86 protein-coding genes, 1 other RNA gene, 6 pseudogenes, 1 CRISPR repeat array and 1 other annotated feature (2 of these 95 only partly in view) are annotated in these 115,343 nt (G+C 38.6%); of the genes and pseudogenes, 59 read left to right on the top strand and 34 right to left on the bottom strand.

Going from position 1 to position 115,343, the window contains the following annotated elements:
• A protein-coding gene (ppk1, locus tag R2H34_RS12010) for a polyphosphate kinase 1 (protein ID WP_004912640.1) crosses the window boundary here: on the top strand, positions 1 to 734 show its end. It extends 1,345 nt beyond the left edge of the window; 734 of the gene's 2,079 nt are visible here — the last part of the coding sequence; the start codon falls outside the window, past its left edge; its stop codon occupies positions 732 to 734.
• A 56-nt stretch (positions 735 to 790) separates the two neighbouring features.
• Here ppk1 and R2H34_RS12005 read toward each other — a convergent pair whose 3' ends face one another.
• The 9 genes from R2H34_RS12005 to R2H34_RS11965 form a co-directional block, all read right to left on the bottom strand.
• Positions 791 to 1,834, bottom strand: coding sequence for an NAD(P)H-dependent flavin oxidoreductase (locus R2H34_RS12005; RefSeq protein WP_151805576.1), 1,044 nt, complete (start codon positions 1,832 to 1,834; stop codon positions 791 to 793).
• 279 nt (positions 1,835 to 2,113) lie between these two features.
• The gene (gene cydB, locus R2H34_RS12000; protein ID WP_042891145.1) at positions 2,114 to 3,115 is read right to left on the bottom strand and encodes a cytochrome d ubiquinol oxidase subunit II; all 1,002 of its coding nucleotides are present in this window, start codon (positions 3,113 to 3,115) and stop codon (positions 2,114 to 2,116) included.
• Between the two features lie 2 nt (positions 3,116 to 3,117).
• Positions 3,118 to 4,551 carry a cytochrome ubiquinol oxidase subunit I gene (locus R2H34_RS11995; RefSeq protein ID WP_005402248.1) on the bottom strand — a complete coding sequence of 478 codons (1,434 nt, stop codon included), beginning with the start codon at positions 4,549 to 4,551 and terminating at the stop codon, positions 3,118 to 3,120.
• 146 nt (positions 4,552 to 4,697) lie between these two features.
• Positions 4,698 to 5,153 (bottom strand): DUF2946 domain-containing protein, encoded by a 456-nt coding sequence (locus R2H34_RS11990; protein WP_035338772.1) that lies wholly within the window; start codon positions 5,151 to 5,153, stop codon positions 4,698 to 4,700.
• A gap of 179 nt (positions 5,154 to 5,332) precedes the next feature.
• On the bottom strand, positions 5,333 to 6,034 hold the full coding sequence (locus R2H34_RS11985; RefSeq protein WP_318342275.1) for a VIT family protein: 702 nt from the start codon (positions 6,032 to 6,034) through the stop codon (positions 5,333 to 5,335).
• A 275-nt stretch (positions 6,035 to 6,309) separates the two neighbouring features.
• A complete protein-coding gene (locus R2H34_RS11980; RefSeq protein WP_282896562.1) occupies positions 6,310 to 7,752 on the bottom strand; it encodes a cryptochrome/photolyase family protein in 1,443 nt (480 codons plus the stop codon).
• Positions 7,753 to 7,864: 112 nt separating this feature from the next.
• Positions 7,865 to 8,347: an FKBP-type peptidyl-prolyl cis-trans isomerase gene (locus R2H34_RS11975; RefSeq protein ID WP_004912603.1), complete on the bottom strand. Its 483-nt coding sequence runs from the start codon at positions 8,345 to 8,347 to the stop codon at positions 7,865 to 7,867.
• Between the two features lie 122 nt (positions 8,348 to 8,469).
• Positions 8,470 to 9,756, bottom strand: a complete 1,287-nt coding sequence (locus tag R2H34_RS11970) for an NAD(P)/FAD-dependent oxidoreductase (protein WP_004912601.1) — start codon at positions 9,754 to 9,756, stop codon at positions 8,470 to 8,472.
• A gap of 66 nt (positions 9,757 to 9,822) precedes the next feature.
• Positions 9,823 to 11,169: a D-alanyl-D-alanine carboxypeptidase PBP6B gene (locus R2H34_RS11965; RefSeq protein ID WP_042891142.1), complete on the bottom strand. Its 1,347-nt coding sequence runs from the start codon at positions 11,167 to 11,169 to the stop codon at positions 9,823 to 9,825.
• 170 nt (positions 11,170 to 11,339) lie between these two features.
• Between R2H34_RS11965 and R2H34_RS11960 the strand changes: the two genes are divergently transcribed.
• The 3 genes from R2H34_RS11960 to R2H34_RS11950 all read left to right on the top strand — a co-directional run bounded on the left by R2H34_RS11960 (position 11,340) and on the right by R2H34_RS11950 (position 16,601).
• Entirely contained in the window at positions 11,340 to 13,043 is a 1,704-nt protein-coding gene (locus R2H34_RS11960; RefSeq protein ID WP_151730584.1) for a M61 family metallopeptidase, read from the top strand.
• Positions 13,044 to 13,465: 422 nt separating this feature from the next.
• Positions 13,466 to 15,697: an NADP-dependent isocitrate dehydrogenase gene (locus R2H34_RS11955; RefSeq protein WP_042891140.1), complete on the top strand. Its 2,232-nt coding sequence runs from the start codon at positions 13,466 to 13,468 to the stop codon at positions 15,695 to 15,697.
• Between the two features lie 163 nt (positions 15,698 to 15,860).
• Positions 15,861 to 16,601: a hypothetical protein gene (locus R2H34_RS11950; protein ID WP_004963298.1), complete on the top strand. Its 741-nt coding sequence runs from the start codon at positions 15,861 to 15,863 to the stop codon at positions 16,599 to 16,601.
• Positions 16,602 to 16,661: 60 nt separating this feature from the next.
• Here the strand turns inward: R2H34_RS11950 and R2H34_RS11945 are convergent, their stop codons facing one another.
• Positions 16,662 to 17,465 (bottom strand): rRNA large subunit pseudouridine synthase E, encoded by an 804-nt coding sequence (locus R2H34_RS11945; protein ID WP_004912587.1) that lies wholly within the window; start codon positions 17,463 to 17,465, stop codon positions 16,662 to 16,664.
• Positions 17,466 to 17,658: 193 nt separating this feature from the next.
• Here R2H34_RS11945 and icd point away from each other — a divergent pair, with 193 nt between their 5' ends.
• From icd to R2H34_RS11925, 4 genes are all read left to right on the top strand, one after another.
• On the top strand, positions 17,659 to 18,915 hold the full coding sequence (gene icd, locus R2H34_RS11940) for an NADP-dependent isocitrate dehydrogenase (RefSeq protein WP_005402259.1): 1,257 nt from the start codon (positions 17,659 to 17,661) through the stop codon (positions 18,913 to 18,915).
• Between the two features lie 171 nt (positions 18,916 to 19,086).
• A complete protein-coding gene (locus R2H34_RS11935) occupies positions 19,087 to 19,908 on the top strand; it encodes a PhzF family phenazine biosynthesis protein (RefSeq protein WP_005402260.1) in 822 nt (273 codons plus the stop codon).
• 144 nt (positions 19,909 to 20,052) lie between these two features.
• A complete protein-coding gene (locus tag R2H34_RS11930; RefSeq protein WP_151816776.1) occupies positions 20,053 to 22,815 on the top strand; it encodes a M16 family metallopeptidase in 2,763 nt (920 codons plus the stop codon).
• A gap of 134 nt (positions 22,816 to 22,949) precedes the next feature.
• Positions 22,950 to 23,915: a calcium/sodium antiporter gene (locus tag R2H34_RS11925; RefSeq protein ID WP_151730785.1), complete on the top strand. Its 966-nt coding sequence runs from the start codon at positions 22,950 to 22,952 to the stop codon at positions 23,913 to 23,915.
• A gap of 87 nt (positions 23,916 to 24,002) precedes the next feature.
• On the opposite strand, the gene R2H34_RS11920 is transcribed toward R2H34_RS11925, so the two are convergent.
• Complete coding sequence (locus R2H34_RS11920; RefSeq protein WP_004912579.1) at positions 24,003 to 24,386, bottom strand: DUF3144 domain-containing protein; 384 nt, start codon at positions 24,384 to 24,386, stop codon at positions 24,003 to 24,005.
• A 104-nt stretch (positions 24,387 to 24,490) separates the two neighbouring features.
• Here R2H34_RS11920 and R2H34_RS11915 point away from each other — a divergent pair, with 104 nt between their 5' ends.
• Positions 24,491 to 25,123, top strand: coding sequence for a hypothetical protein (locus tag R2H34_RS11915; RefSeq protein ID WP_112986974.1), 633 nt, complete (start codon positions 24,491 to 24,493; stop codon positions 25,121 to 25,123).
• Between the two features lie 333 nt (positions 25,124 to 25,456).
• On the opposite strand, the gene R2H34_RS11910 is transcribed toward R2H34_RS11915, so the two are convergent.
• The gene (locus tag R2H34_RS11910) at positions 25,457 to 26,911 is read right to left on the bottom strand and encodes a CYTH and CHAD domain-containing protein (RefSeq protein WP_125297839.1); all 1,455 of its coding nucleotides are present in this window, start codon (positions 26,909 to 26,911) and stop codon (positions 25,457 to 25,459) included.
• Between the two features lie 174 nt (positions 26,912 to 27,085).
• On the opposite strand from R2H34_RS11910, the gene R2H34_RS11905 reads away from it, so the two are divergent.
• From R2H34_RS11905 to rapA, 12 genes are all read left to right on the top strand, one after another.
• Positions 27,086 to 27,457: a DUF962 domain-containing protein gene (locus R2H34_RS11905; protein WP_004912573.1), complete on the top strand. Its 372-nt coding sequence runs from the start codon at positions 27,086 to 27,088 to the stop codon at positions 27,455 to 27,457.
• 112 nt (positions 27,458 to 27,569) lie between these two features.
• Positions 27,570 to 28,508: a type I-F CRISPR-associated endonuclease Cas1f gene (gene cas1f, locus R2H34_RS11900; RefSeq protein WP_125297838.1), complete on the top strand. Its 939-nt coding sequence runs from the start codon at positions 27,570 to 27,572 to the stop codon at positions 28,506 to 28,508.
• Positions 28,509 to 28,646: 138 nt separating this feature from the next.
• Positions 28,647 to 28,874, top strand: a complete 228-nt coding sequence (locus R2H34_RS11895; protein WP_004963268.1) for a DUF2188 domain-containing protein — start codon at positions 28,647 to 28,649, stop codon at positions 28,872 to 28,874.
• A 138-nt stretch (positions 28,875 to 29,012) separates the two neighbouring features.
• Positions 29,013 to 32,387, top strand: a complete 3,375-nt coding sequence (gene cas3f, locus R2H34_RS11890) for a type I-F CRISPR-associated helicase Cas3f (protein WP_151805591.1) — start codon at positions 29,013 to 29,015, stop codon at positions 32,385 to 32,387.
• Positions 32,388 to 32,404: 17 nt separating this feature from the next.
• Positions 32,405 to 33,646, top strand: coding sequence for a type I-F CRISPR-associated protein Csy1 (gene csy1 / locus R2H34_RS11885; protein ID WP_125297836.1), 1,242 nt, complete (start codon positions 32,405 to 32,407; stop codon positions 33,644 to 33,646).
• On the top strand, positions 33,646 to 34,530 hold the full coding sequence (gene csy2, locus R2H34_RS11880) for a type I-F CRISPR-associated protein Csy2 (protein ID WP_125297835.1): 885 nt from the start codon (positions 33,646 to 33,648) through the stop codon (positions 34,528 to 34,530). The genes csy1 and csy2 overlap by 1 nt, the downstream gene beginning before the upstream one ends.
• A 26-nt stretch (positions 34,531 to 34,556) precedes the next feature.
• Positions 34,557 to 35,570 (top strand): type I-F CRISPR-associated protein Csy3, encoded by a 1,014-nt coding sequence (gene csy3, locus R2H34_RS11875; protein ID WP_075696698.1) that lies wholly within the window; start codon positions 34,557 to 34,559, stop codon positions 35,568 to 35,570.
• A gap of 3 nt (positions 35,571 to 35,573) precedes the next feature.
• Positions 35,574 to 36,185 carry a type I-F CRISPR-associated endoribonuclease Cas6/Csy4 gene (cas6f, locus tag R2H34_RS11870; protein WP_075696697.1) on the top strand — a complete coding sequence of 204 codons (612 nt, stop codon included), beginning with the start codon at positions 35,574 to 35,576 and terminating at the stop codon, positions 36,183 to 36,185.
• A 132-nt stretch (positions 36,186 to 36,317) separates the two neighbouring features.
• Positions 36,318 to 43,848: a CRISPR direct-repeat array (repeat unit 28 nt; unit sequence GTTCATGGCGGCATACGCCATTTAGAAA).
• Between the two features lie 249 nt (positions 43,849 to 44,097).
• The gene (gene thiE, locus R2H34_RS11865) at positions 44,098 to 44,709 is read left to right on the top strand and encodes a thiamine phosphate synthase (protein ID WP_042891131.1); all 612 of its coding nucleotides are present in this window, start codon (positions 44,098 to 44,100) and stop codon (positions 44,707 to 44,709) included.
• A gap of 65 nt (positions 44,710 to 44,774) precedes the next feature.
• The gene (gene hemL, locus R2H34_RS11860; RefSeq protein WP_112986977.1) at positions 44,775 to 46,082 is read left to right on the top strand and encodes a glutamate-1-semialdehyde 2,1-aminomutase; all 1,308 of its coding nucleotides are present in this window, start codon (positions 44,775 to 44,777) and stop codon (positions 46,080 to 46,082) included.
• A 152-nt stretch (positions 46,083 to 46,234) separates the two neighbouring features.
• Positions 46,235 to 46,879 (top strand): RluA family pseudouridine synthase, encoded by a 645-nt coding sequence (locus tag R2H34_RS11855; protein ID WP_171293774.1) that lies wholly within the window; start codon positions 46,235 to 46,237, stop codon positions 46,877 to 46,879.
• Positions 46,880 to 47,024: 145 nt separating this feature from the next.
• A complete protein-coding gene (gene rapA, locus R2H34_RS11850) occupies positions 47,025 to 49,862 on the top strand; it encodes an RNA polymerase-associated protein RapA (protein WP_004912567.1) in 2,838 nt (945 codons plus the stop codon).
• Positions 49,863 to 49,922: 60 nt separating this feature from the next.
• Here rapA and dps read toward each other — a convergent pair whose 3' ends face one another.
• On the bottom strand, positions 49,923 to 50,414 hold the full coding sequence (gene dps, locus R2H34_RS11845; RefSeq protein ID WP_004912565.1) for a DNA starvation/stationary phase protection protein Dps: 492 nt from the start codon (positions 50,412 to 50,414) through the stop codon (positions 49,923 to 49,925).
• A 261-nt stretch (positions 50,415 to 50,675) separates the two neighbouring features.
• Between dps and R2H34_RS11840 the strand changes: the two genes are divergently transcribed.
• Positions 50,676 to 51,809, top strand: coding sequence for a TIGR00341 family protein (locus tag R2H34_RS11840; RefSeq protein WP_087540033.1), 1,134 nt, complete (start codon positions 50,676 to 50,678; stop codon positions 51,807 to 51,809).
• A gap of 10 nt (positions 51,810 to 51,819) precedes the next feature.
• On the opposite strand, the gene fabR is transcribed toward R2H34_RS11840, so the two are convergent.
• Positions 51,820 to 52,515, bottom strand: coding sequence for an HTH-type transcriptional repressor FabR (gene fabR, locus R2H34_RS11835; RefSeq protein ID WP_004912559.1), 696 nt, complete (start codon positions 52,513 to 52,515; stop codon positions 51,820 to 51,822).
• Between the two features lie 138 nt (positions 52,516 to 52,653).
• Here fabR and R2H34_RS11830 point away from each other — a divergent pair, with 138 nt between their 5' ends.
• Positions 52,654 to 53,721, top strand: coding sequence for a ferredoxin reductase (locus R2H34_RS11830; RefSeq protein WP_318342274.1), 1,068 nt, complete (start codon positions 52,654 to 52,656; stop codon positions 53,719 to 53,721).
• A gap of 14 nt (positions 53,722 to 53,735) precedes the next feature.
• Positions 53,736 to 54,830, top strand: coding sequence for a fatty acid desaturase family protein (locus R2H34_RS11825; protein ID WP_004956266.1), 1,095 nt, complete (start codon positions 53,736 to 53,738; stop codon positions 54,828 to 54,830).
• A gap of 48 nt (positions 54,831 to 54,878) precedes the next feature.
• Here R2H34_RS11825 and R2H34_RS11820 read toward each other — a convergent pair whose 3' ends face one another.
• Positions 54,879 to 55,343, bottom strand: a complete 465-nt coding sequence (locus R2H34_RS11820) for a hotdog fold domain-containing protein (protein ID WP_004912553.1) — start codon at positions 55,341 to 55,343, stop codon at positions 54,879 to 54,881.
• A gap of 115 nt (positions 55,344 to 55,458) precedes the next feature.
• Here R2H34_RS11820 and R2H34_RS11815 point away from each other — a divergent pair, with 115 nt between their 5' ends.
• A complete protein-coding gene (locus R2H34_RS11815) occupies positions 55,459 to 56,091 on the top strand; it encodes a TetR/AcrR family transcriptional regulator (protein WP_004912550.1) in 633 nt (210 codons plus the stop codon).
• 47 nt (positions 56,092 to 56,138) lie between these two features.
• Here the strand turns inward: R2H34_RS11815 and R2H34_RS11810 are convergent, their stop codons facing one another.
• On the bottom strand, positions 56,139 to 56,840 hold the full coding sequence (locus R2H34_RS11810; protein ID WP_004912548.1) for an SIMPL domain-containing protein: 702 nt from the start codon (positions 56,838 to 56,840) through the stop codon (positions 56,139 to 56,141).
• A gap of 466 nt (positions 56,841 to 57,306) precedes the next feature.
• On the opposite strand from R2H34_RS11810, the gene R2H34_RS11805 reads away from it, so the two are divergent.
• From R2H34_RS11805 to R2H34_RS11765, 9 genes and pseudogenes are all read left to right on the top strand, one after another.
• Positions 57,307 to 58,677 (top strand): diaminobutyrate--2-oxoglutarate transaminase, encoded by a 1,371-nt coding sequence (locus R2H34_RS11805; protein WP_042891120.1) that lies wholly within the window; start codon positions 57,307 to 57,309, stop codon positions 58,675 to 58,677.
• Between the two features lie 3 nt (positions 58,678 to 58,680).
• The gene (locus R2H34_RS11800; RefSeq protein ID WP_042891119.1) at positions 58,681 to 60,213 is read left to right on the top strand and encodes a pyridoxal phosphate-dependent decarboxylase family protein; all 1,533 of its coding nucleotides are present in this window, start codon (positions 58,681 to 58,683) and stop codon (positions 60,211 to 60,213) included.
• Between the two features lie 456 nt (positions 60,214 to 60,669).
• Positions 60,670 to 61,701, top strand: coding sequence for a PstS family phosphate ABC transporter substrate-binding protein (locus R2H34_RS11795; RefSeq protein ID WP_042891118.1), 1,032 nt, complete (start codon positions 60,670 to 60,672; stop codon positions 61,699 to 61,701).
• Between the two features lie 524 nt (positions 61,702 to 62,225).
• Positions 62,226 to 63,257, top strand: a complete 1,032-nt coding sequence (locus tag R2H34_RS11790; RefSeq protein WP_004912535.1) for a substrate-binding domain-containing protein — start codon at positions 62,226 to 62,228, stop codon at positions 63,255 to 63,257.
• Positions 63,258 to 63,358: 101 nt separating this feature from the next.
• On the top strand, positions 63,359 to 64,738 hold the full coding sequence (gene pstC, locus R2H34_RS11785) for a phosphate ABC transporter permease subunit PstC (protein WP_004912533.1): 1,380 nt from the start codon (positions 63,359 to 63,361) through the stop codon (positions 64,736 to 64,738).
• Entirely contained in the window at positions 64,735 to 66,129 is a 1,395-nt protein-coding gene (gene pstA / locus R2H34_RS11780) for a phosphate ABC transporter permease PstA (protein ID WP_042891116.1), read from the top strand. The genes pstC and pstA overlap by 4 nt, the downstream gene beginning before the upstream one ends.
• Before the next feature lie 14 nt (positions 66,130 to 66,143).
• Positions 66,144 to 67,058: a phosphate ABC transporter ATP-binding protein PstB gene (gene pstB / locus R2H34_RS11775; protein ID WP_004912527.1), complete on the top strand. Its 915-nt coding sequence runs from the start codon at positions 66,144 to 66,146 to the stop codon at positions 67,056 to 67,058.
• A gap of 147 nt (positions 67,059 to 67,205) precedes the next feature.
• Entirely contained in the window at positions 67,206 to 68,168 is a 963-nt protein-coding gene (gene sohB / locus R2H34_RS11770; RefSeq protein ID WP_004912525.1) for a protease SohB, read from the top strand.
• Between the two features lie 210 nt (positions 68,169 to 68,378).
• Positions 68,379 to 70,053: pseudogene (locus R2H34_RS11765) on the top strand (Ig-like domain-containing protein).
• Positions 70,054 to 70,068: 15 nt separating this feature from the next.
• Here R2H34_RS11765 and R2H34_RS11760 read toward each other — a convergent pair.
• A pseudogene (locus R2H34_RS11760) lies at positions 70,069 to 70,708 on the bottom strand (DUF2238 domain-containing protein).
• 21 nt (positions 70,709 to 70,729) lie between these two features.
• A complete protein-coding gene (locus R2H34_RS11755; RefSeq protein ID WP_004963179.1) occupies positions 70,730 to 71,098 on the bottom strand; it encodes a hypothetical protein in 369 nt (122 codons plus the stop codon).
• Between the two features lie 315 nt (positions 71,099 to 71,413).
• On the opposite strand from R2H34_RS11755, the pseudogene R2H34_RS11750 reads away from it, so the two are divergent.
• Positions 71,414 to 71,783, top strand: a pseudogene (locus tag R2H34_RS11750) (hypothetical protein).
• Here the strand turns inward: R2H34_RS11750 and rsmD are convergent.
• Together rsmD and mrdA are read right to left on the bottom strand one after the other, a co-directional pair.
• Positions 71,780 to 72,328: a 16S rRNA (guanine(966)-N(2))-methyltransferase RsmD gene (gene rsmD / locus R2H34_RS11745; protein WP_004912511.1), complete on the bottom strand. Its 549-nt coding sequence runs from the start codon at positions 72,326 to 72,328 to the stop codon at positions 71,780 to 71,782. The pseudogene R2H34_RS11750 and the gene rsmD sit on opposite strands and share 4 nt — an antisense overlap.
• On the bottom strand, positions 72,328 to 74,325 hold the full coding sequence (gene mrdA / locus R2H34_RS11740; protein ID WP_039048253.1) for a penicillin-binding protein 2: 1,998 nt from the start codon (positions 74,323 to 74,325) through the stop codon (positions 72,328 to 72,330). The genes rsmD and mrdA overlap by 1 nt, the downstream gene beginning before the upstream one ends.
• A 241-nt stretch (positions 74,326 to 74,566) precedes the next feature.
• Here mrdA and R2H34_RS11735 point away from each other — a divergent pair, with 241 nt between their 5' ends.
• The 4 genes from R2H34_RS11735 (at position 74,567) to R2H34_RS11720 (ending at position 77,439) form a co-directional block, all read left to right on the top strand.
• Positions 74,567 to 75,085: a hypothetical protein gene (locus R2H34_RS11735; protein WP_087540035.1), complete on the top strand. Its 519-nt coding sequence runs from the start codon at positions 74,567 to 74,569 to the stop codon at positions 75,083 to 75,085.
• Between the two features lie 60 nt (positions 75,086 to 75,145).
• Positions 75,146 to 76,459, top strand: coding sequence for a hypothetical protein (locus R2H34_RS11730; RefSeq protein WP_087540036.1), 1,314 nt, complete (start codon positions 75,146 to 75,148; stop codon positions 76,457 to 76,459).
• An 83-nt stretch (positions 76,460 to 76,542) separates the two neighbouring features.
• Positions 76,543 to 77,196, top strand: a complete 654-nt coding sequence (gene adk, locus R2H34_RS11725) for an adenylate kinase (protein WP_087540038.1) — start codon at positions 76,543 to 76,545, stop codon at positions 77,194 to 77,196.
• A gap of 60 nt (positions 77,197 to 77,256) precedes the next feature.
• Positions 77,257 to 77,439, top strand: a complete 183-nt coding sequence (locus R2H34_RS11720; RefSeq protein WP_004956301.1) for a hypothetical protein — start codon at positions 77,257 to 77,259, stop codon at positions 77,437 to 77,439.
• Here the strand turns inward: R2H34_RS11720 and nth are convergent.
• Together nth and R2H34_RS11710 are read right to left on the bottom strand one after the other, a co-directional pair.
• Complete coding sequence (nth, locus tag R2H34_RS11715) at positions 77,436 to 78,122, bottom strand: endonuclease III (protein WP_087540039.1); 687 nt, start codon at positions 78,120 to 78,122, stop codon at positions 77,436 to 77,438. The two genes, R2H34_RS11720 and nth, sit on opposite strands and share 4 nt — an antisense overlap.
• Complete coding sequence (locus R2H34_RS11710; RefSeq protein ID WP_042891113.1) at positions 78,123 to 78,923, bottom strand: RnfABCDGE type electron transport complex subunit B; 801 nt, start codon at positions 78,921 to 78,923, stop codon at positions 78,123 to 78,125. It lies immediately after the preceding gene.
• A gap of 372 nt (positions 78,924 to 79,295) precedes the next feature.
• Here R2H34_RS11710 and gdhA point away from each other — a divergent pair, with 372 nt between their 5' ends.
• Positions 79,296 to 80,642, top strand: coding sequence for an NADP-specific glutamate dehydrogenase (gdhA, locus tag R2H34_RS11705; protein WP_213071589.1), 1,347 nt, complete (start codon positions 79,296 to 79,298; stop codon positions 80,640 to 80,642).
• 12 nt (positions 80,643 to 80,654) lie between these two features.
• Here the strand turns inward: gdhA and R2H34_RS11700 are convergent, their stop codons facing one another.
• The 6 genes and pseudogenes from R2H34_RS11700 to R2H34_RS11675 form a co-directional block, all read right to left on the bottom strand.
• A complete protein-coding gene (locus R2H34_RS11700; RefSeq protein ID WP_087540041.1) occupies positions 80,655 to 81,755 on the bottom strand; it encodes an META and DUF4377 domain-containing protein in 1,101 nt (366 codons plus the stop codon).
• A 186-nt stretch (positions 81,756 to 81,941) separates the two neighbouring features.
• Positions 81,942 to 82,715, bottom strand: a complete 774-nt coding sequence (locus R2H34_RS11695) for a DODA-type extradiol aromatic ring-opening family dioxygenase (protein WP_039048258.1) — start codon at positions 82,713 to 82,715, stop codon at positions 81,942 to 81,944.
• 110 nt (positions 82,716 to 82,825) lie between these two features.
• Positions 82,826 to 83,305, bottom strand: a complete 480-nt coding sequence (gene rlmH, locus R2H34_RS11690; RefSeq protein ID WP_004912481.1) for a 23S rRNA (pseudouridine(1915)-N(3))-methyltransferase RlmH — start codon at positions 83,303 to 83,305, stop codon at positions 82,826 to 82,828.
• Between the two features lie 324 nt (positions 83,306 to 83,629).
• On the bottom strand, positions 83,630 to 86,059 hold the full coding sequence (gene lon / locus R2H34_RS11685) for an endopeptidase La (RefSeq protein ID WP_039048259.1): 2,430 nt from the start codon (positions 86,057 to 86,059) through the stop codon (positions 83,630 to 83,632).
• 130 nt (positions 86,060 to 86,189) lie between these two features.
• Positions 86,190 to 86,771 (bottom strand): 5-formyltetrahydrofolate cyclo-ligase, encoded by a 582-nt coding sequence (locus tag R2H34_RS11680; protein WP_004963152.1) that lies wholly within the window; start codon positions 86,769 to 86,771, stop codon positions 86,190 to 86,192.
• A 260-nt stretch (positions 86,772 to 87,031) separates the two neighbouring features.
• Positions 87,032 to 88,052 (bottom strand): annotated as a pseudogene (locus R2H34_RS11675) (IS3 family transposase); the annotation flags it as partial.
• Positions 87,661 to 87,777, bottom strand: a sequence feature (AL1L pseudoknot). (Overlaps the previous pseudogene by 117 nt.)
• 45 nt (positions 88,053 to 88,097) lie before the next feature.
• Here R2H34_RS11675 and R2H34_RS11670 point away from each other — a divergent pair.
• Positions 88,098 to 88,340: pseudogene (locus R2H34_RS11670) on the top strand (IS3 family transposase); the annotation flags it as partial.
• A gap of 13 nt (positions 88,341 to 88,353) precedes the next feature.
• Here R2H34_RS11670 and R2H34_RS11665 read toward each other — a convergent pair.
• Positions 88,354 to 89,492, bottom strand: a protein-coding gene (locus tag R2H34_RS11665; protein WP_252665914.1) for an IS3 family transposase whose coding sequence is annotated in 2 segments (ribosomal slippage) — positions 88,354 to 89,234 and positions 89,234 to 89,492 — 1,140 coding nt in all. Because the reading frame shifts where the segments join, the coding sequence is not laid out codon by codon here.
• A 101-nt stretch (positions 89,493 to 89,593) separates the two neighbouring features.
• Here R2H34_RS11665 and R2H34_RS11660 point away from each other — a divergent pair.
• The 8 genes and pseudogenes from R2H34_RS11660 to R2H34_RS11625 form a co-directional block, all read left to right on the top strand.
• Positions 89,594 to 90,145 (top strand): annotated as a pseudogene (locus tag R2H34_RS11660) (OmpA family protein); the annotation flags it as partial.
• Between the two features lie 257 nt (positions 90,146 to 90,402).
• Entirely contained in the window at positions 90,403 to 94,191 is a 3,789-nt protein-coding gene (locus R2H34_RS11655; protein WP_125297830.1) for a DUF4132 domain-containing protein, read from the top strand.
• A 12-nt stretch (positions 94,192 to 94,203) separates the two neighbouring features.
• Positions 94,204 to 95,295, top strand: a complete 1,092-nt coding sequence (locus tag R2H34_RS11650) for an ATP-binding protein (RefSeq protein ID WP_039048045.1) — start codon at positions 94,204 to 94,206, stop codon at positions 95,293 to 95,295.
• 256 nt (positions 95,296 to 95,551) lie between these two features.
• The gene (locus tag R2H34_RS11645; RefSeq protein WP_087540523.1) at positions 95,552 to 98,047 is read left to right on the top strand and encodes a DUF5682 family protein; all 2,496 of its coding nucleotides are present in this window, start codon (positions 95,552 to 95,554) and stop codon (positions 98,045 to 98,047) included.
• Positions 98,047 to 99,183 (top strand): VWA domain-containing protein, encoded by a 1,137-nt coding sequence (locus R2H34_RS11640; protein WP_318342273.1) that lies wholly within the window; start codon positions 98,047 to 98,049, stop codon positions 99,181 to 99,183. Before R2H34_RS11645 ends, R2H34_RS11640 begins: the two co-directional genes overlap by 1 nt.
• On the top strand, positions 99,180 to 101,312 hold the full coding sequence (locus tag R2H34_RS11635) for an SWIM zinc finger family protein (protein WP_087540527.1): 2,133 nt from the start codon (positions 99,180 to 99,182) through the stop codon (positions 101,310 to 101,312). Before R2H34_RS11640 ends, R2H34_RS11635 begins: the two co-directional genes overlap by 4 nt.
• Positions 101,313 to 101,682: 370 nt before the next feature.
• Entirely contained in the window at positions 101,683 to 102,870 is a 1,188-nt protein-coding gene (locus R2H34_RS11630; RefSeq protein ID WP_373865849.1) for a putative solute-binding protein, read from the top strand.
• A 155-nt stretch (positions 102,871 to 103,025) separates the two neighbouring features.
• Positions 103,026 to 104,054 (top strand): transposase, encoded by a 1,029-nt coding sequence (locus R2H34_RS11625; RefSeq protein WP_151730688.1) that lies wholly within the window; start codon positions 103,026 to 103,028, stop codon positions 104,052 to 104,054.
• A gap of 95 nt (positions 104,055 to 104,149) precedes the next feature.
• Here the strand turns inward: R2H34_RS11625 and ssrS are convergent.
• The 3 genes from ssrS to R2H34_RS11610 all read right to left on the bottom strand — a co-directional run bounded on the left by ssrS (position 104,150) and on the right by R2H34_RS11610 (position 105,266).
• A non-coding RNA gene (gene ssrS / locus R2H34_RS11620) (6S RNA) lies at positions 104,150 to 104,331 on the bottom strand.
• Between the two features lie 90 nt (positions 104,332 to 104,421).
• The gene (locus tag R2H34_RS11615; RefSeq protein WP_004912439.1) at positions 104,422 to 104,709 is read right to left on the bottom strand and encodes a cell division protein ZapA; all 288 of its coding nucleotides are present in this window, start codon (positions 104,707 to 104,709) and stop codon (positions 104,422 to 104,424) included.
• 2 nt (positions 104,710 to 104,711) lie between these two features.
• On the bottom strand, positions 104,712 to 105,266 hold the full coding sequence (locus R2H34_RS11610) for a hypothetical protein (RefSeq protein ID WP_004912436.1): 555 nt from the start codon (positions 105,264 to 105,266) through the stop codon (positions 104,712 to 104,714).
• A gap of 65 nt (positions 105,267 to 105,331) precedes the next feature.
• On the opposite strand from R2H34_RS11610, the gene R2H34_RS11605 reads away from it, so the two are divergent.
• From R2H34_RS11605 to R2H34_RS11585, 5 genes are all read left to right on the top strand, one after another.
• On the top strand, positions 105,332 to 105,964 hold the full coding sequence (locus R2H34_RS11605) for a UPF0149 family protein (RefSeq protein WP_087540531.1): 633 nt from the start codon (positions 105,332 to 105,334) through the stop codon (positions 105,962 to 105,964).
• 67 nt (positions 105,965 to 106,031) lie between these two features.
• Entirely contained in the window at positions 106,032 to 107,348 is a 1,317-nt protein-coding gene (gene pepP / locus R2H34_RS11600) for a Xaa-Pro aminopeptidase (protein WP_039048049.1), read from the top strand.
• A gap of 432 nt (positions 107,349 to 107,780) precedes the next feature.
• Positions 107,781 to 108,992: a 2-octaprenyl-6-methoxyphenyl hydroxylase gene (ubiH, locus tag R2H34_RS11595; protein WP_004955280.1), complete on the top strand. Its 1,212-nt coding sequence runs from the start codon at positions 107,781 to 107,783 to the stop codon at positions 108,990 to 108,992.
• Positions 108,989 to 110,221, top strand: a complete 1,233-nt coding sequence (locus tag R2H34_RS11590) for an FAD-dependent monooxygenase (protein WP_087540533.1) — start codon at positions 108,989 to 108,991, stop codon at positions 110,219 to 110,221. Before ubiH ends, R2H34_RS11590 begins: the two co-directional genes overlap by 4 nt.
• 173 nt (positions 110,222 to 110,394) lie before the next feature.
• On the top strand, positions 110,395 to 110,643 hold the full coding sequence (locus tag R2H34_RS11585; RefSeq protein ID WP_004912421.1) for a hypothetical protein: 249 nt from the start codon (positions 110,395 to 110,397) through the stop codon (positions 110,641 to 110,643).
• 21 nt (positions 110,644 to 110,664) lie between these two features.
• On the opposite strand, the gene R2H34_RS11580 is transcribed toward R2H34_RS11585, so the two are convergent.
• The gene (locus tag R2H34_RS11580; protein ID WP_171133331.1) at positions 110,665 to 111,114 is read right to left on the bottom strand and encodes a MerR family transcriptional regulator; all 450 of its coding nucleotides are present in this window, start codon (positions 111,112 to 111,114) and stop codon (positions 110,665 to 110,667) included.
• A 61-nt stretch (positions 111,115 to 111,175) separates the two neighbouring features.
• Between R2H34_RS11580 and R2H34_RS11575 the strand changes: the two genes are divergently transcribed.
• On the top strand, positions 111,176 to 111,805 hold the full coding sequence (locus R2H34_RS11575; protein ID WP_042890838.1) for a cation transporter: 630 nt from the start codon (positions 111,176 to 111,178) through the stop codon (positions 111,803 to 111,805).
• A 73-nt stretch (positions 111,806 to 111,878) separates the two neighbouring features.
• Here the strand turns inward: R2H34_RS11575 and rsmI are convergent, their stop codons facing one another.
• Entirely contained in the window at positions 111,879 to 112,718 is an 840-nt protein-coding gene (gene rsmI, locus R2H34_RS11570) for a 16S rRNA (cytidine(1402)-2'-O)-methyltransferase (RefSeq protein WP_004955272.1), read from the bottom strand.
• A 16-nt stretch (positions 112,719 to 112,734) separates the two neighbouring features.
• On the opposite strand from rsmI, the gene R2H34_RS11565 reads away from it, so the two are divergent.
• From R2H34_RS11565 to R2H34_RS11550, 4 genes are all read left to right on the top strand, one after another.
• Positions 112,735 to 113,670, top strand: coding sequence for a penicillin-binding protein activator (locus tag R2H34_RS11565; protein WP_004912407.1), 936 nt, complete (start codon positions 112,735 to 112,737; stop codon positions 113,668 to 113,670).
• Positions 113,671 to 113,682: 12 nt separating this feature from the next.
• A complete protein-coding gene (locus R2H34_RS11560; RefSeq protein ID WP_004955268.1) occupies positions 113,683 to 114,087 on the top strand; it encodes a YraN family protein in 405 nt (134 codons plus the stop codon).
• 69 nt (positions 114,088 to 114,156) lie between these two features.
• Positions 114,157 to 114,867 carry a BON domain-containing protein gene (locus tag R2H34_RS11555; RefSeq protein ID WP_004912401.1) on the top strand — a complete coding sequence of 237 codons (711 nt, stop codon included), beginning with the start codon at positions 114,157 to 114,159 and terminating at the stop codon, positions 114,865 to 114,867.
• Positions 114,868 to 114,870: 3 nt separating this feature from the next.
• On the top strand, positions 114,871 to 115,343 hold the 5' portion of the coding sequence (locus R2H34_RS11550) for an alpha/beta hydrolase (protein WP_004912398.1). 400 nt of this gene lie beyond the right edge of the window; only the first 473 of its 873 coding nucleotides appear in the window; the start codon lies at positions 114,871 to 114,873; the stop codon falls past the right edge of the window.

Here is a 115,343-nt window from a genome sequence, read left to right as displayed (position 1 = left end):
TTGTGCGTCGTGAGAATAATAAACTAGTCCGTTATGTTCATTTGGGTACAGGTAATTACCATGCAACCAATGCCCGTATCTATACGGACTATGGTTTGATGACGACAGACAAAGATTTATGTGAAGACGTACATCGCATATTCCAAGAGTTAACTGGCATGGGCAAAATGGCGAAGCCGAAGAAGCTCTTGCATGCTCCATTTACTTTACATGCTCAATTGATTAACTATATTGATGATGAAATTGCTAATGCAAAAGCAGGTAAGCCAGCTCAAATCATCGTCAAAGTAAATGCTTTAACTGAAGTTCAATTGATCAATAAATTGTATGAGGCATCTCAAGCGGGTGTTCAGATTGATTTAATTATTCGTTCAATTTGCTGTTTACGTCCTGGTTTACCGAACCTGTCAGAAAATATTCGTGTCCGTTCGATCGTTGGGCGTTTCTTAGAACATACCCGTGTTTATTACTTTAGCAATAATGGAAATCCTCGTATTTATTGTTCGAGTGCAGACTGGATGGATCGTAATTTATTCAACCGTGTTGAAGCTTGTTTCCCAATTGAAGACCCTGCATTGAAAAAACGTATTTATCAACAAGGTTTGCTTAACTATCTGAAAGATAATCAGCAAGCATGGTTATTGCAAGGTGATGGTGTTTGGGAGCGTGCTAAACCTGCGGAAGGTGAGGAGCTACATAATGCTCAGCACACCTTGTTAGACTTGATTAAATAAGCACTAAAAAACCGATCTTCAATAGATCGGTTTTTTAATTCTGCCTTGATCAGTGCTTAATATGATTTCATTTCTAAAACCAATTGGTTAATGAGATCAGCTGCTTCAAGTTCACGAATTTGTGCAACATTACTACCTGCCCAAAATGCATTGTAGCCAAATTCTTGTTGTTTGTTGGCAATAGCCATCAGTTGTTTGGTTAGATCATAAGTGTATGGGTAGGCTGGAACTTTTGGTCGCTGTGGTGAGTCAATTTCTGTATGCCATGTGCCCAATAAGCCACGTGCAGGGCGACCAGATAAACTCGCACTGATCTGGGTGATTTTTTGACTAAACAATGCTTTTCGATAAGCTGCATTTGCACTTGAACTTTTACATTGAACAAATGCTGTTCCAAGTTGAACAGCTACAGCTCCCGCTTTCATCATCTGTTTAACTTGATCACCATTCATAATACCGCCTGCAGCAATCACAGGTATTTTGCAATGTTTTGAAATTAAGCTCACCAAATCTAAAGTTTTAATAGCTGCATCAAATTCTTGATTAAAAATACCGCGATGTCCTCCAGCTTCTATACCTTGAGCGATGATCAAATCTATACCAGCAGCTTCAATGGCTTGGGCTTCAATTAAATTTGTTGCAGAAACCATGGTGATAATTCCTGCTTGTTTTAGTGCAGAAATTTGATGAGCTTTGGGAATGCCAAAATGGAAACTGACAGCTTTGGGTTGGGTTTGTAAAACAATATCCAAATAATCATCGCTGTCTAAAAAGCTAGGATATATACAATTCAGTTGTTGGGGTGGTTGTGCATCAAATTTCTCAAAATGAGGGCGTAGGTAGTTGATCCATTGTTGTGCTACATCGTGATCAAGCTGTTCAGATTGATGACAAAAGAAGTTCACCTGAAAAGGTTTATCAGTTAATGATTGTGTTTTAATGATCTGTTCTTTAGCTGCTTCAGGTGTGTTTGCACCTAACCCAAGTGCACCAAGAGCGCCTTGGTTAGACACCTCCGCTGCAAGTTCAGGTGTGGAAACACCAGCCATTGGTGAAATAAAAATGGGATGTTTAATTTCTAATAATTCTAAAATAGTCATATTCTTTACCTACATCATTTTTATTCAACATAGCTTAAATGCTTAAAAAATGGCAAATAATAATGGCTATTTCTTTAAAGAATGATCAAAACTTATGTTATTTAAATAGATATAAAGATGTTTGGCTAACTGTGTAGCCAAACATCAAAACATTCGATTAAGAATAAGCCAGCATGAGCAAAGCCTTAAATATGCCTGCGATCAAAGCTAGACCTAAAAAGCCAACAAACCAAAGTCCAATAAACCATTTTACTTGTGATGATTTCATTTGATTTAACCTCAATGATATCCTTGGTCACCAACACGAACTTTATCTCTAAAAATCCAGTAACCCCAAAAGGTGTATGCCAAAATGATCGGAATCATCACGACAGCACCAATTAATGCAAACATTTGACTATTTCGTGGCGCAGCAGCTTCCCAAATGGTAACTGATGGAGGAATGATGTTGGGCCATAAAGTAATCACAAAGCCTGAGTAGGCGAGGAACATCAGCACTAGGGTGTAGAGAAAAGGCTTATGTTCATTTCGGTTTAGGCAAGCTCGCCAAGTTAATACAGTAAAAATAATCACCAAGATTGGAACAGGGCTAAAATAAATCAGTTGTGGCACAGTAAACCATTTCGCTGCAATTGCAGGTTGGCTATAAGGTGTATATAAACTGACAGCAGCAAAAATAATGAATAAAGCAATAATTAATTTTGGCATCAGCTCATACATTTTCTCTTGTAGACCATCATCAGTTTTCAAAATTAACCAACCACAGCCTAATGCAGCATACATCACGACCACACCTATGCCTGTAAACATAGAAAATGGGGTAAACCAGTCAAAACTACCACCAACGAATATTCCATTTTCAGTTTTTAAGCCCTGAATATATGCACCTAAAATCATTCCTTGGAGAAAACTAGCAATCGTGGAGCCTCCGATGAATGCAAAGTCCCAGAGTGCTTTGGTACGATTGGCTTTAAATCTAAACTCAAAAGCGACACCCCTAAAAATAAGGGCAATCACCATGAGCGTAATCGGCATATATAAGGCAGAAAGCACAGTGGCATAAACGATTGGGAAGGCAGCAAAAAGACCTGCTCCTCCTAATACCATCCATGTTTCATTGCCATCCCAAACAGGTGCAACCGTATTCATCATGACATCACGTTCTTGTTGATCCTGAATAAAGGGAAATAAAATACCGATGCCAAGATCAAAACCATCTAGAACAACATATATCAAAACACCTAATGCAATAATCATTGCCCAAATTAGTGAAATATCCATGCTTATTCTCCTTTCTCATGATCATTGGATTCAAGACGTTCATCTACAGCACTGAGTGGGCGCATTGGTGTTTTAAAATGACCAACACCACCTTGTTCCTCTATCGGTGTATGAATAAATTGTGGTCCTTTGTGCATGAGTTTGAAGATGTAATAGATGCCTGTACCAAATACAACAGTATAAACAATGACAAAAATAATCAGGGTAATACCGACTTGATCAGCTGATACGCTAGACAGCGCATCTTTAGTTCGTAACACACCATAAACAACCCATGGTTGGCGACCTAGCTCGGTCGTAAACCATCCTGCTAACAATGCGATATAGCCTGTAGGTCCCATGATTAATGCAAATTTATGGAACCACTTTTTCTCGAATAACTGTTGCTTCTTGCGAAGTAAAAGACCAATCAAAGCGAGTAGAACCATGAGTGTGCCGAGACCCACCATGATACGGAAACTCCAAAATACCAAAGTCGAATTTGGACGATCTTCTGGTGCAAACTCTTTAAGACCTTTAACTTGACCATCTAGACTGTGAGTTAAAATGAGGCTACCTAGATAAGGAATCCCAACTGCATATTTGGTCGTTTCAGCTTGCATATCAGGGATACCAAATAAATACAGAGGCATCGCTTTATCTACATTGGTTTCCCAATGTCCTTCCATTGCAGCTAATTTCGCTGGTTGATGCTTTAAAGTATTTAAACCGTGATGATCTCCAATCAAAACTTGTGCAGGTGCAGCAAATAGAATCATCCACATAGCCATAGAAAATGATTTTTTAACTAAAGCATCCCGACGACCACGTAATAGATGCCAAGCAGCAGTGGCCGCAACAACCAAAGCTGAAACTAAAAAGGCTGCAACAGCCATATGTGCAAATCGGTAAGGGAAGGAAGGATTGAATACGATGGCAAACCAATCAGTCGGCACAATAATGCCATTTTCTATTGCGAAACCTTGAGGTGTTTGCATCCAACTATTTGAAGATAAGATCCAAAACATTGAAATACATGTACCTACAGCAACCATAAATGTAGCAAAAAAGTGTGCCTTTTCACTGACACGCCCCCAGCCAAATAGCATGACGCCGAGAAAGCCTGCCTCTAGGAAAAAGGCAGAAAGCACCTCATAGGTTAACAGTGGGCCAGTTACACTGCCCGCAATCCGAGAAAATTCACTCCAGTTAGTGCCAAACTGATAGCTCATGACTACCCCAGAAACGACACCCATACCAAACGTGACAGCGAAAATTTTTAACCAATATTTATATAAATCTTGATAAATCGGATTGTGACTTCTAAGCCATTTCCACTCTAGTACAGCAAGAAAACAAGCGAGACCAATCGAGGTTGCAGGAAAAATAATATGAAAGGAAACCGTAAAAGCGAACTGGATTCGTGCCAGTTCTAATGCTGTTAAGCCTAAATCCATGATGAATCCTCCATTTCGCTGATCAAAATATTTTGATTAACAGAGTGAAAGAGTGCTTTTTTAAGGGTGTGTGTAACACGCTCTTGCTGAAGATCAGCAAAAGAAAAATGATTAAGCATAGATAAACTCACATTCTCAATAATTGATTAAATAAATGAATACATTGAGAACGTAGAGGGCGGGGCTCGACCTTGAGGGATGAGAAATAGACGTTGTAGTGAAAAGAAGAAACCAATAAATACTTGATACAAATGCAAGTATCGGACTTGTACACGCACGAATACTTCTTTAATCCCAAGTGTGGGGGGTGCAACTAAGTGTCCATAAAAGAAACAAAAAGGACATTGGTGATTAAGATCGTGATGGTGCTGATCAGAATGAGAATCTGCTTGAGGCTGATCTAGATGCAAACTGTGGTGATCAGTATGTAAAACTTGTTCCGAATGTAGATGTAATTTTTGTTTTATTTGGGTAGACAGAAGCAAAACAGTCTCACATGCAGGGGAAATTTGATATTCCTCTGGCAATAAAGGCTGTAAAAAAACAGCGATCTGTAATGCAATTGTTGCAAAAGCCAACAATATCCCAAGTCGATGTATCAAGACACTTCTCTACATTGGACATTTCAAACCAGAAAGTTAGCTTTTGGTTAATTCAGACCATCAAACTAGGCTTTGTGTTATATGTCATCATACACCTAATTTTGAAAAAAATCTTAATGATGCTTGGGATATATTATTAATTTGTAGTTTGATTGATTGGTCAAAATAAAATGGCTATCTTACAAGGGCTGCACATTAAATAATGAGCCTGCCCAACTAGAAAATGCCATTGCGATCACGCCCCAAATCACTATTCTTAGGCTTCCTTTAAGCATCGATGTGCGTGCAAAATAACTCGATAAAGCGCCTAGAACAGCCAAAGACAGAACACCCGTAATTAAAACAGTTTTTGATACCCATTCATTTGAACTTAATAAAATAGCGAGCATGGGGAGTGCTGCACCACATGAAAATGATGCGGCAGAAGATAATGCTGCTTGAATGGGATTTGCTGCTGTATTTTCGTGAATTCCAATTTCATCGCGAGCATGTGCGCCAAGTGCATCATGTGCAGTTAATTGAGTTGCAACCTCATGTGCAAGTTCAGGATTTAAACCCCGTGAGATATAGATTTCAGTCAGTTCTTTTAATTCAGCATGAGGGTTTTTCTCAAGTTCTTTAGCTTCTCTTCGAAGATCAGATGTTTCTATATCTTCTTGTGACTTAACCGAAATATATTCTCCTGCAGCCATAGATGTAGCACCTGAGATTAATCCTGCGATACAGGTAATCAATAAAGTATGAGAACTAACACCGCTTGCAGCCACCCCCATAACTAAACTCGTGACGGAGATGATTCCATCATTCGCCCCAAGAACTGCGGCACGCAGCCACCCTGAACGTTGCATAACATGAAGTTCTGAATGATGTGAATGTGACATAGGCTTACTCTTAATTAATCAATATTGTTCAAAATATTAAAGTCATTTATCTGTGATTATTGCTAAATTTTTCAATGATTCATCAACTTATCATACTTATAAAATAACTTATTTTAACTATACCGTGATGATCTCTTGGTTATAATATGTGAATAATTTGACATTTTAATGCTTTGATTCTTCTTCGAAGTTTTCGTTGTGAACCATAATTATTTGAAAATAAACCTTCATACACACATTATTTAACTTTAGTGTAAGAAGGCTATTGTGCTGGTTTATAATAATGCTTGGAAAGCTTGAATAGCACGTTCTCGACTGGTTTTTAAGTCAACAATTGGATGAGCATAATCTATTTTTAATGGGGTATTTTGGGCATAAGGCTCATGAATCCGTTTGGCATCTAGTTGAGTCAGTTCTGGAACCCAACGTCGAATATACACGCCATTTTCATCGAACTTTTGGGATTGGCTAATTGGATTAAAAATTCTGAAATAGGGAGCAGCATCAGTTCCTGTCGATGCACACCATTGCCAACCGCCATTATTTGCCGCTAGATCGCCATCAATCAGGTTTTGCATGAACCATTGTTCACCTTTACGCCAATCAATTAATAGATTTTTAGTGAGGAACATGGCACAAATCATGCGAACTCGGTTGTGCATCCAACCCGTAGAAAGAAGTTGACGCATACCCGCATCAACGATTGGAATACCTGTTTGTCCTCGTTTCCATTTTTCAAAACCTTCGCTATCATCACGCCATTGAACATTCTGTGTTGCAGCTTTAAAAGGTAAGTGCTTAGAAACTTGTGGAAAATCAAATAATATATGTTGATAAAACTCACGCCATAATAATTCATTTAACCACGTTTGTTGTCCTTCGGACTGGATAACAAAATCACCTTGTTGATGTCTAAATGCTGCTTGAATGCACTGACGAATTGAAATAATTCCAATATTTAAATAAGCAGAAAGTTGACTAGTTCCTTTAACCGAAGGGTAGTCCCGTAAAGCGTTATATTGAATAATTCGTTTTTCAACAAACTGATTCAGTAGGTTTCTCGCATGTTTTTCACCCACTCGCCATTCACTCGCATTTTTGTCTTTAATTTTGTCAGCATAGTGATTTTGGATGTTCTGTAAATCTGTTTGGTGTAGCTGACAAAAATCAAACTGTATGGGTGCTTGGGTTTCTGGGATTGGATAACACTGAGGTAAACCGAGTTCTAAGCGCTGATAGCAACTTTTTTTGAAAGCACCAAAAACTTGATAGGGTAGATTCGATTGAGTTCGAATACTTGCAACTGGAAACAGCGTTCGATCTTGAAACAGTATCAGTTCTTTTTTTTGACGATTTAAACTTTGTTGTACTTCATTATCGCGTTTGAGTTCATTGAAGCCAAATTCAATATTGGCATACACATTTTCAAATGGTAATTTTTCTGCGAGATCAACAAAAAACTCCGCAATGTCATCCCAAAGAGGTACAGTAAATATGAGTAAAGGGATCTGTAGTTTGGAAAGTTCTGTTTTTAGCTCTAAAAGTTGGCGTAAATAAAAATCAATTTTAATATCCGCATCGTCATGACGTTGCCATTGTTCAGGTGACAGAATACAAATCGCTGTACATGGACCATTCTGACGGGCATGCCATAAAGCAGCCTGATCACGGACGCGGAGGTCTTGGCGGAACCAGATTAATTGATAAGTATTTGACATAGCAATTCTATAAAGTTCTTTAAAAATTATTATTTATATTTTATAGGTGCTTATGTGAAGAAAAAGCAAAGCCGAGGCTTTGCTTTTTGAGATGTTCTAATTCACAGAGGAATTAGTGGTGGTGACCACCTACACCGTGTACGTGACCGTGATCTAACTCTTCTTGAGTCGCATCACGAATTTCAACGATTTCAACTTCGAAAGTAAGATCTTGACCAGCTAATGGGAAGTTCGCATCAACGATAACGTTGTCACCTTCAACAGCTTTAACAGTTACGATTTGAACGCCATCATCAGTTTGAGCTTGGAACTGCATGCCCGCTTGGATGTTATCCACGCCTTGGAACATTTGAGCTGGAACTTCTTGAACTAGATCAGGGTTATATTCACCGTAGCCTTCAGCAGCAGGTACGTTTACAGTGAATTTTTCACCAACAGTTTTACCTGTAAGAGCATTTTCTAGACCAGGGATGATGTTGCCTGCGCCGTGCAAATATGCAAGTGGTTCACCTTGAGATTGATCAAGTGTTTCACCCTCAGCGTTTGTTAAAGTGTAGTGGAATGAAACCACGTGGTTATTTGCAATAGCAGTCATGTTGTTTGATCCATTCAATCAATTTAGATGTATATCATAAAGTGAAAAATAGATTTTGTTGACTATTTTCCACTTTTTGAAACTATTTCGTTATAAATGGGAACGAAATTTAAGATTTCAACTCAATAAAGCTTAATTTTTGGACGTACACGACGAGTTAGAAAATCTTTCATCGTCAGCATGCCTGCTTGTGTGTAGCCGTGAATGTTGGCTTGATGTAGTCGATAAAGGGAAACGTACATGGTTTTTGCAATAAACCCTTGTACGCTAACATCGCCGAGTAATTCACCCACAGCCTGATTACGGCTTAAGGAAACCAATGAACCTTTATCATTAAAGCTGAACATCGGTTGTGGTGTGCTTGCAATACGTGCTGCCATAGCATCAACTAAAAAAGTTGCTTGTTGACTAGCGACTTGAGCACGAGGTCCGAGAGGTGGTTGACGAGCATCTAGCTGACAGTTTGCACAATCACCAAAAGCGAATACATTTGGATCAGTCTGCGTTTGTAGTGTTGCATAAACCATCAAACGATTAATCTTGTCACGCTTAAAGTCATGAAGTGTTTCTAAGATTTTAGGTGCTTTAACCCCAGCAGCCCAAACGGTAATGTCTGAATGTAAAACTTCACCATTACTAAAATAAACGTTTGACTCATCTACTTTTTGAACTTTATGTTCAGTCAAAACATCAATACCCATTTTCTTGAGTTGCTTGGCGCTGTGTGCAGCTGTCTTCTCATTCAATGCGGGTAAGATGCGATCTGAGGCTTCGATTAAAGTGATCTTGACTTGTTTAGGGTCGATTTTTTTCAAGCCGTAACGATAAAAGTTTTTCGTTGTTTCAATCAATTCGGCAGCAAGTTCAACACCTGTAGCGCCAGCACCAACAATACCGATATTTAAAGCACGTTCAGTTGACTGATTTTGAGCTTCGATATAAAGGTGGAATAAATCTTGTTGGAATACATCTGCTTGTTGTCGGCTATCCAAGAAGTGACAATATTCACGTACACCTTCAGTTCCAAAGTCATTCGACACAGATCCCACGGCGAGAACTAAGGTGTCATAATTGAGATCTTGAATGACAGGGGTGTGTTCTTTAGAAAGCTGAGGAGGGGAAAGCGTGATTTGTTTTTGATCTTTATCAACTGCGACGAGGCTACCGAGTACAAACTCAAAGTGATGTTTTTCTGCATGTGCAAAATAATTGGTTTGTTCTTCGTGGGGGTTAAGCGAGCCAGCGGCAATTTCGTGTAGTAGAGGTTTCCAAATATGGGTGAGGTTTTGGTCAACTAGGGTAATTTTAGCTTTCTTTCGTCTGCCAAAACGTTCACCTAACTGTGTTGCAAGTTCTAAACCACCTGCGCCACCACCCACAATCACGATATGATGTAAGGTTTTGCTCATGATCAACCTAATTATTTTTGTGAAAGGATGGTCCGATTATGCCATCCTTTTCACTGGATTCTGTGGTTAATCTTGAGAAAAATAGTCGAGTTTCTCCCCTTGATTTAATGGGTAGAGTTTGGCACTCTGAGTGTCATTTGTTGAAAAAAATGAAAATAAATTAGAAAACCAGATCATAATTTTTTGAAAAATATTAGCTTCTTCAATTTGTACATCATTTTCAATCTGGAGACTTCGGATCAATTGATTATTCTGATAAACCGAAACTGTCGCTAAGTTCATGACTTGCATCAGCGGCGCTGTCAAATGCTGTTCATTCAATTCAATATTGATATGTGTATTGGTACTTTGGAGCGGTTCAACTGTAGTGACCAATTGATTTGCGTCAACTAGGTGGATGCGCTGAGTTAAAAGATTAAATGTATTCAGATCAATAGGCATTGGTCGATCATAAAGAGAAGTTGTCACAATAGTAGGTTGTTGTGTTTCTACTCTGAACATTTTTAGCGTTGAACGAATTACAGGAAGTTCTGCAATTAAACGGTGCTTAGGGATTACAACTTCAACCCGTGTATAAGTAAATGCGAGATTCATTAACTTGTGTGCGACTTCAGCACGTTTTACAGCACTAGGTGTCCCTAAAACCACAACGATTAAACGGCGTTTCTCGACATCAGGATTGAATGTTGGACGCTCTGCTGTTAGTGCCAAATTATAACCAGCAGCTTTGGTATAACCTGTTTTGAGACCATCTGCGGTCGGATCCATTTTGAGTGCGAGGTTAGTTGCATGATGGAATCTTTGGTTATAACTGAAGCTAGGCATTTTTGAATAATATAAATATTCAGGCGTATCTTGAACGATGGCTTTGGCTAATAAACCTAAATCTGCTGCTGTCGAATAGTGATCAGGCATTGTAATTCCAGCAGGATTACTAAAATGTGTATCTTTCATCCCAAGAGCTTGTGCTTCTTGATTCATACGAGCAACAAATTGAGGGACGCTACCTGAGATTTTCTCGGCTAGTGTAACAGCTGCATCATTTGCAGACATGACAATGAGTCCTGCCAGTAGTTGGTCAACTGAAATTTTTTCGCCCGTTTTTAAATACATTTGGGACTCATCCCACATGACCGTATTTACAACAGGTGTAGCCGTTAGGATATCTTCTTTACGTAATTTTCCTGCCTCAATTTCTTTTAATGCGATATAAGCAACCATCATCTTAGTGAGTGAAGCAGGGGCACGTTGAACGTGGCTATTGTGCTCGGCAATAATTTGTCCAGACTGCGCATCGACAATAGACCATGCTTGTGCTTCAACCGTTTCAGGCGCTATTTTGAGTAAGCTTGCATGTGCAAGATTTACACACAATAGGCTAAAGAACGTAAAGAGGGAGAGGATGAATTTCACGAGTACACCTTGAGCAGCCGATCCATGGGCATGGAATGCGAAAAAAGCATCCTATGACTTTTTTAGTGGAGAATCCAGCCACTTTTGCTGACAATTACGACATCTACGCATGACTTTGTAAAAAAATGCTAAGCTGTGTGAAACCGTTCTTATTTTTATGATCTTAAATTATGTTGCACTATCAAATTGAGTTCGACGATTATCGCCAACATCTGATTCACGTCACCCTTCGTTTTCTGGCTAACCCTAATCAAGAATTATGGTTACCGACTTGGATTCCTGGTAGTTATTTGATTCGTGAGTTTTCTAAGCATATCGAATCGGTAAAAGCTTCTGACGAAGCTGGGCGCTTATTAAAAATTAAAAAAACAGAGAAAAATCGCTGGCGTTTGTTTAATACCGATCATGAGCTTATTACTGTTGAATATGATGTCTACGCATATGATTTATCCGTACGTGGTGCTTATGTTGATCAAACACGACTATATGTAAACCCAGCGTGTGTTTGTTTAGGTCTCCAAGATCAAGAACAAGCGCCATGTGAAGTAGAACTATTTTTACCAAGCGAATTAAAGCATTTCCAACTGGCAACAGGTCTAGTTTCAAAGAGTCTTGTTAAGGGGCGTTTTACTTTAAAAGCAGAGAGTTACGATCAGCTAATCGATAGTCCATTTGAGTTAGCCGAGCAAAGCCGTTTTAGCTTTGATGCAAATGGTATCCCACATGAGTTTGTGATTTCAGGCAAACACGCGACTAATTTAAATCGTCTTCAGGCAGATATTGAAAAAATATGCCGTACTGAAATAGATATGTTTGGTTCAGCACCTTTTAAAAACTATACCTTTATGACGATGGCAACAGGCAATAGTTATGGTGGTTTAGAGCACTGTAATAGCACAAGCTTAATTACACCTCGTGATGATTTGCCTAAAGCAAATGAACCAGAAGAACCATCAAAAGACTATCAGCGCTTTTTGGGTTTGTGTAGCCATGAGTATTTCCATTCATGGTTAGTTAAATTTATTCGTCCAGAGAATTTCGCAAATTACGATCTACACAAAGAGTCATACACCAGTTTGTTGTGGATCTTTGAAGGATTTACTTCGTATTACGATGATTTAATTTTGTTGCGTAGTGGCGTCATTTCACAAAAGTCTTATCTTGATTTATTAAAAGCTCAAATTGACCGTTATCTACAGAATCCTGGACGTTTTATTCAATCTGTTTCTGAGTCAAGTTTTGATGCATGGATTAAATTCTATCGTCAGGATGAAAACTCAAATAATGCAGGAACGAGTTACTACAACAAAGGTAGTCTAGTCGCATTGTGTTTAGATTTGGGTTTACGTTTACGTGGTTCAAATCTTGATGCACTTATGCGTCGTTTGTATGAAAACACTCAAAATGGCATACAAGTTAATGATCGCACGATTTTTGAGTTATGTAATGAATTGACTGGCGATAATTGGATTGAACAGATTAATCATTTGATCAATACCACTGATGAATTACCACTAGATCAACTTTTACCTGAGTTTGGTTTGAGCTATACGCTTAAAAATGACAAAGCATTACCATTCGGCTTAAAAGTTACTGACAAAGCTGAAGGTGTTGTTATTCAAAATGTTCGTCGAGAAAGTTCTGCAGCAAAAGCAGGCTTATCTGCAAATGATGTGATCATTGCAATCGATGGCTTAAAAGCTTCCGAAAAACTACTATCTAAGTATGCTAAACAGCCAGGGACATATAATGCATACGCATTTCGTAGAGATGAGTTATTGCAATTTGAACTCATAGCAGGGGAAAACACCTTAGCGACTGTTGAACTCAATATTGAAGATCAAAACAAACTGGATGCATGGCTAAAACTTTAGTCTTATCCAAGCTTTCAAAGAAACACCGCTCAAGATGACAGTCTTGAGCGGTGTTTGTTTTTGTTTCTATTAAATTATTGAAATAAATAATAATTTGTAAATTCATTTCAAATTCTAAAATAACGAAGAGTATATGTTTTGTAGTATTTCTTAAAGAAATGTCGTTATCACAGGATATGACATTGACTGGCTTAGTGTGAATCCTGATAATCTCATGTTTTATTTAAGCTAACCGGTTCGCAGGGCTAAATGCCTAAGCTCACAACTACTATTTCGTAGCGAAATGTCGTTATCACAGGATATTGCGTTGACTGAGATGCGATCAAGACTGATACTCTCAGGCCTAAATCAAGCAAACCGGTTCGCAGAGGCTGGGCCAAAAGCTCGCTTCTAAAAACTCAATTTAACACAAGGGGCTATATATGGCTGGTGGAAAGTCAAAAATCATTTATACACTGACTGATGAGGCGCCGTTATTGGCGACCTACTCGCTACTGCCGATCATTGAGACCTTTACTAAGCCAGCTGGCATAGAAATTGTCAAGAGTGACATTTCTGTTGCAGCGCGTGTGCTTGCAGAATTTTCGGACTACTTAAGTGATGAGCAGAAGGTGGCTAACAACCTTGCAGAGCTTGGTCGCCTTACTCAAGATCCAGATACGAATATCATCAAACTGCCGAATATCAGTGCGTCTGTTGCTCAATTGACAGCATGTATCAAAGAGTTACAGTCCAAAGGATATGCAATTCCTGATTATCCAGAAAACCCTACTACGGATGAAGAGAAAGAAATCAAGACTCGTTACGGTAAATGTCTTGGTTCTGCTGTAAACCCTGTATTGCGTGAAGGTAACTCAGATCGTCGTGCGCCTGCTGCTGTTAAAAACTATGCGAAGAAGCATCCACATTCGATGACTGAATGGAAACAGTGGTCTCAAACCCACGTATCACACATGGAAGAAGGTGACTTCTATCATGGTGAAAAATCAATGACGCTTGATCGTGCACGTAACGTGAAGATGGAATTGATTACTAAGCGTGGTGAAACGATTGTTCTGAAACCGAAAGTAGCACTTCAAGATGGCGAAGTAATTGATTCAATGTTCATGAGCAAAAAAGCATTGTGTGACTTCTATGAGAAGCAACTCGATGATTGCCGTGAAGCAGGTATTTTATTCTCGTTACACGTAAAAGCCACAATGATGAAAGTTTCACACCCGATCGTTTTTGGTCACTGTGTGAAAATTTACTACAAAGAAGCATTTGAGAAACACGGTAAGTTATTTGATCAGTTAGGTATTAACGTCAATAACGGTATGGCTGGTCTTTATGAAAAGATCGCTACTTTACCAACCTCACTTCGTGAAGAAATCATTGAAGATTTACATGCTTGCCAAGAACATCGCCCTGCATTAGCAATGGTTGACTCAGCAAAAGGCATCGACAACTTCCATTCACCAAACGATGTAATTGTAGATGCTTCAATGCCTGCAATGATTCGTGGTGGCGGTAAAATGTGGGGTGCAGATGGTAAACCTTACGATTGTAAAGCGGTAATGCCAGAATCGACCTTCGCACGTATCTACCAAGAAATGATCAATTTCTGTAAGTGGAATGGTAATTTTGATCCGAAAACGATGGGTACTGTACCTAACGTTGGTTTGATGGCTCAAAAAGCAGAAGAATACGGTTCACACGATAAAACATTTGAAATTCCTGAAGCTGGTATTGCGAACATTACAGATTTAGACACGGGTGAAGTACTGATGTCTCAAAATGTAGAAGAAGGCGATATCTGGCGTATGTGTCAGGTGAAAGATGCACCGATTCGCGATTGGGTAAAACTTGCAGTAAGTCGTGCGCGTAACTCTGGTATGCCTGCAATTTTCTGGCTTGACCCATATCGTCCACACGAAAATGAGTTGATCAAGAAAGTTGAGAAGTACTTAAAAGAGCATGACACTGAAGGTTTAGACATTCAGATCATGTCACAAGTACGTGCAATGCGTTATACGCTTGAACGTGTAGCTCGTGGTTTAGATACTATTTCTGTAACTGGTAACATTTTACGTGACTATTTAACTGACTTGTTCCCAATCATGGAGTTGGGTACTTCAGCGAAAATGTTATCTATCGTTCCGTTAATGGCGGGCGGTGGCATGTATGAAACAGGTGCAGGTGGTTCAGCGCCGAAGCATGTTCAACAGTTAGTTGAAGAAAACCACTTACGTTGGGATTCGCTAGGTGAATTCCTTGCGCTTGCAGTATCTTTAGAAGAGCTAGGTCTTAAAGAAGATAATCCACGTGCTAAATTACTAGCGAAAACACTTGATCAAGCTACGGGTAAACTGCTCGATAACGATAAGTCTCCATCACGTCGTACTGGTGAGCTAGATAACCGTGGTAGTCATTTCTATTTAGCAATGTATTGGGCTGAAGCACTTGCTGCTCAAGACGAAGATGCTGAGTTAAAAGCGAAGTTTGCTCCTCTTGCAAAAGCTTTAGTTGAAAATGAGCAAAAAATTCTTGCTGAATTGAGTGAAGTACAGGGTAAAGCAGCTGATATTGGTGGTTACTACGCTGTGGATCCAGTAAAAGTAAATGCAGTAATGCGTCCAAGTTCAACTTTTAATGCTACGCTTGAAACGATTTAAGTTTTAATGCAGAACTAACAAACCTGTTGGTAATGTAAAAATACCGATGCGAAAGCATCGGTTTTTTATTTGATAAATAAGATATTTTTAAATTTGACTGTTTATTAATAATCTATTTAAATTTAAATAAAACATAAATTTATAATTCATTTCTTTAAAATCTATGAATAAGAGAAGTTTAACTATTGGAATTCTTGTTACAGTAATTTGGATTGCAATTATTGTATTTATTTATCTTTTTACAGGCTTAGAACATCCGAAGTCTTTGAATGAGTTTGGAGATTTCTTAGCTGGTGTTTTTGCACCCGTTGCTTTCTTTTGGTTGATTTTAGGGTATATGCAGCAGGGCAAACAATTAGAACAAAATACCAAAGCTTTAGAGCAACAAGAAAGAGCGCTTCAACTTCAGATTGATGAGATGAGAGAAGGGATAAAACAGCAAGTTGAATTAGTGCAACTTCAAAGACAACAACTCGATGAACAGCATAAGATGCTCGAACCAAGATTTATTATTTCTCAATCTAAAGTAAATTCTCCCGTTTATGGCAGTAGCACAGATCCTAAGATAGATATTAACCATAATATAGTATTTCTTGTGATCAATTACACTCTAGAAAATTTGGGAGGAGATGCTTTTAATTTGAGAATAACACACCCGAAGAGTAAGGAGATTTTAAAAAAACTTAGTACCGTAAAAGCATCTACATCAGAGGAAATTAGATTTGAATTGGCACAATTTCAAATAGATCAATTAAATCAAAAAAAAGAATTGGAAGATTCATTAGATTTTTTTTATGAAAGTATAAATGGGCGTTCAGTAAAATATGAATTACTTATTCATGTATATCAAACCAACCATCCATTTTATGGTGTAAATCTCTTTTTGAAGAAAGCTGATTTATAGAAAATACAAACTATACAAATTTAAAAAGCCCACTTCCGTGGGCTTTAAAACATCTAAATTCTAACGACTATTTCGGCTACGTCCGCGTGGAGCTTTGGTATTTGGTCGTGTTGTGCCATTAGTCTTGCGACGTGGTTTCTCACTTTCATCCATTTGCCAAATACGCTTAGTACCAGACTTCTTCTTATTTGGGTCTTTTTTATCGCCTTCTTTCTTTTTCTGATGCATTGGTTTACCACCAGTGCCGCCTGGTTTTTTCACGTATGAGCGAGAACGATAAGGCTTATCTTCAGGAAGATCTTTAAAATCAGGATAAAGTAAAGGTTCGATCTCTTTTTGTTCACCAGGTTGTAAACCTAAACGTACAAGGTCGATGGCACCAATCTTGGTACGAATTAAACGTAATGTCGGAAAACCAACAGCAGCTGTCATACGACGAACTTGACGGTTACGACCTTCACAAATCTGAAGTTCAATCCAACTCGTTGGGATGTTGGCACGGAAGCGAACAGGTGGATCACGATCCCACAACCACTCAGGTTGATCAACCTTAATTGCTTTTGCAGGAAGTGTCATACCATCAGCAAGCTCAACACCTTTACGTAGCTGTTCTAGTGCTTCTTCTGTGACATCACCATCAACTTGAGCGAGATAAGTTTTAAATTTTTTATTGGTTGGATTAGTGATGTACTGGTTTAAACCGCCGTGATCAGTCAGGAACATGAGGCCTTCAGAATCGAGGTCAAGGCGACCCGCAAGACGTAAATCAGGATCGTGGATAAAATGTGACAGCGTTAAGTGCGCCTCATCCTCACGAAACTGTGACAACACGTCAAAAGGTTTATTAAATACAACTATTTTCATATGAATATACTACTTTGGCTTTAAGTGGCACCATGACATAAAGCTTTTTATTTAAGAGAGAAATGTTTGTATTTCTCCTATAAATCTCAAAAACCTTGCTTATGGATTAAACTGTTTCATGTAATAACAACGAAAGTATGCCATAGAAGGCATACATTTACTCGCAAGATACACATGAGGGAGAACCTGTAAAATGGGTTATCAGAAGATCGTGGTTCCTGCTGACGGTGACAAAATCACAGTAAACGCAGACCTGTCACTGAATGTTCCAAATCATCCAATCATTCCTTTTATAGAAGGTGATGGTATTGGTGTGGATATTACACCAGCTATGAAGGCAGTAGTAGATGCTGCTGTTCTAAAAGCGTATGGCGGTAAACGTTCAATTGAGTGGATGGAAGTATATTGCGGCGAAAAAGCAGATAAAATATATGGCACTTATATGCCAGAAGAGACTTTCGAAGCATTACGTGAATTTATTGTTTCAATCAAAGGTCCTTTAACCACTCCTGTTGGTGGTGGTATTCGCTCATTAAATGTTGCGCTCAGACAAGAACTTGATTTGTACGTCTGTGTTCGACCAGTGCGTTGGTTTGAAGGTGTACCATCACCTGTACAACATCCTGAGTTAACAGACATGGTTATTTTTCGTGAGAACTCTGAAGATATTTATGCAGGGATTGAATGGAAAGCAGATTCGGATGAAGCTAAAAAAGTTATCAAATTTCTAAAAGAAGAAATGGGCGTAACAAAAATTCGTTTTGATCAAGGTTGTGGTATTGGGATTAAACCTGTTTCAAAAGAGGGTACTCAACGTCTTGTCCGTAAAGCCATTCAGTTTGCAATTGATAATGATAAACCTTCAGTGACGCTTGTCCATAAAGGCAATATCATGAAATACACCGAAGGTGCCTTCAAAGAGTGGGGCTATGAGCTAGCGATGGAGCGTTTTGGTGGCGAACTATTAGATGGTGGTCCTTGGGTTAAAATTAAAAATCCAAAAACAGGCAAAGACATCATTATTAAAGATGTGATTGCAGATGCATTTTTACAGCAAATTCTTATGCGTCCAGCGGATTATTCAGTTATTGCCACGCTTAATTTAAATGGTGACTATATTTCTGATGCGCTTGCAGCAGAAGTTGGTGGTATTGGTATTGCGCCAGGTGCAAATATTGGTGGTGCGATTGCGGTGTATGAAGCGACACATGGTACAGCACCAAAATATGCGGGACAAGATAAGGTAAATCCAGGTTCGATTATCCTTTCTGCTGAGATGATGCTGCGTGATATGGGATGGATTGAAGCTGCTGATCTGATTATTAAAGGTGTATCAGGTGCGATTGAAGCAAAAACAGTGACCTATGATTTCGAGCGTTTAATGCCTGGTGCAACCTTGGTACGTTGCTCTGAATTTGGTCAAGCAATTATTGAACATATGGGTGATTAATCTATTCATGATTTTAAAAGAGCGGTTAAACCGCTCTTTTTTTGTTCTATATATTTCATATTAATTCTGTGTTGACCTTTTTAGTTGTATCGTAAATTTTAAAAAAACTGTATCTAGTATTTTTAGATCATTTGTTCAAAATAGGCTGAAAATTATGAAGAGTTTGCTGTTATGAAAATGTATCAAGTTGATGCTTTCACCAAAGAATTATTCAAGGGCAATCCTGCAGCGGTTATAGTTTTGGATACTTGGTTAGATGAGCATTTAATGCAAAATATCGCATTAGAAAATAATCTATCAGAAACAGCTTTTGTCCGAAAAATAGATGATGCTAATTACGAAATACGCTGGTTTTCACCGACAGATGAGGTTGCCTTTTGTGGACATGCAACTTTAGCTAGTGCTTATGTTTTATTTAAAGATTTTACAGAAGTGAAGACCATACAGTTTCATGTCCGTCAACTTGGAATTTTTGTAGTTACTCAAGATGCTGATGGGAAAATCAAAATGAATTTTCCGATTCGTAAAGCTGAACGGGTTTCTGATTATCCACAAGCTTTACGTGATGGCTTAACCAAGCCATTTAAGGCAGTTTATTTAAATGCTCAAGCCTATATTGTTGAATATGAGTCTGTCCAAGATGTATTGGATGAGCAACCGAACCTAGAGAAATTAAAACAATTAGGACAGGTACGTACAGCAATTACTGCATCTCAACCTGATATTGCAATAACTGCAAAAGGTGAGGATGGAAAGTTCGATTGCGTGTCACGTTATTTTGCTCCTGCGATTGGGATAGACGAAGATCCTGTAACAGGTTCGATTCATACGGCAATTGTTCCACTTTGGGCAGAAAAACTGAACAAACAACGATTAGTTGCATATCAAGCATCAGCACGTGGTGGCATTTTGGAATGCCTCATTGAGTCAGCAGAGCGTATTGAAATTTCGGGATATGCAAAGTTATATATGCAGGCTGAACTATCTATTTAGCTTGTAACAAAAAACGAATAAAAACAATGAAAAAAGCTGTTTAAGTGAACAGCTTTTTTCAAAATATAACTATTAAAAAACTATGCTGTTTACTAGTATGGACGCTTGTATTTATTTAAATCATCAAAAATATTCGGATAATCTATGTTAATGCGGTTTAAGCAACTTACACTCTCTCTTTGTTTACTTGGGGTGAGCTCAGCTTCATGGTCTCAGGCTGTACTCGTAAAAACTGAAAAAAATATCGAAGAATATAAATTAGACAACGGCTTTAGAGTTATTCTCGCCCCAAATGAAAAAGAAAATAAAGTCTTTGTAAATACAGTTTATATGACAGGTTCTCTGAATGATCCAAAGGGCAAAGGTGGTTTGGCTCACTTGCTTGAACATTTGGCTTTTAAAGGAACAAAAAATGTAAAAGGTGAGGAATTTCAACGTCGCCTTGATCAATATACCTTAATGACAAATGCAAGCACGGATTATTATTCAACTAAGTATTTGAATATTGTTCGTCCAGAGAAAAATGCGCTCAATGAGATTCTGTATTTAGAATCTGAACGCATGGATAAATTGGTGCTTCAGGAGAAATTTGTTCCATCGGAAATTGAAATTGTGAAACGCGAACGTGAAATTCGTATGGATCAGCCATTTGCGGTATTGATGGATCAAATGTGGAAAGCTGCCTACGGGAATCAATATTTAGGACGTTTGCCGATTGGTGATCTACCTGAATTGAAATCGATCAAAATGAATGAGCTGAACCAGTTTTATAAAACTTGGTATGCACCTAATAATGCTGTCATGGTGATCTCTGGTAAATTCGATAAAACAGAAGTTTTACAGAAAATTGATCAGTATTTTAGCCCTATTCCAGCACGTAAAATTCCAAACCCAGTACAAGTCCCTGTTTTAGATTCAAGTAAAATTGAACAACGCCAGTTTACGGTACAAAAGGGAAGTGATCTTGCCAAGTTTAATATTTATATGAATGGCAAGAATGAAAAATTACAGCCAGCTTTAGCGCTCGCTCCAGCATTATTTACGATGCAACCGAGTGGAACTTTATATAAAAGTATGGTTGAAACAGGAATTAGTACAGCAGTGCAATCAACCACTTGGTTAGATCAAGACTTTAATGTCGTATTTATGGGGGCGATTTACGCACCTAATCATGATGCGAAAAAAGTGGGTGATGCTCTAGTTGATGGGGTTGAAAATAGTAAAACTTTTACTGATGCAGAATTACAACGTATAAAAAATATTACTCAAAATACAGCCGATACGATTGCAAATGATGCAGTCGCTTTAGGCTCACGTTTGAGTGATTATGCTGTGTCTTCACACGGTCAGTGGGATGAATACTTTAGAGACTTAGAGGCGATTCAGAACCTAAAACTTGAAGATGCTAATCAAACTTTAAAACAATTTTTAGTCGCTTCACATCGAATTTCTGGGGATATTTTACCTACTCCAGAAGATCAGAAAAAAGCGATGACTTTAAAAACTGAAGATAAACCAAAAACTTTAGATCAAGATACTGAGCAAGCTGAACCGCTGAAAGATCCAAGTGTTTATCAGCAAGAGGTCAAACAGTTCATCGAACAATCTGCCCAGCAGTTACAAAAGAATGAAAAGAAGATTCAACGAGGCGAATTAAAGAATGGCATTCGTTATGCTTTATTCCCAACCCCAACACGTGATGATAAAACCTATGCCACGATTAGTTTAGATTTTGGTAATGAGAAATCTTTATTCGGCAAAGGTGTTACTTTAGATCTAACCAGTTATTTGATGCTACGTGGTTCAGAAAAACATACTTTACAAGAAATTATCGATAAGGCAATTGCTGCAAGTGGTGGAGCATCGGTGAGTTCGAATGGTAATGGAATGACCATTGTGGTTCAGGCTAAAAAAGACAAATTTGAAGACTTTTTAAGTTTTATCATTGATGTCATTAAACAACCTAAGTTTTCTCAGTCTGAATTCGATTTGGCTAAAAATCAGAGCTTATCTGCTTTAGATCGCCCTTATACAGAACCAGCGATCGTATCATCAATGACTTTAGCAAGGCTACTTGAAACCTATCAACCAGGTGACTTGCGTTATCATTTTGAACCTGAGTTGACTAAACAACAGCTTAAAGATGCCACTCAGTCACAGGTTAAGCAATTTTATGATCAATTCTTCATGACCAATCATGCGCAAATTGCAGTGACTGGTGATTTTGATGCTATAGAAATGCAGGAAACTTTAGAAAATGCATTTGGAAAATGGAAGACGAAACAGCCATATCAAAAGATAGTCACTCCATTTGTAGCATTTAAAGCTCAAAAAGTTCATGCATTATCTGAGCAACGTGAGTTTGGAAGTTATCAAAGTGTGCTCACAATTCCAGTAGGCGCTTATCATCCAGATGCGGCTGCATTGATGATTTTAAGTCACATTATGGGGAACTCTCAGCTTTCGTCTCGTTTAGCTCAAGAGCTAAGAGAGAAAAATGCATTGGTCTATGGATTTGGTAGTAGTGTAGATTTAGATTCAGATACAGAAAGTGGTTCGCTCAGTATTTCAGCAAATTACACAGCAGGCCGCTCAGATCAAGTCTCACAGTCTGTACATAAAGTGTTGAATGATTTACTTGATAAAGGTGTTACTCAGCAAGAAGTTGAAGCTGCAAAAGCTGACATTATGAAGAAACGCGTGACTTCATTAGAAGATGAACGTTCGATTCATGGCATGTTGACGGGTCAACTTGAGCGCAATAAAACACTGCTGGATCGAGCAAAACGTGATCAGGAAATTGCTAAACTAACGAAATCTGACATTGATACCGTGATTAAGAAATATATCAAGCTTGATCAGTTCGTTGAGGTTATGGCAGATCAGTATGGAAAAGCGCAACAATAATTTGCATCAATAGTTTCGGACTAAGCTAATTTTTAGTCATCAATAAAATAATACTTAAGTGCTTTATTTTCTTCGTATGAAATGAGATTTTATGATTCATAAATCTCATTTCAAACTAAAGTGTGGGGAATAATATGCTTTTAGCTTTAATCGCTGTTCTTGCTGGAATTGTTTTATTGGTGTGGAGTGCTGACAAGTTTATTGATGGTGCTTCTGCAACTGCTCATCATCTAGGAATGCCTTCATTATTGGTTGGCATGATCGTTGTCGGATTTGGTACATCTGCTCCTGAACTTGTTGTCTCGGTCATGGCTGCACTAGATGGTAATCCTGGTATTGCGTTAGGTAATGCTTATGGTTCAAACATAGTTAATATTGCATTGATACTAGGGCTGACGGCTATCATTCACCCTATCGTAGTGCACTCAACAATAGTTCGTAAGGAGTTACCTCTTTTATTAGCTGTGACTGTGGTTGCGATCATGCAAATTATGGATGGCGAACTGAGTCGGAATGATGCATTGTTACTGTTCTTGCTTTTATTTGTTTATATGGGATGGACAATTTGGCAAGGTATGCGCAGTAAAAGTGATGTTTTAAGCCATGAATTTGATTTTGAACTACAAACACATCAAATGCCTCTTAAAAAGGCTATTCCACTACTAATATTTGGGTTAATTGTATTAGTTATAAGCTCACGTCTATTGGTATGGGGGGCTGTTGAGATTGCTCAATCCTTTGGTGTAAGTGAATTAATTATTGGTTTAACTGTTGTAGCTATTGGAACTTCATTACCAGAGTTAGCCTCATCCATCGCTGCTGCTAGAAAGGGTGAACTTGATATCGCGATAGGAAATGTAATTGGTTCAAATATGTTCAATACTTTGGCAGTGGTTGGACTTGCTGGAATGATTCATCCTACTATAGTACCCCAAGAGGTTTTACAGCGTGATATGGTGGTAATGGGCGTACTCACCTTGAGTCTACTTTTTTTCACTATCAGCTTGAAAGGGCACGGACGTATCGGGCGTTTAAAAGGTGGGATTTGGTTATTCAGTTTTATCGCTTATACAGCTTATCTAATTAATACAGCTTTTTAATTTATTTAATCAGAACAAGGCATTAAACTAATGAATGCCTTGTTCTGATGAAGATAAATATTTAATCTCTAAAGACTAATTTACTCGTCAATGATCATGTTTATGAGCATGAAAATCTTCATTTTTACGGAAGCGTAAATAGTTTTCAAACTGCTCACAATATTCGTCAAAATTATCTTCGAGCATCATTTGAAATTGTTGAAGCAAATAAGTCATCACTTGCTCTTTCGCATCACGCATTTCATTGCCATCTTTAAAGTTATTTGCAGCAACCCATGTATTAAAACGAGCAGTCGCGAATAGCATAGCAGCGCTCACTTGTCCGCGTAATTCCTCTGGTTTTGCTGGTTGACCTTTCGGTGGGCGGCAATACTCATTGGCGAGTTTGATGAATTCATCTGCACGCTCAAAAAACACCGCATTTAACGCTTCTTCTTCCGTCACATCGGTGGCGTTGATTTTTTGAGACATGATCATTTTCCAACAAAAATAAGACGTCTTATTATAGTCAAAGCCTTGTCGAAACTAAACCTTTGCCTTAATCTAAAATAGCCTAAGCAAATCGAATTATCATCATGCAAGATGCTATCGCCATTCAAAGCTTAAAAACAGATATCGCTTTACTTCGTCAACATATTTATCCACCTCAATATTTGGAACATGTTGAAGGTTTACCGATTTATTATGGTCTAAAAGATCAGGTCGATGAGTATTATCGTCAATGGCAACCATTGATTGAAAGGGCGCAGGAACTTTGTCAGCCTTTTATGGAAGATGAGCCTGTGGATGCGATTCATTTACCCAGCCATCTGAATCTGCCATTGTTTTTCTTTCACGTCGATCGTATTCGAATCAATAAAACTCGCGCTAAAGAGTCTAAAACTTTTCGTGGTGTTGCGGCATTGATCGAAAAGTGTGGGCAATTTGACACAGATCAGATTTTTGCGATGCAAGAATGGTTAGGGAGTGATGACACTGCTGCTTTGGTGGCTCATCGTGAGTTTATAGATTTACGTACTTACGTGTTTCAGCATGGGCAAAGTGAATATACACGAACCCGTTTTTATATGAATGGTGTAATTTTAAGCGTCGAACCACATTTTAAATTGGTGGATGCACGGGATAAACTACGTAAGCAACGTAATGATAGTTATAGTGATCCGATTGCAGATAATGGAACATGGAAGATTTTTGGGAAGTATCGGTAAATGATTTAAGTGGAATAAATAGTTTAACACTCTAATTTTCATTAAAAAATAATAGCACAGCCACAAGTGCTATATAAAGTTTGGATGTTTTCGTGCAGACGATTTCCTACTTTGTTTTCGGACAAAGTAGGCAAAGCCATTGTCATCAGCAAAACCTGTTTATTTCTTGGATTTATTAAAATGCATCGCAGAAACATTACTTTGCTTATATCACGCAGGTTGCTGATGACGTTTCAGAGTATCCGCTTTTTTTGTTAAGATTTAGATTATTTGTGGCGGCATCCATGCCACCAGCACGATAACAGAGTGAGGTGATTTTCCCTTGCAGAGCAATCACTCCTCATCCCAAAAAATGTCTTTGATCGATAAATCCTCTAGTTTCTTTGCAGCCTTCTTAGCAACATGTGGTTGTTGTGCTTTTACCCAACCTAAAGCAAATAAAAATTGTGGGTGCTCTGTAGCTTGTTGCTCGAAAATATGTTCAGCGACAAACAAATCATTATAAAAACCTAAATATTCCTGAATTGGCTGTAATTTATCTAGGAATTGTTGAACATCTTTCTCAGGATAAAGATCAGAAATAAAGTCGATGCAATAACGCAATTGTTTTACTCGTTTGCGGGTTCGATGCTGTTCTTCTACAGCAAGTGATGAAAAATGTTCTGCATCCTTGAGGATTTTTTGATAGAGCTTGGTTAAACTTTTTGCAGCTTGTTTAGTGACTTTAGGCTTTGATTCAGATTCACGATAGCTAAAGTTGAGTAGTGATAAAAATAGCTCAGTAGTTTGAGTCCGACTGAAAATCTGAGCAATATTAGTTGCGTCAGAGGCTGTAAGCTTAAATTCAAAATCACACACTTTCTGAATTAAAGGAATGACCGAATCTTGGATTGCATCATTGTCACGCGATTTACCCAAAGCTCTAAAAATTTCAGCTAACTGACTTTCCCAAGACTCATCAACTTGAGTTGACCAGTTTGAAAAATGTTTTAAGGCAGAACGCAAACGTCTTATTCCCACACGTGCTTGGTGAATATGATCCGCTTCTGCAACACCATCAGCAATCGCTGCTGCGTTAGTTAAAATATGATTTAACGTATTTTCGACAATTTGTTTGATTGCTTGATCAGCACTAATATCAGATTCTAATTTGAGCGTTTTTGCTTTAGTAGCAGGAGAGACACGTTTAGTTACGGCAAGCAAATTACCACGTTCAGCCTTACTGCGAACATCTAGCCATAATTGATATTTCTTCACCCATGTATGTGCGAATGTAATTAGGTCTTGGGGTGAGCCTTGTTTCAGTTCAAATTCAACTTCACATATTTGGGCTTGATCGTTAGGTGTACGAATTTCACCATCATCTAAACAAACTTCAATTAGCGAATTTTCAAATTCAAAAACATGAAATGTACGTTGCACATCTGTTTGGAACTGAAGTAGTAGTTCAGTAGGCGAGTCACCTAATACATCACGTAGTACACTTTGAACGGTTTGATTATGTTTATAAAGTGTAAGGTCCAATTCAGGTTCTTGTTCACATTTACCTAAATAGATGTCTTCTTCAATACGTTGCAAATGATTTTTAGTCGCAGCTTTAAAGGTTTGTACCCAATGATCACCTTCTTGACGCAGACGAATAGCCACATAATTTTTTGCTAATAGACGATCAGCAGTATCATAGTATTTTGCTTGCAAACGAATTTTTTGAGCTGATTGTTTATTTAAAAATTGCAGGACACTTTTTTTCTTAGATTCAGGTAGCTGAAATTTAAGCTCTATTTCCATGATGTTATAACTCCTGACCATTTTGGATAAATATTCTAAAATTTAGTATAACGTGTTGATCTCAAAAATTATTGTAAAGATCTTTTAAGTCTCGTTGAGGATGGCTCACAATGACTTTATTTTGAGCAAAAAATACTTTAAGTTGTGGGGAGTTTAAAGATTAGGATGATCCACATGAATGCACCAGCGAAGATCGATAAGCCAGTAGAATTCACATTGCCAATTAAAGACTATAATGAATTTTACCGCTTTTATTTAACTGAACATCGTAGTATTGCGAGCCGACGTTTGCATGTTGCAGGCAGTACACTGGGTTTGTATTTTTGGAGTAAAGCCATTCGCCAGCGCAAAGCAAAGTATTTAGCTTATGGCTTGTTGTCTGGATATGCGTGTGCATGGATTGGACACTTTTTCTTTGAACACAATAAACCAGCGAGTTTTAAACAACCGCTTTATAGTTTTATTTCAGATTGGCGTATGTTGTCTGATGTTGTGCGTGGTCGTCTAAGTTTAATTGACCGTCAGTTCGATAAAATTGAATCTTAATTTTTAATAGAAATAGAGTTAAAACGACATAGTACGTCGCTCAGCTGCTTCGGCAGCTTTTTTATTACCAAATGTTCAAGTAGTATAAGAAAAAACAAGAGAAATCATAAGAATGGAACAACTTAACCCATCTGATTTAAAAGCAATCTTACATTCAAAACGTGCAAATCTTTACTATCTCGAACATTGTCGTGTCATGCAAAAAGATGGTCGGGTTTTATATCTCACAGAAGCCAAAAATGAAAATCAATATTGGAATATTCCGATAGCTAATACGACGGTAATTTTACTTGGAACAGGGACGTCTATTACTCAAGCGGCGATGCGAATGTTGTGCAGTGCAGGTGTCTTGGTGGGTTTTTGTGGAGGTGGCGGCACACCGTTATTTGCAGGGAGTGAAGTGGAGTGGTTAACACCACAAAGTGAATATCGTCCAACTGAGTATATGCACGGATGGATGAGTTTTTGGTTTGATGAAGCTAAACGCTTAGACGTGGCAAAACAATTTCAATTTGCTCGAATTGAGTTTATCCGCAAAATTTGGGCAAAAGACAAAGACCTAAAAGATGAAGGTTTTTATTTAGATGATCTAGATATTCAACAAGCGTTGGATGGTTTTGAAAAGAAAATACCGCATCAGAGCAAAGTCGGTGATTTATTGCTTGCAGAAGCGCAGATGACCAAACAACTTTATAAAATCGCGGCGACTCGTTGCAAGCTCAGTTTTGAACGTAATCCTGAACAGGGAGATTTGGCGAATGACTTCTTAAACCATGGCAACTATTTGGCTTATGGGCTTTCGGCAACCACGCTTTGGGTGCTCGGTATCAATCATGGTTTTGCAGTGATGCACGGCAAAACAAGACGGGGTGCTTTGGTGTTTGATGTTGCTGATTTGATTAAGGATGCTGTAGTTTTACCTTGGGCTTTTATTTGTGCCAAAGAGGGTATGTCTGAGCAAGAATTCCGTCAACAGCTATTGCAGAAATTTACGGATTATCGCTGCTTGGATTGGATGTTTGAGCAGGTGAAAGAAAAATCAATATTATAAAACAGAAATACTTTATAGGTTGAATTTATTTTTTATCTGATTTATTGTGTGTATAGAACAAAAGTTCTACAGCAAACGGAGATGGTTATTTTCCAAATCTTCGTCTGTGATTTCACCATATGACATTAGGAGAAAAATATGTCAAATAAATCAACTCATGTTGTTCCAAATACCAAAGGTGGTTGGGATATTAAACAAAGTGGAGGGCAGCGTTCTTCTGGACACTTTGATACTAAGCACGAAGCAGTTCAACGCGCTAGAGTAATCAGTAAAAATCAAGATACGGAATTAGTTGTTCACAACAAAGATGGGCGTATCTCTGGTAAAGATAGTCATGGTAATGATCCTTACCCACCAAAAGGGTAATTATATAAGCTATATAGGCTGCTTAGAAATATAAGGTATTACTGTTTGATTTTTTGCCGCACAGGCAACTTAAGATAATTGTGAGTTGAAATATTTGAGGATGTTTCAACTCTTTTAATAAAATTTTAAGGACGAAACATGATTGTCACTTTTATCTCCCAATGCGAAAAGAAAGCCATCCCTCGAACTCGTCGTGTGTTAGATGCTTTTGCAGACCGAATTGGTGATAACACATGGCAAACGGTCATTACCGAAGATGGATTGTTGGCGGTTAAAAAACTATTGCGTAAAACAGTTACGAAGAATACGGCGGTGAGTTGTCATTGGATTCGCGGTCGGCGTAGAAGTGAACTTTTATGGATTGTGGGAAATCGTAATAAGTTTAATGAGCAGGGGATTGTTCCTGTTAATACTACAAGAAAAAGTTTAGTTCAAAATAAATGGGAAAATGATTGGCATTATTTACCTATAATCAAAGCCTTGGTTGCTGTTTCTGCTTTACTGCATGATTGGGGCAAAGCAACCGTTTTGTTTCAGCAAAAACTCCTCAGTAAAAATAATCAATTTAAAGGTGATCCTTTACGGCATGAATGGATTTCCTGCATGTTGTTAAATGCTTTGGTTCAATCATCGGGTAATACTAAATCTGATGAAGCATGGTTAAATCTATTGATCAATCAAAGTTGGAGCGAGGATTTACTTAAGCAAACCATCTTAAAAAACTCCGATCAATCAAAAGTTCTTGATCAACTTCCACCTTTAGCGCAGTTAGTTGCTTGGCTTGTTGTTTCGCATCATCGTTTACCTAATTTAAAAGATGATAAACTTTTAAAGGCATATGCGGCTGAACCTACAAATCATATTGCTGAACTCTTTGAGTTGATTGAAGCAGATTGGGGTTATCAAAATAAGTTTGAAGAAAAAGAATATCAGCAACGCTTGAAATTATGCTTTGAATTTGAACAAGGTTTATTGTCACGATCAGTTGAATGGACAAAGCAAATTAAGAAATGGTCATCACGTTTACTTCAAGAATCTCAGGTATCAGAACAAATTTTTATTGATGGTAGTTGGCGAGTGATTTTACATCATGCAAGGTTATGTCTCATGTTAGGTGATCACTATTATTCATCATGTCAGGCAGATAAAACGTGGAAAACAAATTTATCACTCGTTGCAAATACTGACCCTCTAACAAAACAAGCGAAGCAGTATTTAGATGAGCATTTGGTACGTGTCAGTGAAAATGCCATGCGTGTCGCACAGTCTTTGAGCCGTTTAGCGGATGACATGGAATCAGCATATGATATTCAAAAATTAAAAAAGAAAAGTCCCCAAGGTTTTGAATGGCAAGATCAGGCTGTCAAAGGAATACAGCAATTTATTCAAAAAAATGAAACTGCTAGGAAACAAGGTTGGTTTGTTGTCAATATGGCGAGTACGGGTAAGGGTAAAACCATTGCTAACGCAAAAATTATGCAAGCTTTATCAATGGATGGAGGATCATTACGTTATATCTTAGCTTTAGGACTAAGAACATTAACCTTACAAACAGGAGATTCATATCGGCATGATATAGGATTAGGTAATGATGAGCTTGCTGTTTTAATAGGTTCAAAAGCTGTTCAAGAGCTGCATCATAAAAATACAAAGAATGATCAAAAAGATGAAATCAATATTGAGGAAATTGGTTCTGAGTCGTTGGAAGAACTATTAGAAAATGAACTCGATTATGATGCTATGCCGCAAGCCGACTTTATGAATGCCTTGTTTCCAAAGCATCAAGAACAACGAAATAAAGCTTTTTTATATAAACCTCTTTTGACTTGCACCATTGATCATATTATGGCGGCCACTGAAACCAATCGTGGTGGTAAATATATTTTACCGAGCTTGAGACTTTCTTCATCTGATTTGGTCATTGATGAAGTTGATGATTTTAATGGTCAGGACTTAATTGCAATTGCTCGACTCATTCATTTAGCTGGAATGTTAGGGCGTAAAGTGATGATTTCATCGGCAACGATTCCGCCTGCATTAGCTGAAGGTTTTTTTAATGCCTATCAGCAAGGTTGGTCGCTTTACTGTGCTTTTAAGAAGCTTAAAAATACAGATACTATTGGTATGTGGGTCGATGAGTTTAAGACTAAAATTCAAACCATTGATTCAAGTCAACCAATACAAGCGATCCAGTATTATAAACATTCACATCATTCATTTATTGAGCTTCGAGTAGCTGCGTTAAATAAGCAAATCGTCAAACATAAAGCATATATTTTAGATTGTTCTGATCTTGTAGCAGATAAAGAGGTTCAACGTATAGATCAAAGTTTGCAGTCACAATATTTTGAACGGATTAAGCAGAATGCTGAACAGTTGCATTTCAACCATCACACTATTGATACTCAAACTGGTAAAAAAGTTTCTTTTGGTTTGGTGCGAGTAGCAAATATTCCGCCATGTGTTGCACTTACTCAATACTTACTAAATGCAGAGTGGTCTCAAGGGATTTCACCGCGAGTGATGGCATATCATAGTCGTCAAGTTCTCTTACTACGTAGTGAACAAGAGCGACATTTAGATCAAGTTCTAAAACGTAAAGAAAAACGAGAACAGCAACCTGCCGCATTTTCAAATGAAGTGATTCGCCAGCATCTAGATTCAACTGATGATGAACATGTTATTTTTATTTTGGTTGCTACACCTGTAGAGGAAGTTGGTCGAGATCATGATTTTGATTGGGCAATCGTAGAACCATCTTCTTATCGTTCTATCATTCAATTAGCAGGGCGAGTGTTACGTCATCGAAAATTAGAACATGATATTCACAAACCGAATATTGCTTTGTTGCAATATAATTTAAGAGGGCTTCGCAAAGCTAAGGTTGCGTTTGAGAAACCAGGTTTTGAAGTTAATAATGATAAATTCAAATTACAAACGAAAAATCTAACTGAGCTTCTCGAAATTACAGCATCTGATTTTAATATTAATGCGATTCCACGAATTAAGGCAAATCAGCCTTTGCAAGCAGTAAAAAAATTAGCTGATCTTGAGCATGCTGTAATTGTAGATGCTCTAACCTCATACAATAAAGTTGGAGCAAAACCACTCAATGCTTGGTTAACACAAAAATGGTTTTTAACAGCTTTACCTCAACGATTTACACCTTTTAGACAGAGTTCACCTAATATTCAGCTTTTTGCTGTGCTGAAAAATAAAAAACTTGAGTTTTCTATAAAAGATGATTTTGGGAAATATATTGATCGTAATGGTTTTTATAATATTGATTACATTCAATTAAATGAATTGGAGAATAACAGGTTATGGTTAAATCGAAATTATTGCGACATTTTATGTCGTTTGGCTCTTGATAATTTAGATGAAAGTGAGGATATTGTAGAAAAGATAGAATCATTATCAAAACGGTATGGGGAAATTATGTTACCGGAATATGATGAGAATAAAAATCTTATCTATTCAGAACAATTTGGACTTGTAGTGTTAGATAAATAATAAAATGGGGAAAAAATATGGCTGAAAGCATTCATGCATTTTTAAATGAGCGTAAAGAGCTTTGGTTAAAAGATCGTATAAAGAAAGCCGAAAATGAAAGTGTAATAGCCGAATTACAGCAGCAAGCAAAAGATAAATTTAGTTTGAATGAGTGGCTTCCTGATGCAGCAAAAAGGGTTACTCAGCTTTCCATGGTTAGCCATCCGAGTAAATTTAGTCATCCAAGTGCTAAAACTTCAAGTGTTATTGCCAATATAGAACAGCGTAATGATGGTTATTTACGAAGTGGGAACGTGGAGTATTCATTAGATGTATTTGGCAATGCTGCCGCAATGGATGTATTTAAGTTTTTATCCTTACCACTAAATGAAGAATTAACCGTATTAGATGGTTTTGAAGAGAATGATCAAGGGCTTAAGAATCTAATTGCTGATGCTAAACTAAACTTTGAAACTTTAAGTGTGGAGTTTTTGAAAATAAAAGCGACAGATAACTCTATTAGAACGGATCACTTAGTAAAACAAGTTTACTTCCCAGTTAGCGAAGCAAATTATCATTTACTTTCTATACTAACACCCTCTGGTTTAATCACTCGATTAAAACAGTCAATAGATGTTATGCGTTTTTCTGAAGAGACTAAACAGGCTAAAGAGTCACGTAAGAAAAATGAACATCATGAAGTTGGATATTCAGATATTTTTGGTTTAACTGTGACTGCTTATGGTGGAACTCAACCACAAAATGTCAGTGTTTTGAATAGCCAAAATGCGGGGCGGGCGTATTTATTATCGAGTTGCCCACCTGTATTTGAAAACCGTAATATTAAATTACCTAGTCAGGACTTTTTTCAACAGTGTCTATATTGGAAAAAATTTAGTAGTGAATTTGAAAGCTTACAAAAATATGTCACTGAGATTAATAATCAGCATACACGTAAAAAAATTAAAAAGATTTTGCGTAAAATGGTTGAAGATATTTTATTTATTGCTTTCTGTGTACGTAAAAATGAAAAGGGATGGTCTAAAAAGGAACACTATCAATCTTTAGTTTTAAAACAAAAAATATGGCTTGATGATGCATATTTAGATGTAAGACAAACTGAAAACGAATGGCGAGACGAAATTGCTAGAAGAACTGCTAAATGGATTTTAGATAGCTTTGAAGATTTCTATGGTTCTAAGTTATTTGGCAGTCCAGAAATCATTGAGTTAAAAGCTATTGTATTTGAAGCATTGGATGAAGATAAGGAGTTTTTTTAATGCGTTATTTTCTATTGATTCCTCATTTAAAACTCCATAATGCAAATGCGATGAGTAGTCCATATACCATTGGATTTCCTGCAATGACCGCTTGGCTCGGTGCAGTTCATGCCTTGCAACGTAAATTGCAAGCTAAAGCTTTAGATGTGGCTTTAACTAAAGTGGCAGTGAGCTGCCATGAATTTAATTTGCAAACTTATAAAGGGCAAGGGGATTTTGTTCATTCAATTATAGGCACTGCGAACCCGCTAGATAAAGATGGAAGCAGGCCAGCTTTTATCGAAGAAGCACGATGTCATTTGGAAGTTTCTCTTTTAATCGAGATCGAAAATCTAAGCATCAAAAAAAGAGAGCAGCTTTTGGAAATGGTTACTGATTTGGTCGGTAGTATGAAATTTGCCAGTGGGGATGTTATAGCAGTTAAAAAGTGTCAAGTTATTGATTTTGATGAAGATGAAAGTCAGGACAAAGAATTAAGACCTATCTTAAAAAAACTCATGCTCGGACATGTGCTTATTGAGCGCCGTGATCTTATTATTGAAAGTATGAATCAGGGTAAAGATGCATTAGATTCAGTTTTAGATTATTTGAAGGTCACCCATAGTTCAACCATAGATGAGTATGACAAAGTGACATGGACATCCAAGCGTAAAGCTGAAGGTTGGCTTATACCGATTGCTGTCGGTTTTCAAGGAATCTCAGAACTAGGACGAGCAAAAAATCAACGCGATGCCAATACGCCTCATCGTTTTGCTGAAAGTGTTCTTACTTTGGGGGAGTTTGTGATGCCGTATCGTATAGAACATATTGATCAACTTTTATGGCAGTATCATGTTGATTTGGAAAATAATTTATATCTTTGTCAAAATGTTTCAACAATTTAAATGAAAAACTGAAAAAGGAAAAAATCATGGCTAAGAATGAAAAAGTAGTTGCAAGTGTACTCGCATTTGAAAAGAAACTTGTTCCATCTGATGGTTATTTTTATGGAACAACTTGGGGAAATCGTGAAGAACAAACAGCTTTGAAACTTATTCAAAAATCAGTACGGGGAACAATTTCCAATCGACTAAAACCAGCCGTTGCAAGTGATCCATTAAAATTGAATGCAGAAGTTGAAAAAGCGAACTTACAAACTGTAGATGCCTGTGCGTTGGGTGAGCATCAAGATACTTTAAAGGTTGGATTCACTTTGAAAGTACTAGGTGGTGTTGAAAATCCATCAGCTTGTAATAATGAAATGTTTCTACAATCTTATCAGTCAGTAGCTAAAAACTATATTCAACAATATGGTTTTACAGAATTAGCAAAGCGTTATGCTTTAAATATAGCGAATGCGCGTTTCTTATGGCGTAACCGAGTAGGCGCTGAAAAAATTGAGGTTGTAGTTACAGTTAATGATCAACCTGCAGTCAGTTTTAATGCTTTGGAATATCCATTACATAACTTTGATAAAATTGATGAAAAAGTACATAACTTGGCTAATCAAATTGCACAAGCTTTAAAAGGCGAAACACCCTATTTATTAATTAAAATTGAAGCTTATGCATTAGTAGGAAAAGCGCAAGAAGTTTATCCAAGTGAAGAGTTAGTTTTGGATAAAGGCAAAGGTGATAAAAGTAAAATTCTTTATCATGTAAATGATGTTGCAGCAATTCACTCTCAAAAAATTGGTAATGCACTACGTACAATTGATACTTGGTATCCTGAATTTGATGATAAGAAAACAGCAATTGCGATTGAACCATATGGTGCAGTAACTAATCTAGGGAAGGCTTATCGTACCCCTAAAGATAAAAAAGATTTTTTCAGCTTATTTGATAAATATGCTTTAGGTGATTCTTTAGAGAATGCTGAACAAGAACATTATGTAATGGCTGTGTTAGTGCGTGGTGGAGTATTTGGTCAAAGTGGCAAGGAGTAAGTGATGGATTGGTATCAAGAAATCACCTTGATTGATCAAGATGAAATTTCCCCCTATTTTATTTGGTCAAAAGTTTATACCCAGCTTCATATTGCTTTTGCCGAACACAGTAATGAGCAGGGTAGAATACTCTTCGGTGTATCTTTTCCTCAATATCGTATTAATGAGCAAAAGAAAATTGGTTTTTTGGGTACAAAAATTCGTGTGTTTGCCAGTTCGGAAAATCAGCTACAACAGCTTAATTTAGGTAAATGGCTAGAACGATTCATTGATTATGTTCATATCATTCAACCGAGAGAAGTACCTCAAGCTAAAGTTACTGGTCATGCACACTATTATCGAGTCAATCCAAAGATGAGTGTTGAAGAGCGTATAGTTCATCAAGCGCAACGTCGAAATATTTCTTTGGATGAGGCTACGCAGCATTTTAAACAATATATTGAAAAACCTATTATTGAGCCTTATGTGAGTTTAAAAAGTCTGAGTGCAAAACGAGATCAAAATATAGATCGACCATATCGTTTATATATTGGTAAATCTCTAGTTGATGAGGCAAAAGATGGAGAGTTTGGAACGTATGGACTAAGTCGAATGGCAACAGTTCCAGAATTTTGACCCAATATTTTTTTACTATTTAACAGCTTAATAAAATCAATAAGTTACACCAAGTCGTTTTTTGATTGGGTAAATTGCTAAAAAACCATCATAAATACTTGTTGTAACTTATATTTTTACTATAATTTTATAGTTCATGGCGGCATACGCCATTTAGAAATAATGTTCGACTTATTGAAACTGACTGGCGCAGTTCATGGCGGCATACGCCATTTAGAAAGTAATGCGTAGCCCCCTCTGGAGCATTCTTTCGTTCATGGCGGCATACGCCATTTAGAAATTTCAGTAAATAATGAACAATTGCCTCTTACTGTTCATGGCGGCATACGCCATTTAGAAAACGCCTTTCAGGATGTATGACATTATCTAATGGTTCATGGCGGCATACGCCATTTAGAAAAGTCGAGCCATTCTTTAAAATAAAGCCAAGATGTTCATGGCGGCATACGCCATTTAGAAATCATAGCCATATTTTTCAAGGTCGTAATAAAAGTTCATGGCGGCATACGCCATTTAGAAACTCTGCTAGTGTGAGCTTCGGCAGCACAGTGGGTTCATGGCGGCATACGCCATTTAGAAAATCGACTCTACAACTAACCAGTGCCTTGAATGGTTCATGGCGGCATACGCCATTTAGAAAGTGATGGTTCCGACTACTGATGTAACATCAATGTTCATGGCGGCATACGCCATTTAGAAATGACTATTGTGTTCAGATTCATTTTGTTAAGGGTTCATGGCGGCATACGCCATTTAGAAAACGCTACAATATGCGCTTGTTCAGCGTAGACAGTTCATGGCGGCATACGCCATTTAGAAAGCTAAAGGTATGATGTGCGTCACGTTGATAAGGTTCATGGCGGCATACGCCATTTAGAAATATAGAAGAAATAACAGGCATGAGCGTGTCAGGTTCATGGCGGCATACGCCATTTAGAAAAAACATAAGCCCCTATAATTTCAACACTAGGGGTTCATGGCGGCATACGCCATTTAGAAATGTAATTCCTGTACCGCTAGATGTTGTGACAAGTTCATGGCGGCATACGCCATTTAGAAAATGAGATTCGAACAACTGGCAAAGTTCCTGAAGTTCATGGCGGCATACGCCATTTAGAAATGAACATGCTGGCGATGATGAAAGAAGTGGATGTTCATGGCGGCATACGCCATTTAGAAAATGCAGAAATCATGGAATGACTGAATTTTTCATGTTCATGGCGGCATACGCCATTTAGAAAACACGGCGCATGATTTCGTCACAGAGCGATTTGTTCATGGCGGCATACGCCATTTAGAAAACGAATATCTAGCGAAAAAGGATGTTATGCCGGTTCATGGCGGCATACGCCATTTAGAAAGACGAACGGTCAATCCCTCACCACTTCCACACGTTCATGGCGGCATACGCCATTTAGAAAATGAACAAATCAGAACTTTTCAAAGCAGCTCAGTTCATGGCGGCATACGCCATTTAGAAAACACGTTTCAATCAAATACTGAGGATTAAAAAGTTCATGGCGGCATACGCCATTTAGAAAAAACTCATAAACCACCCACTCGCCATTCCACCGTTCATGGCGGCATACGCCATTTAGAAATTCAATTCGACATTTACGGCCTGATCGCTGAAGTTCATGGCGGCATACGCCATTTAGAAAGTGTTCGCCCACTTTTCATTTCAGAAAAACCTGTTCATGGCGGCATACGCCATTTAGAAAACAGCGGATACATCGCAGAAATGGTATTGAATGTTCATGGCGGCATACGCCATTTAGAAACATGAATCTTTTACAAAGTCTTTGCCATTAATGTTCATGGCGGCATACGCCATTTAGAAAAAACAATGGCAGCATAAAGGGTGTCACTTTTGGTTCATGGCGGCATACGCCATTTAGAAATGTCGGATTCCAGTTACGTGTGGGTGATGAATGTTCATGGCGGCATACGCCATTTAGAAATTTGGCACCACCACGCAACCTTCGAGTTTTTTGTTCATGGCGGCATACGCCATTTAGAAATGCCCTCATCAATTTCAGCGGTATTTTTTGCTGTTCATGGCGGCATACGCCATTTAGAAAAGAAAAAGAAAAACCGCATTTAAGCGGCTTGTGTTCATGGCGGCATACGCCATTTAGAAAAACCGCCAACATTAGCAGCAAAAGTAGGACGAGTTCATGGCGGCATACGCCATTTAGAAATCAGGAGCAAACAGCATGATTATTCGGCTATCGTTCATGGCGGCATACGCCATTTAGAAAACACAGCAGGGCAGATCACAGCGTAAAGCACGGTTCATGGCGGCATACGCCATTTAGAAACACACCCGATGCTCTAAACGGGATCATGTTCTGTTCATGGCGGCATACGCCATTTAGAAATATTGCTAATCAAGCTGAAGCCAATGCAGAAAGTTCATGGCGGCATACGCCATTTAGAAAAGGCATTCATTGCTGAGTGTATCAAACGTCAAGTTCATGGCGGCATACGCCATTTAGAAAACTCCAAGTCTAAAAAACATAAACGACTTAAGGTTCATGGCGGCATACGCCATTTAGAAATAAAACCTCGCACCATCACATTAAACTTGGAGGTTCATGGCGGCATACGCCATTTAGAAAACCGCGAAGAACTTTAGCGACTTGAGTTGCATGTTCATGGCGGCATACGCCATTTAGAAACTGAAATTGAAAAAGGCAAGGCAGTTGAAGATGTTCATGGCGGCATACGCCATTTAGAAAACATCTAGTTGGCTTTTGACTGGTAATTCATCGTTCATGGCGGCATACGCCATTTAGAAAACGCAAACTTAACTTTTGAAATCCGCACAAACGTTCATGGCGGCATACGCCATTTAGAAAGTCACGGGGTTTATGAGATCAATTTTGACAAGGTTCATGGCGGCATACGCCATTTAGAAATAAATCCCCAACCTTAAACATGCTCACCCCCAGTTCATGGCGGCATACGCCATTTAGAAAACTGTAAAAACGCATTGAAAGAGCGCTTAATTGTTCATGGCGGCATACGCCATTTAGAAATTGTGAGCACGACTTGCTAAGTAAGAACGACGGTTCATGGCGGCATACGCCATTTAGAAAATGCAAACTTAACTTTTGAAATCCGCACAAACGTTCATGGCGGCATACGCCATTTAGAAAGTTTTGGGTCGGTCGATATTCAATAGCTATCGGTTCATGGCGGCATACGCCATTTAGAAAACGAGGAAAACGACTGGATTTACTATCCAGTGGTTCATGGCGGCATACGCCATTTAGAAAACTCAGATGTATTCAAACTTCGTGAAGTGGGTGTTCATGGCGGCATACGCCATTTAGAAATATGCGCTGCAAGAAATTCTTCGTGAAGCATCGTTCATGGCGGCATACGCCATTTAGAAATCAACATCCATTTCAGCTGAAACAACCAAAACGTTCATGGCGGCATACGCCATTTAGAAAAACTTGAGCGGACATGACCTTCCTCAAACTTAGTTCATGGCGGCATACGCCATTTAGAAATTGTGGCACTGGATTGGATAAATTCCAACCGCGTTCATGGCGGCATACGCCATTTAGAAATTCTAACCACCAAGAATAATCTGCACCTATTAGTTCATGGCGGCATACGCCATTTAGAAAAACCCGCAAAGATGCCCAACAAAACTAAGCCAGTTCATGGCGGCATACGCCATTTAGAAATGTTACTGGGTCAGCTTGTGGAGTTGCAGTAGGTTCATGGCGGCATACGCCATTTAGAAAATGACTAAGCAGAGAACGTGGTACTTATCATAGTTCATGGCGGCATACGCCATTTAGAAAAACTGCTTCACAAGTATCTAAAGTCTTAGCTCGTTCATGGCGGCATACGCCATTTAGAAATGGATAAGTCCAAAGATGACCATCAGGTAAAGGTTCATGGCGGCATACGCCATTTAGAAAGATACGGTTCAGATCACATACAATCCAACCAAGTTCATGGCGGCATACGCCATTTAGAAATTACTGGAGAACTCCAAAGGTTTATCAATATGGTTCATGGCGGCATACGCCATTTAGAAAATAATCTACGCATAACATAATGCACAGAACAAGTTCATGGCGGCATACGCCATTTAGAAACGAACAGGTTTTAGCTGAATATAAAGAAAACTGTTCATGGCGGCATACGCCATTTAGAAATCTGCAAACTCATAAATCATTGCAACATCCAAGTTCATGGCGGCATACGCCATTTAGAAAAGCATATCGTCCACTGGTCGGATCAATCCCCAGTTCATGGCGGCATACGCCATTTAGAAATGACGATCTCAAAAAGCAATTTGAGCAAGACCGTTCATGGCGGCATACGCCATTTAGAAATCGATCACTGCTGTGTAATTTCTAAAACCTGAGTTCATGGCGGCATACGCCATTTAGAAAAATGCAGAATCAGAAACAGACCAACAAAAAAAGTTCATGGCGGCATACGCCATTTAGAAAATCTGATAAAGAAACGTCGCCAAATGCGGTATGTTCATGGCGGCATACGCCATTTAGAAAAACCCTTTCGAGCCAAAGCGCAACCTGTGCCGGTTCATGGCGGCATACGCCATTTAGAAAGTGCTCTCTCCACCCCACCGCAACTGCATCAGGTTCATGGCGGCATACGCCATTTAGAAAGATGTAGGTACGCCACCTTTTGAGCCGATAGCGTTCATGGCGGCATACGCCATTTAGAAAGACCAGTGAAACCATTACACCTGCAGGAGAGCGTTCATGGCGGCATACGCCATTTAGAAATGCCAATCCCTGCAGGAATGCACCTGCGCCAAGTTCATGGCGGCATACGCCATTTAGAAAGCTTCCTGTGATCTCTAATGCTATTGGGTCAAGTTCATGGCGGCATACGCCATTTAGAAAATTCAGCCATTTTTGACAGTCTGCTTGTGAAAGTTCATGGCGGCATACGCCATTTAGAAAAGGTGAAATTACCCAGGTATCACACCAGGTGAGTTCATGGCGGCATACGCCATTTAGAAAAGTGTAGAGGTCAAAAGAATTGATCATTTGTGGTTCATGGCGGCATACGCCATTTAGAAAAGTGATTGAAGTTTTCAAAGACTCATTGCTGCGTTCATGGCGGCATACGCCATTTAGAAAAAGTTGCAATGCTGGCATTAAGTTACCTTGATGTTCATGGCGGCATACGCCATTTAGAAAAGCAGGTCAAATCATCCTTTCAGCTTTTGGTAGTTCATGGCGGCATACGCCATTTAGAAAAGCAGCGCCACCTCTAAGAACTTTTGCTACTTGTTCATGGCGGCATACGCCATTTAGAAAAAGGAGGACTTTTTTTGCAAAGTTAGATAAAAGTTCATGGCGGCATACGCCATTTAGAAAATTAATCTGAACATTGGCTGGTGGATATGGTCGTTCATGGCGGCATACGCCATTTAGAAAATCGCGCTCAACTATGATCATCTGATAAGTGAGTTCATGGCGGCATACGCCATTTAGAAACAACCACCCTCGCCCTTATCACCGCCAAACAAGTTCATGGCGGCATACGCCATTTAGAAAAACGTAAAAATTGATCTGCTGCACCTTGATAGGTTCATGGCGGCATACGCCATTTAGAAAGTAAAGAATTAGTCCTAAATTGTCCTGTAAATGTTCATGGCGGCATACGCCATTTAGAAATCGATTTGAATCTAAAATAGACTCAGTCAATTGTTCATGGCGGCATACGCCATTTAGAAAATATAACCAATTAATTGGTTGTTTCATGAGTTGTTCATGGCGGCATACGCCATTTAGAAATCAGAGCGCAGCACAGCAAATGGCACAAAACTGTTCATGGCGGCATACGCCATTTAGAAAGTTACAGCGTAAAATATGGAATTTTAAAAATCGTTCATGGCGGCATACGCCATTTAGAAACGAGCTGCTGCTAAGTAATAAAAAGGGGGTTCGTTCATGGCGGCATACGCCATTTAGAAAGTTGATTTGTACAGTAATTCGCTTGTTATTATGTTCATGGCGGCATACGCCATTTAGAAATTGTGCGAACAAGGACTGGATTATTAAATCCTGTTCATGGCGGCATACGCCATTTAGAAAAAGCCAAAGCGCATGAGGTGGCGAATCTGAGAGTTCATGGCGGCATACGCCATTTAGAAAAACACTCACCCAAATTAGAGCAGCTTTGCAGAGTTCATGGCGGCATACGCCATTTAGAAATCAAGATAAAACTTATCGCGTAGCTGATCAAGGTTCATGGCGGCATACGCCATTTAGAAAGCTTGAAACTCTAGCTAATGTTTGTGATTTTCGTTCATGGCGGCATACGCCATTTAGAAAAATGATTCAACTGCGTCCAATAATGGGGATTAGTTCATGGCGGCATACGCCATTTAGAAAATTAACAACAACTACAAGCGACTTATTCACTGGTTCATGGCGGCATACGCCATTTAGAAAAAATTGGAGCAATACTGAAACCTATCTGACTGGGTTCATGGCGGCATACGCCATTTAGAAAACACATTAGTCAGCCTCCTTCGTAGTCCATCCGTTCATGGCGGCATACGCCATTTAGAAAATATATGAAATAAGTAAAATAACAGCGAGTAAGTTCATGGCGGCATACGCCATTTAGAAATTTAGCTAGAAAAATAGAAAATGCTTATAACTGTTCATGGCGGCATACGCCATTTAGAAATCGGGTTGAGCAATTTCTGTAGTGATTGGCTCGTTCATGGCGGCATACGCCATTTAGAAATTGTGAAAACTAGTGAGATCCTGCTTGCACAAGTTCATGGCGGCATACGCCATTTAGAAATTTAAAAAAGGAAATACACCCTTTAATCACAAGTTCATGGCGGCATACGCCATTTAGAAATCTCGGATATGCACCTATCTTTTTCATTGAGCGTTCATGGCGGCATACGCCATTTAGAAAGATTAGGGCAATGGCTGGCGATTCCACATGGGGTTCATGGCGGCATACGCCATTTAGAAATGAAAATAATGATTGGAGACAAACGCCCGATGGTTCATGGCGGCATACGCCATTTAGAAATTGTCGGCATGCACTATCACTTACACCGTGCTGTTCATGGCGGCATACGCCATTTAGAAAATTGCGGTAATGCTCAAAGACGAGATCGACGCGTTCATGGCGGCATACGCCATTTAGAAAATGTCAAAAGCCAAAGCAACTTTGTGCATTTGGTTCATGGCGGCATACGCCATTTAGAAAAGTGGTATGCAAATGAAGTTGATTCTTGGAGAGTTCATGGCGGCATACGCCATTTAGAAAATAAAAGCCCCGATTAATTGGAAAGGGGGCGAAGTTCATGGCGGCATACGCCATTTAGAAAATCAACTGGGGCAGCCTTGAGGACTGGAACAAGTTCATGGCGGCATACGCCATTTAGAAAGTGCATTTAAACGTGATGCTTGCAGTTAGTTTGTTCATGGCGGCATACGCCATTTAGAAATTGCCAAGAATCCAAACGGCAAAGTTATTCCAGTTCATGGCGGCATACGCCATTTAGAAAAGCAATTCATGGTATGGGTTTTATTAGCGAATGTTCATGGCGGCACACGCCATTTAGAAAATAAAGCAATATTGACCAATAAAAGTAAGCGTGTTCATGGCGGCATACGCCATTTAGAAATACATGTGATTTATTCATATGAGCCATTTAGAAATGTAACGGTCATGATTGGCATTTGTTCTGTGTGTTCATGGCGTAATTTATTTTAAGAATTAATACGTGACATATAACTGTTGTTTTAAATTCATCGTATTATATGTCATTTAAAATACATCACATCAAGAAATATGATTCTTACTACATTCTAGATCTTTAATTTTTAAATAAGAAAATATACCCTGAAACCAACGTTTTTTTAGTGAAATTTTCATGCGCGGTTTATACCTCATCACCAATGATGATCCCATTCAACTTCTTTTAGAAAAGTTAGAGACTGCACTAGCTACTGGTCATATAGCTATTTTGCAATATCGTCGAAAAAAAATAGAAAAAATAAATCAACCATCTGAAGTGGAGTTGATCAAAGTCCTGTGTGAAAAATATCAAGTCCCTTTTGTCATTAATGATGATTTGGCGTTAGCAGAACAATTTGGTTTAGGTGTGCATCTAGGGCAGTCCGATGGTGAAATTACTGATGCGATTAAGCGTTTACCCCAAGGAGTAATTATCGGACGTACTTGCTTAAACTCTTTAGACTTGGCAGCAAAAGCAATTTCCGAAGGCGCGACTTATGTAGCATTTGGTGCTGTCTATGCGACATCAACTAAACCAGAAGCGGGCAATGTGGGAATCGAAGTCATCAAACAGGCTCAACAAAAATATGATGTGCCAATTTGTGCGATTGGAGGTTTAACTGTTGAAAATTCTCAAGTCGTGATAGAGGCTGGAGCAAGCCTTTGTGCAGTAATTAGTGATATATTAGGACGATCAACAGCCGAAATTCCTGCTCGTGTCAGCGCATGGGCGAAATTATTTGCATAATTCTGTGTGTTCACAAGTTGGGACTTTAGTCACTCCCCATTATTTCGATTTAGGTTGAGCCTCATATGAGTTTATCTCCAAAGCAAGAACAGTTATTTAAACAGGCGAATAAACATATTCCAGGTGGCGTAAATTCACCTGTACGTGCATTTAACGGTGTAGGTGGTACGCCAGTTTTTATTGAGAAAGCGAAAGGTGCGTACCTGTGGGATGTTGATGGCAAACGATATATTGACTATGTAGGTTCATGGGGACCGATGATCTTAGGTCATGCACATCCTGATATTATTAAAGCGGTGCAAATCGCAGCTGAGGATGGCTTAAGTTTTGGTGCGCCAACCGTGCATGAAACCACTTTGGCAGACACGATTTGCGAAATTATGCCTTCGATCGAAATGGTTCGTATGACCAGTTCAGGAACTGAAGCGACGATGACTGCAATTCGCTTGGCACGTGGTTATACAGGACGTGACAAGATTGTGAAATTTGAGGGCTGTTATCATGGTCACTCTGATTCATTATTAGTTAAAGCAGGTTCAGGTTTACTTACTTTGGGTGAGGGGGAGCCGACTTCTAAAGGAGTACCTGTTGATTTTGCAAAACATACTTTAACTTTGCCATATAACAATATTGAAGCATTAAAAGAATGTTTTAGTAAGTTTGGTCATGAGATTGCAGGCGTAATCATTGAACCTGTAGCAGGCAACATGAATTTAGTAACGCCGATTGAAGGATTCTTGCAAGCCATTCGTGATGTTTGTGATGAATATCAATCAGTCTTCATTATTGATGAAGTAATGACAGGTTTTCGTGTTGCTCTTGGTGGAGCGCAATCAGTCTATAAGGTAAAACCAGATTTAACGACTTTAGGTAAAATCATTGGTGCAGGATTACCAGTGGGTGCTTTTGGTGGTAAACGTGAAATCATGGAGTGTATCGCACCGCTAGGCGGCGTGTATCAGGCAGGGACATTGTCAGGAAATCCTTTGGCAATGCGTGCGGGTATTGCGATGTTTAAGCATCTACGTGAACCTGAATTCTATGACAAATTAGCTGCCCAATTAGAAAAACTGCTTGCTGGTTTACAAGTTGCAGCAGATGAAGCTGGTATTCCATTCAAAACTCAGCAAGTGGGAGGAATGTTTGGTTTGTACTTCACAGATCAAGATGACATCACAAGTTTTGATTCGATGTTAGCCTGTGATGTGGGTGCGTTTAAGAAATTCTTCCATGGTATGCTTAAACGCGGTGTTTACCTTGCACCTTCAGCATTTGAGGCTGGTTTTATTTCTTCAGTACACTCTGATCAAGATATTGCAGAGACCATTCAAGCAGCAAAAGAAACATTTGCTGAAATGAAAGCTTCTGCTTAATTTCAGATATCAGGAAACACCATGACTATTGTTGTGGTGTTTTTTTAGATATGGAATAAAAAATTAGAATTAAATCGATTTTTTCATTGTATTTCTAGTCTAAGCTTTTTATGATTGCCCGCTTGTTTTCATCGAGTCGTTGGAAGGCTACCTTGAGTGATTTTCTAAGTGAACATTTGATTCATCGTGATGAAGATTTTATGGTCATCCATAAACCCGCAGGGCTACTCACCGTACCTGGAAAAACACCTGATTTGCAAGATTGTTTAATCAATCGCTTATTAAAACTAGAGCCAAAAACTTTACTGATTCACCGTTTAGATCGGGATACTTCAGGAATACTCGTTTTTGGTTTATCTAAATTTGGGCAGAGTCATATTTCTCGCCAATTCCAAGATCGTCAAACCTCAAAAATTTACCAAGCTTTGGTTGCTGGACATCTCGAAGATGAAGGCATCGTCGATATACCCGTGATTTATGATCCAAGCCGTCCGCCATTGCATATCGTTGATGCATCGCATCACAAACCAGCATTAACAGAATGGCAAGTCATCGAACATTTAGAAATTAAAGGACATCCTGTAACCCGAGTTCAACTCGTTCCGATTACAGGTCGTTCGCATCAGCTTCGTGTGCATATGCAGTATTTAGGTCACCCGATCTTAGGTGATACTTTGTACGCTACGCCAGAACAACAACAGCTTTATGATCGTTTGTGTTTACATGCGACAGAACTAAGCTTCACTCATCCTAAAACAGCTCAGCAGTTGACATTCAATTGTCCTGTACCGTTTTAGCCCAAAACTTTTTTATGAAACATGATGTGATGCGCGCTATCTGAACGCGCTTTGTGTCAAAATACATATCGTTGAAAACTACATAAAATGCATTAATTCTTCGTTGAATTAGGCACTACAATATGTAGGCTTACTTGAGATAAAGGTGGAAAAATTGCAGCAGTTTGCTATTGGTCAACGTTGGTTATCAGATACAGAAACTGAACTAGGTTTAGGCGTTCTTATTGATGTGGATGAACGTTCTATCAGCATTTTATTCCCCAAAAGTGATGAAACACGTGTGTATGCACGTAACAATGCACCTTTATCTCGTATCATTTTCAATGTAAACGATGAAGTGCAAGATCAAGAAGGCTCAAAATGGATTGTTGAAGCAATCGAAGATCGTCATGGAGTGCTTCGTTATGATGTTGTTCGTACTTTAGAAAATGGCGAGCAAGAACGAAAATCATTGAATGAAACACGTATTGGTGCGCAAATTCAGCTTTCAAAACCTTTAGAGCGTTTGCTTGCTAGTCAAATTGATTATAAAGAATGGTATGACCTTCGTATCGAAGCGATGCTATTACAAGCGCAAATGCATACTAGTCCTTTACGTGGTTTCCTTGGTGCTCGTGTTGGATTGATTCCACATCAACTTTATATCGCTCACGAAGTCGGTAAGCGTTTTGCCCCACGTGTTTTGTTAGCAGATGAAGTGGGGCTAGGTAAAACCATTGAAGCTGGTTTAATCATCCATCAACAATTAAAAACGGGTCGCTCAGAACGTATTCTGATTTTGGTTCCTGATTCATTGCAGTATCAATGGATGATTGAAATGCGCCGTCGTTTCAATTTGCAATTTTCACTTTTCGATTTAACACGTACTGCTTCGATCAAAGAACACGATCCTGATCTCAATCCATTTTTAACTGAGCAATGTATTATTGCCAGTGTTGATTTGATGGTTGACCATGACGACTTACGTGAGCAAGCCGTAGAAGCTGGCTTTGACTTACTCGTCGTAGATGAAGCACATCACTTAATGTGGAGTGAAGAAGACGGCGGTAATGATCGTTATGATTTAGTAGAAGAACTCGCTGAACAAACAGCAGGTGTGCTTTTGCTTACTGCTACACCAGAGCAACTAGGTGTAGAAAGTCACTTTGCACGACTTCGTTTGTTGGATCCACAACGTTTTAGCAGTTTAGATCGCTTCCTCGACGAAGAAGAACAATATCAGCATACTGCGAAAATAGCAGAAGTATTGATGTCTGACGAGGCATTGACTGAAGAGCATTTGGTCGCACTTGACGGCTTATTGGGTCATCGTATTGATGATCAGCCAGAACAACGTATGCGAGCGATCCATGAGTTACTAGACCGTCATGGTACAGGTCGTATTTTATTCCGTAACACCCGTGAAGCGATTCAAGGTTTCCCAGGTCGTGACTGTCAACCTGCACCATTGCCTGCACCAGAAGACTGGTCTTTTGACGGCAAAATGCGAGAGCAAATGTGGCCTGAAGAGGGACAGCTCGATGGTTCTTGGATGGAAACCGATCCTCGTGTGCCGTGGTTGATGGAAGTACTGCGTAAAGATCTCAAGCACAAAAAAGTATTGTTGATCGCACGTAGTGGACCTGTAGTTGAAGCTTTAGAAAATGCCCTACGTTTACATGCAGGTATTCGTACAGCAATGTTCCATGAGGGCATGAGCTTATTAGAGCGTGACCAAGCCGCCGCATATTTTGCTGAAGATAGTTATGGTGCTCAGATTTTACTGTGCTCTGAAATTGGTTCAGAAGGGCGTAACTTCCAGTTTGCCAGTGATTTAATTTTATTTGATTTGCCTGCAAACCCTGATGTGCTCGAACAGCGTATTGGTCGACTAGATCGTATTGGTCAAGAAAACCGTATCCAAATTCATGTGCCATATTTGGTAGGCACCGCTCAAGAGCGTATGTTCCGTTGGTACAACGAAGCACTTAATATTTTCAGCAATATCTCTCCAACTGCGCAAACCTTGCAAGAGAACTTTATTGTTGAGTTGAAAGATTGTTTGCTTGCTGATCAAGGTCAGACTTTTGAAGATTTACTTGAAGAGGTGAATGTACAACGTCAAGCTTTGGAAGCTGAATTACAAGCTGGTCGCGACAGATTGCTAGAATACAATTCATGTCGTCCAGTGGTTGCACAAGGTATTGTACAAGCACTCGAAGATTATGATGACAATACGACTTTGCCGATGTTTGTTAAACGTTTTATGTCATCTACCAATATCGATTTTGATGAGCAAAGCAATGGTACTGTAATCATCAAGCCTACTGATCAAATGCAAGTTCAAGGTTTGACCTTAGACGAAGAAGGTATGACAGCGACTTTCTACCGTGATCAGGCTCAGATTCGTGAAGATGCGCAGTATTTGACACTTGAGCATCCATTTATTGAAAGTGTGATGGAAATGATCCGCACACAATCATTTGGTAGTACCAATGTTGCGTTGTTGAAATCAAATGCATTAAAACAAGGTTCAGTTCTGTTGGAAGTTTGGTTTAAGGTGGATGTGGTTGCACCAAAAGCCCTGAACTTACCATCAAGCCTTCCAAAGCAGTTGATCCGTGTTTTATTGAGCGAAAATGGTCAAGATTTATCTGCCAAGATTGATCCAAGTATTTTACGTCCATACTTGCACCATTTAGATGGTAATAGCTGCCGTCAGGTGGTGAAAGCGCGCCGTGATGTGATTGAGACACGTTATGCTCAAGCTTTGGATATTGCTAAAACATCGTTACCTGAATTGATGCAGCAAGCGAAAGAGCACTACAGTAGTAAATGGCAATATGAAATTGACCGTTTAACTTATCTGAAGCAATTCAATCCAAGTATTCGCCAAGATGAAATTGAGCGTTTACAGAAATTCCAAAAAGAAGGTTTAGGACTACTTGATGGACTTTCTGTTACCCCAGAAGCGATTCAGGTACTGGTTGTGGTTAAACCATAATTAGCGCTGATAAAAAAGAGGACTGAATTGTCCTCTTTTTTCGTCTTGAATAAACTAAACTTAGTTTTGGTCAATATTGGCTTCTAAGAACCATAAATACTGATCTAAGTCTTCTAAAGCTGCATGAATAATATCTTCAGAAATTGGGTCTTTAATATCTTCAATCGTATCACGTAGATGATTTGCGACTACACCATAACGATCTGCCAATTCTTTCAAATGGTCTTGTACAGCATGAATCGCGACAGGATACGGTTTAAGATGTGAACTTTCAGCAACGGTTTGGGTTGTACCCAATGCTGTTCCACCAATTTGCACAGCACGCTCAGCGACATTGTCTAGATGGGTAATGATTGAGGTGCGGAACATATCTAACATTTCATGGACTGCAATAAAATTACTACCACGCATATTCCAATGTGCTTGTTTAGTAAGTAGTGATAAATCAATCAGATTCGCAAGAATTTGATTTAGAATTTTGACCGTTGCTTCTTTAATAGAATCATCTAAATTATTACGTGTATATACTTTTAGAGCTGCTGAAGAATTCATAGTTACCTCATTCAATTATTGTATGTGAAATTTGATGAATTAAACGAATGATCTATTTCAAGTTTCAGCTTAACCCGCGCTGTGCAGAAGGAGTGTTTTAATTCTTAACCCTTTTGTAAATTATGGTGAGTTTAAATATTTTTTCTATTGTAATTACATGGTGTTAGAGTAAGGTTGAACTAAGCATGATTTAAATAATCAACCAAAAAGTAAATTAGAACTTTGCATGAAACTTCTGTTTATGAGATGAGTATAAAAACAATGGAAAATGAAAAAGATAGACCTACAATCGTCATTAATGATCATCCTGAACAGGCTCATATAGAACGTTTAAAGGAAAAGCTTAGATATAAACAAGCCTTAAGAGAAAATTCTAGGAAAATTGATCACAAGCATGTACGACTAAATATTCAGGCAGATGCTTTGCCAACCAAAACGTATTTTATTATGAATGCCTTAGCTGCAGTGATTGCTGGTTATGGATTGTTGGCAGACTCAGCCGCAGTTGTAATAGGAGCAATGCTGGTTGCAATGATGTTGGGGCCCATTTCAGGCATTGCACTAGCATTTATTGATAATCGGTGGATTCTATTACAAACCGCTCTGAAAACCCTAGCACTGGGCGTGGTGATGATTTTTAGTATTGGTGTCGTATTGGGGTTGATTAACTTCAATATGCCTTTAACCAGTGAAATTTTATCTCGAACTCAGCCGACAGTAATTGATTTGATGATTGCCTTAGCAGGCGGTGCAGCAGGGGCGTTTGCTTCAATTTCACCAAGATTATCTGTAGCAGTGGTTGGTGTTGCTGTAGCGACTGCATTGGTTCCACCATTAGTGGCAAGTGGCATATTGTTAGCCCATGCGGAATTACGTCATTCAGCAAATGCATTTTTATTGGCTTTAACCAATATGGTTGCTATTCAGATTAGTTCTTCACTCGTATTGTGGATTGCAGGTTTCAGACGTGGTTCAAATGAACAAGTACAAAGTAATGTTTTGGAATTTATCAAAAGAAATGCAATCAGCTTAATTTTCCTTTTGATACTCGCAATTTATTTATCTGCTAATTTCATACATATGTTGCAAAAACAAATGTATGAAACTAAATCTAAAACTGCGATTGAGCAATTACTAAATCAAAAAAATAATATTATTGACACTATTCAGTTCGAGCAGCAAAAGCAATACACCTTAATCCGAGTTGTGGTGCGAGGGGATACGGTACCTACGCTCAGTCAAATCAAGCAACTGAATCAGATGATGCCAGCAGATGATCGAAGTAATCCGAGTGTCGTGCAGGTTCGATTTATTCCTGTAGAAATTATTGAAGAGCAAATTCGCTTTAATACTGAGATTTCACCCGATGAGGCGAAGCGGCTTGTCGTGCAGTGATGAACAAGTATTATCGAATACTTGATTCATCTAAATGACGTGCACCTTCCAAGATCATACGAATCATAATCATGGTTTGTTCAGCAACTTCGGTGCGCTGTTCAGCAGGTATCTCAATAACTTTTGCACCCATATTAAATACGAGTTGTGTAATCGCTTTTGCGGCAATATCAGCATGACTAATTTTGCCATTATTCATTTGTTCTAAGCGGATTAGATCTTCTTGGAGTTCTTGTTGGAAAAAATTGAGTTGGCGATCAACAGCAGCTTTGTACGATGTTGAACCTGTATAGCCTTCACGCAACAACAAACTTAAGTTGCCTTCATCTGCATCCAATTGCTGGATAAAGACTTCAACAGAACTGCGAATAATACTTTGTTGTTTAGAGGCTTGCAGTCGAGCTTCACGAATGATACGGCGCAATACCAAACCAGAGCGGTCTATCAATGCAATCGCAAGTTCATCAATGTCTTTGAAATGACGATAAAAGCTATTTGGTGCAATCCCTGCTTCACGGGCTATCTCACGCAGACTAAGAGAAGCGATACTTTTTTGAGGACCGATCAAGTTTAAGGTCGCTTGGAACAATTCCTCACGCGTAATCGTTGCTTTTCTACCAACCGAACGTACTTGAGATTTCATTTGGATGACATCTTGTTCATTTACTGTGTCATTGCCAAGCGGTAAAAAAGAAGAATGAACCATTGTTTTCAAAATATAAGTTAGCTAGTCAGGATTATAGCTGTTGTACATAGACTTGTGAAATGTAAATTTTTATACGAGTGTATATACAAATATATATACATATGTATAATAATTAAAAAACGATCAGAGTTCCCGATCATGCAAGCACTCCAAAAGAGAACTTCATTATTTAATTCATTGGTTCAAAGCGTAATAGCACATCACGATGCTGATTTTTGGCTGCAAAAAGTTAACCCTTTATGGTCAATCAATCAGTCCCTAGCACGTGTCGTAAAAAAACAAGTTGTAGCAAAAGATACAGTTAGCCTTATTTTAGAATGTAATCGTCATGTAGCACGTGGACTCGCAGGGCAACACCATCCTGTAACGGTTGAAATTGCAGGTCGTCATTACGAACGGACATATAGTCTGATGCAGTTAGATGCTGATCATTTGTGCTTAACAGTCAAAAGAGTTGATCAAGGTTTGGTCAGTTCATGGTTGGTCGAAAAAAGCCAAGTTGGAGATATCCTCCGTTTGGGACAACCATATGGTGATATGCAACAGAGTATTCAGACACCAAAGTTACTTTTACTTGCTGCGGGCAGTGGTATTACACCGATGTTGAGCTTGATCGAAAGTTTGAGTCAGACCAAGCAATTGAACAAAACACCTGTACAACTTATGTACTGGGTCAAAACTTATCAGGACGCTGCATACACAGATTATTTAAAAGAGATCGCAGAAAACCTTCCAAATTTCAGTTATCAGATTTTCTATACCCAAGAACAAGATCAACGCCTAAACCAAAATCATGTCGAAACTTTGGGTGCGTTAAATGAAATTACCGTTTACGCATGTGGTCCTTCAGGATTTGCTTCAACAGCAGAATCTTTATTTGCTGAGGCTGCCGTCGTACAGACTGAGGCTTTTAGCTTAAGTCAATTTAGTGCTGAGCAAACAGATATTGGCTTCATTAATGTCACGTTGACTAAGTCCAATAAAACAGTCGCCATTCCTAAAGGTCAGTCCATTTTATCGAGCTTAGAACAGCAAGGTATCAAGCCAAATCATGGTTGTCGTATGGGAATTTGCAACAAATGTGCCTGTACTAAAGCCCAAGGTGCGACAAAGAACTTGCTGAATGGTGCTGCAAATCAAGAACCGACTCAGTTATTAAAAATTTGTGTGAATTCAGCTCAATCAGATCTTGTGATTGATCTATAAGAGAGATAAAGATTATGAACATGCCTGTTAAAGTTCAATATTTTAAAAATCCAAAAAACCGTGATTTAACTGCTGCTGAGTTAGATGCTTTTGCCCGTGAATTAGATCAAATCAAACAAGAAGTCCTGAATGATTTAGGCGAGAAAGACGCGAAGTATATTCGTCGAGTTTATGCGTCTATTCGATATAGTAGTTTCTTAGGTCGTGCATTACTCTTTGCTGGATGGTTTCCACCAGCTTGGTTATTAGGTACTGGCTTATTAGGCTATGCCAAAATCATGGAAAATATGGAATTGGGTCATAATGTGATGCATGGGCAATATGACTGGATGAATGATCCAAAATTTAATGGTCAAACCTACGAGTGGGATACAGTCGGGACATCGGATAACTGGCGTCAAACTCATAATTATAAGCATCATACTTATACCAATGTTAAGGGGATGGATGATGATGTGGGTTATGGGGTATTTCGTTTATTTCCAGAACAACGTTGGACTAAATTTACTTTAATTCAACCAATTTATATCGTGCCATTTAGCCTATTGTTCCAATGGGGTGTTGCGATTCAAAATCTTGAATTAGGTAAAGTTGTCTACAAGCGTAAGACCATGGACGAGTTTAAGCAGGAATGGAAACCTGTGCAAAAGAAAATCGCGAAGCAACTGTTTAAAGATTATGTGTTTTTTCCATTGATTGCTGGTCCATCGGCGATTCCTGTTTTCACGGGTAATCTTGTTGCCAATGGTCTTCGTAATATCTGGACATTTAGTATTATTTTCTGCGGACATTTTACTAAAGATGCTGAAGTTTTCCCTAAAGCAGTTCTACAAAATGAAAGCCGTGGTCATTGGTATATGCGACAAATTCGCGGTTCTTCGAATTTAACAGGATCGGAGGCTTTTCATATTTTGACGGGTCATTTGAGTCATCAAATTGAGCACCACTTATTTCCTGATATTCCAGCACGCCGTTACCGTGAAATCGCACCAAAAGTTGAAGCGGTTTGTAAAAAATATGGTTTGAATTACAACAACGCAAGCTTTGTAAAGCAATTTGGCGAAGTTGTGGGACGTATCTTCAAATATGCATTACCTTTTAAAAAGTAATCCCTGATTTAAAAAAAGCCCCGATATGTTTTTATATCGGGGCTTTTTTTATTTCTTTTTAGAAATCCACATTGTAATTTTTGCGTGGAAAACTTTTTCATTTGCTTTGTCGAAAACATCGACATTGACAAGATATTCACCTGCTTTATCCCAATCATAATTTTGTTCAACAGGTGAGGCAATTGCGATCAAATCAGTTTCTGCTTTTTTCAAATATTCAACAGTCATTCCTTTAGGAATCCAACGATGTGTTGCAGGAACGGTAACTTCTGTCATTGTTCCTCCAGCAAGTTCAGCCATATTACACATCGCGATCGCGTGTACAGTCCCTATATGGTTGAGCACTGAACGTTTTTTCTTAATCGAAATTTTGCACGAATTCGGCTTTAGTTCTTCAAATAGCGGAGAAATACTACTGAAATATGGTGCTTTTAGGCAAAGCATGCGTGTAAATGTCCATTTGCCTGCGGGTAAAGCAGAAGCTTTGTTCCACAATTCTAGAGTTGAAGCCATGTTAAATTACCTTGATAAAAACAGAATTTAATTCTTTTACAGAATATAATTCTGTTTACAAGTTGTGGTCAAGTCATTCACAATAGTTCCGACAATCGGTGAACTCAAATTGAATATGCAAACGGCTCAACAATTATTAGAAAGGTTGTATCCTCAACGAAGATCTTTGTTAAAGCGTCAAATATTATTTGATGCGTTATCGTGTTTTTTAGAGTTTGGATTAGATGCCACTAGCATTGAGATGATTAGAGAACGTTCAGACAGCAGTGTAGGAGGGATCTATCATCATTTCAAAAATAAAGAGGGTGTCATTGCTGCTTTAGTATTTGCAGCTTTAGATGATCAATCAAGATTAAGAGATCAATACTTAGAGCAGACGCAATCTTTAAAAGAACTGATCTATAGCTTGATTTATAGTTATGTTGATTGGGTTGCTGATCAGCCAGAGTTCGCTAAATTTTTATTACTTGCACATTACAGTGTGATGAACGGTGAACACCGTTCGGTTCTAATTGAAAAGAATAAGCTCAGAAATAAAACGCTACGCAACTACATTTCACAGTATTCTGAAGCATCTTTATTGAAATCAGCTCCAGCAGAGTTAATGATGTCTTTAGTGATTGGTGCAACAGAAAACTATTGCCGTGCTTGGTTGTTTGAAAAGGTTGATACTAATCCGAAAATTTATCGAGAATTGTTGGCTAAAGCTGCATGGGATTCTTTACAAAATTTAGCTGAGATAGAGTGAAGAAAAGGCATATTACATGCCTTTTCTTGTATTTATGCCCATTCAAATTATTTGAATTGAATCGAACCATTAGCATTTACGATAATTTTTGACTCACCCGCAGCCATATCTTGAGCAGGAGCAGCTTCTGCCATTGCAAATTTTGCAACTCCACCACGCATCATGGGTTGAGGGAAGTAATTGCTCGTATTTAAATTTAAACTGACAAGATTATATTGTGCTTTGTTCCACGCTTGCGTGATTGATTGAGCACGCTGTTGAAAGTTTTTAGAAGCCTCGATCATTAACTCATTTTCAACTTTCTTTCGTTGCTCATCAGAGACGGTAAAGTTAATAGATTGAGTTTGAAAATTTTGTTGCAGTTCACTGATTAACTGACTTGCCGCTTTGAAGTCCTTACTTTCTAACTGGATTTCTGCACGGGCACGCCATTCTTTTAATTTATTGTTGTCACTGTCATAAACAGGATAAGTGCTTTGAGCACCCGTTTCGACTTTGACTTGAGGATATTTCCGAGAAAGAGCTTGAGCTTGATTCATCAGTTGATTGATTTGATTGGAGAGTTCGGCAGGTTGCTTATGACTCTTTTCGATGTACAGAACTGCCTGCATTTGATCATTGGCAACTTGGCGTGATGCATCAGCTTGGATATTGACGATATTATAGTTTAATTGGTTGGAATCTTGGGCAAATGCGCTTGAACTGAGAGCTGCACCTAACATCATCGAAGCGAGTGCTAAAGTACGCATAAATTTTTCCTTAAAGTGACGATTAACAAATTATTTTTACAACTTTCATATTAAAAAGAACTGATGTTGAACTTCTGCAGATTTTGTGGTGTCTTTGTAATAAATTTGAGATGTTTTGCAATAAGAAAATAAAATAAAAGTATTTAAATAATAAATAGTTATGATGGTGATTTTGACCATTTATCTAAAAATTAATATGTAGATAAAAAAAGCATACTTTCTTTCGCTTGTCACATAGTATGATGATAATTCATCATAGTTAATTGAAAGAAACATTTTTTCAATAATATTAGATGAATGTCAGGCATAAAAAGAGTTTATTTTATTTCAAAATTAGGTATCATCTCGCACCTAGTTGAAAGATATAAAACATTTTGTCTGCACTAGATTCTAAAAAGCACCGAGTCAAACGACCGCAAGTCACCAGACTTATTTCTTTTACCCATATCAGAGATGGTAATTCGATATGAGCGTTACTTCCGTAAACCCTGCCGCTAATGCATCCAACGAATATTATTTGACTCGCCAAAGTCAGATGGAATCAAATGTTCGTAGTTATCCACGTAAATTACCGTTAGCGATAGCGAAAGCACAGGGCTGCTGGGTTACAGATGTTGAGGGTACTCAATACCTCGACTGTTTAGCTGGGGCAGGAACATTGGCTTTAGGTCATAATCATCCTGCGGTGATTCAAAGTATTCAAGATACATTGGCAAGTGGTTTGCCTTTGCATACTTTAGACTTAACGACTCCTTTAAAAGATGCTTTTACTGAAGCACTTTTGGCTTACTTGCCAGGCGGTAAAGAAGAATATTGCTTACAGTTCTGTGGACCATCTGGTGCAGATGCTACAGAAGCGGCGATTAAACTTGCTAAAACATATACTGGTCGTAGTTCTGTGATCAGTTTTTCAGGTGGATACCACGGTATGACTCATGGTTCACTGTCTATGACAGGTAACTTGAGTGCTAAAAATGCCGTGAATGGTCTTATGCCTGGCGTTCAGTTTATGCCATATCCACATGAATATCGTTGCCCACTTGGTTTAGGTGGTGAAGCGGGTGTTGATGCTTTGACTTACTTCTTTGAAAATTTCATCGAAGACGTTGAAAGTGGTGTAACGAAACCTGCTGCTGTGATTCTTGAAGCAATTCAAGGTGAAGGCGGTGTCGTAACTGCACCTGTTAAGTGGTTACAAAAAATTCGTGAAGTGACTGAAAAGCACAACATCGTTTTAATTTTGGACGAAGTTCAAGCTGGTTTTGCACGTTCAGGTAAAATGTTTGCCTTTGAACATGCAGGTATCGAGCCTGATGTTGTGGTGATGTCAAAAGCTGTAGGTGGTGGTTTACCATTAGCAGTGCTTGGTATTAAGCGTAAGTTTGATGCTTGGCAGCCAGCAGGTCACACGGGTACTTTCCGTGGCAACCAGTTGGCAATGGGTACAGGTTTAATGGTTCTAAAAACTATTTCTGAACAAAACCTTGCTCAAAATGCGCAACAGCGTGGTGACTTCTTACAAGCTGAATTCAAAAAGTTAGCTCAAGAATTCCCATGTATTGGTAATGTCCGTGGTCGTGGTTTGATGATCGGCGTTGAAATCGTTGATGAGCGTAAACCAGCTGATCATATGGGTTCACTTCCTGCTGATGCACAATTAGCTGCGGCAATTCAAACAGCTTGTTTCAACAATAAACTTTTACTAGAGAAAGGTGGTCGTAACGGTACTGTAATTCGTTTACTTTGCCCACTTATCATCAATCAAGACGAATGTGTTGAAGTAGTTGCACGCTTCAAAAAAGCGATTGCAGAAGCTTTAAAAGCAGTACGAGGCTAATCCATGGTTGATTTTGCAGAACATCGTAAAGCGTTACTCTGCAATGATGCACAATCCATTGCTGACTATCAGTCAGCAATGGGCGAAGCGGTTAAAGCCGTTTCAGCATGGTTGCAAAATGATAAAATGTACACAGGTGGAAGCATTAAAGATTTGCGAGCAGCAATTTCTTTTAATCCATCAAAAGAAGGTTTAGGTGTACAACAATCATTACAACGTATGGTTGAGCTTTTCCTCAACAAAAGTTTAAAAGTACATCATCCACACTCACTTGCACATTTGCATTGCCCAACGATGGTGATGAGCCAAATTGCGGAAGTGTTAATCAATGCAACGAACCAATCTATGGATTCATGGGATCAAAGCCCAGCGGGTTCATTGATGGAAGTTCAGCTTATTGATTGGTTACGCCAAAAAGTGGGCTATGGCGCAGGTCAAGCAGGTGTATTCACTTCGGGTGGAACACAGTCTAACTTGATGGGTGTATTGCTTGCACGTGACTGGTGTATCTCGAAAAACTGGAAAGATGAAAATGGTAATCCATGGTCTGTTCAGCGTGATGGTATTCCTGCAGAAGCAATGAAAAACGTCAAAGTCATTTGTTCTGAAAATGCACACTTCTCTGTGCAAAAGAATATGGCAATGATGGGGATGGGCTTCCAGTCGGTCGTGACTGTTCCTGTCAATGAAAATGCGCAAATGGATGTCGATGCACTCGAAAAAACCATGGCACATCTTCAGTCTGAAGGCAAAATTGTTGCTTGTGTTGTTGCTACAGCGGGTACGACAGATGCTGGTGCAATCGATCCACTCAAGAAAATCCGTGAAATTACCAATAAATTTGGTTCTTGGATGCATATTGATGCTGCTTGGGGTGGTGCGCTGATTCTTTCTAATGATCATCGTGCAATGCTTGATGGAATTGAATTGTCAGACTCAATCACACTTGATTTCCATAAGCATTATTTCCAAAGCATTAGTTGTGGCGCTTTCTTGTTGAAAGACGAGGCTAACTATCGCTTTATGCATTATGAAGCTGAGTATTTAAACTCTGCTTATGATGAAGAGCATGGTGTACCTAACCTTGTGTCTAAATCATTGCAAACGACTCGTCGTTTTGATGCATTAAAATTGTGGATGACAGTTGAAGCATTAGGTGAAGAGCTTTATGGTTCAATGATCGACCACGGTGTGAAATTAACACGTGAAGTTGCAGACTACATCAAAGCAACCGCAGGTCTAGAATTGTTGGTTGAACCACAATTTGCTTCTGTTCTGTTCCGTGTTGTTCCAGAAGGTTATCCAACTGAGTTTATTGATAGTTTGAACCAAAACGTTGCAGATGAATTATTTGCACGTGGTGAGGCGAATATTGGTGTGACTAAAGTTGGTCAGGTTCAATCATTGAAAATGACAACTTTAAGCCCAGTTGCAACGCTTGAAAACGTTCAAAATCTACTTGCACTTGTGCTTGCAGAAGCTGATCGGATTAAAGATGCGATTGTTGCAGGTACTTACGTGCCACCTATTGATTAATGATTTGTAATCTAAGGCCACCAGAGTGGCCTTTTTTTTCACACGAGATTTATCCATTAATTCTATCTACAGCTATTTCGAATAAAACTTTTGATGGGTGCTCATTAATTCCATCACAAAAAAATTAAAAAGAAACTCCTCCAGTCGATAAGACTTTAAACTTAAGGCTAAATATTGGTTCTTTGGTTTACAATGGGTTTTATATTTAAACAGGTAGTCCATTGTTTTTAAAAAATTTGCGTTAAATCTAGATACATTTTTTGATAAAAAAACAACCACGATAAAATTGATATTTGAAAATAAAGATTCAAAAAATGTGATTATCATTAAAACGTCATAATTTAGTAACTTAATTGCAATATTGCAACTGCAAAATGCAATTCATCGAAAGTGTGACTACCAAACTTTACGTAACGTACACGCACACTATATTGCATTTCATGAAGAGAGAAAAGAATGCGTTTAAATACACGTCAAATCGTAATTGCTTTAGCGGTTTCTGGAGCGGTTGTTGCAACAACGGCGAATGCAGCTCGCGATACGATTCAAATTGCGGGTTCATCAACAGTATTGCCATATGCGAGTATTGTTGCAGAAGAGTTTGGTAATACTTTTCCACAATTTAAAGCTCCAGTAGTAGGTTCAGGCGGGTCTTCAGCAGGATTAAAGCAATTTTGTCAAGGTCTTGGTGATAATACCATTGATATCGCAAACTCATCTCGTAAAATTAAAGATGCAGAACTTGCTGCTTGTAAAAAAGCGGGCGTAACTCAAATTCAAGAAATCAAGATTGGTTACGATGGTATTGTTTTTGCGTCAAACTTAAGAAAGCGTTCTTATGAGTTAGATGCAGTACAAGTTTTTCAAGCTCTGGCTGCACAGCTTCCATCGGGTGGGAAATTGATTCCAAATCCTTATACGCGTTGGAGTCAAATTGATAGTGAATTACCAGACGAACCCATTACTTTAGTGATTCCAGCATCTAACCATGGTACACGTGAAGTCTTTCAAGAAAAATTGGTTGATGTTGGATGTGAATCTTTTGCTTACTTTAAAAATTTAGAGAAAGACGATCAGAAAAAAGCATGTTCATCTTTCCGTAAAGATGGTCGAGTCATTGAGATTGCGGGTGACTATACTGAAACATTGACACGTTTAAAAACTTCTCCAAATGCTATAGGTGTTTTTGGTTTAGGTTTTTATGATCAAAACCGTGATAAGTTACGTGTTGCGACAGTAAATGGAGTGATGCCGAATGAGAATACGATTTTAAGTGGTCGTTACCCTGTTTCTCGTGCACTTTACTTCTATGTAAAAGGTCAGCATTTAAAATCAATTAAAGGTTTACCTCAATACGTTGAATTCTTCCTAAATAAGAAATTTTCTGGTAAAGGTTCAAAATTAGAGAAAGCTGGTTTAATTCCTTTGAGTGATAAAGAACGTGCAAAAATTCTAGCTGATTTTAAAGCTGGAAAAACAGTGAAGTAATAGTTGTTTTAAACAAGGCTGATGATAAGGATTTATCATTGGCCTTTTATTAAATTCAATGTGTTAGAATAATTTATTCTGAATAAATTGCATATTAGACTAAATCGAGTTTGGTAGGTGATAACAGTAACGTTTGATCGATTTCAAGCCCTTGCAAGAGAATGAGGTCTACGTGATCAGATTACATTTTTTTGAATAGAATTCACTATTCAGAAATGTCTAATTTATCCTGATGTATATGTGTATCAAAAAATAGGTAAATAAACAAAGCAACATAAAAGGTGATCGAATATTTATTAGAATTTATTTCACAGATAACGTAAATGAGAACAATATGTTATGTTCCAAGTATAAATGTTCAGCGATTAAAATTGATAAATATATAGAAAAGTTTGATTATAACCAAAGCGTCACAAAGTTGTAACCTATTTGTCATATTATCTGATCAAAATACAGTTAACCAAAGTACAACACTTGAAGTTAAAAGAGTTGTAAATCAAATTGTATAAATGAGAGAAGACAGAATGCGCTTAAATCCACGTTATATCGCACTTGCATTGGCTGTATCTGGGGCAACTGTAGCAGGAACTGCTAACGCAGCTCGTGATACGATTCAAATTGCTGGTTCATCAACTGTATTACCTTATGCAAGTATTGTTGCAGAAGAATTTGGTAATACTTTCCCACAATTCAAAGCACCAGTTGTTGGTTCAGGTGGTTCTTCAGGTGGTTTGAAACAATTCTGTCAAGGTGTTGGCGACAACACAATTGATATCGCGAACTCTTCACGTGCTATCAAAGATACTGAAATCGCTGCATGTAAAAAAGCTGGCGTAAACCAAATCCAAGAAATCAAAATTGGTTATGACGGTATCGTATTTGCATCAAATGTAAAAAAAGCTGCGTATAAATTAAAACCTTATCACGTATTCACAGCATTATCTGCTCAATTGCCTTCAAATGGTAAATTAGTTCCAAACCCATATACAACTTGGAACCAAATTGATAAATCTTTACCAAATGAGCCGATTACTTTAGTTATTCCTGCATCTAACCACGGTACTCGTGAAGTATTCCAAGAGAAAATGGTTGAAGCAGGTTGTGAAGCTTATGATTACTTCAAAAACTTAGATAAAGAAGCTCAGAAAAAAGCGTGCTCTACATTCCGTAAAGATGGTCGCGTAATCGAAATCGCTGGTGACTATACAGAAACTCTTGCTCGCTTAAAGACTTCACCAAGCGCTGTAGGTGTATTTGGTCTTGGCTTCTATGACTTGAACCGTGACAAGTTACGTGTTGCAACTGTAAACAACGTTGTTCCTTCTGAGAAGACAATTTTAAGTGGTCAGTACCCAGTTTCTCGCCCATTGTTCTTCTATGTGAAAGGCGAACACTTGAAGTCAATCAAAGGTTTACCACAATACGTAGAATACTTCTTAAACAAGAAAGTATCTGGTAAAGGTTCTAAGTTAGAAAAAGCTGGTTTGATTGCATTGAATGACAAAGAACGTGCAAAAATCCTTGCTGATTTTAAAGCTGGTAAAACAGTTAAATAAGTTTACTTAATAACGGAGGCTGGTGAGACTTAGATTCATCGGCCTTTTTGTCTAGCTAAGTTTTTTCAAATGATGAAAATTGAGAAAACAGTGGAGATTACATGAATCTGCTACTTATCGGTGTGTTATTAGCCCTTGTGGCAATCGCATATCAAATCGGGCTGAGTAAAAGCCGTAACCTAGCAGGTAAGGGGAATAACTCAGTAGCACTACATTCTCGTCCTGTGTATTACGGGGCTTTGGTTGCCTTGTGGTGTGGTATTCCTGCTTTTTTAATTTTGATAATTTGGAACTTGGTTGAGCCGAGTGTTTTACAACATATTATTTTTAATAATATCCCAGCATCCGTCAGTGCAACTTTAGATGAAGCAGGGCGTGATGTATTAATTGATCGTGTTCAAGCCATTGCTTCAGGTTTTGGTGTCACGGATCAAGCTGCGGCTTATGAAGTTGCTGCTGCACAACAATTAGCAAAATTTCAAACCATTGGGACTTTTGCTAAGTTAGCTGTAGTTATAAGCGTTGCGTTAGCTGGTTTAGTTTGGGCAAAGCGTAAAGTTAGTGAGCAATATCGTGCACGAAATCAGGTTGAAAAAACAATTAACGTTGCCTTGATTCTATGTTCTGGTGTTGCGATTTTAACAACTATTGGTATCGTTCTTTCGATGCTGACAGAAGCATTACATTTCTTTAAATTTGTCAGTCCTACTGATTTCTTCTTCGGTACAGAATGGAACCCTGGTTTCAGCACAACAGGAAATGCTGAAGGCAGTTATGGAATTTTGCCATTACTTTGGGGGACATTAATGGTCAGTGGTATCGCATTACTTGTTGCGGTTCCGATTGGCTTAATGATTGCAATTTACTTGGCAGAATATGCATCTCCAAAGCTACGTGCTTGGGCAAAACCAATTATTGAAGTATTAGCAGGTATTCCTACTATTGTTTACGGTGTATTTGCACTTATGGTCATCGGACCATTCTTCAAAATGGTAGGTGAAAGTGTTGGTATTAATATCAATGCGACAAGTGCTTTGACTGCTGGCTTTGTTATGGGAATTATGATTATCCCATTCGTATCATCATTATCAGATGACATCATTACTCAAGTTCCACGTTCACTCCGTGATGGTTCTTTAGGTTTGGGTGCTACAAAATCTGAAACGATTAGACAAGTTGTTTTACCTGCTGCACTTCCTGGTATTACAGGCGCATTTTTACTTGCTGTTTCTCGTGCTGTTGGTGAGACCATGATTGTGGTACTCGCAGCAGGGAATAGCCCATTACTACATGCAAACCCATTAGAAGCTGTTTCAACAGTGACGGTAACGATTGTAAAACAGTTAACTGGCGATACAGATTTCGCAAGTCCACAAGCATTGGTTGCATTTGCCCTAGGTTTAACGTTGTTTGTGATTACTTTGGGTCTAAACATTATTGCACTGTATATCGTGCGCAAATATCGTGAGCAATACGAATGAGTTCATCAAAGACATCTCCTTTGGATCCAAATGCGTTTGATCCTCAAGTGGCTGCTGAACAACGTGAACAGCGCAAAAAAGTTATCCAAAGCTCGTTGGCAAAACGTCATCGCAAAGAAAAAATGTTCCGTCTGGGAGGTTTTTCTGCAGTCGTGATTGGTTTGGCATTTGTTGCTTTACTATTCGGAAGTATTTTAGCGAGAGGCTTACCAGCTTTCTGGCAGAGTAGTATGACAGTTCCTGTTTATTTTGACCCTACGATCATTAATGCAGGACCGAAACCAAAACCAACTGCGGGTGAGTCGCCAGCTCATTTTGAAGAGCGCTTTGTTGCTTGGCAAACTGAGATGGGTATGGTGGATTGGGATGCATTGATCGTAAATGGTATTGTTGCTAAAGACCCAGCACTTGAGTCGCAACGTGATTATTTGACTGGTATGTATACTAGCTCTGAAGCATACCGTTTACGTGATATGGTTCTTACAAATCCAGCATTAATTGGCACTAAGCAAGAACTTAAATTCTTGGCAGATGCCAATGTCGATGTATGGTTATCTGGAAATATTGATCGTTCATTGCCTGATGATCAGCAACAACTTGATCCAGAAGTACGTCAACTCGCTGATCAATTAGAAGCAAAAGGGATCATTGAAAGTACGTTTAATACCAACTTATTTGTTAGCCCTGACTCTCGTAGTTCTCCTGCAATCAGTGGTTTGGCAGGAGCATTCATGGGTTCATTGTTCATGATGCTCATCGTGATCGTGATCTCTATTCCAATTGGGGTTGCAAGTGCCATTTACTTGGAAGAATTTGCGCCGAAAAATATGATGACAGACATCATCGAAGTAAATATTAATAACTTGGCTGCTGTTCCTTCGATTGTGTTTGGTTTGTTAGGTGCTGCTATCTTTATCGGATGGATGCAACTGCCACTTTCAGCTCCGTTGGTGGGTGGTTTGGTTTTAAGTCTAATGACACTGCCAACTGTAATCATTACCACACGTGCATCATTGAAGGCAGTACCACCATCTATCCGTCAAGCTGCATTAGGTTTAGGTGCATCGAAAGTACAAACAGTGTTCCATCATGTATTGCCACTCGCGCTTCCTGGCATTATGACAGGTTCGATTATTGGTGTAGCACACGCATTGGGTGAAACAGCGCCATTACTCCTGATTGGTATGAGTGCCTTCGTTGCAAGTGTTCCGACATCACCACTTGATCAAGCAACAGCATTGCCTGTACAAGTATATTTGTGGCAAGGTAATGAACTACGTAACTTCTTTGAAGGACGTACAGCAGCAGCGATTATTGTGCTTCTAGCATTGATGATTGGTTTAAACAGCCTTGCTATTTGGCTACGTAAGAAATTTGAAGTGCGTTGGTAATTGAGGAGAGTACAATGAATACGATTGAAATTATGAACGCATTAGAAAAGGATAAGTCAGTGAATCCACAGCAAACAGAATCGAATTCATCTGAAGCACAAGTTCAGCAATCTAATACTGCTTTTGTTTCTCAGTTTGAAACGGCTTCATCAAATAAAAAGCCTAAAAGCAATGAAGTAAAAATCATGACCAAAGATGTTCATGTTTACTATGGTGAAACTGAAGCGATTAAAGGTATTGATCTTGATATCTATCAAAATGAAGTGATTGCTTTTATTGGTCCATCAGGGTGTGGTAAATCGACTTTCTTGCGTACTTTGAATCGCATGAATGATACGATTGATACTTGTCGCGTAACAGGTAAAGTCACTCTAGATAATCAAGATATTTATGATCCAAATCTTGATGTGGTTCTACTACGTGCGCAAGTTGGTATGGTATTCCAAAAACCGAATCCATTTCCTAAATCAATTTTCGATAACGTAGCTTATGGTCCTAAGCTACATGGCTTAGCTCGTGATAAATACGATTTGGAAGAAATCGTTGAAAACAGTTTACGTAAAGCTGGTCTGTGGGAAGAAGTGAAAGATCGTTTGAGTCAGCCAGGAACAGGTTTGTCAGGTGGTCAGCAACAACGCTTATGTATTGCACGTACAATCGCAGTAAGCCCTGAAGTGATCTTAATGGATGAGCCGTGTTCAGCACTTGATCCAATTGCAACTGCGAAGATTGAAGAATTAATTTCTGAACTTTCTGAGCAATATACGATTGCCATTGTAACGCACTCAATGCAACAAGCAGCTCGTGTATCTGATCGTACTGCTTACTTCCATTTAGGTGATTTGATCGAAGTGAACTCAACTGAGAAAATATTTACTCAGCCAGATCATCAATTAACTGAAGCATATATTACAGGTCGTTTCGGTTGATATTTTTACAGTGAAAAGAAGAGCCTTCGGGCTCTTTTTTTGTATAGGCAGATGAAAAAGAATCTATTTTTCAAAATCACTATTGAATTTTAACTCAACTGACCACATCTTAGACGGATAAAAGCCGAACTTAAGAGCACTTATTTTATGTTATTCCATTTACCTAAATTTCCTGCTGAGATTCGTATAAGTCATTTAAATGCGCGCGTGAATGAGCAAAGAAAAAGAATTGCGCAAACAACAGCATCTCGTTTGGAACTTTTACAACTGGTGCAACAGCTTGCAAAAGAAGCGAAAATTCGTAAAAAAAATGATCAGAAAATTTATGTGCTCGATTTCAAAGGTGATGTACAAGCCTCTGCTGTAGATACGATTCGTGAGGAAATTACCCTTATTCTAGCAACCGCAAAAGCAGGGCACGACCGCGTTGTAGTTCGTTTAGAAAGTCCTGGTGGAATGGTACACGGTTATGGTTTGGCTGCTGCTCAGTTAGTTCGTTTACGTGATGCGGGTTTTAATGTGACGATCTGTGTAGACAAAGTAGCTGCAAGCGGTGGCTATATGATGGCTTGTATTGCCAATGAAATCATTACAGCACCATTTGCTGTGGTCGGTTCAATTGGTGTGGTTGCACAGGTTCCAAACTTCAACCGTCTTTTAAAACAACATAACGTTGATTTTGAATTGTATACGGCTGGTGAGTATAAACGTACTGTGACAATGTTCGGAGAAAATACACCTGAAGGCAAGGCGAAATTTGAAGAAGAATTGCAACAAACGCATTCTTTATTCAAGCACTTTGTTGAAAAATATCGTCCTCAATTAGATATTTCAAAAGTGGCAACAGGTGAGCATTGGTATGGTGAAGATGCTCTCGCATTAAATTTGGTGGATAAGTTACAGACTTCGGATGAGTATTTACTTAGCTTGTTACCAAAACATGATGTATACGTGATCAATACTCGCAAACGTCCGACATTTGGTGAGAAACTTGGATTACAAGCAGCGCAAATGGCAGAAAGTTTAATTCCAGCAGTACTTGGGAAAATGACTGATACTCTAGTAAAAGCAAACAATACGCTCGTTCAAATGCGCGATCCTAAATTCTAAGTTAACAAAGAAATCTTTAAACCAGCTTCGGCTGGTTTTTTGTTTTATGACATCTGATTTTAATTGATGGTCAATTAAATAAAATGACAAAACTCAGCTTTGAATAGATTATTCTAAATGATTGCATTTGATATTTTAACGAACAGATTAAGTGCTTAATTATTCATTAATCTAAAGTTTTTAAAATAAAATTGATCAGTGGGTATAATAATGACAAGAGTTATCGTTTCTTCAAAGACGAGCCTAAACATTTTACAAGATGGAAAAATCAAGGATGTCATATTAAGTCAGCCATCTATTATTCAATTAGGTATAAACCAAGAGAGTATAAAATCCATCATCAAGCAAGGCGATGATTTAGTCATTACTTTAAAAAATGGCGAGAAAATAATCATTCGTGACTTTTACAATGAAATGAATGCCAGTGAGCATACATTGGCCTGAGCAATGATGATGGTAGCTACTCGATTGCCGAGTTCGAAGATTCGGGCAAATTTGTTCGTTACACATCATCAAGTCAAGCTGTACCTCAAGTTTCGACAGAGTTACCTACACAAGTCTCTTCAGTATCAGAACCCGCAGATGATCTTGGGATCACTAAATCGCAATTGATTAAAGGTGGACTGAATGCTATGGCTGCTGAAGGTCTTTATTTGTTGGCAGTAAATGATGATGACGACAATAATAATGATAAAAATGATTCGACGGATATGATTGCTCCGATAACACCAACGGCAGTACTGAGTTCGGATACACAAACGATTACAGGTAAAACTGAAGCCAAAGCAAAAATTGAGATTAAAGATTCAACAGGAAAAGTCATTGCCACGGGTCAAGCTGATCAGGATGGAAACTATACTGTAAAACTGAACGAACCTTTAGTGAATGGAAGCAAAGTGGCTGTCTCTGCAATTGATAGTGCTGGTAATGTTTCGAAATCAACAGTTGTGACTGGAACTAAAGATACATTACACCTGATTCACCTTTGGCACAGCTTAATCAAGATGGCACTATTGTGACAGGCAAAGCTGAAGCAAATGCAAAAATAGAAGTTAAAAGTGCAGATGGTCAAACAACTATTGGCTCTGGAACAGTTGGTGCGGATGGTAAGTTCAGTCTGAGTTTGTCACCTGCTTTAACAGATAAAAATATTGCCAAAATTTATATTATCGATTCTTCAGGAAATCGTTCTGAACCTACAGATATATTTGGTGCTAAAGATACAATTGCACCGACTAAGCCTCTGCTACAAACGGTAATGGATGATATTGGCGCAGTTAAAGGCGCTGTTAGTTCAGGTGGAAGTACCGATGATACCAAGCCAACATTATCAGGAATTGGTGAAGCAAAAGCAGTACTCACAATATTTGATAATGGCTATCCGATTGGGACTGTTACAGTTGGAGATAATGGTAAATGGAGTTACACCGTAACGAATGATTTAGTTTTAGGCTCACACAAAATTACTTTAACTCAAACAGATGTAGCTGGTAATACCAGTGAACTCAGTGATGCCTTTAATTTCACAATTGTAGCTCCAGCTCAACCTAGTGCGCTGATGTTGAGTGATTCCTTAATCATTGAGGAGGTTCAAACTTCTTTTGTGGACTCTGTTAATTTAGATCGTCTTTTAAGAGCTCCAAACATATCGGATAGCTTTGTAGATGAGGAACAATTATCAATTCCGCTAGAGCATTTATTAAGTGCAGAAAAGTTGGAAACAGATGTGATAGATCAATTATTAAATGAGTTTGATCTGAATCTTGTGAGTCAAAACTCGCTATTAGGCACTGTGGAGACGATTTCTGTGCAAACTGACTTAGCTGAGACATCTTTCAAAGAATTATTCAATGATTTAGATGTCTCTTCAAATTGGATGTTCTAAACATGGGGAAAACTCTTATTTGTTCTGAATAAGAGTTTTTTCTTTATATAGATATAGTAAACCAATCAAAATCGAACCAAGAGTTGCTAGAAACATATCTTTATGTGCATCCCAAATATCTCCTTGTTGCCCATTGTAATTTTCGGCATCTTCTGGCGATAAACCGATTGCGATCCACCATTCAATCAACTCATAGACTAAACTCGATGCCATGACAAATTGGACAACTAATAAAAATATTGCAACGGGTTTAGATTTGGGAAAGAAGAACTCAAAACAGCGGTAGAAGAATGGGTAGAGTAGTAGCCCATAAGCGAAATGTACAAAACGATCATACATGTTCCTCGACCATCCCATTGTTTGATTCAAATCAATGTGGAATAGCGTTTGAAACCACTCATTGTAAGGTACGTATGAATATAAATAGTGTGCACCAACAATATGAATGAATAAAAAAGCAAGGTATAAGCAAAAACTATGGAAATCGATACCAATTTTCTTAATTACAATAATTAATGCAATCAACATGAGTACCGTGCCAGCTTGATGCAACAGATACGATTCAAACTCAAGTGGGTGAATACTAGCGATGGACTGCGAGGCATATAAAACCGAAGGCAATATAATGTTTTAAAGTTATTTGTTGTTCTATCATGCGAAGCGATCCAATTTGCTATCAAGCCCCGCTAGTATCCTCATGATTATTGGTTACTATTACAGGCTCAGTTCTAGGTGCAACACCACCAAGTGCTTGACATGCTTGTTTATAAAGTTGATATTTTTGTTGTACTACTTCATCGAGTGGTATGTCAAAGAGATCTTCGCCATTTTTGTATTGCTCAACATATGTTGATGCTTTTGACTTGTTTGCAGCCAAAGTTTGCTGATGAAAATTGGTAATTGATGAGGTTGCAATTTGGTTGGTTTCAATATTATTACATTCAAAACTCTGCAAAACTTTTTCTGCACGTTTCACTTCATTGGATTGACCAAAGATACAACCTGTTAAATTCAAGATTATCGTTAACAAGATAAAACGTTTCATAATTTTTTGGAGTTGAATTAGATGATGAGATTGGGGTTATTGTATATAGAATTCAATCTATAAATTAATAGTTTATGTCAGACACAAATGAAATTAAATAATCTTTTTAGACATCATTAGCAATTTCTACATTCCGAAATTCACTTAGACATATACTTGATTCTATAAAATTGGGTTTGAGAGCTTGTTGAGTTGTTATTTGCCAAATCCGTTGATTACTATCACATACTTTTAAACTCTATGTTGCTTATGCTCAAGAAACTTTTATTGAATGCTATGTTAGCCAGACGTCTATGTTTACTTACTTGTCTTTTGATGCCTTTACAATTTTTAGCAGCACAGCAATACGACTTTTTTTGCTGGATTTGAGGATCAACATACTGAAGAGATGTTTGAATCTGCTTATCCTGAAATTAAAACGGACTATTCAATTTTACACAATCAATTTTATCATGATGAACGTCTAAGAATTTATAACTATACGGCTTATCAAACTGACTAGCTGAACCAAAAAGTCTTGACGGGAGACACGATGAGTTTTGGTCTCAATGATTTATCCATTTCACTGGGTTATGGCATCGTTTATCAGATTAACCAAGACAATCGAATAGGATATGAATATTTGTCGAGTTTTCCGTTTGATCGAGGACAAATGGTTCGATTGTTTTGGTTAAGAGTCCTTTAAGGCATTTTCTGATATAAACCTGCTTTTACTATTCCTGCTTTGGTTTCTTTAATCTTTTTCCAAGAAGCAGGCAGTTTTAGTTCAGATAACTCACGATCAGCTTCTACATAAATAAAGCCATTCGCTACGATCTTTGTATCCACAGACTCAGCTAACTCTTGCCATAAATTCAAGCCATAGGGCGGATCAAGAAAAACAAGATCAAATTGTTGGTTAATTTTCTGTAAAGCTTTCTGTGCTGTGGTCACGTAGAGCTGACATTTATTGGTTTTTAATAGCTGAATATTTTGTTTTAGAAATCCAGATTGAGTGACATCGGGTTCAATCATGATAACTTCAGCTGCACCACGAGAAAGCGCTTCAAAAGCTAAAGCTCCTGAACCACTACATAAATCTAATACCTTACTATTTTGGATATCCCACATTAACCAATTGAATAATGTTTCACGTACACGATCAGGTGTTGGTCTTAACCCTTCAATAGATGCGAACGGTAATGTTCGACGTTTCCATTCTCCTCCGATAATGCGTAACTGATTTTTCATTATTCAGATACTCCATCGGCATGTGCTGTTGAGCTTACAGTAGGAGTTGAAGCAGGAGCATTTGTTGAACTAAATGTACCACTACCACTTGGAAGTTCTGCAGGTTTGATGCCAGCTGTCATTAACCCACCACTGACTTGATGGTTTAAAGGACGAATTGGATTTTTCTTACGATTAACCAACCAATAATCAAATACTGGTCGCGCAAGTTGAGCGGCGGAACCACCATGCTTACCATTTTCCCAAACTACGGCGATCGCAATTTCGGGATTTTCGGCAGGTGCAAATCCGACAAATAAACCATGATCCCACTGTCTAGAGGACAATGCTGCTTCGTTATATCTTTTGCCCTGAGCAATACTTTTTACTTGTGCTGTACCTGTTTTACCTGCAATAGAATAACGCAGACCGCCTTTGATCCCGCGACCTGTACCAGATTGAATGACATCAATCATGGCAGCGTGCATATTGACCCAATCTTCATCTGTCCCATTAAACTGAATTTTTCCATCAGGAGCATTGTGAACAGGAAGCTTCTTGGCGCCTTTATGATCTCTCAAAACATGTGGTGTGACATGTGAGCCTTTGTTGGCTGTAATTGCCGTTGCCATAGCGAGCTGTAATGGTGTCGCTGTAAATGCGCCCTGACCGATACTGACTGAAATGGTTTCACCTTTTAACCATTTCGTATTTCGAGTTCGCATTTTCCATTCTGGACTTGGATATAAGCCTGAGCTTTCACTCGGTAAATCAACACCAGTTTTCTCACCGAAACCGAATTGGCGCATCCAAGTATTCATTTTGTCGATTCCCATACGATACGACAAAATATAAAAGTAGGTATCACAGGAAACCACTTGGGCTTTATGTAAATTTACTGCACCATGCCCACTTTTTTTATGGTCACGGAAGCGATGGCTATCACCTGGTAAAGAAAAGTAACCTGGGTCTGAGATTGCGGTACTCCAATCGACTAATCCGTAATGAATTCCACCTAGACCAAACATTGGCTTGATCGTTGATCCTGGAGGATAAGCACCTTGAACAGCACGATTGTAAAGAGGTTGATCAGGATTATCCCGTAAACCACTATAGTCTTTAGTACTAATCCCTGTAACGAATAAGTTTGGATTAAAACTTGGACTTGAAACTAAAGCTAAAATTTCCCCTGTGCGAGGGTCCATTGCAACGATTGCACCACGGCGATCAACTAACTGTTGCGCTGCAATGGTCTGTAAACCATAATCAATAGACAAATAAAGGTCATTTCCACGTACAGGATCTTGTCGACCAAGATGTCTAAGAACGTTCCCGTGTGCATCAGCTTCTACAGATTCATAACCTGGAGTGCCATGTAATAATTCTTCGTAGCTTTTCTCCGCGCCAATTTTCCCGATCAGGTTGGTTCCAGCATATAAATCTTTATCAATCGATTTGAGTTCTTTGTCATTGATTCGTCCAACGTATCCAATCACATGAGCAAACAACTCGCCATGTGGATAGTAGCGAGTCATTTGAGTCTCAATTTTTACACCTGGAAATGCGTATTTAACCTCACTAAATTTGGCAATATCTGCTTCTGTGAGATTTAACTTAATCGCGATTCGTTCTGTTTTTCGAGCAGTTTTGACCCGGCTTTTAAAACGCTCAATATCTTCTTCAGTGAGACTCAAAATTGGAATAAGACGTGCTAGGGTTCCGTCTATGTCGCTAACATCAGTTTTACTTAATGTGGCACTGAATACTGGATAATTGTCTGCGAGCAATACACCATTACGATCGTAGATATAACCACGTGCTGGAGGGAGGGGCTGCAAGCGAATACGGTTTTTGTCAGAAGCCGTTGTAAAGTCATCGTAATGAATAATCTGTAAATATGCATAACGACAAATCAATAAAAGTAGGAAAACAACGACGACTGAAATCGCAAAAAAAATTCGACCCTTATAAATGCGCTTCTCTTGTTGCATATTTTTTAAAGGAAAGTGCTGTTTCATAGGGTATCGACTTAAATTGCAGGATGGCAGAGAACGAAAGTGGGCTATTTTAACGTAAGTTGAACGATCTTACTGTAGATTTTTCAACTGATCATATAAATGATGGTGCGACAGTTTTTGACTTTGCAGACATGAAAATTGTAGGGTCTTGTATATTAGAAGCAAAATAATTCTGTTAAAGTCTGAAACTGTTTGAAATAGGAATGTCTAAGACACACTCTTAGGGAAAATGGAGAAAATAATGAAAAAACTTTATATTTTATTAGCGGTTATGTCGTTGAACACTGTTGCTTACGCAGACGAAAATCCTTATTTGCCTGAGCCAAAATTAAAAGAAGCTAAAGTTTCAACATGGAATGTTGGTGCAGGTTTCACTAAAAAGTTATTACATGGCAATATTGAATGGGTTAACCCATATGGGATTGCTTATGCCAAAGCAGGTGTGTTTTTGAATGATGACAATCCTGCAGGTGGTCAGATTGGATTTCGTTATCCATATCATTTAACTGGTACAGACAAAAACGGATATTACATTGGTGCTTATGCGGGGCACATTGAAAGCAAACAAATTAATGGAAAAGAAAAAGCACGTCTCGGTGCAGGCGTAGATTTAGCCTATGTTTGGCTAAACCCTGAACGCATCAGCACATTTAGTGTAGGAATTGGTGCTGGTGAGAGAATGAAAAATGGTCGTGGAGAAGTAATTGAAAAAACTGAACCAACGATTCAATTCTCTTATACATTAAGTTTTGGTTTGTAAGTGCTGTACTGATTGTTTAGCCCACAAGCCATAATCTACTAATAATTTTGAGAGTCATGCATGTTTGATTACGTCAATGAATTGTGGCAGATTTTCCTCGCTCGCCCAGATTTTTGGGCAGTTCTGAGTATTATTCCAGTAACTGCTTTTGTGACATGGGCGCATGTGTGGATGGCTTTAAAAATGGTATTTTACCCAATTACTTTTTGGGGATTCCATTTAGGTCCATTACCTGTAGGCTGGCAAGGAATTGTACCTCGTAAAGCAGGGCGTATTTCAGGCATCATTACTGAGAATACATTATCTAAGTTAGGCTCATTGCGAGAGTTTTTAGAGGCAATGGACCCCGAAGACATGGCGATGATCATTGGTGAGCAAGTCGGTTTCGAGCTTGAACACCTCATTGACGAAGTCATGATTGATCGTAATGCTGTTTTATGGGAAAACCTACCTTATTCGATTAAACGTCGTATTTATGCTCAAGCACATAAACAATTACCAAATACCTTAAAAGAACTTGTGACTGAGCTGACCATGAACGTCGAGTCACTTGTTGATATGCGAGAAATGGTTGTTCGCCAAATGGAAGGTGATCGCCGTTTGATGGTACGAATGTTCTTAAAGGTTGGTCAAAAAGAAATCAATTTTATTTGGCATATCAGCGCATTGATTGGTATGTTCTTTGGTATTTTCCAAATGATCGTTTGGTTTGTGGTGCCATGGCATTGGACTGTACCTTTTTGGGCTGCAATATGGGGTTTCCTAACCAACTGGATTGCAATTTGGATGGTTTTCAATCCTATTGAACCTCATTATATTCGATATCCTCAGATATTCCGTCTGACTAAAGATCGTAAATTCCCTTGGATTGTCCCAGTCTTGAAGATCGGTACATATAACGTTCAAGGTGCATTTATGAAACGTCAAGAAGAAGTTTCTGATGTGTTTGCTAGTGTGGTGACGGAAGACCTTATTACGCTTAAATCGATCATGACAGAAATGATGTATGGGACGAAGAAAGATAAAACTCGTCGAATTGTCAAGCGTCACATCAATGAAATCATGGAAACCCCATTAGTCAGAACATCATTACAGTTATCATTAGGTCCAAGAGAATATGCTAGACTCAAGACCGACTTGATTGATCGCTCAATTGAAATTACCATGGGGCCTGTATGTGATCCTGCATTAAATGCAAGCCGTGCACAGAAAATCTTTCAAATGTTTAGAGATCGTATTCGTGAGCTAACACCGAAAGAGTTCCAAAACTTATTGCGTCCTGCGTTTCAGGAAGATGAGTGGATTTTAATTGTGTTGGGTGGTGTGACTGGTTTTTTAGCAGGTTTAATCCATTTATTTGTTGCTTTCTTATAATTAATTTGATGTTGGTTGAGCAATAAGTCTGTATGATATTGCTCAATTTAAGATTTATTGTTTTTAAATGAGGATGTTCTTTTATGCGCATTATTTTACTCGGACCACCTGGGGCAGGAAAAGGTACTCAAGCTCAGTTGATCTGTAAGCGCTACAATATCCCACAAATTTCAACCGGTGATATGCTCCGTGCTGCAATTCGTGAAGGTACTGAACTTGGCTTAAAAGCGAAAAGCGTTATGGAGTCAGGTGGTTTAGTATCCGATGAATTGATCATTGGTCTGGTGAAAGAGCGTATTGCTCAACCTGATTGCGCTAACGGTTGTATTTTTGACGGTTTTCCACGTACGATTCCACAAGCTGAGGCATTAGAAAAAGCAGGAATCTCTATTGATCACGTGATTGAAATTGATGTTCCTGATGAGGAAATTGTTCAACGACTTTCTGGTCGTCGTCAGCACCCAGCATCTGGCCGCGTATATCACTTAGTTTACAATCCACCTAAAGTGGAAGGTAAGGATGATGAAACTGGCGAAGACCTAGTACAACGTCCTGACGATCAAGAAGAAACTATCCGTAAGCGTTTAGCTTCTTACCATAGTGAAACTGAGCAATTGGTTGGCTTTTATCAAGGTCGTGCTGCTTCAGGCGAAAATGCACCGACTTACGATAAGTTGAATGGCTTGCGTGCGATTGATGAAGTTCAAAAAGATCTTTTTGCTATTTTAGATAAATAATCTAAACAGCAAGTTTAAAAGAGCTCTTTAAATAGGGCTCTTTTTATTTTGGAGAGGTAAATGTTGAAGTTTGTTCTTATCCTTGTCGTTATTTTAAGTGTTTTACTGTTACTTTTTCTATTATACCAAAGTCAAAAAATGCTACGTCATGTGCAGAAACAGCAGGCGATTGAAAATAAAAAATATGGCAAGCCACGCCAGTTACACCCAAAATTACAGCAGACTAAAAAAGATCAGGATTAATGTATTTCTTTGAGTTTGCTGGGCTTTGTCGCTCCAAACTCAAAACGATCTTTCCAATTACAGACATCGGCTACGATACATTCACCACATTTCGGTTTGCGTGCGATGCAACAGTAACGACCATGTAAAATAAGCCAATGATGTGCATCAACAATGAATTCTTTTGGAATAACTTTGATGAGTCGATGTTCTACTTCTAGAACATTTTTTCCTATCGCAAGTCCAGTGCGATTACCGACACGAAAGATATGCGTATCGACCGCCATAGTCGGATGCCCGAAAGCTGTATTCAAAACAACATTCGCTGTTTTTCGACCCACACCAGGAAGTGCTTCGAGTTCTTTACGTGTTTCTGGAATATTTCCTTGATATTGATCAACTAAAATTTGACAGGTTTTAATGACGTTTTCAGCTTTAGAGTTATAGAGACCGATGGTTTTAATATAACTCTTTAATCCTTCAACACCGAGATTTAGAATGGATTGTGCTGTATTGGCAATAGGGAAAAGTTTATCAGTTGCTTTATTGACACTCACATCAGTGGCTTGGGCTGAAAGCATAACTGCAATCAATAGTTCAAAAGGAGATGAGTAATTGAGTTCAGTTTGTGGAGTCGGTCTTTGTTCTCGTAAGCGCTCGAAGAAAGTCTGAACTTGCTTCTTAGTCATATTTTTACTCGACATTTAGACCTCCTGTAATTCTTTTAATTGTGTTTGAAGGGCATCAAGTTGTTCTTGCTTTTGCGGATCAAGTCGAACACTTAATTGTTTCTCCAGTTTTTTGATTTGAGTTCGTATTTTGGCGAGCTCAATAGTAGTTTTAGCATCTTGTGCGCTATGGTCTTTTGCTTTTTCAGCTAATGTTATAGTCGGAACATTTTTCAAAGCCTGTGAAAATTGTGCGAAAAATTCAGTGTCAATTTCGGCTCTAACTACAGGACCTTTGCGGTCGATACGACGTTTTTCTTCACGTTGAATATGTGCGTAGTAACGCTGACGAAGATTGTCCTGCTCGTTAATACGTTGATCCTCAGTGGGGATGGGATTGTTATCAGGGACGAGGTCAATACAATCAACAGGGCAAGGAGGGATACAGAGCTCACAGCCTGTGCACAAATCTGTCAGAATCGTGTGCATGAGCTTACCACTTCCGATAATTGCATCAACAGGACAAGCACTGATGCACTTGGTACAACCAATACATTCAACTTCGCGAATAATGGCTTTCATTTGTTGTGGGCGACCATCAGCTTGGATATCCCAAACACTCGATTCAGCTATTAAACGCGGTCGATCAAGTAATTGAGCGAGTGCATCTGCTACAGGTTGCCCGCCAGGTACACATTTGTTTGCTGCTTCACCTTCGCTAATCGACTTTGCATATGGCAAACACCCATCACGGTGTCCACATAAACCACATTGTGTTTGAGGCAGTAATTGGTCTATTTGAACGATAAGAGAGATTTGCTGATCAGAAAGTAACATAGAAGCAGTGAGGTGAAAGTAAGAGCAGAAGTGAATTATAACAAATAATCCTTTATTTAGAGACTGTGGATTTATTTAAACAACGAGTAGCAGTTTTTGGTGTTTTAAGATGGTGCTAAACATGTATTATTTTGGTGCTTGATTGAATTTTTTGACTTTAATTTTGTTTATTTAGTTGATTATTCATATATTCATGTGCGTATTTATAAAATAAATAATGAGTATTTAATATTGTAAGTTTATGAAATGAATAATTTTATATTTTTATGGGTAGAAAAATAACGCCTCTTGGATAGTAATTTATGGTTGTTTTATGAGATATTCCATTTTAGTGCAAAATTAGCACTAATTTGAATCATTGACTCGGGGTGAGTGTTGAAATACGGTAGCTTAAATGAATTCTTGGATTACGTGAAACGCAGAGATCCTCATCAACCAGAATTTCTACAAGCTGTGGAAGAGGTGATGACCAGTCTGTGGCCATTTATTCAGAAAAACCCTAAGTACGCACAATATGGTTTACTTGAACGACTGATTGAGCCTGAGCGTGTGATTCAATTTCGTGTTTCTTGGATGGATGACCAAGGTCAAACTCATGTGAATCGTGCTTTTCGGGTTCAATATAATTCTGCCATTGGTCCTTTTAAAGGTGGGATGAGATTTCATCCTTCAGTCAATTTATCGATTTTGAAGTTTTTGGGATTCGAGCAAACTTTTAAAAATGCACTTACAACTTTACCGATGGGTGGTGGTAAAGGTGGTTCAGATTTTGATCCAAAAGGAAAATCTGAAGCCGAAGTGATGCGCTTTTGCCAAGCCTTGATGATTGAGTTATATCGACATTTAGGTGCAAATACAGATGTTCCTGCGGGAGATATCGGTGTAGGCGGACGAGAGGTCGGTTACATGGCTGGCATGATGAAAAAGTTGAGTAACGATACCGCATGTGTTTTTACTGGGAAGGGGATTTCCTTTGGTGGTAGTCTTATGCGTCCTGAAGCAACGGGCTATGGAACTGTTTACTTTGCTGAAGAAATGTTGAAAACACGTGGCGAAAGTTTTGATGGCAAAACGGTATCAATTTCAGGTTCTGGTAATGTTGCTCAATATGCTGCTGAAAAAGCCATGTTCCTCGGTGCAAAAGTCGTAACTTTATCGGATTCAAATGGAACTGTTTATCTCAAGAACGGATTTACAGAAGAATTACTTACAGAAGTAATGGAACTTAAAAATGTTCAGCGTGGGCGCATTTCTGAGTTTGCTTCAAAGCATGGTTTTGAGTATTTTGAAGGTCAGACGCCTTGGCATATTGCTGTCGATATTGCTCTACCATGCGCCACACAAAATGAATTAACGGGTGCTGATGCTGATAATTTATTAGCGAATGGCGTCATCTGTGTAGCTGAAGGTGCAAACATGCCTTCTACCTTGGAAGCTGTCGAAAAATTTATTGCAGCGAAGATTCTTTATGCTCCTGGTAAAGCCTCAAATGCTGGTGGAGTTGCAACATCAGGACTGGAGATGTCACAAAATGCTCTACGTTTTGGTTGGACACATGGTGAGGTAGATGAAAGACTTCATGCGATTATGAAAGACATTCACGCAAACTGCTTACGATATGGTACTCAAGAAGATGGTACTGTGAACTATGTCGATGGTGCAAATATCGCTGGTTTTGTCAAAGTAGCAGATGCAATTCTAGCTCAAGGGATTTTTTGACTGAAATTATGATTATTTAACGATTTCTTGTTCAATAACCATATCTAATACATCAGCAAGACTTGACTGATCTGCGGCCGGATTTTTTATCTCAAAACGTTTTACACGTACGATCACGCGTTGCTTAGGATTGTGTTCAAACCCTTCGATTTGACCATAGTATAAAGACCAGCTTTTATCAGTATATGTTTTGATACCTTTTTCGTCGTATTTTACTTCACGTACTTGCATACAAGTTTGTGGTGCAACGCCTGTACATGATTTAGTTTCAGGTGAGATTTCTAAAAATACGGTTTTAGGCTCTGATTGATATTTTGTTTCAGGTGTCATTTTACCGATGAAATTATATTTTTGACCTTTAGCATCTGTAAGCGTCAAAGTCGGTTCGTGTAAGTTTGTAGTATTCACTTCAAATGGGATTTGACGTTTTTGTAATAATTCACCTGTAAACTTCTCTTGCTGCATCAGTGCTGGTTCACATGCCATCATCGTTGATGCGCCATCACCTGTCACGATCAAACCATTCTCGACTTTCCAAGATGTATTTAAGCGGTTACAGCCTGTATCTACTGATAAGCGATCATGATTTAAGAATGTTAGAACGATAGGTTTTTGTGTATTTGTCGGCTGGTACGACCATATGTAATTGCTTAATACATTTGCATTCACAATTTTAGTTCCTGTAAATACATGTTTTTGCCCTTTACTGTCTGTTACAGTCAGGATTGCTTGATCATTGCTTGTACTAAGTGAAAAAGGTACTTTCTTTTCGCTAAAAATATCAGATGACAAACGCTCTTGTTGCATTAAATCATCAGCACACGCCATCATGGTTGAAACAAGAGGTGAAGTGACAATTTTGTTGCCTTCAACTTTCCAAGTTCCACCTTGATTATTACAACCTGTTTGAATCGTTACTCTTTGATCAGCGTTAAATGAAAGCACTAATGGTTTTGAAGCTGTAGAACCTTGATAAGTCCAATTATATTCAGTTAGATTTTTTTCAGCATTTGAATTGATTTGAGAAACTACACCGTCAGTTACATTTTGTACTGTTTGACAAGCCATCAAAGAAAGAGGAAGTAGAGCAAGAACTAAATATTTAATTTTCATCGTTAAAACAACAGTTAATAAATCACAGCCTTAAGCTTAAAGTATTCTTAAAAAAGAAAATGTAATCCAGTTAGCGGTTAAGTTTGTTAAATGTATCTGATTGTAATTTTTAGAAAAGCATAATAGATACTGAGGTTTAAACGAAATTGTTAAACCTCGATTTAAATATTTGGTAAATAATCATCTTTAGTCGAAACGATAGATATCCATGCCAAGTGAGCCCATCGAGAAACTACTGTGCACGATATTAAATCGATGACCTGTGCCCATAGCGAAAAAAAGTGGGGCAAAATGCTCAAGCGTAGGGTGGTTACGTTCTATAAATGGCAATGAAGGCCAATCAAGGACAGCATCAAAATTTTGATGTTGGAGTCGATTGACGACAGTATTTCTAAAAGTACTAGCCCAAGTAGGAACTTGAGCATTTGTATGCCATGACAACTCAGCCAAATTGTGCGTTATGCTTCCTGATCCGATTAATAAAATCTGTTGTTCACGCAGGGGAGATAAAGCTTGTCCAATCTTGTAAATTTCTTTTGCATTCATTTTTGTTGGCAGTGAAATTTCTATCACTGGAATATCTGCATCTGGATACATATGTAATAAAGGCATCCATACACCGTGATCACGAGGACGTGTGCTATTGGCATGTGCCTGAATACCAGCTTCTGCAAACATGGATAATATTTTTTCAGCAATTGTTGGTGATCCTGGTGCTGGATAGCGAATTTCATAAAGCTCTTTAGGAAAACCTCTAAAGTCATGCCAAGTATCTGGTCGAGTGGCAATATTGACTTCAAGAACTTGACTTTCCCAGTGTGCAGACATGACAACAATCGCTTGTGGCTCAGGTAAGTTGATACTCAAGCGATGTAGTGCAGGACCAACCTGCTCTGGATCTAGTGCAAGCATAGGCGAACCGTGGGAGATAAATAAGCCTGGTAAAGTTTGCACATTCATAATGGGGCACCTGATCGAAATTACCTATTTATCCTGACAAAAACATCAAGACAATGATAGCGGATTAAACTCAACAGATTGTTCTATAATCAGAACAACCATATTCAACGTTAAGCACGATGGTAGGGATGATTATGGTTAATGCTCATGGCTCTATACAATTGTTCAATTAATAAGATTCGAACCATTGGGTGAGGCATCGTTAATTTAGATAAAGACCAATGCCATGCTGCTGCTTTGCGTACTGCATCAGAATGTCCGTCAGGTCCTCCAATTGCGAGTGCAATATCGTTACCATCAAGCATCCATTGTTTCATGGTATCGGCAAGCTTTTCTGTACTGAGTTCTCTGCCACCGACTTCCAGTGCAATTAGGGTTTCATTAGGTTTGAGCGCATTTAAGATACTCTCACCTTCGATTTGACAATATTTTAAAATATCTGCTTCTGAATCATTTTTACCACGTTTAGCCATAGGTAATTCAATGACTTGGGTTTGAACGAAAGGCTGAATTCGTTTGAAATAATCCTCAAACCCAGTGAGAACCCATGCAGGCATTTTTTGCCCAATAGTCAGAATACGAATCTTCATAAAATTTAAAGGTAAAAATAATTTATGCGGATTATAAACTGAGTCGAAGTTGCTAGGTAATTTAGATCTAAGTAATAGCTGTAATAAAAACTAAAAAAAGAAAATTTATACTCGCCATAAAAAACGCAGCTCAAAATGTGTATGAGCTGCGATCAAAGTGCCTTCCGTCTGGAGTTCAGAGGGCACTAAAAATTAGTTTCAGAGTCAATGTTAGCCTTTATTTTTATCGACTCTATTTTATTATGCAATAAATTGGTTGTTTTTCAATCAAATTATGTAACAAAAAAGAGAGCCGAAGCTCTCTCTTTAATCATGATCTTTACATCAATGACGTGCAGCTTTTGCATCTTCAACTGGTTTAACAATTGGTGTCTTAGGCAATGGCTTTGGTGTATCTGTCAACGCCAAAGGTAAGATTTCATCAATGCTTTTCACAGCTTTGATTTCTAAACCTTCTTTTACGTTATCAGGTATTTCAGCCAAGTCACGTACATTGTCTTGTGGAATAAATACAAGTTTGATTCCACCGCGGTGAGCTGCTAAAAGTTTTTCTTTTAAGCCGCCAATACGTAATGCGCGACCGCCTAAGCTAGTTTCACCTGTCATCGCAATATCAGGGCGAATTGCGATACCAGTAAACGCTGACACTAGCGCTGTAGTCAAAGCTAAACCTGCCGATGGACCATCTTTTGGTGTCGCGCCTTCTGGTAAGTGGACATGGACATCAGTTTCATCGAAACGTGATGCTTCAATACCCAACTCATCAGCACGAGTACGAACAACTGTCATCGCAGTGGTAATTGACTCTTTCATTACATCACCGAGCGAACCCGTAGTAATGAATTTCCCTTTACCTTTTACAGCTGCGACTTCAATAGTCAATAACTCACCACCAACAGATGTCCAAGCCAAGCCATTTACACGACCTACTTGGGCTTCATCTTCTGCGATGCCAAAGTCGAACTTATGTGGACCTAAGTATTCAGGAAGATTTGCCGATGTCACATCAAGCTGTAAGTTTTTAGATTTTTTGCTGACTGCTTCTTTAACAACTTTACGTGCAATTTTAGACACTTCACGTTCTAGACTACGTACACCCGCTTCACGTGTATAACGTTGCACGATGTCACGAATCGCTTCTTCATGAATTGTTAATTCTTTTGCACGTAAACCATTGTTCTTGATTGCTTTCGGAACAAGGTAGCGTTCAGCAATATTTACTTTTTCATCTTCGGTATAACCCGGTAGACGAATGACTTCCATACGATCTAGCAAAGCTTCAGGAATATTCATGCTGTTAGCTGTACAGATGAACATTACTTCTGAAAGATCAAGATCAAGATCTAAATAATGATCGTTGAACTTGCTATTTTGTGATGGATCTAATACTTCAAGCAATGCAGAAGCAGGATCGCCACGATAGTCTTGTGCCATCTTGTCAATTTCATCGAGCAAGAATAATGGATTCTTCACACCGACTTTTGTTAAAGACTGCACAATTTTACCTGGCATCGCACCGATGTAAGTACGACGATGACCACGAATCTCAGCTTCATCACGCACGCCACCTAGCGCCATGCGTACAAACTCACGACCTGTTGCTTTAGCAACCGATTCACCTAGTGAGGTTTTACCTACACCCGGAGGACCAACTAGACAAAGAATAGGACCACGGAGTTTTTTCACACGTGATTGAACAGCAAGGTATTCAACAATGCGATCTTTAACGTCATCTAGACCGTAATGATCTGCATCCAGAATTTCTTGTGCTTTTGCCAAGTTAATGCTGACTTTGCTTGCCTTGTTCCAAGGTGTATCTAGAATCACTTCTAAATAGTTGCGAACAACTGCCGCTTCACTTGAAGCAGGTTGCATTGCTTTGAGTTTACGAAACTCAGCTTCAGCTTTTTTACGTACATGTTCAGGTAAGTCAGCTTCAGCAAGACGCTTCTCAATCTCAGCAACATCATCCTCAGCACCGCCGTTCATATCAGACAGTTCACGTTGAATGACTTTCATTTTTTCATTTAGAAAGTATTCACGTTGGTTTTTTTCCATCTGACGTTTTACGCTGTCGTGTAGGGTTTGTTCAATTTGCTGTTCAGCAGATTGATTCATCAAATAACCCATCAACTCTTGTAAATGTGCCTCGAACTCATCGTGCTCTAAAAATTTCTGTTTGACTTCGATATTTAAAGGCACACGAGTTGCAACGAAGAACATCAATTGCAGAAGATCTTCAATCTTGTTTGCAGCCGCAACAAGTTCTCGTGCATTCCGAAGTTTAGCTTCTGCATATTGAGCAAAGAGTGTACGTAATTCATTTAAGCGAGTTTCTTTACTTTCTTGATCCAAGTCCACTGTCATTGGGCTTAAATGATGTTCAGCAGTCAGATACTCTTCACCATCAATGATACGCTCTAGCTTCGAACGATGTAGTCCTTCAATCAATACTTTAATGCAGTTTTCATCATTCTCATGATTGACCACTTGAACGATTTTAGCCACAGTTCCGTACTGATACAGATTATCGTGATCAATTTCTTCTGTAAGCGAATCTTTTTGCGCAACTACAAATACTAAATTGTCACCGTTACGAGCCACATCCACTGCATTGATCGATTTTTCACGACCCACGAATAGCGCAATTTGCATGTGTGGATAGACCACAACATCACGCAATGCTAATAGTGGTAATACACTTGGAACCTGTGGCTCTAAGCTTGTTTCATTATTTAAAATATATTCAGACATGGGCACTCCTAATGAGTGACAACGGTGTTGCCATGTTTTTATAGTGATGTGCATTTCAAAAATTACAAGGGTTTTAGAGTAGAAAATATAAAAAAAGACAAAATTAGTTGGTTTTAATATTCAAATAACTCTAAAAATAATGTTTGTGAGATGGTGTGATGAGTGCATCAAGTGGTTGGTCCCAGATGTTGCGGTGTAAAGTTTCTTCAATATATTGAAAATCATGTGCTATCCCTAAACGAAAGGGAAAATGGCGGGCTGATGCAAGAGTACGGTCATAGAATCCGCCACCCATACCAATTCGAGTACCATGATGATCACAAGCGAGTAGGGGCATGATCAAAAGATCCAACTTTGAAACATGATGTCCACGACTAGCCATTGGTTCTTTCATACCCAAAGGATGATGGGAAAAGCGTTTGTTTTTATATTGTTGGAGATTGATTTTTACCCAGACTAAATTCTGATTCATGTTGCAAATCATGGGTAAATAAACATCTTTGTGATGTTGGAAACAAAGTTGAATAATTTTTTGAGTACGTATTTCCCCAAATGCATCTAGATACAGACCAATTTTTTGAGACGTTTTAAATTGTGGGGTGTTTTTAAGTCTGTTTAAGATCTGATGTTCGTTTTTTTTATGTTGTGAAATACTGACATTTTTACGTTTTCGACGAATGTCACTGCGCAGAGATTTCAGATGATCTTTCATAGATGCCACAACAATTTTAATTACTGTAAATCTTACTTGATTTAATCCCTATATTTAATCAGATTGCTCATCTAAATATTTTTTATGACCGGAAAAGCTTCCACGCATTTTTTTAAAGCGCTCCTCAAGAGGTCTTGAGTCGCGCTATAAATTTTTTTGGTAAACATTTTATTTAGTGTTTACTGAATAGTCTAAATTAAGCTAATGCATAAATTATTATTTCTTTATGAAAATATCGAATAAGAACAATGCTTTTTTGAAGCATTATCGTATGAATCACCAGTCGTACCGACTGATGCTCTTAAATTTGCTGCTTCTAAACGATTGGTATAGCGAATAGAAAGATATTGCACACCTCTGTCGGAATGGTGAATCACGTTCTTTGGCATGCCTCGATCATGCAATGCCTGCTCCAATGCATCGAGCACCATATCTGTATTCATTCGTGTAGATACTTTCCATCCAACAATGGCTCGTGAGAACACATCAATAATAAATGCGGTGTAGACCCAGCCAGAATTGGTTTGAATATACGTAAAGTCACTGACCTGAGAAGCATTGCTTCGCAAGGGTCAGCTCGATCAGCACTAAAATTCCGTTTCACTAAATCATCTGCTCGTTTTTGATCATCTCGGCTGCGGGTAGTTTGTTTGTTCTTACCATGCCAAACACCTTGTATATCTAGCTTTTTCATCAATCGAGCAACTGTACAACGTGCAATAACATAGCCTTCACGTTTCAATTTTTGCCAAACTTTACGTACACCATATCGACCTAAACTTTCTTTCCAAATACGTTTGATTTGCTCTGCATGATGTAAATCATGCAGAGCACGTTTCGCTCGATGTTCTGGGTTATCAACGAGATCTAAAGCCCGATAATAGGTCGAAGCTGCAATCGGTAAAATTCTACAAATCGCTTCAACGCCATATCGATCTTTATTGTGATGGATAAAATCCACCATTATTTGTGTGGGCGGTCGAGCTCCGCATGGGCGAAAAAAGCGGCTGCTTTACGTAGAATTTCATTGGCACGCTTTAATTCTTTAATTTCACGTTCCATTTGCTTCATTTTTTCTTGATCAGATATCTGTTGTACTTTAATAGGATTTTGCTGATCTAAATGCTTTTGATGCCAGGCACGAAGTGTTTCAGGAGTACAACCAATCTTAGGCGCAATTGCTGTGATTGCAGCCCAAGTAGAAGGATAATCTTTTTCAGATTCAATCAATAATTGAACCGCTCTTTCTCTGATTTCAGGGGTATATTTTAATTTTGTCATCGGGGTAGTCTCTCAGAATATTGAGTCTCCGACAAACCCGGTACGGTTCATAGTATGAGTCGTAGAGGCAATTGTCATGACAATACTGTTGCAGAAAGCTTCTTTCAGCTATTAAAGCGGGAACGAATTAAAAAGAGAATCTATGCAACTAGAACTGAAGCAAGATCCGATATCTTTGAATATATTGAGATGTTCTATAATTCAAAACGCAGACATGGTTCCAATGGTCAGCGTTCTCCATTAGATTATGAAAAGGCCAATCAAAATGGACTGCTCCCAGTATCCTAGACATGAGACCGCCTCATTTTGAAGCTGTCTCAAATGCTTCTGGGCTCATCCCATCGAGATGCGAATGACGCCTGATTCGATTGTAAAACATCTCGATATAATCAAACACATCCGCACGGGCCATTTCTCGTGTTTTATAGATCCTCTTTTTAATTCTTTCCTTCTTTAAACTACTAAAAAAGGATTCAGCAACAGCATTGTCCCAACAGTTTCCACGACGACTCATACTCGGAACTAAATTATGCTTTTGACAGAATTTCTGCCAGTCTCCGCTACTGTATTGTGAGCCTTGGTCTGAGTGTATGATCACAGGTTCATTGGGTCTGCGTCGCCATACCGCCATTAAAAGTGCATCCAAAACGATATCCTTGGCAAGCGTAGGTTTCATTGACCAACCGATGACTTTCCTTGAATATAAATCGAGAACCACAGCCAGATATAACCAGCCTTGCCAAGTACGGATGTAGGTAATATCAGTCACCCAGGAAGTATCAGGGGTGCTCACAGCGAACTCTCGATTTAAGTGATTTGGTGGCACAATCGGAGGACGGCCACAACCATAACTTTTATGCTTTTTATATCCTCGAACAGCGGCAATGCCATTGTTCTTCATGATCTTCAGCACACGATTGGGGCCACAGCTTTCACCTAGCTCTTTAAGATCCAGCGTGATGCGACGATAACCATAGATGCCATAACTGGCATCATAAGAAGAGCGGATCAGTTGTAATAACCGTTTGTTTTCAATTGTTCTGCCTGATTCGGGTTCATGTAGCCAGGCGTAATAGCCAGCACGAGCAATCTTAAGAACCCGACACATCGTTTTAATCTTAAATTGATGGCTGTACTCAAGGATAAACTGATACTTTACTCGGGCAGGCTTGCAAAGTACCTTGCGGCCTTTTTTAAGATATCTCGCTCTTCTTCAGTTTGCTTAAGCTGACTTTTAAGACGAAGGATCTCTTTCTTTGCTTCGAGTAGTTCATGTTCATCAGGGTTGTTGCGTAAAGGCTGTACGGCCTTTAGCCATTTATAAATGCTGTGCTGTGATACACCTAAACGTTCAGCCACATCAGTGACAGAATATCCACGTTCGGTAATCAATTTAACAGCTTCATCTTTAAATTCTGGGGTGTATCGTTGTCCACTCATAATGTTCTCTCCTATGCAAAAAGAATAGACGAAATTTGTCTAGGAGAGTGGTGGCAGTCCAAAAGATGGTTATGTGTGTCTAGAATTTTGGTGGCTATTCATTCTTTGTGAAAACTTGGAACTATGTTTTAGATATTCGTCAGCCAAATAGCCAAGACTATTTACGTTGCCAACTTCGTGTAGATTTTGACAAGCAAAGACTTTCTGAGCGTTTATCTTGGAAGGGTGAAGCCTGTGAAGGTTTGATGGCATGGGGCGCAAACAATCAAGTTCCAGCAAATACGAACTTAAATAATGCACGTTCAGGAAGTGTTTTCTTTACTTTTGATCGTTCAAATGCCAATGCAATTGAGCGCGGGAGTGATTCTGTTACTTCAATTGCACAACGTATTAAACAGAGTAACGCGACTGGACCTGTGATTGTGGCTGGATTTGCAGATCCACTTGGCAAATTCGCTTACAATCAACAGTTGTCATCACAACGTGCAAACACTGTTGCAAAGCTATTGGTCAATGAAGGAATTGACGTGAATCGTATTCAAATTCAAGCCAACAGCCAAACAGATTTATATCAACAATGTGCAGGTCATAAAGCCAATAATCAGCTTGTAAATTGTTTGGCATCAAATCGTCGAGTTAATATTATTTGGTAATTGAGTTTAAATGCAGAATGGCTACTTTGAAGTAGCCATTTTTTTTATCAAAAAACTGGTGCGACAATAAATGTCGCACATGCCTCATCCTGAGATTAACTCTCAGTAATATTTCTTTATAATCAAAACATCAGAAAATAGTCGTTGGATGAAGATGAATTGTTATAGAATCTTGGAATTAAAAGAAATCTTATATTGATTTTTAAACCAAAAAATCAAAAGTAATTAAAAAATTGGGGAAAATAAGAGGTTATTTTATGTTTGAAAGTATTAAGAATAAAGTCGCTGAATTAATCAATCCGCAGAGTCAAAACTCACTAGATTCAGAAAGTTTGGCGTTACTCACTACCATTGTTGAACCTTTATCTGAAGTAGAGGCAACGTTACCAAATCAAGTTTTAAACTTTATCGTGAATGGTCAAAAACCAGAGGTTTTATTGACATTACAGCAGCAAGCGACAGATAAAGTATGCGCCTTACTAGGTAGCCCTGGAACTTATGGATGGTATTGGCCATCAACTGAGCTTACTAGAGCACAAGAAAAACTATGTAAAGCCTCACAAAATGCGCGTTATAAACTATATATCAATATCTTTTCAAAACTGAGTAGGGATCAGATTATTCGCTATGGAAAATTCCTAGAAGCCGCAACTCAGCAACGTAATTATTCTCAACTTTCTAAACAAACTCCAGTTTGGTTTAGCTATGTACTGGTAGACGGATTATTAACAAGTTTTAATCATCAAAGTTTTGATGATCGTCAGAAAAAATCACATCGCGATCTTTGGTCACTTACAGCATTAAAGCAACTTTATTTATTTGAACCTGAAAATAATATTGAAGGGTTTATTACGACTTTATTTGAGCGTAATGGCGTAAATAGTTATCACTATGATCAATTAAATTTCTTGTTTAAGCTTTCGGATAGTGTCCAGTTCTTCACTGATTATGCACAAGAAATTCGTGAGACTTTACCTAAACTTTCTGCTGCAGCGCAGGGTATTTTCCTAGAGTTTATTGCTCAGCATCACGACTTATTACAACAACAAACCGAACTTATCATCATGCTTGCATTAAGTTCGAGCAAAGGTGTTCGCGAGCAAGCGACTGTTTTACTCACACATCTTGACGATGCTCAAAGCCAGCAACATTTGCAAAATTTCTTGATCAATGGCGAAAGCAAACAACGTAGTTTTGCCGCGGATTTGCTAGCACGTTTAGGAGAGCAAAATCGGGAAATCTTGCAGCAAGCAGCAGAAAATGAAAAATTAAAATCAGTTCAGGCAAATATCCTTTCTGCTTTGCAACGACTCGAATCTTTGGGTCAAGTGGTCGAGCTTGAATATACCTTACCTGATATTGAAGTGATTGAGGCTCAAGACATTCCTGAAAGTTTTGCTCAGGTTCTACAGGATAATTACTTGGCAGTAAAAGAAAAATATCGTCAAGCTGCAGAACAGGAAGTTGAAGATAATAAAGCTGTTGAGAAAGGTGGATACAAAAGCCATTGGAGACAGAATAACTACCGAGACTTCTGCAAATCATATGACAAAGTTGAAAATGTTGGGCAATTAATTCTTGGTCATCTAAATGGTCAAAAAAACTATCGTTCCTATATTGAAGAAATTGCCAATTATCAAAAAAAGTTACAGCAGTTACCTGAGTTTAGTTTGATTCATGCAGCGCGTTTGGTGCTAGGGAATCGAAACAATGATTGGATCAACTGGTATCAGTTTTTCCAGTTTTTAGAGACTAAGAGTTGGGAAAAAATTGAGTTACGTCAGTTAGACCAAGTTTTGCAACAAGTCGGTATTTCAGAAGAGAGTAGTAAACGTTGTATTGCAAATGAATACCTAGAAAACTATAGCGGTGATGAACTAAATACTCGAATTGCTGATGATGAAAAAGTCATTCCTTTTTTTATTGAGAACATTGATTTAATTGCTGAAGCTTTAGGGCTACTACCAAGTAAAAATCAAAATTCATGGCGCTATTATGATCCAATCAAGGCATTAGCTCTATTACAACGTTTTCCACAAGTACCTAAACAGTTTATTCCTCGATTACTTGAGTTTGCTTTGGGGGATGGAAAACGTTTACGTTTTGACGCTCAGGAAGTATTAAAAAAACTCCCTGATATTCATTTAAGAGCGATTGAAGCTTTAGAAAATGGTAAACAAGAAATTCGTATTACAGCAGTCGAATGGTTAGCGCGTTTACAACATCCCTCTGCGGTCACAGCGCTTTATGATTTATTAAAAAAAGAGAAAAAAGAAGTTGTTATTGCTGCAATTCTGACGGCTTTAGAGCAGTTAGGTGAGGATATTAATATTTATCTTTCGCCAAAAGCATTGCTCAAAGATGCTGAAAAGGGTTTGAAAGCTAAGATTGCTAGTAGTTTTACTTGGTTTGATTTACAGCATTTACCTCAAGCGCAGTGGCAAGATGGTACAACAGTTGATCCTCAAATTATTCAATGGTGGGTCGTTTTAGCAGACAAATTGAAAGACCCTGTGCCCAATGCATTGTTACAGCGTTATATGGGACTGTTAAATGATAAAAGCCAACAAACGCTTGCATTGTATTTACTGCAAAGCTTTATATATCAAGACACTCGTAATCCAACCTTAGAAGAGGCGATGGAGGTTGCAACGAAAGAAGCACCGAGTCGTTTAGCATCTTATCAAGATTCATTTAAACGCTGGGGACAAAAGTACCCTGAATATTATGGACGTTATGAACACATCACATTGGAAGAAGTGGTTGAAGAAATTAAACGTGAGCGTTTAGCAATTTATTTAGGTTCTGCAATTAAAAGTAAAGGAATGTTGGCACTTACTTTTAAAACGCAAGGTAGTGTTGCGGTGAAATTATTGCAAGATTATATGAAGCAACATTATCAACGTCGTGCACAAATCGAAGCGATGTTGAGTTGTTTTTCAATCAGTGATGATCCATTGATTATTCAATTACTTCTGAGTTTGTCACGTCGTTACCGCACAGCATCTGTTCAGAATCTAGCGAAACAATTGGTTGAACAAATCGCAGAGCGCAATCAATGGAGTAGTGATGAATTGGCAGATCGCACAATTCCGACCGCAGGCTTAGATGATGCAGGTGTATTGAGTCTAGAGTACGGTTCTCGAGTCTTAACTGCCTATGTAGACGATAAAGATAAGTTCGTACTTAAAAATGAAGATGGAAAAATAATTAAAGCCTTACCTGCTGCACGACAAGGTGATGACGAAGGCTTAATTAAAGAAGCTAAATCATTATTCAGCAGTAGTAAGAAAGAGTTTAAACAAGTGATTGATCTACAAACACAACGCTTGTATGAAGCCATGTGTAGTGAGCGAGCTTGGAGCAGTACGGATTGGCAAGAATACCTGTTTGCACACCCAATTATGAAACGTTTGATTCAACGTTTAGTTTGGTTAGAAGTTTCTTCAGAAGGTACTATTTTACAAAGTTTCCGTCCTAGTGATGACGGCAGTTTATTAAATCTTGAAGATGATGAAATTGAATTAGCACAAGATAGCCAAATCAAAGTTGCACATGGTGTTTTGATCAGTGCTGAAGATGCAGAAGCATGGCAAGCACATTTTAAAGATTATAAAGTGAAGTTCCTATTTGAGCAGATGACACACCAGCTTCCTGTTTTTGAAGCACATGCAGAAATTATTGAGGATCGTAAAGGCTGGTTAACCGATACATTTACTTTACGTGGAGTGATTACCAAGCTTGGTTATCAACGTGCTTCAATTGAAGATGGTGGTTCTTTTGATAGTTACTTTAAACCATTTAGCCAAATTGGTTTATCTGCGGTGATTCGTTTTAGTGGCAGTTATGTGCCTGAGGAAAATCTTGCAGCTGTATTGTACGACCTCAGTTTTGAGAAAAAGAATGTACGTTCTTGGCGTGACAGTGGAATGAATTTAGCAGATGTACCGCCAGTGTTATTAGCTGAAACTTATGCTGATTATTTAAAAGTTGCTGAGGCATGTTCTGGTTTTGATCCTGAATGGCAGAAGAAAACACCTTGGTAAAATGGTAAAGATATGAATCCACAAGACATTATTAAATTAAGTGCTGAACAACGTTTTGCAGAAGAACTTGCAATAATTAGTGAGCATGACCATGCACCTAAACCACAAGGTTGGTTACGTTCACCACGTGCGGTACGCCAATTTATTCTCGGTGATGAGAAATTAGCGATTAGCCGTAAATTTTATGGTGATGATGCTTTAGTCGACAGAGCGATTGTGACTTTACTGGGTAAACAAGGTCTCATGTTGGTTGGTGAACCAGGTACAGCAAAATCTATGCTGTCCGAATTATTAGCAGCAGCGATTAGTGGTGACTCAGGACTTACCATTCAAGGAACAGCAGGCACGACTGAAGATCATCTCAAATATTCATGGAACTATGCTTTATTGCTTGCTGAAGGTCCAAATGAGAAGTCTTTAGTGGCATCACCTGTTTATCAAGCGATGCAGCATGGCAAGATTATTCGTTTTGAGGAAATCACGCGTTGTCCACCTGAAATTCAGGATGTTTTAGTTTCATTAATGTCTGAAAAGACCATGATGATTCCTGAGCTTGGGGATCAAGGTCGTATTTATGCAAAAGCAGGATTTAATATCATTGCTACCGCTAACTTAAGAGATCGCGGTGTGCATGAGATGTCATCGGCATTGAAACGTCGCTTTAATTTTGAAACTGTACGACCGATTGCTGATCCTGTTTTTGAACGTGAGCTTGTACTGACTCAGTTGAAACGCGAGTTAGGAGAGTTATCTGATCTGATTCAAATGTCTGAATCTGTGGTTGATCTACTGGTCACAGTTTTTCAAGAGTTACGTCAAGGCACAACCAAAGACGGTACATCTATTAAAACACCTGATGCTGTGATGTCGACTGCTGAAGCGGTCAATATCGCTTATGCAGCTGCTTTAGAAGGCTATTATTTAGGTGATCAATCTTTGAGTAGTGCTGCGATTGCGCGTCAGTTGATTGGCGTGGTGTTAAAAGATAATGCTGACGATGCCAAGCGGATGCGTTTTTATATGGATAATGTTGCCCGTGAACGTGCTAAACAGGATGTAACTTGGAAGGCGTTTTTTGATGCTGGAAAAACGTTTTGGCAGTAGATTTTTTGAGTCTTAACTGAGTCGTGCCGAGTTCTCATCTTATTTGAGGATAAGTCCTCGGCTCGACCTACTTTTGTTTCGACAAAAGTAGGCAAAACCATTTGTCATTCACAGAACCTGTTGACTTCTTAGATTTAGTTAATCGAGTCGCAGAAACAACATTTGACAGATACCACGCAGGCTGTGAATGACGGGCCGAGTATCAGATGTTGTATGTAGTTTATATAAAAAGTGAAAATTTATTGAAATAAAGAATATGACGATACCACTACGCTTACAACAAGCATTACAACAGCAAAAGGCTTTGGCAGATAAAGGTATTCATTTTTTACCTATTCGCCATCATAGCCCAGCGTGTGCTTATGCGGCTTTACAATCGTTGCAGCAATTACAGCCTAAGCATGTATTGATTGAAGCACCACGTTCATTTAATCGTTTAATTACAGATTTACAGCATCCAGATAGTCAGCCACCACTAGCTGTACTGTGTCAAACCGAAATCATGGAAGCAAATAATAATGCTGCTACTGATGAAAAGACGGAACAGAAACAAACCCGTACGGCTTATTATCCATTTTGCGATTATTCACCTGAATGGGTTGCGCTGCGATATGCGCCAGAAATTGATGCTGAGGTTGAGTTTATTGATTTAGCATGGACAAGTCAGATTGATCATGAATTAAAGACAATCACCAAACAAACTTTGCAAAGTCGAAGCTTACAGCAAGAGCGCTATTTGGCTCATAGTCAGTATTTACAAACCATAGCACAGAAGTTGCACTGTCGAAATCATGATGAACTTTGGGATCACTTATTTGAGTTAAAGCCAAAGCTGGAGATGCATGATTGGCAAAGCTTTTTCCATGAGGTGCTCGTTTGGTGTGCTATGTCTCGTTTAGATTACGAGGATAGTGTTTTAGAAGCCGATGCTTCTTTAATCCGAGAACAATGCATGCTGCAAAGCATCTTAGAATGCTATGCAAATAAAAAGGGTACAATCTGTATCCTCACTGGTGGTTTTCACACCTTGGCCTTAATTGAGCAATTGGCAGCATATTTACTGGTTGAGAAACCTAAGAAAATTAAAAAAATAAAGTCCGCCGATCAGGATGACCAAGCGTGGTTGATTCGTTATAGTTTTGATCGTCTTGATGCTTTAAATGGTTATGCTTCTGGTATGCCATCGCCTGCATTTTATCAACGTTGCTGGCAACATATGATGGAGAAATCCTTTGATGATGCTGAACAGCGACAAGCCTTAATCGTTGAGTTACTGTCTGATTTTTCTACGCAATTACGCGACCAGCAGATTTTAGAAAGCAATTTTATTACGGTTAAAAATGCGACTGAACAGGCGATTAGATTAGCGACTTTAAGAGGACATCATTTAATTAGTCGTTTTGATTTGATTGATGCCTGTCAAAGTAGTTTTGTCAAAGGCAGTTTAGATGAGGGACAACAAGCATTTCAAAGCCTATTGAAGCAAATTCTGGGGGGGGCGCGTCTAGGACAAGTGGTGCAATCCACGCAAACACCGCCACTGTTAGCTCAAGTTTATGATTTAGCAAAAGTTCATCGTTTTAAATTGGATGAAACGACCACCAAACGCGCAAAACTGGATGTCTTTCGTAATCAAAAACATCGTTTGCGCAGTCGTTTTCTACATTTACTTGATTTCTTGCAAGTGGGATTTGCCAAGTCAGTGAGTGGCCCAGATTTCTTAGGTGGTGGGCGCTTACATTTATTATTTGAAGAATGGGATTATGCATGGACACCCCATGTTGAAGCTCAGTTGATTGAATTATCAGAGTTAGGAAGTGAGTTAAATACTGTTGCAGTACAAAAACTCTTGCATATCAAACAGACTTTTTCTCAAACAGGACAAGGACGGTCATCACATCTTGCAGTACAGCTTTTAATTCGAGCAGCATTGATGGGATTGCACAAACAAATTCCAATTCTGTTTGCTGAAGTTCAACAATTTTTACCCACTGATCCTGATTTGGATTCGGTGATTCAATGTGGACAAAAATTATTAAATTTATGGACAGGCAAAGATTTTTTAGCTTTTCAGCAACAACCTGAACTCAAAGCGCTGATGCAGCAAGTCATCCCCACAGCTTTATTTTTACTGTCTCAGTTGGCAACGCCACCAGCAGACCAACAACAGCAAATTCTTAATCAAGTTTTGCAATTACGCAATTTGTCTAAGCAGATAAATCGTGTAGTAGGTGGTGAGCAAAATTTCTTAGCACAATTTTATAATGCTTTAGCACGATTAAACACGGACTGGCAAAAGCTAGATGTGTTGGCAGGTGTGGTTGATGCCTTACGTTTTATTGATGGTGATTTGACTGAACAGGATTTACAACAATCAGTTCAGCGACATTTTGGTTTAGGTGTTAACCCTGAACATGCGGTCGCTTATCTATCTGGAATGATGCAAAGCGCACCTGAATTATTATTGCGTTATCCTGCAATGGCACAACTACTGAATCAACTGTTATTAAAATGGGACGAGGCTGCCTTTGTGGCGATTCTGCCTGATTTACGCCAATCATTTACTCATTTTAAACCGAAGGAAACAGCAGCTTTTGCTGAGCAGATTGCGCAGCTGAATGATGTTTCAAGTTTGGATATCTCTCAATATATCAGTGAGGTTTCACAAGCTGAAATGCTACAAGGTGTTCAATTAAATCAACAACTACAAGAATTTTTGATCGAGCGAAATTTACAAGGTTGGTTAGTATAATGAATGATTCAAACTCTAATAACCTTGCAGCACGTTGGCGGTTGATTCTGGGTCGCTATAGTGATCGAGCTTTGGATCAAGTACAGCTTGATGCAGAACAATTACGTTTGGAACGTACTCTCGATTATTTATACAACCGTGAGTATGAACAACGTGGTCATGTTGCAGGGGAGTCTCGTCATGGCTCATTAGATGACTCACAGCTCACTGCAATTAATTGGCTCAATCAAGCGCGAAAATTATTTCCGCAAAGTACCTTTGAACGTATTCAAACTCAAGCAGTTGAACGCTACCAATTAGATGCATTACTCAAAGATCCGCAAAGCTTAAAAAGTTTAGAACCTACACCTCAGCTTGCTAAAGCCTTGTTGACGATGCGTGGGCGAATGAATGCGCAAACTCGAGATGCTGTCCGAGAGATTATTCAAACCGTAGTAGAGCAAATCGTTGCACGATTAAAACCTAACTTTATCAATACGATTCATGGTCGACGCAATCGTTTTCGCCGTTCTTTGCTCGCAAATAGTCAGAACTTTGACTGGCGACGTACGATTCGAGAAAATCTAAAACACTATAATGCTGATTTAAATAAGCTCATTATTCAACAACCATTCTTCAATGCGCGGGTACAACGTCATTTACCTTGGACTGTGATGTTGTGCGTGGACCAAAGTGGTTCAATGATGAACTCTGTCATGTACAGTGCGATTTGTGCCAGCATTCTCGCAAGTTTACCTGCTGTAAAAGTACATCTCGTATTATTTGATACCAATATTGTTGATTTATCTCATATGGCACATGACCCAGTTGAAGTGCTCTTAACTGTTCAGCTCGGTGGTGGCACAGACATTGCCAAAGCGGTGAATTATTGCGAACGTTTTATCACACAACCAAATCGCACGATTTTTACGTTAATCAGTGATTTTGAAGAAGGTGGTTCTGTAGCACATTTACTCAATGCGATTAGTCGCTTGCAATGTCAACACGTAAAGTTATTGGGCTTAGCTGCATTAGATGAACAAGCTAACCCTGTCTATGATATTCAAATGGCACAAAAACTGAATGAGAGGGGGATGTCTGTTGCAGCGCTAACCCCTGAACATTTTGCTGAATGGATGGCAGAGGTGATGCAATGAGCTGGCAACACCAATATTTGGCTTATGATCAAGACAGTCTTGCTACTTATGCAAATACTGGTTTGGTTCGCCGTGCCTTAAAAGATATTGAGGCAGGAAAGGTTATTTTACAAACGGAGCGATCTGAACACATCACCATTGAGAGTGATGGTCAACAGGTTGGTTTATCATCGGCAGGTTTAGTCAATGCATCATGTAGTTGCCCTGCAACAGGTGCTTGTAAGCACATTGTCGCAGCCGTTTTATATCTGCAACAACATTTACAAAATTCAGTTCAGCAACCAATCGAAAATCTAACAACAGACTCAGCTGAGGATATTCAAAGTACGACTGTTGAATTGGTTGAACAACTTGAAAATAATTTCCAACCCAATCTGATCGAAGAAATATTGAGAGTTGATCTCAACCAAATCGCAAAGAAAATAGGTAAAGCTCAAACTCAAAAAGCCATCAAACTCGCTCGTCTTTGGCAAAAAGAACAACAAACGGAATTACTGGAAGAAGAATACAGTTTAAAAATTCGTATCAAGAGTCTGGCTGAAGACATTATTTATGTGGCAGGGGCTAGTTTTGCTGGAATGCTGTCAAATTTAGAAAAGGATCAGTCTGCATATTATCTAGCTGCTTTAAGTGAAGTACAGCGACTTCAAGGAAAATTCTGGACTAAGTTGGAACTCAATGAGACAGAGAATCCCGCGGTTCTGAGTGAGAGTGAAGGTCAATTTATTATTGAATTAAAAGATGATCTTGCTCAGTTGATTGAGTTTGGTTTATCGCATGTAAATGAAATGACTGCACGACAATTACATCTACTGAATATGTCTGCTAGAAGTGAGTCATTAGCTCGTTTGGCTGCAATGTTAAGGCAACTGAGCGGTCAGGTTGCTCGACTTTTAAATCGTGACGAACATAGTTCTGAACACGAAACATTATTATATTTAGCTCAAATCAATGCATATCTTTACCAGTTAGAACATGCTAAGGGTGAGGTTTTAGTTCGCTTAAGAGGTAAGTCACGTCGTCAATATGAAGTAGATCAAGAACAAGTTGATTTAGAGCTTTTACCTTTAGGCGCACGTTGGTGGCGAACATTGGGTGGTGCTAGAGGAATCACTTTATATTTCTCAGAGCAAGAAAACCCTCAAATTTTTGAGGTGACACTAGCGCGTACTGAAAATAATGACCCGAACTTTAATCGTTACAATGCATGGTCTCAGCAAAGCATTTGGATGATGACAGCTCAACAACTCATGCAAAAAAAAGTACGATTACAACAGCCACGATTTTCTGAGGATGATCGTTTATCTGCTTCAGGACAAAGTCGAGCCTTACCACTTAATAACTTAAAAGATCTTCAGGATTTTAGTATTTATCAACACATCGGATTTGATAATTGGCACAAACTACAGCAACGTTGGCAGCAACAATTACAAAGTATTGAAGGTATTGATCAAACAGTAATGCTTAATATTTCTAGCTATGACAATCCTCAAGTTGATGAAATTGAGCAATGTTTGTGGTGGACGGTCTATGATCAGAATCAATCAGCGATACATTTACGTTTAGATTGGAAAACGTCAGAAATAGAAAAAATTCGTCAGCTCGAACGCTTGTGTAATCAAAAAACTCAAATTAACTCTGTTTTTGTATATTGCCAGATTAAAGGACATACCTTGGTGTTATCGCCAATTAGTTTATTGATCACGCAAAATGAAAAAACACGCTTGTTTAACCTAGATTTTGATCAATTAAATGAACCAAAAAAGACTTTGAAAGAAAGTATCGTTGGACGGATTGAACAACTCTTAATGATGAAACAACAACAGAGAGCAAAATTTTCATCTATTCAAATGAGTTTAAGTCAAAAAGTGTGTGAACCAATTTTTGATGTATTACTTAGTCTGAGTTGCTCTGGGCGTATGATGCTGAGTTCATCACAGATCGAAACATTGCAACAACAACGTCAGTTGGCATTAGATGCAGGAATGAACATACTTGCAAAGCAAATCACATCACTTTTAGCCGAGTCTAAAATCAATGTTGAGTCAATTTTACGGCTTATTTATCTCTGTGATTTAATTCTACGAATGCAAGTGGAGTTACCAATTCAACTGAATCAAAACTTGTAATATGTTTGATATTTGATTGTAGTTAAAGAAAACTCGTTGGATTAATTCTAGATTTTTCATACTTTATGTTGTTTGGATAAGCAGATTTGGGTTTTACTAAGGTATAGACGCTGGTTTTAGATTGTTTTAGTCGGATAAATATTGTCTCTCGTATTCTATAAACTTCGAGAAAATATAGACTATTATCAAATAATGAGAGTTTTTATGCTTTTCTTGACTTAATTGACATCATCTAAGTAAAAGCAGTCAATTCTATTTTGATTTAATGACCTTAACTTGAATAAAAACTATTGGGAAATAGCTAAAAATGGACCGTTTAATCCATAAAAATAAGTGCAGGATGTCAATTAAATCAATTCTTATCTCAGGAATGTTGGTCTCGTCATTCGCCATGATGAGTCCAACCTATGCTGCTCCTGAAGGGAAGTTAGATCTAACGCTTTCAACTCATTCGCAGAATAAAGTTAAAAAACTACTCAATGACCCTAAAACTTGGCAGCAGATTCCTAAACAGGTCACTTTATGTGTGTATTCGCCGAATGGTGAGCATAGTGAAGCATTTGAACAAGCAACTAGCTATATCACTGAAATTCCAAGAATGGTAAACGTCGCCAAGCAGTTTGGTGTCAATATGAAAGTTGCTCGCCCTTCGCATTTACAATTTAAACTGGATTTTGATTATCCTAAACTTAAAAAAACAGCATCTACATTGGTGAACCTAAAGGTTTATACCAATGAAGCTGTTTTAACCGAAGATTTTCGTAGTAAACGCTGTGATGGTGCAGGTATTAGTAATCTACGAGCGAAACAATTTAATAAATTTGTTGGAAGTATTGATGCAATTGGTGCACTACAAACATACAAACAATTGAGCGCAGTGATCCAAGTTTTAGCAAATCCAAAGTTTGATGAAAAGATGGTGAACAAAGACTATGAGGTTGTCGGGGTAGTACCATTAGGTGCTGCTTATATTATGGTCAACGATCGAAATATTAATACTCTAGCTAAAGCTGCAGGTAAAAAGATTGCTGTATTCCAATTCGATGAAACCCAAAAGAAATTAGTTCAAAATGTAGGTGCTCAACCTATTTCGGTAGATTTAGTGAGTGTCGGTGGTAAATTCAACAATAAAGAAGTCGATATTATGGCTGGACCTGCGATATTGTTTGAACCACTTGAGTTACATAAAGGGATGAGTGATAAGTCTGGCAAAGTTGTTGGTGGGATTATCAAGTTCCCTGTCATTCAAGTGACAGGCACATTGATCATGCATCGCAATAAATTCCCAGCAGGAATGGGATCAATTGCGCGTGAGGTCATTTCTAAACAGCTCAATCCAGCATTTGAATTTGTCGATAAATTGGAAGCTAAAATTCCAAGTAAATATTGGTTAACACTAAATGAAAGTGATAAGCCTGGTTATGTTCGTCTCATGCGTGAAGCACGTATCCAAATGACTAAAGAAGGCTATTACGATCCAGATATGATGAAGTTGCTGAAACAGGTTCGTTGTTCGCAAGCGCCAAGTCACTATGAATGTGCCTTGAACGATGAATAGATCTTAAAATTTTGAAGTGATAACGCCATAGTACATATAGCATGTGCTATGGTTTTTTAATTTGAAATGTACTAAAAATAAGAAGAGTTTTGAAGGTTATAGGACTTACGCATTGACGGATTCAAAAAAGTACTAAAATACTTTATAAAGTATCTGTGATCAGACAAATTAAACATGCTTCTACAGCAACTTGTACTCTACCCATTTATATGGGCTTTCTCATGACAGAACCGAACTCTATTAGCTGCACACAACTTGCCGAGACTTATAATATCTCGCATGATAGTGTAAATCGCTTTCTAGAGCGTGAAGATTACACACCTCACGACCTATATCAAGAATCAATTCAACATATTGATAATAACAAACTTATAGTCAGTATTGATGATACTGTTTTAGATAAACCATATAGTCAACATATGGACTTAGTTAGTTATTTTTGGTCAGGCAAACACCACCGATCCGTCAAGGGTATTAATCTCATTACCTTGTATGCGACAGATCAAAATGGTCAAAATATTCCAATTAATTTCCGAATTTATGACAAATCTGAAAGTAAAACCAAGAATGATTACTTTATGGATATGTTAAGTGAAGTACTCAGTTGGGGTGCAAAGATTCAATTTATTACAGGTGATAGTTGGTATTCATCGACTGGAAATTTAAAAACCATAAGAAAATATGGTATTCGATTTATGTTTGGTATCGACTGTAACCGTAAGGTTTCCCCAGAAAAAGGACAATGGTTTCAACTGCGTTTATTGCCAGATTTCCATCAGGGTCAAGTAGTCTGGCTCAAAGATTTTGGCTTTGTACAATTATTTAAGACTCAGTTAAAAGAACAGCAGAGGTTTTATATTGTGCATCAAGATGAAGATGATTTATTGTCCTTTGAGGGTTTTCATGAATTACATTCAAGTCATTGGAAAATAGAGCAATATCACCGGGTGATTAAACAGGTTTGTCATATTGAAAAGTTTCAAGTAAGACGATCTAAACTGATTTTGAATCATATTTTTTCAGCCTTGATGGCCTACGTTGAGATACAAAAGAACCAGTTTGAGCGGATCTTTGAAAATATATATCGTTGGCAGAAGAAATTATTTAGACCAATGATCAAAAACTTCATTGATGACTTTATTCTCGATAAAAATCATCTGCTACCACAGAGAATCTATAAATAATAGTGCGTAAGTCCTAGGTTATAAAAATAAAAAAACGTTTTGATTGAGAGGGGATTATAAATTGAATTTTCTTTTGATGAGAACCATTAGAAAAGTAATGCTCCAGAGGTGCCGCTGCATGGTCGTTACCCTGAACCCGATGAGTTCAAGGTGGAGGTGACGTACACTTACTGGGTTTCCTACTCGAGGCAGGCATACACTCAAAATGTACAGGACACATCCATAAATTTAAGTATCGGCAGGGGACTAGACGTACTGGCGAACACCCTAGAGACAGTTTTAGTATAACTGATCTTTACACGATGACAATCCTTGCAGATCACATATCTGTAAAGATACTTACTAATTGATGGGGCTTTGTGCAATTTTACTCAACAGTTTGTTCGACATCTTCCAAGATGGTTTGAAGTAGGCGCTCACAGTGAGCATATTCCTGCAAAGATTTATTCAAACTAAACACATCTTGTGCCATCTGTAAGGCAACCATAATGACTAATTTATTGTGTTCTACACGAGGAGCATTACGTCGCATATCCTGAAACTTTTGATTCAGTAGTTCAGCGGCACGCTCTAATTCTTCACGTTTGTCTTCAGTAGTATTTAAGCGAAAAGTCTGTTCAATTAAACGAAGTTCTACTGTCACTTGTTCACTCATGATCAGTTTTCCTCTTGTAGTTCAGCATTCGGGTGAGCAAGTTGCTGAATTTCTTGTGCATGATGATCTTGCGCAGTACCTAGGATGGCAAGACGTTGAATAATTGCTTCAACTTTTGATTTTGCAAGCTCATTTTTTTGCAATAAACGATCACGATCTTGCTGAAGATCTTGGATTTCTTGCTGACTATGACGTTGTTGTGCTTGGAGCTTCTCTTTAGTCACACGTAAATCATTACGCTCTGCCAAAATCTCTTGAAAGCGATTTTTTAAGTCAGTGGTACTTTTTTCCAAGCGGCTATAGCGTTCCGCTAGTGTTGTCGCATCTTGATTGAGCTGCTTAAATTGATCTTGTAACTGAGTTAATTGTTCAGTTAAGTTATCAACTTCGTCCTGCTTTTGCGTGATGATGCTATTTTTTTGCACGATTTGTGCATGATGGTCTGTTTCAGCTAAAGCTTTAGCTTCAGTGAGCGAAGTGTTTTCGCGCTCTAAATGATGTAAACGTGTTTTTAAAACACCAATATGCGCTTGTAGACGCTGTAATTGTTCTAACATAACGAGGTCGCACAGAGTTGCAATCAAAGGTAATATATACAGCAGTATAGAGATTGGATAAACGAATGCAAGACGATATTTCAGGTTGGACGGATTGGAATGCCCATTTTGATGGGATTGAAGAGATTTCAAATCCAAGTGAGTTACATGGATTACTCACAGGTATAGTTTGTGTCACACAAGCACCAACAAAAGACGAATGGTCACAAATTTTAAATACTTTAAATGTTCCTGCATTATCGGAAGAGGCATTAGAAAGCTTAACTGACGAAAGCGAAGACGTTTCTCATGCCTTGTCTGACGATGAGTTAGATTATTTGCCGATGTTGCCAGATGATAGTCATCTACTTGTTGATCGAGTTCAAGCTTTGGCAGATTGGTGTGCTGGTGTGGTTCTAGGCTTCGGTTTAGCATCAGGACATATTCGTGCTGATGAACAAGAACTCATTGAACACTTACAAGATGTTGCAGCAGTAGAGTTTGAAGATTCAGATAATGATGACGAAGGTGAAGCAAGTTATGAAGAGTTATACGAGTTTGTTCGTTTAATTCCAGTGAGCTTATCGATTGGTCGAAAAAAGATTTCTGTTAGTGAAAGCTCACTCTTAAAAAACTTTCATGCCAAAAGCAGAAATCAAGAAAGCACAGCTGATCCACAAACTATTGTAGAAATGTTTACACCGCATCGTCCGAGTTAATGCGGTATTAAATCTCCCTAATAAATCCCTCTTACTTTTTAGAGGGACTTTCAAGCTGCAGGATAATATGAAACTAACTCAAGCTGATTTTAAACAACGCCGTGATCATTTAGCTCAGAAAATGGGTGCAAATAGTGTTGCTATTATTGCGACACGTGCAGAAATGTACCGCAATCGCGATGCAGACTATAAATATCGAGCTGACAGTAGTTTTTATTATTTAACTGGTTTTGCTGAACCTGAAGCAGTTGCGGTATTGGAAACCTTCGCTGAAGGTGAAACGTATCGTTATTCCTTATTTTGCCGAGAGCGTAATCGCGAAATGGAGATTTGGAATGGTTACCGTGCTGGTGTGGAAGGGGCTGTTGAAATCTATGGTGCAGATGAAGCATTTGCAATAGATTTATTGGATCAGGAAATCATTGCAAAGCTCTTAAATAAAGATCGTTTGTATTTTCGAATTGGTCATCAAGCTGAGTTTGATGCCAGAGTAAGTCAATGGATTCAAAAAGCTGATGCTCAACAACGTCGTGGATCAACCTCTCCAGCAGAGGTCATTCAGCTTGATCGCCTTATAGATGAGATGCGTCTGAAAAAATCAGCGCAAGAAATCGAGCTAATGCAGATCGCATCAAATATTAGTGCAGATGCACATACACGTGCTATGCAATCAGTGAAACCAGAAATGATGGAGTATGCACTTGAAGCAGAACTCAATTATATTTTTGGTAAAAATGGTTGTGTACCAGCCTACAATAGTATTGTCGGTGGTGGAGAGAATGCGTGCATTTTGCATTACGTAGAAAACAATAAACCATTAAAAGATGGTGATTTGGTTTTAATAGATGCTGCTTGTGAATATGAATTCTATGCATCTGATATCACTCGCACTTTCCCAGTCAATGGTAAGTTCAGTCCTGAGCAAAAAGCACTTTACAATATTGTATTAGATGCACAACTAGCTGCGATTGATGCAACACGTATCGGCAATCACTACAAATATCCACATGAAGTCGCTGTAAAAATTTTAACTCAAGGTTTGGTTGATCTTGGCTTACTTAGCGGTAATGTAAATGAGTTGGTTGAAAGTGAAGCATTCCGTCAATTCTTTATGCATGGAACTGGGCATTGGCTTGGTATGGATGTGCATGATGTTGGTGCTTATAAGCATGGCGAAGACTGGCGTGCTTATGAAGCAGGTATGGTAGTCACCGTTGAGCCTGGTTTATACGTCGCACCCGATGATGAAACCGTTGATGCGAAATGGCGTGGTATTGGGATTCGTATAGAAGATGATATTGTAGTCACTGAAAATGGACCGTTGGTTTTGACTAAGAATGTAGTGAAAACTGTTGAAGAAATTGAGCAATTAATGGCTAGTTAAGTCTGAAATATTGATCTAAAGGCTTATTCTATCTAGGATAAGCCTTTTTTATTTGTCGAATTAAAATAAAACACAGACCAAACAAAGTACAAATTCCAATCCCAATTTGAGTTAGAGTAAGATAGGCTAGGGTCTGTAGATATTTCATAAATGCTTGCGACAGTGGATATTTTTTAGGTGATACAAGGCATGGCTTATGAAATTTAGTCATTCTAAATAAATAAGCCATAACGCAGTAGCGACAAAAAATATCCCTGTCCCACAGGGTTATGGTTAAAACTTCCTTAAACTTTGTTATGAAACTTGACAAGGAGTTGCCATTGCCTACGTTTCATGCCTCGTTTAAGTTGTTTTAGCCTATAACGCAACCATAGATGAAATATCAACAAACCCTTAACATCAAGTCATGAAAAACTGATAAGGAATAATATTATGCAGCAACAAGTCATCATTGTCGGTGGGGGTATGGTTGGACTCAGCCTTGCTTTAATGTTGGCAAAATCTAATATTGCCGTAAAGCTATTAGAAGCTGTGAAATATCCAAATTACGATGACGAAAATCTAGCTCCATATCACTCAAGTTTTGATGCTCGTAACACCGCTTTGTCACGCCGTAGCGTGCAAATTTATCAAAAGTTAGGCTTGTGGGATGCATTACAACAGCATGCGACCCCAATTTTACAAGTGCATATCACAGAGCAGGGTAGCTTTGGTAAAGCACGACTAGTCGCAGAACAAGAGAAAGTAGAAAGCTTTGGGCAAGTAATTGAAAATGCGTGGTTAGGTCGAGTATTACTCACCCAAGTTCGTCAGCAGCCTCTGATTGAATTAATTGATGGGGTACAAGTGACGTCACTGACACAAGATGCAGATGAGGTTCACATTGAAGCCATGCGTAATGGTGAATATATACACTCGCTCAAATCAAAGTTAGTGATCGCAGCAGATGGTCGTGATTCTTTCTGTCGTCAAGCAATTGGTGTGGGTGTGGATGAACATGATTATGACCAAGTTGCGATTGTCACAACGGTTCAAACCTCTAAACCTCATCAACAGGTTGGTTTTGAACGTTTTAGCGCTTTAGGACCATTGGCATTATTACCTCTACCAGGTGAATACCGCCGCTCAGTGGTTTGGCCTGTGAAAAAAGGTACGGAAGCCGAATGGTTAGGCGAAGAAAATGATCAACACTTCTTAGATGCCCTACAAGAAACTTATGGCGATCGTGCGGGTAAATTTGAAAAAACGGGTAAACGTTTTAGTTATCCATTGTCACAAGTTTTGGCTCACAAGCAGGCGGTTGGTCGTGTAGTTCTCATGGGTAATGCAGCGCACACAATTCATCCTGTTGCAGGGCAAGGCTTTAACCTTTGTTTGCGAGATGCCGATGTATTGGTTCGCTATTTACTAGAGCAGTTAGCGAAGTCTGATGATATTGGTCATCCTGATAATTTATTGGCTTATGAGCAAGCACGTTTAACAGATCAGCAGCGTGTGATTAAGTTCTGTGATTCAGTGGTGCGTGGTTTTAGTAATCAAAATCCGCTTCTTAAATTAATAAGAAATACAGGATTGATTGCATTTGATGTGATTCCTGGCATTAAGCCTTTGGTTGCGAACTACGCGATGGGGCTAAAAGCATGAGTGAAATGTTAGATGTCGTCATTGTTGGTGGTGGATTAGTCGGTGGTTTAACAGCTTTGTTGCTAGCACAAGGTGGCGTGCAAGCAACAGTATTGGATGCTGCACCAGTGCTTGATCAAGACAAAACTTTAGCCGTGATGAATCCACGTGTGTTGGCTTTAAGTCAAGCAACGATTCATCTACTAAAGACAGTTGACGTTTGGAATGATTTAGCACGACAAATGCCATATTCAGGTATGCAAGTCTGGAATAAAAATGGTTATGGTGAAATAAATTTTGGACATGCTTCCGAAGAGCAACCTCGTGCAGATCAAGCTTTAGGTTCAATGGTTGAGCCAAGTGTTTTGAATATTGCGATACAGCAAAAAATGTTACAGCAGCTCAAAGATTACCGTACCCAAGTAAAAGTTATTCGCATTGAGCAAATTGCAAAAGGTTGGTCGATTCAACTCGCCGATGGCACGATCCTCAAAACCAAGTTATTGATCGGTGCTGATGGTGCAAACTCATTTGTACGTGAGCAAGCATATATTGATTTAGATATTTTAGACTACAAACAAGCCGCAATCAGTTGTGCGATTAAAACGACACAACCGAATCAATATGTCGCACGCCAAATTTTTCTACCTACTGGTCCACTTGCATTTCTACCTATGGCAAGCTTAGATCAACAAGAAAATGGCTACTGGCAATCAATTGTATGGACTCTACCTGATGATTATGCGGATGAATATTCGAAGTTATCAGATCAGGAGTTTATGCAATTACTGACACGTGAAAGTTTGCAAATGCTGGGTGAAGTGGTCGATGTAAGATCAAGAGCACAATTCTCACTCAAAGCAAGAGCAGCTCAGCGTTATATCAAATCGGGTTTAGCTTTGATTGGAGATGCTGCGCATGTCATTCATCCTTTGGCAGGTCAGGGCGTAAATATCGGTTGCTTAGACGCAGCAGTTTTATGTGATGTTTTATTGCATGATTTAAAACGTGGTGTATGGGCAAATGAGCAAACTTTGCTTCGCTATGAACATCAACGTAAAGGTCAAAATGATGCCATGATGCACAGTATGTCAGCAATCGGGTGGTTAGAAAGTTCGGAGCTATTTCCCTTTGTTTGGGCAAGGAACTTTGGATTAAAGCAAGTCGAACAATTTGAAGTACTCAAGGATCGCTTTATGCAACAAGCGAATGGATTGGGCGCATTGCAACACACACGCTACGCTTGCTAAAAAATAGTAGATATTTTTTATACAATCATTTATAAATCAGAGTGAATTTGGTCGTTAAAAGTACAATTTGTTAAACATTCTACTTTGATAAATGAGAAGAGCTTGTTACATTTCACAAAGTTCTGATGACCAAATAACGATGATGAAGATTTAGTCATTGTGGGGAGAGTAATATGACGGAAATTAATGATTACGATGAAAATACTGAAGACTCTGCTGTAGACGATGAAGAGGCGAAAGCAGCAGAAAGCGGTGCAGATAGCGAAGAAGCAACGATTGATGATGCTGATCTAGCTGAAGCTGAAACGCTAACCGTGACTGCTAAACAGAAGCAGCGTCAGGCTTTGGAAGACGAAGTGGCTGCGTTCCTCGCTCGTGGTGGCAGAATTACTGAAGTTCCTCCTGGTGAACATCACGACTGAATTTAAAGCATTTCAAAGGCATCACAATTGTGATGCTTTTTTATGTTGATGTAACGTGAGATCACATTCTAGTGGCTGATGTAATCCTTTTAGGATTCCGCATTGTTCTATCGTGCGGTGTTGAGAGCATTGTTGTTTCAGTTGAATAAAATCTTGCTTGAGGTGCTCTAAATTTTGAATCTTTTGAGAAACCTCATTAAGGTAATGATCAATCAAGTGATCAACTTCGATACAGGTTTGGTTGGGATGAGTTGATAACTCTTTCAACTTTTGAATATCTTGCAGGGTTATGCCCAATTCGCGGCAATGTTTTAAAAATAAAAGTTCTGAAAGTATCTTTTCAGAATAATGTCGATAATTTCCTGCTGTACGTTTTGCTTTTTCAAGTAATCCAATCTTTTCATAATAACGAATGGTATCTATTGAAACACCTGACTTTTTAGATAATTGCCCAATTGTAAAATTCATTATGCTTGACTCTAGAGCTACTCAAGGGTTTTTAATCACTATAAAAGATTCTTAGAGAAAAGTCATGGCAGGATGTGGTTGTAATACAGCGTGTTCCCCAGCAAAAACAATGAGTCCTAAGTTTAGAAAGGCATTATGGATCGCATTAATTTTAAATGCACTTATGTTTTTTGTAGAAATCATCGGAGGAGCGCATGCACAATCTGTGTCTTTATGGGCTGATGCACTAGATTTTGCAGGAGATGCTGCAAACTATGCTATTTCATTAATTGTGCTTTCTATGAGTTTGTATTGGCGAGCAACGGCAGCTTTACTGAAAGGAATCACAATGGCTGCTTTTGGTATCTTTGTGATCATTAAAGTGATTTGGTCATGGTGGATAGGTGTGATACCTGAACCTATGCTAATGGGAGCTATTGGGATATTGGCATTACTGGTTAACGTATTTGTTGCCATCATGCTTTATACATTTCGAGATGGTGATGCCAATATGCGTTCCGTATGGTTGTGTAGCCGTAATGATGCGATCGCAAATATTGCGGTAATTTTCGCTGCAGCAAGTGTTTGGGGAACAGGAACCGTCTATCCAGATTTATTGGTCGCTTTTATTATTGCTTACCTCGGTGTGAGTTCAGGATTGAGCGTAATTCAACAGGCGAGATCAGAGCGAAAAATGGATCAAAGTCGAATTTAACTAAAACGCTAAATTGATAGTCTTTTTTTAAAAAAGGATGTAGATATTTTCAGTAATCTACATCCATTTTATTTTAATCTTGTTGTGTAAGTTCTAAAGCACGTTGGTAAGCAACTTTCTTTTTGATTCCTGTTAAATCAGCTGCTAATTGTGAAGCTGCTTTGACGGAGAGATCTTGTAGTAATCTTTTCAATAAGTCATCTAGCTTATCTTGTTCCATATCTTTTTCAGTCGTAGCACCACCAACGACAACAACGATTTCACCTTTTTCTTGGTTGTGATCATTCTGAATAAACGTTACGAGTTCTTTTAACGTCATTTTTTTGATCGTTTCAAAAGTTTTGGTAATTTCGCGAGCAAAACCTACAGGTCGATCTTCACCAAAGACCTGAACCATGTCTTGGATACATGCTAAAATTCGATGAGGTGCTTCGTAGAAAATTAATGTTTGTGTTTCATCTTTTAGCTTTTCAAGTTGACTAATGCGTTGAGAAGCTTTGGATGGAAGAAATCCTTCGAAACTAAAACGATCGCTAGGCAAACCAACAGCACTTAATGCTGCGATCGCTGCGCATGCGCCAGGCACAGGAATAACACGTATTCCATGTTCTTGAGCAGCACGAACCAGTTTGAAACCAGGGTCACTAATTAATGGCGTTCCAGCATCACTGATTAGCGCGACGTCTTCACCATTTAACATTTTTTGGAGAAGTTGATCAATTTTGTTACTTTCATTGTGATCATGACACGCAGTTAATTGAGTTGAGATATTATAGTGTTTAAATAACTGTGCAGATTGACGAGTGTCTTCTGCCGCAACTACCGATACAGACTTTAAAATATCAATTGCACGATAGGTCATGTCATCTAAGTGCCCAATCGGGGTTGCTACAACAAATAATTGAGCACTCATAAAAGGTAACTCCCTAATGTATATAAAAAAATATTGGCTGCCGCTTTTTTTTGCAGCATTTGTGAGCCCAGCTTATGCGGACATCTTGGTGATTCTACCTGAATCTGGTGCTATGGCGCGAGCGAGTGAAAACATTAAACGTGGTTTCTTGAGTGCTTATGCAGCATCTGGCAGCCAAGAAAAAATAATTTTTGCCGATTCAACTAAAAATAGTATGGATTACATCTTTAAGAAGAAGGTGAATAACAAAATTAAATTGGTTGTTGGTCCTTTGGCTAGAACTGATATTGATGCTGTCATGCAACTGGAGCTTAAACTTCCTGTACTGGCACTAAATGATGTAAATCAACATGCTGAAAATGTGTGGCAATTTAGTTTGTCGAAACAACATGATGCAGCTGCCTTGACCCAATTATTAAAAAACGATCGGGTAAAAAAATTATGGGTTCTGCGTGAAACTGGTACTGAAGCAGCTACAGAATTATTTATGCAGGCTCTTTCGGTAGAATTCGGTTCAGAAATACAAGTTATAGACACTCTGCCTAAAAAAATCTCGAGAAAGGAAGGGTTGTTACTGCTGGGGCATCATCAATGGATTCAACAACTAGGTGAGCTACCTGAAAAGAAAGTCTATGCAACACCATTAAGTATCGAGCAGGGACAGACTATTCCTTTAGGACTTAGCTTTTGTGATACGCCTGCATTGTATAATGGACAATGGGTAGATCTTATTGAAGCGTATAAAGAGCAGCCTGAAAATATGGCATTTCAACGCTTACTTGCTTTTGGTGGTGATGCATGGACAATCACTCAATATTTATTGAGTAATCAGAATCAGCAACAAACTTCATTTATGGGGCGAACTGGTGCAATAAGTTTTAAAGACAATAAAATTTTCAGACAACCAACTTGCTACCTGCAACAAGAGCACGGAATCCAAATCTTAAAATAAGAAATAAATGTCATGACAGAAAACGCAAATGAACTCGGACATTGGGCTGAGCAACAAGCATTAATCTATCTTCAACAATTTCAATATGAATGTGTCGCTCAAAATTACCATTCACGTTATGGAGAAATCGATTTAATTGTAAAACGACAGAATGAGTTGATTTTTGTTGAGATAAAGGCACGATCGGCAGGGAGCTATGCGGAGTCATGTGAAGTGATTACACGCTCGCAACAACGAAAAATAATAAAGACCGCGCAGCAGTTTTTACAGAAAAATCCTGATTATGAGGATTTTGATTGTCGTTTTGATGTGATTTGTTTTGATTTTCCACAGAAAATTGCAAAAACAGTACAACCAGACTTTTCAAAATTGCAGTATGATCAGCAGTGGATTGAACATGCATTTACTTTAGATTGAGCATTAATTTGGTCATTTTGAGATAAATACCTAAGATTGAACAAGTTTGTAGATAGGGAGTCTTGCCAAGTGTTAAAACGTTTAACGATTACGTTACTTTGCGCTGCAAGTTTATCAGGATGTGCGAGTTTTATTTCGGGTGGAACAGGAACTTCACCTGTCGGCACAGATAGTGGGGAACGTAGTCTCGGACAAGTATTTATTGATTCGTCTATCAAGCGTACAGCCAATATTAATTTGTATAAATTAGATCACCGTTTTAAACAGTCCCGCATCAATATTGAAAGTTTTCATAGTAATGTCTTGTTAACGGGGCAAGTACCTGATCCATATTTGAAGCAATTAGCTGAAGATAATCTTCGAGCAATGAGTGATGTCAAAGCTGTACATAACTACATTACTGTTGGTGATAAAGTTGGCTACAACACGATTATGCAAGATGCAACAGTAACCGCCAATACTCGTGGTTTACTGATGAAAGCACCCGTAGTTTCAGATAGTAAAGTACTGGTACACACTGAAAATGGTGTTCTATATGTCATGGGACGTCTAAATACTGCAGAAATAAGAGATTTGGATGACGTCTTACAAAAAGTTGGTAATGTGAGTAAAATTGTTACTCTGATTGATAATATTGAGCAATCATCTGGAACGATGGCGAGTTCAACCACAGCAACTCCTATGGTGGGTACAGTGACGACACAACCTCTCGTTGAAACTCCAGTAGCAATTGATCCCGATCAGGCAGAACCTGCGACTTCTACACCGACTGTACCCTAATTTATGAAGCAACTTATTCAACAAGTTCAAGAAAATGTGACACGGGCGAAAAGCTTTTATCAAGAGTTTCGTCTGTATGATCTAGCCAGTTACTCAATCAATTATCTGACACCAAAGGATACCTTTGAAAAGGAAGAGCATCTTGCCTATGGTTTAAAGGCAAGACATCGTTTAGACCTTTATCGAACTAAAAATCCTAAAAAGCAGCGACCATTGATTGTGTTCGTGCATGGCGGGTCATGGCAACATGGTAATAAACGTGATTATCTTTTCGTAGGCGAAAGTTTTGCTCGAGAAGGTTTTGATGTCGCTGTTATTAATTATCAACTAGCCCCAGAACAAATTTTTCCTGCATTTGTTGATGATCTTGCTCAGGCAATTCATTATCTAAATCAAAACCAAGCAAAACTGAATATTTCTACTGAAAACATTATCTTAATGGGGCATTCCGCGGGTGCTTTTAATGTAATGTCAGT

Source organism: Acinetobacter sp. 16 (genome assembly GCF_033439925.1).
Lineage (GTDB): Bacteria > Pseudomonadota > Gammaproteobacteria > Pseudomonadales > Moraxellaceae > Acinetobacter > Acinetobacter junii.
The sequence above is the reverse complement of the archived record's forward strand: the minus strand, read 5'-3'. Positions and strand labels throughout refer to the sequence as shown.

Bases quoted from the DNA above. Each gene is read 5' to 3' on its own strand.
- R2H34_RS11630 (WP_373865849.1), top strand. From the start codon at position 101,683: ATGTTGGTCTCGTCATTCGCCATGATGAGTCCAACCTATGCTGCTCCT.
- mrdA (WP_039048253.1), bottom strand. From the start codon at position 74,325: ATGAAACAGCACTTTCCTTTAAAAAATATGCAACAAGAGAAGCGCATT.
- R2H34_RS11615 (WP_004912439.1), bottom strand. From the start codon at position 104,709: ATGAGTGAACAAGTGACAGTAGAACTTCGTTTAATTGAACAGACTTTT.
- R2H34_RS11950 (WP_004963298.1), top strand. From the start codon at position 15,861: ATGAATAAGAGAAGTTTAACTATTGGAATTCTTGTTACAGTAATTTGG.
- R2H34_RS11710 (WP_042891113.1), bottom strand. From the start codon at position 78,923: ATGTTACTTTCTGATCAGCAAATCTCTCTTATCGTTCAAATAGACCAA.
- R2H34_RS11980 (WP_282896562.1), bottom strand. From the start codon at position 7,752: ATGTCAAATACTTATCAATTAATCTGGTTCCGCCAAGACCTCCGCGTC.
- pstB (WP_004912527.1), top strand. From the start codon at position 66,144: ATGAATACGATTGAAATTATGAACGCATTAGAAAAGGATAAGTCAGTG.
- R2H34_RS11895 (WP_004963268.1), top strand. From the start codon at position 28,647: ATGTCAAATAAATCAACTCATGTTGTTCCAAATACCAAAGGTGGTTGG.
- R2H34_RS11995 (WP_005402248.1), bottom strand. From the start codon at position 4,551: ATGGATTTAGGCTTAACAGCATTAGAACTGGCACGAATCCAGTTCGCT.
- R2H34_RS11970 (WP_004912601.1), bottom strand. From the start codon at position 9,756: ATGAGCAAAACCTTACATCATATCGTGATTGTGGGTGGTGGCGCAGGT.
- R2H34_RS11585 (WP_004912421.1), top strand. From the start codon at position 110,395: ATGACGGAAATTAATGATTACGATGAAAATACTGAAGACTCTGCTGTA.
- adk (WP_087540038.1), top strand. From the start codon at position 76,543: ATGCGCATTATTTTACTCGGACCACCTGGGGCAGGAAAAGGTACTCAA.
- R2H34_RS11695 (WP_039048258.1), bottom strand. From the start codon at position 82,715: ATGAATGTGCAAACTTTACCAGGCTTATTTATCTCCCACGGTTCGCCT.
- cas6f (WP_075696697.1), top strand. From the start codon at position 35,574: ATGGATTGGTATCAAGAAATCACCTTGATTGATCAAGATGAAATTTCC.
- R2H34_RS11920 (WP_004912579.1), bottom strand. From the start codon at position 24,386: ATGTCTCAAAAAATCAACGCCACCGATGTGACGGAAGAAGAAGCGTTA.
- R2H34_RS11565 (WP_004912407.1), top strand. From the start codon at position 112,735: ATGTATATAAAAAAATATTGGCTGCCGCTTTTTTTTGCAGCATTTGTG.
- R2H34_RS11610 (WP_004912436.1), bottom strand. From the start codon at position 105,266: ATGTTAGAACAATTACAGCGTCTACAAGCGCATATTGGTGTTTTAAAA.
- R2H34_RS11840 (WP_087540033.1), top strand. From the start codon at position 50,676: ATGGAAAATGAAAAAGATAGACCTACAATCGTCATTAATGATCATCCT.
- R2H34_RS11960 (WP_151730584.1), top strand. From the start codon at position 11,340: ATGTTGCACTATCAAATTGAGTTCGACGATTATCGCCAACATCTGATT.
- R2H34_RS11680 (WP_004963152.1), bottom strand. From the start codon at position 86,771: ATGAAAGATCATCTGAAATCTCTGCGCAGTGACATTCGTCGAAAACGT.
- R2H34_RS11935 (WP_005402260.1), top strand. From the start codon at position 19,087: ATGAAAATGTATCAAGTTGATGCTTTCACCAAAGAATTATTCAAGGGC.
- R2H34_RS11735 (WP_087540035.1), top strand. From the start codon at position 74,567: ATGAAAAAACTTTATATTTTATTAGCGGTTATGTCGTTGAACACTGTT.
- R2H34_RS11945 (WP_004912587.1), bottom strand. From the start codon at position 17,465: ATGAAAATAGTTGTATTTAATAAACCTTTTGACGTGTTGTCACAGTTT.
- sohB (WP_004912525.1), top strand. From the start codon at position 67,206: ATGTTATTCCATTTACCTAAATTTCCTGCTGAGATTCGTATAAGTCAT.
- R2H34_RS11905 (WP_004912573.1), top strand. From the start codon at position 27,086: ATGAATGCACCAGCGAAGATCGATAAGCCAGTAGAATTCACATTGCCA.
- cas1f (WP_125297838.1), top strand. From the start codon at position 27,570: ATGGAACAACTTAACCCATCTGATTTAAAAGCAATCTTACATTCAAAA.
- R2H34_RS11925 (WP_151730785.1), top strand. From the start codon at position 22,950: ATGCTTTTAGCTTTAATCGCTGTTCTTGCTGGAATTGTTTTATTGGTG.
- R2H34_RS11800 (WP_042891119.1), top strand. From the start codon at position 58,681: ATGGTTGATTTTGCAGAACATCGTAAAGCGTTACTCTGCAATGATGCA.
- csy2 (WP_125297835.1), top strand. From the start codon at position 33,646: ATGCGTTATTTTCTATTGATTCCTCATTTAAAACTCCATAATGCAAAT.
- pstC (WP_004912533.1), top strand. From the start codon at position 63,359: ATGAATCTGCTACTTATCGGTGTGTTATTAGCCCTTGTGGCAATCGCA.
- thiE (WP_042891131.1), top strand. From the start codon at position 44,098: ATGCGCGGTTTATACCTCATCACCAATGATGATCCCATTCAACTTCTT.
- R2H34_RS11635 (WP_087540527.1), top strand. From the start codon at position 99,180: ATGAGCTGGCAACACCAATATTTGGCTTATGATCAAGACAGTCTTGCT.
- lon (WP_039048259.1), bottom strand. From the start codon at position 86,059: ATGTCTGAATATATTTTAAATAATGAAACAAGCTTAGAGCCACAGGTT.
- hemL (WP_112986977.1), top strand. From the start codon at position 44,775: ATGAGTTTATCTCCAAAGCAAGAACAGTTATTTAAACAGGCGAATAAA.
- R2H34_RS11700 (WP_087540041.1), bottom strand. From the start codon at position 81,755: ATGAAAATTAAATATTTAGTTCTTGCTCTACTTCCTCTTTCTTTGATG.
- rlmH (WP_004912481.1), bottom strand. From the start codon at position 83,305: ATGAAGATTCGTATTCTGACTATTGGGCAAAAAATGCCTGCATGGGTT.
- R2H34_RS11590 (WP_087540533.1), top strand. From the start codon at position 108,989: ATGAGTGAAATGTTAGATGTCGTCATTGTTGGTGGTGGATTAGTCGGT.
- pepP (WP_039048049.1), top strand. From the start codon at position 106,032: ATGAAACTAACTCAAGCTGATTTTAAACAACGCCGTGATCATTTAGCT.
- R2H34_RS11560 (WP_004955268.1), top strand. From the start codon at position 113,683: ATGACAGAAAACGCAAATGAACTCGGACATTGGGCTGAGCAACAAGCA.
- csy1 (WP_125297836.1), top strand. From the start codon at position 32,405: ATGGCTGAAAGCATTCATGCATTTTTAAATGAGCGTAAAGAGCTTTGG.
- R2H34_RS11575 (WP_042890838.1), top strand. From the start codon at position 111,176: ATGGCAGGATGTGGTTGTAATACAGCGTGTTCCCCAGCAAAAACAATG.
- fabR (WP_004912559.1), bottom strand. From the start codon at position 52,515: ATGGTTCATTCTTCTTTTTTACCGCTTGGCAATGACACAGTAAATGAA.
- pstA (WP_042891116.1), top strand. From the start codon at position 64,735: ATGAGTTCATCAAAGACATCTCCTTTGGATCCAAATGCGTTTGATCCT.
- rsmD (WP_004912511.1), bottom strand. From the start codon at position 72,328: ATGAAAAATCAGTTACGCATTATCGGAGGAGAATGGAAACGTCGAACA.
- R2H34_RS11915 (WP_112986974.1), top strand. From the start codon at position 24,491: ATGCAAGATGCTATCGCCATTCAAAGCTTAAAAACAGATATCGCTTTA.
- icd (WP_005402259.1), top strand. From the start codon at position 17,659: ATGGGTTATCAGAAGATCGTGGTTCCTGCTGACGGTGACAAAATCACA.
- R2H34_RS11795 (WP_042891118.1), top strand. From the start codon at position 60,670: ATGCGTTTAAATACACGTCAAATCGTAATTGCTTTAGCGGTTTCTGGA.
- R2H34_RS11790 (WP_004912535.1), top strand. From the start codon at position 62,226: ATGCGCTTAAATCCACGTTATATCGCACTTGCATTGGCTGTATCTGGG.
- R2H34_RS11655 (WP_125297830.1), top strand. From the start codon at position 90,403: ATGTTTGAAAGTATTAAGAATAAAGTCGCTGAATTAATCAATCCGCAG.
- R2H34_RS11910 (WP_125297839.1), bottom strand. From the start codon at position 26,911: ATGGAAATAGAGCTTAAATTTCAGCTACCTGAATCTAAGAAAAAAAGT.
- cydB (WP_042891145.1), bottom strand. From the start codon at position 3,115: ATGGATATTTCACTAATTTGGGCAATGATTATTGCATTAGGTGTTTTG.
- csy3 (WP_075696698.1), top strand. From the start codon at position 34,557: ATGGCTAAGAATGAAAAAGTAGTTGCAAGTGTACTCGCATTTGAAAAG.
- R2H34_RS11825 (WP_004956266.1), top strand. From the start codon at position 53,736: ATGAACATGCCTGTTAAAGTTCAATATTTTAAAAATCCAAAAAACCGT.
- R2H34_RS11820 (WP_004912553.1), bottom strand. From the start codon at position 55,343: ATGGCTTCAACTCTAGAATTGTGGAACAAAGCTTCTGCTTTACCCGCA.
- R2H34_RS11805 (WP_042891120.1), top strand. From the start codon at position 57,307: ATGAGCGTTACTTCCGTAAACCCTGCCGCTAATGCATCCAACGAATAT.
- R2H34_RS11985 (WP_318342275.1), bottom strand. From the start codon at position 6,034: ATGTCACATTCACATCATTCAGAACTTCATGTTATGCAACGTTCAGGG.
- R2H34_RS11830 (WP_318342274.1), top strand. From the start codon at position 52,654: ATGCAAGCACTCCAAAAGAGAACTTCATTATTTAATTCATTGGTTCAA.
- R2H34_RS11650 (WP_039048045.1), top strand. From the start codon at position 94,204: ATGAATCCACAAGACATTATTAAATTAAGTGCTGAACAACGTTTTGCA.
- R2H34_RS11930 (WP_151816776.1), top strand. From the start codon at position 20,053: ATGTTAATGCGGTTTAAGCAACTTACACTCTCTCTTTGTTTACTTGGG.
- R2H34_RS12005 (WP_151805576.1), bottom strand. From the start codon at position 1,834: ATGACTATTTTAGAATTATTAGAAATTAAACATCCCATTTTTATTTCA.
- R2H34_RS11605 (WP_087540531.1), top strand. From the start codon at position 105,332: ATGCAAGACGATATTTCAGGTTGGACGGATTGGAATGCCCATTTTGAT.
- R2H34_RS11730 (WP_087540036.1), top strand. From the start codon at position 75,146: ATGTTTGATTACGTCAATGAATTGTGGCAGATTTTCCTCGCTCGCCCA.
- R2H34_RS11645 (WP_087540523.1), top strand. From the start codon at position 95,552: ATGACGATACCACTACGCTTACAACAAGCATTACAACAGCAAAAGGCT.
- R2H34_RS11955 (WP_042891140.1), top strand. From the start codon at position 13,466: ATGGCTGGTGGAAAGTCAAAAATCATTTATACACTGACTGATGAGGCG.
- cas3f (WP_151805591.1), top strand. From the start codon at position 29,013: ATGATTGTCACTTTTATCTCCCAATGCGAAAAGAAAGCCATCCCTCGA.
- R2H34_RS11815 (WP_004912550.1), top strand. From the start codon at position 55,459: ATGCAAACGGCTCAACAATTATTAGAAAGGTTGTATCCTCAACGAAGA.
- R2H34_RS11755 (WP_004963179.1), bottom strand. From the start codon at position 71,098: ATGAAACGTTTTATCTTGTTAACGATAATCTTGAATTTAACAGGTTGT.
- dps (WP_004912565.1), bottom strand. From the start codon at position 50,414: ATGAATTCTTCAGCAGCTCTAAAAGTATATACACGTAATAATTTAGAT.
- R2H34_RS11720 (WP_004956301.1), top strand. From the start codon at position 77,257: ATGTTGAAGTTTGTTCTTATCCTTGTCGTTATTTTAAGTGTTTTACTG.
- rsmI (WP_004955272.1), bottom strand. From the start codon at position 112,718: ATGAGTGCTCAATTATTTGTTGTAGCAACCCCGATTGGGCACTTAGAT.
- R2H34_RS11975 (WP_004912603.1), bottom strand. From the start codon at position 8,347: ATGACTGCTATTGCAAATAACCACGTGGTTTCATTCCACTACACTTTA.
- R2H34_RS11640 (WP_318342273.1), top strand. From the start codon at position 98,047: ATGAATGATTCAAACTCTAATAACCTTGCAGCACGTTGGCGGTTGATT.
- R2H34_RS11810 (WP_004912548.1), bottom strand. From the start codon at position 56,840: ATGCGTACTTTAGCACTCGCTTCGATGATGTTAGGTGCAGCTCTCAGT.
- nth (WP_087540039.1), bottom strand. From the start codon at position 78,122: ATGTCGAGTAAAAATATGACTAAGAAGCAAGTTCAGACTTTCTTCGAG.
- ubiH (WP_004955280.1), top strand. From the start codon at position 107,781: ATGCAGCAACAAGTCATCATTGTCGGTGGGGGTATGGTTGGACTCAGC.